The organism is Scytonema sp. HK-05 (assembly GCF_963872035.1).
Classification (GTDB): Bacteria; Cyanobacteriota; Cyanobacteriia; order Cyanobacteriales; family Nostocaceae; genus Kalymmatonema.
The window spans coordinates 115,343-205,668 of the sequence record NZ_CAWMYC010000136.1 but is presented as its reverse complement, the minus strand read 5'-3'; the positions used below and the strand labels follow the sequence as shown (position 1 = coordinate 205,668).

67 protein-coding genes and 4 pseudogenes are annotated in these 90,326 nt (G+C 43.0%); 32 read left to right on the top strand and 39 right to left on the bottom strand.

What is annotated here, in order from left to right; genetic code table 11:
• A partial coding sequence (locus AACT52_RS31190) for an NACHT domain-containing protein (protein WP_073628043.1) occupies window positions 1-2,204 on the top strand: 2,204 nt, incomplete at its 5' end.
• Between the two features lie 403 nt (window positions 2,205-2,607).
• Here AACT52_RS31190 and AACT52_RS31185 read toward each other — a convergent pair.
• Window positions 2,608-2,814 carry a chlorophyll a/b-binding protein gene (locus tag AACT52_RS31185; RefSeq protein WP_073628041.1) on the bottom strand — a complete coding sequence of 69 codons (207 nt, stop codon included), beginning with the start codon at window positions 2,812-2,814 and terminating at the stop codon, window positions 2,608-2,610.
• Between the two features lie 176 nt (window positions 2,815-2,990).
• Between AACT52_RS31185 and AACT52_RS31180 the strand changes: the two genes are divergently transcribed.
• Complete coding sequence (locus AACT52_RS31180; RefSeq protein ID WP_339375013.1) at window positions 2,991-3,134, top strand: hypothetical protein; 144 nt, start codon at window positions 2,991-2,993, stop codon at window positions 3,132-3,134.
• Window positions 3,135-3,685: 551 nt separating this feature from the next.
• The gene (locus AACT52_RS31175) at window positions 3,686-6,256 is read left to right on the top strand and encodes a dynamin family protein (protein ID WP_073628071.1); all 2,571 of its coding nucleotides are present in this window, start codon (window positions 3,686-3,688) and stop codon (window positions 6,254-6,256) included.
• Window positions 6,257-6,922: 666 nt separating this feature from the next.
• Here AACT52_RS31175 and AACT52_RS31170 read toward each other — a convergent pair.
• Entirely contained in the window at window positions 6,923-10,123 is a 3,201-nt protein-coding gene (locus AACT52_RS31170) for a tetratricopeptide repeat protein (protein WP_233153806.1), read from the bottom strand.
• Window positions 10,124-10,884: 761 nt separating this feature from the next.
• On the bottom strand, window positions 10,885-11,262 hold the full coding sequence (locus tag AACT52_RS31165) for a hypothetical protein (protein WP_337251564.1): 378 nt from the start codon (window positions 11,260-11,262) through the stop codon (window positions 10,885-10,887).
• Between the two features lie 218 nt (window positions 11,263-11,480).
• Here AACT52_RS31165 and AACT52_RS31160 point away from each other — a divergent pair, with 218 nt between their 5' ends.
• From AACT52_RS31160 to AACT52_RS31135, 6 genes and pseudogenes are all read left to right on the top strand, one after another.
• On the top strand, window positions 11,481-11,678 hold the full coding sequence (locus AACT52_RS31160; RefSeq protein ID WP_073628067.1) for a ribbon-helix-helix domain-containing protein: 198 nt from the start codon (window positions 11,481-11,483) through the stop codon (window positions 11,676-11,678).
• A gap of 541 nt (window positions 11,679-12,219) precedes the next feature.
• Window positions 12,220-15,624 (top strand): molecular chaperone, encoded by a 3,405-nt coding sequence (locus AACT52_RS31155; protein ID WP_073628039.1) that lies wholly within the window; start codon window positions 12,220-12,222, stop codon window positions 15,622-15,624.
• 282 nt (window positions 15,625-15,906) lie between these two features.
• Window positions 15,907-17,058, top strand: coding sequence for a hypothetical protein (locus tag AACT52_RS31150; RefSeq protein ID WP_073628037.1), 1,152 nt, complete (start codon window positions 15,907-15,909; stop codon window positions 17,056-17,058).
• 76 nt (window positions 17,059-17,134) lie between these two features.
• Complete coding sequence (locus AACT52_RS31145; protein ID WP_073628035.1) at window positions 17,135-17,935, top strand: Rpn family recombination-promoting nuclease/putative transposase; 801 nt, start codon at window positions 17,135-17,137, stop codon at window positions 17,933-17,935.
• Between the two features lie 56 nt (window positions 17,936-17,991).
• Window positions 17,992-18,207: pseudogene (locus tag AACT52_RS31140) on the top strand (Rpn family recombination-promoting nuclease/putative transposase); the annotation flags it as partial.
• A gap of 312 nt (window positions 18,208-18,519) precedes the next feature.
• The gene (locus AACT52_RS31135) at window positions 18,520-18,684 is read left to right on the top strand and encodes a hypothetical protein (protein ID WP_158054519.1); all 165 of its coding nucleotides are present in this window, start codon (window positions 18,520-18,522) and stop codon (window positions 18,682-18,684) included.
• A gap of 232 nt (window positions 18,685-18,916) precedes the next feature.
• Here AACT52_RS31135 and AACT52_RS31130 read toward each other — a convergent pair whose 3' ends face one another.
• The 10 genes and pseudogenes from AACT52_RS31130 to AACT52_RS31085 form a co-directional block, all read right to left on the bottom strand.
• Entirely contained in the window at window positions 18,917-19,414 is a 498-nt protein-coding gene (locus tag AACT52_RS31130) for a DUF427 domain-containing protein (protein WP_073628065.1), read from the bottom strand.
• Window positions 19,415-19,758: 344 nt separating this feature from the next.
• Window positions 19,759-21,354, bottom strand: coding sequence for an HlyD family type I secretion periplasmic adaptor subunit (locus AACT52_RS31125; protein WP_073628031.1), 1,596 nt, complete (start codon window positions 21,352-21,354; stop codon window positions 19,759-19,761).
• Between the two features lie 108 nt (window positions 21,355-21,462).
• Window positions 21,463-24,471 carry a peptidase domain-containing ABC transporter gene (locus AACT52_RS31120; protein WP_073628029.1) on the bottom strand — a complete coding sequence of 1,003 codons (3,009 nt, stop codon included), beginning with the start codon at window positions 24,469-24,471 and terminating at the stop codon, window positions 21,463-21,465.
• 685 nt (window positions 24,472-25,156) lie between these two features.
• Window positions 25,157-25,924 (bottom strand): alpha/beta fold hydrolase, encoded by a 768-nt coding sequence (locus AACT52_RS31115; protein ID WP_073628027.1) that lies wholly within the window; start codon window positions 25,922-25,924, stop codon window positions 25,157-25,159.
• 126 nt (window positions 25,925-26,050) lie between these two features.
• Window positions 26,051-26,374 (bottom strand): annotated as a pseudogene (locus tag AACT52_RS31110) (flavodoxin domain-containing protein).
• 1,168 nt (window positions 26,375-27,542) lie between these two features.
• Entirely contained in the window at window positions 27,543-31,160 is a 3,618-nt protein-coding gene (locus AACT52_RS31105; protein WP_083630032.1) for a phytase, read from the bottom strand.
• Between the two features lie 143 nt (window positions 31,161-31,303).
• On the bottom strand, window positions 31,304-31,660 hold the full coding sequence (locus tag AACT52_RS31100; protein WP_073628025.1) for a hypothetical protein: 357 nt from the start codon (window positions 31,658-31,660) through the stop codon (window positions 31,304-31,306).
• A gap of 170 nt (window positions 31,661-31,830) precedes the next feature.
• Window positions 31,831-31,989 carry a DUF4114 domain-containing protein gene (locus AACT52_RS31095; RefSeq protein ID WP_337251563.1) on the bottom strand — a complete coding sequence of 53 codons (159 nt, stop codon included), beginning with the start codon at window positions 31,987-31,989 and terminating at the stop codon, window positions 31,831-31,833.
• 113 nt (window positions 31,990-32,102) lie between these two features.
• On the bottom strand, window positions 32,103-32,282 hold the full coding sequence (locus tag AACT52_RS31090; protein WP_073628023.1) for a hypothetical protein: 180 nt from the start codon (window positions 32,280-32,282) through the stop codon (window positions 32,103-32,105).
• A 316-nt stretch (window positions 32,283-32,598) separates the two neighbouring features.
• The gene (locus AACT52_RS31085) at window positions 32,599-32,793 is read right to left on the bottom strand and encodes a hypothetical protein (protein WP_073628021.1); all 195 of its coding nucleotides are present in this window, start codon (window positions 32,791-32,793) and stop codon (window positions 32,599-32,601) included.
• Between the two features lie 29 nt (window positions 32,794-32,822).
• Between AACT52_RS31085 and AACT52_RS31080 the strand changes: the two genes are divergently transcribed.
• The 3 genes from AACT52_RS31080 to AACT52_RS31070 all read left to right on the top strand — a co-directional run bounded on the left by AACT52_RS31080 (window position 32,823) and on the right by AACT52_RS31070 (window position 34,649).
• On the top strand, window positions 32,823-33,332 hold the full coding sequence (locus AACT52_RS31080) for a DUF2721 domain-containing protein (RefSeq protein WP_073628019.1): 510 nt from the start codon (window positions 32,823-32,825) through the stop codon (window positions 33,330-33,332).
• A 259-nt stretch (window positions 33,333-33,591) separates the two neighbouring features.
• The gene (fabG, locus tag AACT52_RS31075; RefSeq protein ID WP_073628017.1) at window positions 33,592-34,287 is read left to right on the top strand and encodes a 3-oxoacyl-ACP reductase FabG; all 696 of its coding nucleotides are present in this window, start codon (window positions 33,592-33,594) and stop codon (window positions 34,285-34,287) included.
• 77 nt (window positions 34,288-34,364) lie between these two features.
• Complete coding sequence (locus tag AACT52_RS31070) at window positions 34,365-34,649, top strand: hypothetical protein (RefSeq protein WP_073628015.1); 285 nt, start codon at window positions 34,365-34,367, stop codon at window positions 34,647-34,649.
• A gap of 750 nt (window positions 34,650-35,399) precedes the next feature.
• Here the strand turns inward: AACT52_RS31070 and AACT52_RS31065 are convergent.
• Window positions 35,400-36,203, bottom strand: a complete 804-nt coding sequence (locus AACT52_RS31065; RefSeq protein WP_073628063.1) for a COP23 domain-containing protein — start codon at window positions 36,201-36,203, stop codon at window positions 35,400-35,402.
• A gap of 71 nt (window positions 36,204-36,274) precedes the next feature.
• A complete protein-coding gene (locus AACT52_RS31060) occupies window positions 36,275-37,924 on the bottom strand; it encodes a M48 family metalloprotease (protein ID WP_073628013.1) in 1,650 nt (549 codons plus the stop codon).
• Between the two features lie 114 nt (window positions 37,925-38,038).
• On the opposite strand from AACT52_RS31060, the gene AACT52_RS31055 reads away from it, so the two are divergent.
• Both AACT52_RS31055 and AACT52_RS31050 read left to right on the top strand, forming a co-directional pair.
• Complete coding sequence (locus AACT52_RS31055) at window positions 38,039-38,989, top strand: helix-turn-helix domain-containing protein (protein ID WP_096549295.1); 951 nt, start codon at window positions 38,039-38,041, stop codon at window positions 38,987-38,989.
• Window positions 38,990-39,095: 106 nt separating this feature from the next.
• Window positions 39,096-39,833, top strand: coding sequence for an SDR family oxidoreductase (locus tag AACT52_RS31050; RefSeq protein ID WP_073628009.1), 738 nt, complete (start codon window positions 39,096-39,098; stop codon window positions 39,831-39,833).
• Window positions 39,834-40,244: 411 nt separating this feature from the next.
• Here the strand turns inward: AACT52_RS31050 and AACT52_RS31045 are convergent, their stop codons facing one another.
• The 4 genes from AACT52_RS31045 to AACT52_RS31030 form a co-directional block, all read right to left on the bottom strand.
• Window positions 40,245-40,409 (bottom strand): hypothetical protein, encoded by a 165-nt coding sequence (locus AACT52_RS31045; RefSeq protein WP_158054515.1) that lies wholly within the window; start codon window positions 40,407-40,409, stop codon window positions 40,245-40,247.
• Window positions 40,410-40,601: 192 nt separating this feature from the next.
• Window positions 40,602-41,903 carry an RNA-guided endonuclease IscB gene (iscB, locus tag AACT52_RS31040; RefSeq protein WP_073628007.1) on the bottom strand — a complete coding sequence of 434 codons (1,302 nt, stop codon included), beginning with the start codon at window positions 41,901-41,903 and terminating at the stop codon, window positions 40,602-40,604.
• Between the two features lie 231 nt (window positions 41,904-42,134).
• The gene (locus AACT52_RS31035) at window positions 42,135-43,178 is read right to left on the bottom strand and encodes a DUF1611 domain-containing protein (protein WP_073628005.1); all 1,044 of its coding nucleotides are present in this window, start codon (window positions 43,176-43,178) and stop codon (window positions 42,135-42,137) included.
• Complete coding sequence (locus tag AACT52_RS31030) at window positions 43,162-44,214, bottom strand: dipeptide epimerase (RefSeq protein ID WP_073628003.1); 1,053 nt, start codon at window positions 44,212-44,214, stop codon at window positions 43,162-43,164. The genes AACT52_RS31035 and AACT52_RS31030 overlap by 17 nt, the downstream gene beginning before the upstream one ends.
• Before the next feature lie 149 nt (window positions 44,215-44,363).
• Between AACT52_RS31030 and AACT52_RS31025 the strand changes: the two genes are divergently transcribed.
• The 4 genes from AACT52_RS31025 to AACT52_RS31010 all read left to right on the top strand — a co-directional run bounded on the left by AACT52_RS31025 (window position 44,364) and on the right by AACT52_RS31010 (window position 46,925).
• Window positions 44,364-44,915, top strand: a complete 552-nt coding sequence (locus tag AACT52_RS31025; RefSeq protein WP_073628001.1) for an NUDIX hydrolase — start codon at window positions 44,364-44,366, stop codon at window positions 44,913-44,915.
• Between the two features lie 625 nt (window positions 44,916-45,540).
• Window positions 45,541-45,825 (top strand): peptidoglycan-binding domain-containing protein, encoded by a 285-nt coding sequence (locus AACT52_RS31020; RefSeq protein WP_073627999.1) that lies wholly within the window; start codon window positions 45,541-45,543, stop codon window positions 45,823-45,825.
• A 361-nt stretch (window positions 45,826-46,186) separates the two neighbouring features.
• The gene (locus AACT52_RS31015; RefSeq protein ID WP_073627997.1) at window positions 46,187-46,450 is read left to right on the top strand and encodes a peptidoglycan-binding domain-containing protein; all 264 of its coding nucleotides are present in this window, start codon (window positions 46,187-46,189) and stop codon (window positions 46,448-46,450) included.
• Between the two features lie 250 nt (window positions 46,451-46,700).
• Window positions 46,701-46,925 carry a peptidoglycan-binding domain-containing protein gene (locus AACT52_RS31010; RefSeq protein WP_198940830.1) on the top strand — a complete coding sequence of 75 codons (225 nt, stop codon included), beginning with the start codon at window positions 46,701-46,703 and terminating at the stop codon, window positions 46,923-46,925.
• 329 nt (window positions 46,926-47,254) lie between these two features.
• Here the strand turns inward: AACT52_RS31010 and AACT52_RS31005 are convergent, their stop codons facing one another.
• The 6 genes and pseudogenes from AACT52_RS31005 to AACT52_RS30985 all read right to left on the bottom strand — a co-directional run bounded on the left by AACT52_RS31005 (window position 47,255) and on the right by AACT52_RS30985 (window position 54,628).
• Window positions 47,255-47,404: a hypothetical protein gene (locus AACT52_RS31005; protein ID WP_158054513.1), complete on the bottom strand. Its 150-nt coding sequence runs from the start codon at window positions 47,402-47,404 to the stop codon at window positions 47,255-47,257.
• A gap of 2 nt (window positions 47,405-47,406) precedes the next feature.
• Entirely contained in the window at window positions 47,407-47,745 is a 339-nt protein-coding gene (locus AACT52_RS31000; RefSeq protein ID WP_073627993.1) for a type II toxin-antitoxin system PemK/MazF family toxin, read from the bottom strand.
• Window positions 47,732-47,956 carry a ribbon-helix-helix domain-containing protein gene (locus tag AACT52_RS30995; protein ID WP_073627991.1) on the bottom strand — a complete coding sequence of 75 codons (225 nt, stop codon included), beginning with the start codon at window positions 47,954-47,956 and terminating at the stop codon, window positions 47,732-47,734. Before AACT52_RS30995 ends, AACT52_RS31000 begins: the two co-directional genes overlap by 14 nt.
• A gap of 423 nt (window positions 47,957-48,379) precedes the next feature.
• Window positions 48,380-49,639, bottom strand: a complete 1,260-nt coding sequence (locus AACT52_RS41580; RefSeq protein WP_443216603.1) for a WD40 repeat domain-containing protein — start codon at window positions 49,637-49,639, stop codon at window positions 48,380-48,382.
• A gap of 143 nt (window positions 49,640-49,782) precedes the next feature.
• Window positions 49,783-51,948: pseudogene (locus AACT52_RS41575) on the bottom strand (AAA-like domain-containing protein); the annotation flags it as partial.
• A gap of 592 nt (window positions 51,949-52,540) precedes the next feature.
• Window positions 52,541-54,628 (bottom strand): AAA-like domain-containing protein, encoded by a 2,088-nt coding sequence (locus tag AACT52_RS30985; protein ID WP_073627987.1) that lies wholly within the window; start codon window positions 54,626-54,628, stop codon window positions 52,541-52,543.
• A gap of 315 nt (window positions 54,629-54,943) precedes the next feature.
• Between AACT52_RS30985 and AACT52_RS30980 the strand changes: the two genes are divergently transcribed.
• Window positions 54,944-56,203 carry an RNA-guided endonuclease InsQ/TnpB family protein gene (locus tag AACT52_RS30980; RefSeq protein ID WP_073627985.1) on the top strand — a complete coding sequence of 420 codons (1,260 nt, stop codon included), beginning with the start codon at window positions 54,944-54,946 and terminating at the stop codon, window positions 56,201-56,203.
• A 199-nt stretch (window positions 56,204-56,402) separates the two neighbouring features.
• Here AACT52_RS30980 and AACT52_RS30975 read toward each other — a convergent pair whose 3' ends face one another.
• Window positions 56,403-57,326: a nucleoside hydrolase gene (locus AACT52_RS30975; protein WP_073627983.1), complete on the bottom strand. Its 924-nt coding sequence runs from the start codon at window positions 57,324-57,326 to the stop codon at window positions 56,403-56,405.
• A 13-nt stretch (window positions 57,327-57,339) separates the two neighbouring features.
• Between AACT52_RS30975 and AACT52_RS30970 the strand changes: the two genes are divergently transcribed.
• Entirely contained in the window at window positions 57,340-57,771 is a 432-nt protein-coding gene (locus AACT52_RS30970; protein ID WP_073627981.1) for a nucleoside deaminase, read from the top strand.
• A gap of 235 nt (window positions 57,772-58,006) precedes the next feature.
• Complete coding sequence (locus AACT52_RS30965) at window positions 58,007-58,408, top strand: hypothetical protein (RefSeq protein ID WP_073627979.1); 402 nt, start codon at window positions 58,007-58,009, stop codon at window positions 58,406-58,408.
• Between the two features lie 303 nt (window positions 58,409-58,711).
• Here AACT52_RS30965 and rbsK read toward each other — a convergent pair whose 3' ends face one another.
• From rbsK to AACT52_RS30945, 4 genes are all read right to left on the bottom strand, one after another.
• On the bottom strand, window positions 58,712-59,656 hold the full coding sequence (gene rbsK / locus AACT52_RS30960; protein WP_073627977.1) for a ribokinase: 945 nt from the start codon (window positions 59,654-59,656) through the stop codon (window positions 58,712-58,714).
• Between the two features lie 111 nt (window positions 59,657-59,767).
• Window positions 59,768-60,067: a hypothetical protein gene (locus AACT52_RS30955; protein ID WP_073627975.1), complete on the bottom strand. Its 300-nt coding sequence runs from the start codon at window positions 60,065-60,067 to the stop codon at window positions 59,768-59,770.
• Window positions 60,068-60,709: 642 nt separating this feature from the next.
• Window positions 60,710-61,762 carry an alpha/beta hydrolase family protein gene (locus AACT52_RS30950; RefSeq protein ID WP_083630030.1) on the bottom strand — a complete coding sequence of 351 codons (1,053 nt, stop codon included), beginning with the start codon at window positions 61,760-61,762 and terminating at the stop codon, window positions 60,710-60,712.
• 90 nt (window positions 61,763-61,852) lie between these two features.
• Entirely contained in the window at window positions 61,853-62,410 is a 558-nt protein-coding gene (locus AACT52_RS30945) for a sugar O-acetyltransferase (protein ID WP_073627973.1), read from the bottom strand.
• A 205-nt stretch (window positions 62,411-62,615) separates the two neighbouring features.
• Between AACT52_RS30945 and AACT52_RS30940 the strand changes: the two genes are divergently transcribed.
• Entirely contained in the window at window positions 62,616-63,797 is a 1,182-nt protein-coding gene (locus AACT52_RS30940) for a patatin-like phospholipase family protein (protein WP_073627971.1), read from the top strand.
• Here AACT52_RS30940 and AACT52_RS30935 read toward each other — a convergent pair.
• From AACT52_RS30935 to folB, 3 genes are all read right to left on the bottom strand, one after another.
• Window positions 63,787-64,779: a diguanylate cyclase domain-containing protein gene (locus tag AACT52_RS30935; protein WP_337251562.1), complete on the bottom strand. Its 993-nt coding sequence runs from the start codon at window positions 64,777-64,779 to the stop codon at window positions 63,787-63,789. The two genes, AACT52_RS30940 and AACT52_RS30935, sit on opposite strands and share 11 nt — an antisense overlap.
• Before the next feature lie 144 nt (window positions 64,780-64,923).
• Complete coding sequence (locus AACT52_RS30930; RefSeq protein ID WP_337251561.1) at window positions 64,924-65,097, bottom strand: hypothetical protein; 174 nt, start codon at window positions 65,095-65,097, stop codon at window positions 64,924-64,926.
• An 806-nt stretch (window positions 65,098-65,903) separates the two neighbouring features.
• Window positions 65,904-66,278 carry a dihydroneopterin aldolase gene (gene folB / locus AACT52_RS30925; protein ID WP_073627969.1) on the bottom strand — a complete coding sequence of 125 codons (375 nt, stop codon included), beginning with the start codon at window positions 66,276-66,278 and terminating at the stop codon, window positions 65,904-65,906.
• Between the two features lie 155 nt (window positions 66,279-66,433).
• Between folB and menD the strand changes: the two genes are divergently transcribed.
• The gene (gene menD, locus AACT52_RS30920; RefSeq protein ID WP_073627967.1) at window positions 66,434-68,275 is read left to right on the top strand and encodes a 2-succinyl-5-enolpyruvyl-6-hydroxy-3-cyclohexene-1-carboxylic-acid synthase; all 1,842 of its coding nucleotides are present in this window, start codon (window positions 66,434-66,436) and stop codon (window positions 68,273-68,275) included.
• Here menD and AACT52_RS30915 read toward each other — a convergent pair.
• Entirely contained in the window at window positions 68,238-70,331 is a 2,094-nt protein-coding gene (locus tag AACT52_RS30915; RefSeq protein ID WP_073627965.1) for a S8 family serine peptidase, read from the bottom strand. The two genes, menD and AACT52_RS30915, sit on opposite strands and share 38 nt — an antisense overlap.
• A gap of 1,050 nt (window positions 70,332-71,381) precedes the next feature.
• Here AACT52_RS30915 and AACT52_RS30910 point away from each other — a divergent pair.
• The 4 genes from AACT52_RS30910 to AACT52_RS30895 all read left to right on the top strand — a co-directional run bounded on the left by AACT52_RS30910 (window position 71,382) and on the right by AACT52_RS30895 (window position 76,468).
• Entirely contained in the window at window positions 71,382-72,176 is a 795-nt protein-coding gene (locus tag AACT52_RS30910) for a TIGR00297 family protein (protein ID WP_073627963.1), read from the top strand.
• Window positions 72,177-72,364: 188 nt separating this feature from the next.
• Window positions 72,365-73,123, top strand: coding sequence for a peptidylprolyl isomerase (locus AACT52_RS30905; protein ID WP_073627961.1), 759 nt, complete (start codon window positions 72,365-72,367; stop codon window positions 73,121-73,123).
• Complete coding sequence (locus tag AACT52_RS30900) at window positions 73,072-75,738, top strand: type I secretion system permease/ATPase (protein WP_073627959.1); 2,667 nt, start codon at window positions 73,072-73,074, stop codon at window positions 75,736-75,738. Before AACT52_RS30905 ends, AACT52_RS30900 begins: the two co-directional genes overlap by 52 nt.
• A gap of 298 nt (window positions 75,739-76,036) precedes the next feature.
• A complete protein-coding gene (locus AACT52_RS30895) occupies window positions 76,037-76,468 on the top strand; it encodes a VOC family protein (protein ID WP_073627957.1) in 432 nt (143 codons plus the stop codon).
• A gap of 161 nt (window positions 76,469-76,629) precedes the next feature.
• On the opposite strand, the gene AACT52_RS30890 is transcribed toward AACT52_RS30895, so the two are convergent.
• Window positions 76,630-77,331: a lipase family alpha/beta hydrolase gene (locus AACT52_RS30890; protein ID WP_233153805.1), complete on the bottom strand. Its 702-nt coding sequence runs from the start codon at window positions 77,329-77,331 to the stop codon at window positions 76,630-76,632.
• Window positions 77,332-77,863: 532 nt separating this feature from the next.
• On the opposite strand from AACT52_RS30890, the gene AACT52_RS30885 reads away from it, so the two are divergent.
• Window positions 77,864-78,553 (top strand): hypothetical protein, encoded by a 690-nt coding sequence (locus AACT52_RS30885; RefSeq protein ID WP_073627955.1) that lies wholly within the window; start codon window positions 77,864-77,866, stop codon window positions 78,551-78,553.
• 152 nt (window positions 78,554-78,705) lie between these two features.
• Here AACT52_RS30885 and AACT52_RS30880 read toward each other — a convergent pair whose 3' ends face one another.
• On the bottom strand, window positions 78,706-79,467 hold the full coding sequence (locus AACT52_RS30880) for a 16S rRNA (uracil(1498)-N(3))-methyltransferase (RefSeq protein ID WP_073628059.1): 762 nt from the start codon (window positions 79,465-79,467) through the stop codon (window positions 78,706-78,708).
• A gap of 89 nt (window positions 79,468-79,556) precedes the next feature.
• Between AACT52_RS30880 and AACT52_RS30875 the strand changes: the two genes are divergently transcribed.
• Together AACT52_RS30875 and AACT52_RS30870 are read left to right on the top strand one after the other, a co-directional pair.
• Window positions 79,557-80,693, top strand: a complete 1,137-nt coding sequence (locus AACT52_RS30875; RefSeq protein WP_073627953.1) for a C45 family autoproteolytic acyltransferase/hydolase — start codon at window positions 79,557-79,559, stop codon at window positions 80,691-80,693.
• Between the two features lie 59 nt (window positions 80,694-80,752).
• Window positions 80,753-81,178 carry an FAD-dependent oxidoreductase gene (locus AACT52_RS30870; protein WP_143172720.1) on the top strand — a complete coding sequence of 142 codons (426 nt, stop codon included), beginning with the start codon at window positions 80,753-80,755 and terminating at the stop codon, window positions 81,176-81,178.
• A gap of 81 nt (window positions 81,179-81,259) precedes the next feature.
• Here the strand turns inward: AACT52_RS30870 and AACT52_RS30865 are convergent.
• Window positions 81,260-81,640: pseudogene (locus tag AACT52_RS30865) on the bottom strand (RsmE family RNA methyltransferase); the annotation flags it as partial.
• A gap of 254 nt (window positions 81,641-81,894) precedes the next feature.
• On the opposite strand from AACT52_RS30865, the gene AACT52_RS30860 reads away from it, so the two are divergent.
• Both AACT52_RS30860 and AACT52_RS30855 read left to right on the top strand, forming a co-directional pair.
• Entirely contained in the window at window positions 81,895-83,466 is a 1,572-nt protein-coding gene (locus AACT52_RS30860; protein WP_073627951.1) for an AAA-like domain-containing protein, read from the top strand.
• A gap of 17 nt (window positions 83,467-83,483) precedes the next feature.
• A complete protein-coding gene (locus AACT52_RS30855; protein ID WP_073627949.1) occupies window positions 83,484-86,204 on the top strand; it encodes an AAA-like domain-containing protein in 2,721 nt (906 codons plus the stop codon).
• Between the two features lie 276 nt (window positions 86,205-86,480).
• On the opposite strand, the gene AACT52_RS30850 is transcribed toward AACT52_RS30855, so the two are convergent.
• Together AACT52_RS30850 and sir are read right to left on the bottom strand one after the other, a co-directional pair.
• Complete coding sequence (locus AACT52_RS30850) at window positions 86,481-87,560, bottom strand: ATP-dependent 6-phosphofructokinase (protein WP_073627947.1); 1,080 nt, start codon at window positions 87,558-87,560, stop codon at window positions 86,481-86,483.
• Between the two features lie 488 nt (window positions 87,561-88,048).
• Entirely contained in the window at window positions 88,049-90,079 is a 2,031-nt protein-coding gene (gene sir / locus AACT52_RS30845; protein ID WP_073627946.1) for a sulfite reductase, ferredoxin dependent, read from the bottom strand.
• Between the last annotated feature and the right edge of the window lie 247 nt (window positions 90,080-90,326).

The following is a 90,326-nucleotide window of genomic DNA, read 5'->3' as shown; positions in this document are numbered from 1 at the left end:
AGACTCGCCAACCCATTTGGCGGTTTTTTAGTGGACGTCCGGTTGAGCGTCATATTTTTCTGGAAGTTTGTTCTGTGTTGGAACTGAATTGGCGGGAGATTGCAGCCAATCCCCCGGCAGAATTCTCTGAACCCGGAGAACGCACCCAGATTCCTGTACTGGATATTGATGCCTTGGTGCAACAGGTGCGCTCGCAACTTAGCGACAAAATTGAAGACCAGTGCGGCATCTTGCAGCTATTGGATATCAGCCGTCCCGTTAGCATCGATGACATATATATTGATGTCAATATTTTGGAGGAGATCAAAAGCCTTCAGTGGTTAGAAATCGCTGACCTGCAAAACCTTGCTCCAGAAGAATTTGACCGCTTTGGCTTAGGTGAGGTTGACCAGAAACAAATACCGGGTATGCACGCAGTCGAAACCTACTCCAAGCTGAGGGTGCTGGGCAAACCAGGAGTCGGTAAAACCACCTTTTTGCAACATCTCGCCATTGAGTGTCAGCGAGGCGCATTTGCGGCGAACCAAGTTCCTATCTTCATCACACTGAAGAATTTTGCTGAAGAGTCTAGAGTCAGTGGCGAGTTCAGCTTATTAAACTACATCCGCTCCTGTTTTCTCACATCTGGAATTTCAGAAGAGTCAGTGATTGAAACCTTGCTTGGTGCAGGCAGAGTGTTGCTGTTGCTTGATGGGATGGATGAAGTTCTTAACCAACAGAGCAATGCTGTCTTAAAAGAAATTCGCTCGTTTTCGGACAAGTATCACAAAAATCGGTTTGTGGCGACCTGTCGAACGGCGGCTCAAAAGCTCAGGCTGCGAGGCTTTACCGATGTTGAGATTGCCCCGTTTACCCAACAACAAATCCGAGCCTTCGCTCAAAAATGGTTTGTGGCGTTTACTAAGACGAACACTCAGGCTGGGGTGGCGCAGTCCGTTCAGTTTATTCAGAAGCTGGATTTACCCGAAAACTGGCAATTTCGCCAACTCGTCGTCACACCCCTGTTTCTGCATCTTGCCTGCTGGGTGTTTCATGGTCAGGAAAAATTTCCAACGAAGCGGACTGAATTTTATAAGCAAGGGCTAGATCTTCTGTTGGGTAAATGGGATGAAGCCAGAGGCATTGAACGAGATGACGTTTACCGAGGGTTTTTATTGCCACAAAAGCTCAAGTTATTCAGTCAGATTGCAGCGGCGACATTTGAGCAAGGTCAGTACTTTTTTGAGCAACGCGTTATTGAGCAATACATTGGTGAGTATATTCAGAACTTGACCAATATGCCGATGGACCCAGAGGAACTACAACTAGAAAGCGAAGCGGCGCTGAAGGCGATCGAGGCGCAACATGGGCTACTGGCAGAACGGGCGCGGGGAGTTTTCTCGTTCTCCTATCTGGCGTTTCAAGAATACTTGACGGCAAGAAAAATCGTTGCCAGCCATAACCTACAAGCATTGGAGCAAGCTCTGGCAGGACTGATCAGTCACATTAGTGACCCTCACTGGCGCGAAATCTTTTTGTTGACGGCGGCTATGCTGCGGAGTGCAGACGGGCTAGTGCAGTTGATGAAGCAACACATTGATGCACTGGTTGCCCAAGACCCTTATCTACAAGAGTTTTTGACCTGGGCAAGCCAAAAATCAAAGGATACGCCATCGCAACCAAAGGTAGCGACGGTGCGAGCATTTTACGTTGCCCTTGCCCGGACTCCTCACATGGCTTCTCACTTTACTCTAGCCAGCACCCTCGACCAGGGAATGTTTCTGGATGCAACGTTGGATAATTTGCTATTGGAGTGTGCGATCGACCAAAGTCAGGACTTTGCCCACGCTCATGCCTGTGGAGATGCGCTCAGTAACATTCTGGGCATTGTTCTGGATGCTGGACTTTATAAATCCCTGCAACAACTTAGGGAGCAATTGCCGAATCCAAATCAAAACCAAGAAAAATTTCAGATCTGGTGGGTTGCACACTCTTCAGCCTGGGTTGAACAGTTAAAGACGACGATCATTAATTATCGAAATATTAACCACCAATGGCAGTTTAGCGCTGAGCAACAGCAAGTGCTGCAACGCTACTACGATGCCAATCAGCTACTGCTCGATTGCCTCAATAGCAATTGTGAGGTGACGGCTGCAATTAGGCAGGAAATTGAAGCCACCTTATTGTTGCCAACTAAGGAACTTGAGGACAGGGAATGGCAATAGATCTGCTGTTAACTCATTTGTGATCCAAGTGAGAACCGTATGTCGCTAAGCTATGGTTTTCTTCATGGTGAAATAATCCTGAACTTCCCCTTGATCATCAATCTCCACGGCTAACATCCAAAACTTTGATTCCTTGCAAAGGGATATAGCTTTTCTACGACTCAAATATTGACTAGTTTAAATACTTAGATAGATGTCCTATTTCGCCTTTCTTCGACAATTTATCTGCATTCAAATCATAATATTCTAAGTCATTCTTTTTCATTTTTCTACTCTATCTTTATGTGAGGAATTTGGGGTTTTGCCCTATACTCGCAAGGGCGCAAGGAATTGCGCCCCTACACCCTCTACAAAGCCCTATTTTTTCCTTATTCACGTAAGTTATAAAATCGTGAGTGAAGGCTTAGCGAATGAAGTGGAGTACATCACGCACTACGCTGTAGCCAGCCAAATCCCAAAATAGGTAAGCCACAAAGCCAATCATGGCTAAGCGTCCATTCCACAGTTCCTGTTGGGGATTCCAACCAATAATCCAGGCATTGCGATCAGCGCCGTTGTATGCTTTGGCAACAGGAGGTAATTGAGTAGCGTCGTTGGTACCAGACTTCATTGTTTACATTCCTTAATAACTCTGCTCTTGCCTTCATGGTATTTACTGAATCGGCTGTTGCTGTCTGTCTTTGGGGGAATTTGTTGGTACTTCTTTCGAGTGACGCTTTCAAAGGCTAGAAACCTTTTTTCTCAATCATTAATTTAGATAAGTAAGCGGACAAAATTAAACATAGGATGTGTTATGCGCAGCCGCAGGGCGTCAATTCCCTAAGCATCATGGGTTACGCGATCGCCTATGGCGGACACTCCGTGTCATCGCGCTTCCCATCCTACGATGGTTCATCATTCCACAAACCTACTTACAAATTTTTCACGTAATTTTTTAACAGAGCAATTGGCGAATAAAACATAAGTGGTTATACTATCTGGTAGTTGTATTCAATATCTGATAAAAAGCAAAAATATGAAATTAAATTATGTTATTAATCATACATATTATTTGGGGAATTACCAATACAGAAACTAGTGCAACATGATAGGACTTTGTCAGGAGTTGATTATTGTTTTTTCTAAAAAAAGTATAAAAAATGCTTTTGTCAAACGCTCTCATGGTTTCGATTTCGGCTCATAGCCTTATTCGTAATGGTAATTCATCTTAACAAAGTATCCGCAGCGTACCACTTCCAGATAATGCGTTATACTTCGTTAACGCTCCCTACGGATTTAAGATTAACTTTTATAATTACCTCTAGGTACTGCCATTTAGGAACGAACAAATTGCTGAAATTGCTAAACTTTAATCTTTGATAGTAAAAAAACAAGATACGGCTGTAGTTGGTGCTGTAGATTTATTATTTACGGGCATTCAGCTAGAGTTTCAGGTGACCGAAGTACGAAAAAATCATTTTGGTTCTGAATCAGGAAATTGTATGAAAAGTGACATGGCAGTCGAAAAATTGCGCCGCTACAAAGAGTATGGGGAATCTGTCATCCAAAGCCTTGAGTTGGTTTCGCAGAACCCACTTCCCAAAGACAGCTGGGTTCCGAGTAGCCTTTATGAAAGTATCCAGCGCCTACAGCAGTCTGCCGAAAGAACGGTGCAACTTGCATCCTCGCCAGTCAAAATCGGCATCATGGGGGAGTTCAGTAGTGGAAAAACTTTACTTTTAGGCAGTTTGATTGGCTACGCCGATGCTTTACCAGTCAGTGAAACCCCCACCACAGGTAACGTCACTGCGATCCACCTCGTTCAACAACCAGAGTTTCAGACAACGAAGCTTGGCAAGTTTAAAGTTGAATATCTTTCTAGTGAAGGGGTGAAAGAGTGCTTGCGCTTTATGCTGGAGGAAGCCGAACAACGAGCAAAAATGGCAGATATCCCTTCAGCACAGCTTGCGGCTCTCAAAAGTTTACACCCCACGAGAGAAGTTGACATTAACGGTATCTTAAGATGGTGCGAGGAAGCATGGAAACCCCAAAGCTTAGAATTACGCTCTCTGCTGAGGGAACTGGTTGTTTTCGTCCGTACCTACAGTGTTTACAAAGAAGATATCTGTGGTAAAAGTTACGAGATTGACAATACCACTGCTCATAAAGGGCTGAGGCTTGCAGAGCCGCCCATGAATATCTTAGAGCTCAGCTTTGACCGTTTACCGCAGCCTCCTAAACGCTGGGAAAATTTAGCACAACCCTCAGTTCAGGACTTGCAAAATAGCTTCTCGCTGATTCGCCGCATAGATGTCACAGTTGAGGTTTCAAAAGAAATTTGGGATTTGTCTTCTTTACAAGGAACAAATGAGTTCATTCTCCTAGACTTTCCCGGATTGGGAGCTGCTGATTCTGGTGTGAGGGATGCTTTTTTATCTTTGCGGGAACTGCGAGATGTCCAAACTATCCTGTTGCTACTCAACGGTCGATATCCTGGCGGCGCAACTGCGGCAAAAATCCGCTCTCTCCTGGAACGGGATAAGGGACAAGACCTTAGAGACCGGATTATTGTGGGTGTGGGGCGCTTCAATCAAATTCCTCTCTCAAGCAGCGATGAACGCGCCATTGATGACCTTTTATATGAGATTCTACTTTCAGAAGAAGCTGTTGTTGATAGCCTCAGCATTCTCAAACTAACCATCGCCAGTGCTAACAATTTGACCACGGAAAAAAAGAATATCGTTCTGCTGTCGCAACTTTATGGGTTGACTAAATTAGCAGAACTTTCTTCTCTAGTGCAAGTTTGCTCAACAGAATTCTTACCTGATTTGGATAAACCCAACAAACCAGAGGAGTCTGAACTGCGGAGAAAATGGCAACAATTGAGTGAAATGTTACCTCCTTCTACTACATTGCACAAACAACTCAGTGACTACGCTGAAGATGGTGGTATTGGCAGATTGCGCTCATTACTGAAAGAGCATGTTGCTCTTCATGGTATGAAGCAACTTGTAGAAGACACTCAAAGGGCTGCTGAGGCTTTGCGTAAAGAGCAGAATAACCTAAAAAATATTTTAGAGGAAATCCCGACTTACATACCAGTTGTGGAAAACCCTGCTTTTCTCACCCTGCGAGAAGCAATTGAAAATTTAGTCACGACCTACAGACGATTCCAAGAAGATTTAGAAAAACAGCCGATTTTGAAGAACCGCAACAGTATAGCAGTAAGCGATATTGTTAAAGATGAGTTAACTAATAAAATCTTCTTTGATTGGAGCGAGTGGAGTTTACTTTTTGACAGAACCAAAAATGGCACAATCTCCCTGACAAAAAGTGAAAGCTTTTTTGAAGAAGATGAAGTTGACGATTCGATTCCTACGAAAAGCGATGATTTTTATACGGCATTTGTCAACACTCTTCAGGAAATGCAAGCGTTCGCCCATGAACAAACGACAGAAGCAGTCACCGATTTGTTTGGCAAATTATCTGCTGATGTACAACTAGAACGCGAAAAACTAAGTACAATTTTGCTAGCCGAAAAAGAAAAGCAAATTGAGCAAAAATTTGGCAAAAGCCAAGTTCGCTTTTTTAGAAATCTGCTGCGTGCTATTGACCCCACGAATAAATGGCAAAACCTAATTATTCAGCACAGTGGACTTGCTAATAGTGCGACTCCTATCAATGCTGACACTTTATTTCCCCTCGCACGCAAGGACGACAAGCACCAGAATGGTCAAATTTTTGACTGGAGCCCTGATAAACAGTTTCCTGTTCCCTCAAGACCTTTCAATCACCAAGTTGCCGTTTTACGGCTGCGAGACGAAATAACTGCAAGTGCAGGGTTGCACCTTGTACAGTATGTGAGTCAGTTAACCAAACTGGTAAAAACTTCGTTTTCCAGAGCTTTGAAAGAGATTGTAGATAATTTGCAAGAACTTTTAAAGTCAAAGCATGAACCTTTACTGAGATATATAGCTTCTGCACAAGAACGAACGTCTGCTCCTATTCCACCTTGGTTGGAGACTCTTTCCCAAATTCCCACGATTTCATATCCAGAGGAGATTAATCATTAAATAATACCAAGTTGCGTTCAAACATGTCATTCTGACCGAAGGGAAGAATCTCGCGAGATGCTTCGCTTCACTAGCGTTACGCTCAGCATGACAACTTATCTCTATGACTGCAACTTGGTATAAGAGTGCAAAAGTCAATTTTATGAAAATGAAACCACAGATGGACAATAAATAAAAGTTTTTCCTCTGTCTTCGCGATCGCATCTTTTCAGACTTCTGACAAGGGGTTTCTTCAGAAGCGATCGCCAGTATGATTAACGCTCTTCTATGACTCTGGAGAGAGAATAATTGAGGCGACTGGAAGTCGCGGCTACACAAACAAAGTCCGCCTGCGCGGACTAACCTAAAAATAGGATCTCAAATTTAATCTGACGAGAGTAATAAAAGAGCGTTAAGCTAATTGATACTAGCACCGCTGTGGGAAAATGCGATTATACGTTTGATGCGGCGGCTGTGGAGCCAAGATTCAACGGACAATGCTTTTAAAACAGTGAACAGTGAAAAAATTGATAGTTGGCTTTTCTGGTAACTGGTAACTGGTAACTGGTAACTGGTAACTGGTAACTGTCTTAGTACAGCATTTCATGAATTCATAATGTTTTTAAACGCATTCGTGACGCAGAGTTTTCGTTTAAGTTTTTGCTATGAAAGAGATGCAATCATCTACTAAGACTGGCGATGATCACGCAAGGATTTTAAATTTTTACGAAAAGTGATTGTGTTGGGATGATTCTCCCCTAAGCTGCGTTCAGCAATTTCCAAAGCTTTGATGTAGAGTGGTTCTGCTTCAGTGTACCGTCCTTGGTCAGAGTAGAGAAGAGCCAAATTGTTGAAACTGGAGGCGATATCCGGATGCTCTTCTCCTAGCAGGCGTTGGTATAGTTCCAATGCTTTGATTAAAAGTGGTTCTGCTTCAGTGTACCGTCCTTGGTCAGAGTAGAGAAGAGCCAAATTGTTGAAACTGGAGGCGATATCCGGATGCTCTTCTCCTAGCAGGCGTTGCCTTAGTTCCAAAGCTTTGATGTACAGTAGTTCTGCTTCAGTGTACCGTCCTTGGGAATTGTAGAGATAAGCCAAATTGTTGTAATTTTGGGCGACATTGGGATGCTCTTCTCCTAGCAGGCGTTGGTATAGTTCCAATGCTTTGATTAAAAGTGGTTCTGCTTCAGTGTACCGTCCTTGGGAATTGTAGAGATAAGCCAAATTGTTGTAATTTTGGGCGACATTGGGATGCTCTTCTCCTAGCAGGCGTTGGTATAGTTCCAATGCTTTGATTAAAAGTGGTTCTGCTTCAGTGTACCGTCCTTGGGAATTGTAGAGAAGAGCCAAATTGTTGAAACTGGAGGCGATATCCGGATGCTCTTCTCCCAGCAGGCGTTGGTATAGTTCCAATGCTTTGATGTAGAGTGGTTCAGCTTCAGTGTACCGTCCTTGGTCAGAGTAGAGAAGAGCCAAGTTGTTGTAACTGGTGGCGACATTGGGATGCTCTTGTCCTAGCAGGCGTTGCCTTAGTTCCAAAGCTTTGATGTACAGTAGTTCTGCTTCAGTGTACCGTCCTTGGGAATAGTAGAGTTCTGCCAAGTTGTTGTAACTGGAGGCGACATGAGGATGCTCTTCTCCTAGCAGGCGTTGGCTGAGTTCCAAAGCTTTGATAAGGAGTGGTTCAGCTTCAGTGTACCGTCCTTGGGATAAGTAGAGTTCTGCCAAGTTGTTGAAACTTTGGGCGATATCCGGATGCTCTTCTCCTAGCAGGCGTTGCCTTAGTTCCAATGCTTTGATGTAGAGTGGTTCAGCTTCTGTGTACCGTCCTTGGGAATAGTAGAGTGATGCCAAGTTGTTGAAACTTAAGGCGACAGAGGGATGCTCTTCTCCTAGCAGGCGTTGCCTGAGTTCCAATGCTTTGATGTAGAGTGGTTCAGCTTCTGTGTACCGTCCTTGGGAATGGTAGAGTCCAGCCAAGTTGTTGAAACTTAAGGCGACAGAGGGATGCTCTTCTCCTAGCAGGCGTTGCCTGAGTTCCAATGCTTTGATGTGGAGTGGTTCAGCTTCTGTGTACCGTCCTTGGGAATAGTAGAGTTCTGCCAAGTTGTTGAAACTTTGGGCGATATCCGGATGCTCTTCTCCTAGCAGGCGTTGCCTGAGTTCCAATGCTTTGATGTGGAGTGGTTTAGCTTCTGTGTACCGTCCTTGGGAATAGTAGAGTCCAGCCAAGTTGTTGTAACTGGTGGCGACATTGGGATGCTCTTCTCCTAGCAGGCGTTGCAACAGTTCCAATGCTTTGATGTAAAGTGGTTCTGCTTCGGTGTACCGTCCTTGGGATTCGTAGAGTATTGCCAAGTTGTTGTAACTGGGGGCGATATAGGGATGCTCTTCTCCCAAACGGGATTGTACGACTGATACACATTGCTCTAACCACGGTTGAGCCAGCGCATACAAACCCTGTCTTTCATAAAATACACCCAAACCAATTAAAACCCAAGGTAAATTTTCATCACTGACTGCATCAGTCAGATTTTGTGCCACCTCTGCTAAATGTGGAATAGCAGGAGTTAAGGCAGTGATTTGGTTCCGATAAGGTATTTGAGAAATTTCTTTTACCACTTCTACCATTGCTTGGCAAAAACTAGACTGATGCTCGTCGCCTGAAGCTAAGTTCTTTTGCTTGTTTCTCAGAAACTCTCGAATCAACTGATGTAACAGATAAGTATCTTCGCCCTGTAACAGGTGCAAGTTTTCTAATTCTACTCTTGCATCTTCCAGTTCTTCTGCGTCTTTCTCAGCAGCACGTTCCACCAATGACCAAGGAATCCCAGCTAAAGCAAATAAACTTAGTAAACAACCTAATTGTTGAGCAGACTCACTTAATTCGGACCAACTCAATTCAAAAGCAGCCGCTACTCCACGTTTGATATCTAGAGACCAATTGGGGTCATTTTCCTTTACTTCTAAAGCAGGATGCCCTAGCCCTTTTTCCTCCAAGCGTCGCAGCATTTCTGCCAAAGATATTTTACGCTTTTTCACATACCGCCCGACTAATTGCAACGCCAGAGGTAAGTAGCCTAAACGCTGAACGAGTTCTTTTGCTTTTATTAATTCTTGATTGACTTTTTCTTCCCCAACCAATTGAGTCAGTAATGAGAGTGCATCTTCCTCCGGCAAAACTTCCAAAAACAGAGAACCACGATCATCTAACTTGAGTCGTGTTGTTATGAGTACTTTAAACTGGGATGGTTGTGGTGGTAGATAAGATTTTATCTGGCTGTAATTTTTCACATCATCCACAACCACAAGCGTGTTTCCCTTCTGCCAACGCTGCCAACACCAGTGTACCCGTTCTGGTAACTCCAAATCTTCTGGCGGCTGCAAGTCGAAATTGATTCGAGCAAATTCTATTATCTGCAAACCAATATCTTGTTCTCTTGCACGTAGCCAGCAGATACCACCAGGGTAAGTGTGCAACTGTAAGCGTAGCAGTGAGTACTGGATTGCTAATTCTGTTTTACCAACTCCCCCCATGCCTTCAACAGCAGTAATGACGACTTCATTATTGCGTTGTAACTGTTGATGGAGGCGTTCTAATTCCCGCGCTCGTCCGATAAACTTATCTGTGTTACTGGGGGGAATATTTTGGGGAAAACCTGTTGGTTTAGGAATATGACTCAAATTGTTTTCAACTTTGTAAATCTGAGTAATATTTCCTACTGTAAGATTGCCCTCAACCCGCGCATTCTCTAAGATTGTTTGTGTAGTTAATGTACTATTTCCTTGAAGTTGAATATTGTTGTCACCTTGAATCGCTTGCATTCCACCAGAAAGCGTTGAGTTTTCTGCTTGCTGCTGGATATTTGGTTCTGGGTTGCTAGTCATGATTTTAACAGTTATCAGTTATTAGTTATTAGTTATTACAGTAGGTCGGTGTAAATAATTAAAGGTATGTAGTAAGCGCTTTAGCGCTAAAGCGCTTACTACGAGCTATTTTCCAAGCTTTACTTTTATTTACATAGTTTGATTTTTTCTCGCCTACTTACTTAGTTATTACGTTAGAGGATGTTTGGAAAGTGTCGTCTTGTACCAAAATTTATCAATGATCCCCCTAAATCCCCCTTAAAAAGGGGGACTTTTACCCCCCTTTTTAAGGGGGGCAGGGGGGATCAAGTAAAATATTTGATACTTCTCAAACATCCTCTTAGAGGTTCCGTCATCAGACTAGCTCAGAAGTTTAGTAGTAGCAGAGTAAGATACAAGCTTTCGGTATGACTTTCCGGATTTTTAGGTTTACTGAAATCTTACATGATTACGAGTCAACCACCAATGCTTCTATTATTTAGTGTTTAAAGTATCCAATGAGAGTGGGGTGAGCAGGACAGCAATTGGTGTCAATTTAAGCCAAAACCCTTCTACAATCTCGTTTCCAAATTTTACCTGGAAATGTGGTTCCACCGGCTCTTGAGCAAGTAAAGGAGGCAGAGCCTCTATCATAGTATTCCCAGTCAGAGACTGGGAACAAGGCACCGGCTCAGTTATGAGTTATCAGTTATCAGACAACAGGTTTGTTTGGTACAAGCCCCATCAGGTATTGATGGGGATTAACTGATAACTGTTCACTGTTCACTGATAACTGTTAAGAGCTATTGCACTAAAATCGAGCGTATCAAAATGCTCATAACTTCACCTGTCCTGCCAGTTGGTACGAGGGGACTCCAATCACTGATAGAGGCGTATTTAAGTTGGTGCAGAACGCGAATTGTGCTGTTTACGGCTTTGGGAGAACCAATGAGTGTATGTTTAATAGGTTCTCTTTCTGGAGATGCTTGAGAGTGAGTTTGATTGAGAACAGGTGTATTTGCGTTGTCACCACTGGACAAAAAGCCTTGAGTTATGGATTGCAAAGAATAATTTGCACCATCAAATTGTGTCACCGCGCTCTTGAGCCATTGCAGGTATTGTTCCAAGTCTAATTGAGTAATTACTTGCTCGTTATGTGCGATCGCTTGTACTTGTGGCATGATCTATTTATCTCCATTCGATATGGGGGTTATAAAGCGATCGCTTGTCCAATTGGTCCTGGAAGCGATCGCTTTTTGCTGTCTGTGCAGCAATATTTATATCATAAATTCTTTTGCAGCTAATTGCAATATTTTAAGTATCTTAAAAGATGATTTTGATATCTAAGGGAATCTTAAGGCGTACTATAGTATGCGAAAGCGATGATAGGGATGACGACGTGAGCAAACGATTTACTGTAACTCTTCCAGACTCAGTATTTGAAGATTTAGAGGTGTTGGCAGATACACAAGGTAGACCAACAGCTAATCTGGCAGCTTTTTTAATTGAAATTGGTATCAAGGAGAGTAAAGAACGCGGCGAATTTCCAGAAAAACCAAAAACCTCCAAAGCCAAGAAGGCTAAGGAGGATGGATGAATCAAAATACTATGGACGGCAGGGTGTACAAAAGCACATTTTTTCGTTTCCCCCTACACCCCTAGTACCGCTGCGCGGAAGTCATGCATTCAAAAGTCAAAAGTCAAAAAGCTGATTATGTGGGCTTTTCGCTGTTTTAAAATGGTAGCTTTATTTCCGCCGCGCTGTACTAGTTTTGGTTGATTGCTTTTGGATTTAACCGGACTTGATATAACTTTTAAATACATACTTTTGCAAGAGTTATATTAGAGGATGTCTGAGAAGTCAAAAATGTCATGCTGTTAGCGTAGCTCCTCGCTCTGCGAGGCACGGAGCGCCAGCGCAGTGAAGCATCTCAAAAATTAACGAGAAATAGGGATTCTGAGTCCCAAGGGGACACGCTGCGCGAACGCTCCTGTTCCTTCGCTTCGCTCAGGACTACGCTCAGAATGACAAAATATACCTTGCTTAAAGTTTTCAGACATCCTCTTAGTTAGTTGTTACTTGTCAAGCAACATTGGACTAACGACTAACCATAATTTAATTTCAAGGAACCGATGAAATGGCTGTTAAAATTGAGCTTTTAAATCGCTATCAACTGCGTATAAAAAGTAATGATACATTACTCTTGCCGATTATTGAAATTAAACCTACTGATAGTTTTAACTTCCCTCATATCTCCAAAATTGATATTTCTGTGAGCGGAACGCCAGAAGACATGGCAGCAAAAATACAATCTGTATACAGAAGCGTTAGCTTTAGTAATAAACTACTCAAGCTTTCTACACCACAGCGATTAAAACAAATTGACTGTGTGTGGAATGAGCCATTACCAGCAGGTGTGAACTGCACTTTGCTAGTGACTGTAGAGTATTTTGACTCGGATGAAACGGGTAACCCAAATCTGTCTATGAGCAAAAACTCTACGTCTGAGTGCAATATATGGACTTATGCAGGCGTTGAAGATACCGTAATACAAATGTCAGTGAGAGATACGCTACCATTGCCACTACCAGGACCTTTTTACAAACCCGAACCAGTTCAAGAAAGTAAGAAGCCAGAAATTACTTATCCAGGCTGGTTTGCCATTGATTTTGGCACGTCAAATTCCACAGTGACACTCTACGATCCCAAAGTCATCGTAACTCCAGATAGTTTGCCTAGCGAACAAGAGGTGCGGTTACGCGAACGTATGGCGGCGTGGTTAAACCAACGTCCCGTGGATGATGTACCGGGGATCAGCCGTAATGCTTGGGATCAGGAGTGGCAAAAGTTTTTAACTGAACTGAGCAAAGATTTTGTTTCCATTCCCGAGTCTGTTCGTCACAATTTGGGCGAACAACTCTTTCGAGGCGTTGACAGTGCTGAGTTGTTGGAAGCTATCCGACAGATAGAAATTTGTTTGAGCAAACGTCTGGGTTGGTTTCGTCGCGCCGCTAGCAAACGGTTGAATCAGATATATCACGAAGTTTTCCGCGTACCACCTTTAGAGTGGCAAAGTTTGATATCAGTAGAATTGGACAAAGACCGTCGTCTTAATGAAATTCCTAGTGAGTTAGAAGTCGTCAATCTGGAACCTTCTTTGCCAAAAGATGATCCAACAAAAGTGAAAGTCGTCTTAGGTGAACAAGCAAGACAGCACAGACTAGACACTATTGGGAATGGGGAGGAAATTGAAGGAAGGTTCCTCCACTCACCTAAGCGGTATTTTGGTCAAGAACGTTCTTTTAAAATTACGCTCGATGGTCAAGAAGATACAATTGAGGTCAATAAGCTGCTGCAATCTGCTTATGCTGAACTGATTGAGTTAACCGAGAATTACCGCCAACGCTATCCAGGTAAGTGTTCTGAAGGTAAATTCTACCGTGCAGTGGTGACTTACCCAACGATCGCCTCACCATTTGTGCGCCGCGAGATTGAAAAGCTGGTGAAACAACTGGATATCGAAGATGTGCAGATGGCTTATGACGAAGCGATATCGGTAGCCGTCTTCTTTTTGTGGCGAGAGTTTGGCGGTGATTTGAACGTGGGGATTGAGTCGTTTAAAACCCGCTGCCGTTACGATGGGGATAAATGGTGGCAAAATGTCCTCGTTTTGGATATTGGTGGCGGAACCACTGATTTAGCGCTGATTCGTCTTGCACTGGAAGAAATTAACCCGTTTGAAGCTGGGGAAGACCGAGGCGACGGCGGACGTTATTATAAATTGACTCCTAAATTATTGGGTTCTTCCGGTCATTTGCAGTTGGGTGGAGAGTTAATTACCCTGCGTTTGTTTTTGTTGTTGAAGGCGGCGATCGCAGATTGTTTGCTCACAGCCGTGACTGAAGAACAATTGCCAAAAGATGTGTTGAAAGTGCAGCCAGAAGAGTTGAGCGATCGCTTTCTTGATAACGGCAAATTCTTAAGAGGAAGTCTGCTCGCTTGTGTAGACAAAGAAATTCGAGAAGGCGATGCTTACAAAGATGCTTTAAATGCAGCCGAGAAAGTTCTACCCACACGCTGGAAAAATTCGTTGTCTCGCGCACAAACTTTCTACACTCTTTGGGAACAAGCGGAAAATGCCAAAATTACACTCGGTCAAAAGCGCCAACAAGATGCACCCGAACCAATCTTCGTCGTTGATGGGCAAAAAATTTCGGAACTGCTGCAACAAAACGATATTCAATTATCAAGCGAAGTTGTTGATAACCTGAGTGTAACCCTCACGGTACAGCAATTTGAAAAAGCAGTATCTCCTGTGATTCGAGAAGCAGTTGGAATTGCCCAAGGATTGATAGAGAATGCTTTAGCAAATAAAGCCTTCAATTCCCAAAGCCAGAAAGAGCAAGTCGATTGGTTGATTTTATCAGGAAAAACCTGCAATCTGGAATTAGTTGAGCGCGAACTTTATCGGGTATTTAGCAAGTCTGATTATTTTATTTGGAATGAAGACCGAGTTACCTTTGAACCCGAATATACAAAGCTTGCAACTTCTGCTGGAGCTTGTTTTGCAGAGAAACTAAGACAATTGGGTTTTGCGCCGAAAGAGTCCAAGGAATTGCTGCGTAGAGGAGCAAATCAACTTTATATCGATGTCAAAAATCTGTTTTATTTTCTGCCATGCTCCTTCAAAAGGGAAGTGATTGGAGGAAATTTAGACCCAATTTTTCAGGCTGGTCAAGAACTTTATCAACTTAAAGCTGACGATGCGATGGCTAAATTTCGCAGTAGTTGGCAGGGTATGCAATTGACCAATAACATCATTCGTCAGGATTTTGAGAATATCAAACCTCAGCTTTGGGGAAGTTATAACGGTGATGCATTGAGAAAGAAACTGGAAATGAGTGAGGAGGATTTTAAAAATTATATCAAAGTTCAGTTTGAAATTAATCAAAAGCTTGATATCGATTTGCTGCTTTGCCGAGGAAATCCTCACTATTTAATTCCTGTGAATATTCCCTGTGTTGATGCGGCAAAAGCGATAGGTACATCAGAAGTTATTGCTGATGATAGTCACGTGGTTTGCGATATTGCTGTTAATGTTGCTGAATCTGCAAATGCTCTAAAAACAGATGCTCATACTGTTGTATTTAATGCCGAGAAAGACTACAGCAAGGATATGAGAGTTTTTCGGTATGATGATGGTGCCATACAGCCACAAATCATGGGGTTAATTGCTGAATTACCGCCGTTTCCTACCAGTGGCAAACATACATTCTACTTCCAATTTCACAACCCAAAATCTAATAAGTGGGAACTCATTGGCGAATTGCCTCAACCAGAAGTCAAAAGTGAGTATCCTTGCCGATACTATGTCTCTCTTAACAAGAAGGGTATGCTGAGAGTACATGCATTTGAGGTACCTTATTGGACATCAACAAATCCAGAATCTCTCAAGCAAGGGGGATGCGTTTTTCGCGACACTCTCCAACCTCAGCCTAACGATGTTAAGGCAGAACGTGACCCGTTTTCTGGAGAACACTAACGAGAGTTAGGAGTTATTAACTTAAAACTTAAAACTAGACCTGCCTAGAAAGTCTACTTTTATCCTTGCTTGTGACCTTTTGCTCATGGAGTCTCTTGCATAAGTAGATTTGTTTGAAATTAAACCACAGATGTAGGCGTAAGCCGTGCCGTAGGCTACACAGATAAACACAGATAAATAATCGGTGTTCATCTGTGTTTATCTGTGGTTCCAAATGATAAAGTCCGGACTTTTGCCAGCAATCTACTCAAAACTTAATTTACAACTCAAAACGGAGGAAATATGCAGCACCTCAGCAAGTTATTGAAAATTGACAACTCAAATTTAGCTTGGGTACTGCGCTTGGGCTTGCACGGACTGCGGACTCAATTACAGGAAGCTTTAAAAATAGCAACCACAGACCCAGGAAGCAGTGCTTGTCAAGAATTGCTGAGGGAATTGGATATTCTTTTGGAAGTTACATCTCAACAAAAGTCTTTGAGTAGCGAGACAGTCTTGTCCACGGAGGATAGTTCCTCTTGGGAAGATGTGTTAGAACCAGTCACCACTGAACTAAAAGGTGAACTCAAACTTCGACAAATTGGTGAGGCTTTGCTATCTGACCGGGAATTATCGAACTATATCGGTGATTACCAATTTCTTAGCACCAATGATGCTGATTTGTGGAACGAGATGCAACGTTTGCTGCTGCGTGTTCCTGAAAAGGCGGCTGATGCTTGGCGAGAGCGTATTTTGACAGAGGCGAGTCAAATAGGTGCAAAAGAAGATAAGCCGCACTTGTCACTACCCTTCACCCGGAATGAATGTATTTACCCTGGTTTGACAGGAAAGGTAAAAGCCACTGGGTTGTGTTTGTCATACCAAGTTGATTTCGATCCGCGATTAACGATGGAAACACACGACGGGGAAATGGATTTGTTGGCTGGGGTTGTTTCTACTTGTCTTAAGTTTATTGAACTCGATTCATCTTTGTACCACGCTCTTAAAAGTGTAGATAGATTTGGTGTCAGGTCTTTGAACGATGAACGAGAAAAGTCTAAGTATGTCACAGCACTGATAGACCGTTTTCGCCGGGTGCAAACAACTGCTGATCATGCCGATCCAATTGTTGCTTTACGTGCCAGACTTGACTTAGATGAAGCAATTCACTCTTTAGTGTATTTGCCATGTGCTGACCGTTACTCTTGGTGGGGTAAACTGCAACAAGAAGCGCGACGAACCCTTGATCAGGTGGTTGAGAAGACGCGTGATGCTGGTTATCATGTGCAAATCCGCCCATTATGGGGAACCTATGCAGATGTCTTTGGTTGGTCAAAGGACGATTTGCAATTAGATATTGGTGGGGTGCGCGGGGAAGTGTCTGCATGTTTGCGGGTTTATGCCAAAATTAACGATGAGGTGCTTCCAGGTCGGGTACTTTTCCGTTCCTCTTGAGTCAAGATAGACACCCGTGAGAAAATTTCATGACAAAGTATGAAAATTTTTCTTCCCTAGCCCTAATTTATCCAGAGTGAAAACCGACAGTATCTTCTATCGCCTGTTTCAAGAATTACCCAGCATCTTTTTTGAATTAATTGGCAACCCACCAGAAACCGCAGAGGATTATAACTTTTCCTCTGTTGAAATTAAGCAAACAGCCTTCAGAATTGATGGTGTTTTTATACCGACAAAAACTGAAGACAACCCGATTTACTTTGTCGAAGTCCAGTTTCAAACCGACACAGAAATTTATTCGCGTTTGTTTTCCGAAATATTTTTATACCTGCGTCAAAATCAACCGAAAAATTCCTGGCGGGGAGTGGTTATTTTTCCCAGTCGCAGTCTAGATACAGCAGATACAAATAATTACAGTGAGTTTTTCACTAGCCAACGTGTCAGCCGCATTTATCTTGATGAATTAGGTGAAACGGCATCACTACCCGTGGGCATTGCTACCATTAAATTGGTGGTAGAAGATGAGGAAACAGCAATTACAGCCGCAAGAAAGTTAATAGATAGAACCCAGCAAGACGTTAATAACGTACCACAAAGGCGGCAGTTATTAGAATTAATAGAGACAATCTTGGTTTATAAGTTTCCCACAATGAGTCGAGAGGAGATTGAAGGTATGTTTGGGTTAAGCGAGTTGAAAAAAACGCGGGTTTACCAAGAAGCTAAGCAAGAAGGGAAGCAAGAAGGACGCTTGGAAGGAAAATTAGAAGCTGTTCCTCGACTGTTGGCGTTGGGGTTAAATGTGGAACAAATTGCTACTGCGTTGGATTTGGAAGTTGCACAAGTTAGGCAAATAGCACAGGGAACACAAAATTTGTAGTTTTGGTGGAACCGTGCGACACTCAACATCATGTATAAATTTTGGGTTTCCTGACTCAGTTTCCTAGGATGAGTCGAGAGGAGATTGAAGGTATGTTTGGGTTAAGCGAGTTGAAAAAAACGCGGGTTTATCAAGAAGCTAAGCTAGAAGGAAAATTAGAAGCTGTCCCTCGCCTGTTGGCGTTGGGGTTGAATGTGGAACAAATCGCTACTGCGTTGGATTTGGAAGTTGAACAAGTTAGGCAAGTCGTACAGGGAACACAAAATTTGTAGTTTTGGTGGAACCGTGCGACACTCAACATCATGTATAAAAAAAGAAAATTCCCCACAACCATATCGGATGATGGGGAATCGCTACTATGAACAAGATATTTATTTACTTAGGGATAGGTCAACCTGATTTATGCATTTTTGTTGTGGAAGCTATGCTCCGGGAGCAAACGCACGACTAGCAAACAGCTTACAGCAGTTTTCATTTATTTAGACCACATTCTTGCGTTCTTCTTTGCGACGCCAGTCGCCTAGGTCGGGAAACCCTTCTGCAGCGCTGGCTCGCCTTTGCGCCTTTGCGCGAGGCAAAAAAATGTGGTTCATTTACCTGAAAATAGCTGTAATACTTGCAAGGTGGCGACGGGCGTGGTGATTGGTGGTTGGGTGAAGGGCGATGGGGCGATCGCATTACTCATTTTCTGTATACTCGTTGCAATACATAGGAAAGCCACCACCCGACTGGCAGTGACATGGTGGTAGTTGTTTTTTATGGTTCTCTAAAGCACTGAATGAGTACATTACAGTGTGGGGCTTCTGCCCGATTAAGCTAAATTTTCAGAGGCGATCGCTGAATCAGGAAAGCTAACTAGACGAGTCGAATCGTATAGTTTTGAACTACAACCGCGTGGGGAAATGCACGACGCAGCTCAAGACGTGGCGTGACTGTTAACTTTCTAGCGCAGCTACGGTTTATTGCTTACTTTTTTCTACCTCACCACCCCCAACTACCGGGAATACCTTTAAAAGGTCCAACAATATCGCTGGTTATCCAACCGCCGTAAAAATTTCCTGGTTGCGGCTGCACCTTTTCTCCATTGACGTAGCAAGCATCCATGACGTGAGCATAAAAAGCGACAAAGTCCTTAATTGATGCAAACGCGGGTGTGGGATCAGGATAAAACCATCCAGCATTCTGCGCTTCTTTATCACCGACACGAATTGTGTAGTAACTAGCACCTCCCTTCCACTCACAAAAGCTAGATTGCGGTGTGAGCAAGAGGTGTTCCATTTTGATATCCTCGGGTGGGATGTAGTAATTCGGTGGGTGGCTGGTTTCTAAAACGCGCTTGGCACGGTGAGTATCTGCAATAGTGACACCGTTAAAGATGATTTGGATATGTTTGTCGGTATCCTCAAGGCGAGGCGGACGGGGATAGTCCCACACTGATTCTTGTCCGGGAACTGGTTCAATGCGTTGGGGTCTAAACATTTGGATTTTATGATTAAATTTAGAACCACAGATGGACACAGATTAACACAGATGATTTATCTGTGTGCATCTCTTGTTAATCTGTGGTTTTATTTTCATCCAATTAACTATTATAAGAGGCTTATTATATGAAATCCGTTTGTTTAGTTATCATATCCCCTCAACCTCACCCCTACCCCTCTCCTTTGTAAGGAGAGGGGTGGCGCAGCCGGGGTGAGGTATCAATGCAGTAACTAATTAACCGGATTTGATATTATTCATATTGTCATAAGAATTGGTAAATACCATAAAAATGGTGCGTTACACTGCGTTAACGCACCCTACTACAACTCATTTTAAACTGCTTAACGCACTTCTTTAAGACTTTCAACTTCCTTAGTAAACAACTCAGTAAATAAACTCAAGACGGTCCGTTCTTCGCGTACTTTGATGTTGGCGGTAATACTCATACCTGACTTCAAGGGCAATTCTCTACCATGAGCATTGAGAGATTGTTGTGCTAAACGGATTTTTACAGGGAAACGATAATATTGGTGTGTTTGGTCTGGTGGTAATGCATCTGAACCAACCGAAATAACTTCTCCCTTAATATCCCCATACTCGCTGTAAGAGAATGAGTCAAGTCTAACATCAACTTTCATTCCTTCCTTGACGAAGCCAATATCCTTGTTCGTGATGAAAGCTTCGGCAATAAAGTTATCGTTTGGTACGATTGTAAGTAGTTTCTGGCTGTTTTGTGCTACAAAACCAGGATTTTTAGCTTGCAAATCAAAAACAACTCCAGATACAGGAGCGCGAAGTTCTTGATATTTAATGTTTGTTTGCGCTTGTAAGATTTTACTGTTTACTTCAGCCAATTGCTTCTCATTGTCAAGCACAATTCTAGAGAATTGGCTATCAATTTCGGCTATGCGCTGTTTGTTATTGACTATCTTTTCCTGCACGTTTTTGCTAGAAACAGCTACCGTATTTTTCGTCTCTTGTTGTCCCTGTTGAATTTCATACTTCAGACGTTGTTCTTCCTTAACAAATTGTGCGACTTGTGCTTTGATATTCTGCACTTGTTTTTGTTGTTGGAGGTACTGAAGCTGAGCGATCGCCCCTTCTTCTGCTAAGAGTTTCATTTTAGTTAAAATTTGCTGCTCAATCGCTAAAGTTCCTTTAGCATCATCGAGTTGAACTTGGTTTTGAGCCAGCTTCTGCTTGCTCTGTTCGACTTTCAACCGCGCAGCAGCAGACCGAGTATCTAACTCTGTTTTTGCTGTTTCTAGACGTTCTTGTTCGTCAGTATCCAAGCCTGCGACAGCACCAGTGTTTTTAAATTCTTTACGCAATAACTCATTTTCTGCAACTAATGCGGCTCGATTTTTCAGCAGAAAAGCAGCTTCTCTTGGCAAGTTACCCCGCATAAATTCGACTTCAGCCGCTACCCCAGAACCAATCTCCATTAAACGGCGGTAAAGCTGGTTTTCTTGCATTAATGAAGCACGAACTTTTTTGAGAGAATTTAATTCACCATTAGTTGTGACGGAATCAAAAATGAGCAGTAAATCTCCAGGATTGACTTTTTGCCCATCTTTAACATAAACTCCTTTCACCACTCCATTAACCGGAGCTTGAATTTCTTTAACTGTTCCTTCCGGCTTCAATTGACCCTGTGATGCAGGAACGACTTGCTCAATTTTTGCAAAGTATGCCCAACCAATTCCAAAACAAGCTAACACCATCAATGTCACCATAATAGTGCGTGACCAAAATGGAGATTGGCGTAGCACAACCGATTGCTCTAATTGCTCAAAGTTGTACTGCTTAAAATCCCTTTCAGAAGCTTTAGGACGCTTGGAGTCAGCAGTAAGCACTCTTGAATCTGAAGGCTTTCCATTTTGAGAGGTTCCATTACGGTGATTACCGTTGAGATGGTTCTCATTAAGTTGAGTCATTGTATTTACCTGGAGGTGAGGATAGAGAGGATGAAAATGATAAATTATAAATTGATGAATTATGAATTATGATTTCAGTGTATCCCGTTTCATAATTCATAATTTTTTTTACTGCTTCACTTCTTGTTGATTGTAGAGGTAGAAATAATGACCTCTCAAAGCCATCAAATCATCATGGTTTCCTTGTTCGATAACCTTACCACCATCCATCACAACAATAATGTCTGCATTTCTAATGGTATTGAGACGGTGGGTGATAAAGAATACTGTGTTCCCTTTGAATTCATCTGCTAAATTTAGACAAACTTGTCGCTCTGTGGGGTAATCCAAAGCGCTCGTTGCTTCATCTAAAACTAATAATTTTGGTCTTTGTAAGACAGAACGAGCGATCGCTATTCTTTGTCTTTGTCCACCAGAAAGTCCAGCACCCCTTTCGCCGACTCGTGTATTATAACCATTCGGCAAGTTCATAATGAATTCATGCGCTGCTGCAACTTTAGCGGCTTGAATAATTTCCTCGGTTGATGCTTCGGGATTCGTCAGAGCAATATTTTCCTGAATCGTTCCATCAAACAACAGTGTCTCTTGAGGAACGACACCAACCTGTCGCCGCAAAGAATAAAGTTCTACCTTGGAAACGTCGTAACCATCAATGAAAATTCTGCCAGCCTCTGGTTCGTAAAGTCTCAGCAGCAATTTCATCATTGTGCTTTTACCCGAACCACTTTGTCCGACTATTCCTACAAAATTACCTGCAGGAAAATCGATATTGACATTGCAAAGCTGCAATGGACCGCTGCTTGCAAACCTGAAGGAAACATTATCATATTTCACTGCTCCTACAACAGGAGGTAAGGTAATATTGCCACGGTCTTTCTCGGCTTCCTGAGGTGTATCGACAATATCACTTAAACGCTCTAAAGATAAGGCAGTTTCTTGGAAGTTTTGCCACAGTTGAGCTAATCGCAATATAGGACTGGTAACGTAACCGGAAATAATCCTAAAAGCGATTAATTCCCCTAGAGTTAAGTCTCCTTGAAGCACTAAATACGCTCCTACCCACAGAACAAGCAAACTGCTAAGTTTGTTGAGAAAGCTACTTGTAGAATTGGCGAGGGTGGAGGTGACGACAGTTTTAAAGCCAGCGCCTACATAACGAGCATAACGCTCTTGCCAGGAAAAACGCGCTCGTAACTCGATGTTTTGCGCTTTCACTGTTTGAATTCCTGACATCACCTCAACCAAATAAGATTGAGTTTCGGCGTTGCGTTCGGCTTTGCTTCGTAGTTGTCTGCTCACTGTAGGAGAGGCAATCAAAGTAATGGCAACAAATACTGGAATTGTTCCCAAACCAACCAAGGTTAACTGCCAGCTATAAACCAGCATCACGATGATATAAACCACCGAGAAAAGCGCATCTAATCCTACTGTTAAAGCAGTACCGGTAAGAAACTGGCGGATATTTTCTAATTCGTTGATGCGAGTGGAAAGTTCCCCTACCGGTCGCCGTTCAAAATAGCGCAGCGGTAGACGTAGCATATGGTCGATAATTTCCGACCCCAAACCCATATCGATGCGGTTGGTGGTGTCTACAAATAAGTAAGTCCGTAAAGTGCTTAGCACTGCTTCAAACAGACCAACGACTAATAGCAAAACACCCAAAACATGCAGAGTACTGATACTGTTTTGAGCGATGACTTTATCAATAATCATCTGAATGACCAGCGGATTTGCCAGCGCTGCTAACTGCACGAAGAAGGAAGCAACAAAGACTTCTATCAGGACTCGGCGATAACGCGACAAATAAGGCATAAACCACTGAACACCGAAACGTTGGCGCGGTGTTGCTGACGTGGAAGAGAGGAGCAATACCCTCATCTGGGGGAGATCATTGCTTTCCTCGACTTCCAACTGAGCGATGAAATCAGCGGATTTGAAGCGTACAATTCCCTTGGATGGGACACCTAAAACAACAGTGCGCTCATTTGTTTCATACAGAACAGCATAGCTATCACCATAACGAATCAGTGCTGGTGTAGGTATACGCCCTACAGAGGAGGTGGGTACATCTACCAACTGCGCCTTTAACCCAATTAACTCTGCCAGGTAAGCACACAGCTGAAACGATATCACACCCTGACGGTTCATCTGGTCGTTGAAAATGCGGCGAATGACTTCCCGCCGAAACGGCATTTCCAAATGTTTCGATAACATTTGAAAACAGGCGATCGCCGAATTGAGTTGTCCCTTACCCCCAAAAAATGGGTATTTTGTGGTTTTTTGTTTCCCTTGCGCCGTCGAAGGCTGTGGTGGTGGTATTTCTTCGTCCGGTGCGTATGGAATTTCTAACTCGTCTGTTGTCTGTGGTTCACTAGCGTCTACTTGATGCTGTTGTCGCTGGATACTATCAAGCAGTAACAAATCCGACGCACGCAAACCAATTAACCGCGCCGGATTTCCCTGTACCTCAACTGTGTTATGCAAATCACTCAATTCCAACTTAGAACCAACAGAGAAGCCTTTTACCGTTCCGCCGCCACTAACAAACCAAATGCAATCGCTATCTTGTTGGTTATAAGGGGTTTTTCCTGGTGAGAGGTAATCTACTTTTGCCCCAGCGCAAGCGTGTTGAGTCAGTTCTTTGAGGTTGGTACCGCCTAAAGCTTGCACTTCCTTTTGGACACTGAGGACATCAAACACTTCCACCAAATGACAGCGGTTTTTACGCTCAGAGGCAAAAGCTGGGTACATCGTGAGTAAGCGTAAATACTCCGTAGCGCTTAATGTTAAACATATCACTTCGCTGGAAGCAATTGTTGTCTCGCAGGCAACTTCCCGTAACAAACTAATTTCGCCAATAATTGCGCCCCTTTCCAGCAAACCCAAGGTATTTGGCATTTGCGTACGCGTATCGTATGCCAACAGGCGAGCTTTCCCTTCATAAATAATTGTGACTCGCTCAGGCATTCTTTCTTTGCCGAGAATCTTCTGACCTATGCGGTAGCGCAAAGGTTGCAGTTGTTGTGATAAAGAGGCGATGACCTCAGTTGGTAATTGGTCAAAACCCTCTAAGGTGGCGAGAAATTCTTGGAAAGCAGAGCTCTTAATATAGGTCATATCAAATAAAGTTAGCACTTAAGAGTTCAGAGTCAGGAATAAAGCTAAGATTTCTAGGTCTTTACACCACAAGTGCGGTTGCCAGGAAATACTTAGCGTACTTATTGAATAGTGGCTTTTCGTATACGCTCACAGGGTGCCTCCCTGTAGATATATTAAGGTAAAGTAAGGAGTTAAGATACCATTAAAATGTTAACTTCTAACTTTTAAATTTAAGAAGAGTTGCAATTAAGAAGTGTTGAATTTGCCAGTTCTGCACCATTCCTCGCTTTTACAGCCAATTCTTAAATTTTGCTCTATATAAGGTAAATTGATGCACCTGTAGTTGGTACGTAAGCAGCACCAACAAAATTTTGAAAGGCAGTCAGCCTTTGATTGTCCTGTTACAGAACTGGAGACATATGACTGTTTTGCGGCGTTGCCACTTTTGATTGCCAGTGTTATAAATTGTCTCAGATAAGAGAGTGTGGCAAGATTGGGACTATGTAATGAATAGGTGAAGATTATATAAATGATTTTTTTTTTGTTGAATTTGCATTTTTTTATTTTTTTGGATGTATTATTCGTAAAACGCTTTCCTAAGCTAATAGAACCCCCGCAATCGAATTACGGGGGTTCGTGTAGAGGTAGCTTACAGGCAAGTGAAAAGTGTAGGGTAGGCTAAGGTTTTGTGACCACAGAAAATTTATTGATAGAGAGATTCATTTAGTTTAAGGGTATCAACAGACTGATGCAAAACGTCTACAGAATCTGATGGGCGTAGAGATTGCCAGAAGTTGAGAATCTGTTCTGCCACAAGCTGGGGTTGAAAGAAGTGAAAAAAATGCCGTCCTTGTGGGCATTCCCATATGCGATCGCCCTCTTTTAAATATAGTTGCCATCCATGTAAAGCATCGGTATCGACAATGATGTCGTTCATGCTCCCACAAACCATAAAGGGTACTGGGACTCGTTCTGGTGGGATACTTAGCCGTTTAAAAAGCGAGTGAGGTGAAAGCGAGCAATTTAAGTCTTGCTCCAAAATTTTCATCAAACGCTTGATAGTATGTTCCTTCTGATAGCCAAACAAGTTATACACAAAAGCATTCAGAGTCTTTTGCTGACTTAAGAATGGGCGATGGACGTAATAGTGTGCTTGCCAGTCAATAGCAGCATCAACACCCACAGCTAACACAGTTAAAGACTTGACTTTTTCTGGATACTTACGGCTGTAGAGTAGCCCTAACAATCCTCCTGTGCTGTGACCAACAAGATGCACAGGTTGATCGCAGGATTTCAGATAATCTTGCAGCAGTTCAACTGCATCATCTAGTGAACTAGCCTCATCCTGGGTTTGCTGATATTCCCATAATGCAACAGTCATTTTGCGTGACAGCCGATACATCAACGGCTGAGCAAAGCATTGTAAACTAGGACTTGTATTCAACCAAATAACATCTGGCAATTTCGACATTTAATTTACCTGCAAATAAATTATCAATCCAGCAATTAGTAATTAGCTTTTTTTTACTACTAATTCCTAATTGCCACAAGAGTTGAAAGCTACAAAAAAAATCTTTTTTTCACTTACTTGAGCTACTCAGGTTTTGACACCCTCTTGCGTCAAGTTAAATTGGTTATCTTCATCAAGAGCGAAGCCGACAAATTTACCGTTCTTCAATGCTTTTGATTCATTGAAGTCATAGCCGTCTGTAGACCAAAAACCAGCCGAAGTCCCGCCTCCAACATCCCAGGTAGGGCTGCCAATGATGAGATATTGATAGTTTTAAAAATCACTCTCTTCTGCCTCTAAAATTTTATGTAATGTCACGACATTTTCACCACCGAATTCTTTCTAAATCATCTCGGCGATAGACTCAGTTTTACCTGTTGTAGATCCAAAAAATAGACCAATTTTTGACATAGACTGCTCCTGGCTTACCTTAAAATCAGCAAAGTAGTAACCTTACTTAACCCTTGTTCGTATATTGCAAAGTCAGAATTATCACTCATACAACTCAAATAAAGCCATTCCTCCAGTTTCAGATCACAACAAAATTAATCCTGTATAAGCTATGTGAACGTCTAGCAGCTGACTGGATACAGCGCTAACCGTAGGGTGGGCATTGCCCATAAAAGCCTATGAGATGGACATTTGAGATATTTAGTGAGCATGCCCACCCGAAAGAAAACCTTATGTGGATAAGTTGAGCAAACGAAAATTCCCAGCCCATCTGGTAACAGGAGGACTACCTGCAATGAATTGTGTTCTTTGCTTTTTTGAGAAGAAGTTGCATTTTTAGAGCAATGCTTAAAAATACACAAAATCTCATTAAACAGGTTATCTCATGTCCGGTTATATAACCATGCGGAAGTTCGTAGTGAGGACTTTAGTCCTCTTGTCCTTACTACAAACAAGTTTTCTTATGGGCAATTAAGCGAACATGATATGACAAAGTCGCTGCATAATCACTTATGACAAAATCAAGCATTTTCGTACATTAATTTTGCTGGATTAACATAAGCTAGCTCAAATATAGTCATGGTTATAGCCCGTTAGACCAGCATAATCAACGTGAATGCTCAATAATTTCCCTGATAATCTGGAGAGCTTTCCATTACCAACACACTAAGACGAGTTGGCAGGGTCTTGATTCACTAATAACGGACTTGTAGAGGTTATTGCCATTGCCCACCTATGAACATTATTTGATAAAGATATTCAACAAGCTTGAGAAACAGCTTACACTAAAAATGAAATTAATGAAAGATAATCTCAATAAAAAATTAGGAGATGGCGAGGGACGCCTTCACTGTAGTGCAGATACGAGCACACAAATAAAGCCTGCCTCCGCAGGCTTGGTATGTATACTGAGATCTTGCAAGAGTTGCAACAGTGAGGAGGCGAAGCCACCCTACAATACTTAAGATTTTTCTTCAATGGTTAACGAGCGCCCGCTACGTACCAGGCTTGATATTAATCCCCTCCCCGCTTGCGGGGAGGGGCGGTTTTGGCGCAAGCCAAAGCCGGGGTGGGGTTCTAACTGTATTGCAAGCTGAGGCAGTGCGTTGCAAAGCGTAACTAGATGTCGCTATCCAGTAATGGAGTATTCAAAAGCCACATCGCCAGTCAAGTTAAGACCTCCCTCAAGAACAGAGGAGGGTTGGGTGATGTCGCTGCTAGCACTTCCATTCAGCAGGAGGTTGGTATTGGGAGTGCGGGGATTATAGCTGGTGGTGTCAATCGTCAACGGATTGGGGAAGGCGTAGGCGATGTTTTCCCAAGGCACAAGCTTAAAGTTGGTGTTGACGTTGCTGAGTTCCCCATCATCCTCTACAAGACGTGCTGGTTCGTTAGAACCATCTTGAGTGACGAACAAACCATACGGGAAGTTGGAACCCAGTGGTACGTTGATAACATCTGCACCATCTGACTCTTGAACGCTGTCAATTGATCCATTGTTACCAACAGCAAAGCGCCCCACAAAGTCATTGTGACCGTCGCGAGTGTAAACTGCAAAGGTGCTGTCACCTTGGCTAGAGGCTAGCAGGTAGCCACTGCCATCTTTGCCGTAGTAGATGGAGAGCCCTTCTACATCGTCTTCCACATAGCTACCCCCCAAGTCTTTCACTTTGTCAATCAACGTACCATTTGTGCCACCGTTTGGTTCTGCTTGATACTTCCAAATCGCTACATCTTCCTGTCCAATGTAGAGGAAACCGAGTTCTTGGTCTGCCACCATGCCTTCTAGTTGAGCATCGCGTCCAGGAGTCGTGGGCACAGTGAAATTACGTATTCTTTCAGCCCCAATCTTACCATTACCTGTGTCAATTAATTTGTACTGGGCAACATCTCCAGTTTCTCGGCGATTAGCAAAGACGTAGTAATCATCTGTCACAGGACTGTGGTACAAAGCTATGCCATAAGCACTCCGCGATGATGGCGAGTAGGGAGGCTCAAAGGGCGATGCTTGAAACAAAGTACCGATACTGCTATCAGTAATATTTTCTAGGTATTCGCCGGACGCGCTGGGATGGGAATTGATTTTGAAGATAGCCAGCTTATCGTTGTTGCGGTCTGTGGCTACGGCAATATCAACAGAATCACCGCCTAAGTTAAAGTTATATTGCAGGTCGATATTGTTGTAACGGATACCACCTGGATTGACCTCCTGCAACAGATTACCAGACAAATCATAGACCCGTAAGCCTGCATTTTTCACGGCTGTGAGTACCAGGCTTTGTTCTGGATTAGAGGAATTTACGTAGATAGCGGGGTCGTCTGCATCGGCGCGTTGGTCGCGTGGTAAATTTGGGTCATCAAATAAGTCAGGACGGGTTTCGACTGTAGGCACTGCGGTGGGAACTAAGTCTGCACCCAAAGCGAGGATTTGAGTAAATTGGGTCTGGCTGAAGTTGTTGTCACTCACCAAAACAATGGACTGATTACCATCAGACAGTTTAGGACCAAAGGTGATGCCCTCAATGTTATCTGTACCTGTAGGTAGGTTCAGCGAGTTGAGATTCAACAGTAAACGCTTTTCAGCAGGTTTGATATCTGCTAGTTGTTCAGTACTCAGATTATTCAGAGAATCGTAGTACTTGATGTCAGTTGCTCCTTGCAAACTGACTTCGTAAATTTTGATAGTATTACCAACCCCTGCGGAGAAAGAGCGTTCCAACGCAAGTAGGGTGCCTCGGTTATCAAGTGCGAGTAAATCCACTAAACCATTATCACCGGAGCCTGTAGTTGGCGGTGCGGCGATGCTCCCAGAGGGAGCCGCCCAAAGGGCGATCGCATCAGTGTTATAAAGATATTCCTTCTCTGGCTGTCCGCTCAGCAAGTTATATTGTAGGATGCGAGAACGGCTGCCATTAGTGAGCGTGGCAATAGGACCATCTTGGAACAGGGCGTTTTCGGTTGCTGTGTATAAAGTCTTTTGGTTAGGCGTAATCGTGAGGCTTTCAAATGCCAGGTTATTGCGAACACCCGACACCTGAGTATCGCCTGTATCTACAACTCCATTCCCGTTGGTGTCCTGCACAACTGGGAGGAACTTGTTTGCTACAGGTAAGGAACTGACTTGCTGTCCCGTGGTTAGGGAGAATTTATTGATGAAAGGATTTGTGACTCGACCCGCATTGATATTTACCTCTCCCTCAGAAGAAATGAATACCGTGTCATTGTTGCTCAGTGCAATGCCTTCAGGGTCAAGACTATTGAGTGGGAACTCTTTGCCATTCTCATCTTTGAGGGTGGTAACATCTGTAAAGGTGACACCCAAGCCAGTTTCTTGAGATGGAGTTTCTAGGGTAAATGTGTAGAAGCGGGCGGGAGCAAATTGGGAGCGGTCATCAGAGATACTATAGAAGCGATTATTTGCTGCATCGTAGGTGACGCCTGACAGTCCGCCAACAGGAGTTTCTTGTCCATCCACTGTTCCAGCCGCACCATTCGGGATATAACCAGTGGGAAAGATGGTCTGTCCTGAGAAGTCCACATCAGGAATAGTTCTACCTGCTTCTGTGGGCGGTACCTGCAAATCTGCCCATATTAAGCGATGGTCAGAACTGGGGAAACCGGTAGGAGGTACATTCGGGTCATAAGTGCCTACCAGTGGGAACAGAGGGTCAGTATTGAGGGGCCAGAATACAGCTGAGTTAGTGATATTTAAGTCAGTAGAGGGTAACACATAGTCTGTCCGCAAGTTCCCAGGAACTGTATCCGCAAAGTCTGCGGTGTCAAAAGCAGGGTTTCCGCGATGATTCAGATTTGCCCCACCCTGCAACACGGCTTGCTGCGAACCGCCGGGACTGGAGGGGATGAAATTCGTATTGATGTTAGGGTTCTGTAACAGTTGCCGGACAGCGTTGTTGTAGCTGTCGCCATCAAAGGGGTCTGCGTTCTGGTCACCCATGATGACGAAGCGTGATCCACCAGTAAGACCACCTTCTTTACCCTGATCGTCGTAGATGTAGTTCCCTTTATCAGGTGTAATGTAATCTGCCCAGAAACGAATCTCGTCGTAGTTACGCTTGCCATTACGGTCTTCGGAACCGTCGAACGTGGGAGGTGTGGGATGGCTGACTAAAGCGTGAATTGTCTCGCCATTCACTGTAATGGGAACGTCCCAATGACTCTTGGAAGAGAGGCGCAACGCGGCTTGTTCTTCCTCAGAATACCAAGGAGTAGCGGAATCAGGAAGAGCAACAGTAGGCAGCAGTGATCCTGGTATATCCTTCCATAGGAAGTTCTGGAACGTCCGCACATTAGCCGTGTCAATGGGATACTTGGACAGCAACAACATCCCGTACTGACCAGGGAACTCACCGAAGCCAAAGGCATCGTCACCATATCCCCGTGTACCAGGAGTTGTGACGACTGTACCGTCGTTGTTCAAGTCAAATCCAGAGGGAATGCCAGTATTTGAGGGTGCGATGTAGACGTAAGGGTAGTCAACCGGGTTTGCGCCGTTTTGACTAACCGAGAGATAATTTTGCTGTAATAATCGGACTGGTTCAAGAGGATCTGCCTCGACGTAGTCAAACTCGTTAATCAGCAGTACATCTGGATTCGTGCGCTGGATGATTTCAGCAACAGCTTTCGCTTGAGGGTTGTCAGGGGTGGACAAATCGGTTACTAACTCACCTTCGGCGCTGCGGTTCAAAGAAGCATTGAACTGTGAAAAGCGGATTGTGTTAGCGGTCATATATTCTCCTAAGATGATTAGGGTTCACTGGTGCAACAAATAAATTGTTCTTCGTAATCATTAGTTTCAAAAAAAGATGAGTTATTAAATTTTTGCAAAAACCAGGTTTAGGATATTTGGAACCAGAAATAAGCACAGATAATTCATCTGTATTTCTCTCTGGTTACATCTTCAAAAAATTGACTTCTACAAACTGACGCATCAGTTCTGGTATTTTCAACGCCGTTTTTTGGATCAATTGTTTGGGGAAAAGTCACGCTACGGGGTTGTGCAACAAGACTGACTCCATTTTTAAATACGAATTGAGAGACGGTGGCTGTGAGGATTAGTTGTTTTTGTAGTTCCCAGTCTGAGGAAATGACCCCGCTCATTTTTAGAAAATCCATGTGGAAAATCGAGGGCTTGAATTGATTGGCAACGAGGGCGATCGCCAGTTCTTCAAATCCTAAAGTTCCTGTCACAGAATAGGGATTTAATGAGGCGTTGATTGTTGTCTGCATATTTGTTGGTTTCTCTGATGTAATAAGTCATGAGAATGAGGAGCAAAGCTCACCATTCCTAGATTTCGTTGGTAGTGCCCTGCGTTTCATTTCACTAATCTTGTCTTTTACAAGAAATGTCACCAATGAGTCCATAGCCCCTGAACGGTTGACTATTGGCTATTAATGATTTAAGCAAAATTTACTTGAACAACCACGTCATTGTAATCCAAATCTCCACCACCAAATACGCCTTCAAACCCAAAAGTTTTATCTCCAAAAGATGAATATAATCCGCTCCATCTGAATTTGTCCCTAAGTCCCGTAAAGTAAGCTAGCGGTACCAGCACCAGCAGCTACAATGGCGTTAATTAACACGCTGTATCTCTGGCTAACATCTACCACGCCATCGTTAATTTCTGTTCCGGGTATTATCTTGAATTTCTTGCAAAGAAATAATATTTCATAATTTCAAATTGTTAACAATGCGGTCAGCAAGTGCGGCAAATTTGCCACTGCCCAAGTCATGATCTATATTGCTTGCTTGTTGTTGACTCACCTTTACTGTTTGCTCATAAATAAACTTCTTAGAAAGATTAGGTTCAGGATATTTGGAACCACAAAGGTTTATCTGTGGTTTCATTTACAAAAACAAGCTTTACAGTCGGGGTAATGATGATGTGCAGATCACTGTATCACGCATCCCTCCTACAAAGAAGCGTGGATTTTGAATGAAATAATTGTCATCTTTAGTTTGTATTAATTTGTATTCAGTACCCTCAAATTATCTCAATAACGTTAAGAAGTAGATAGCAAAAGGTTAAGACATGAGATTGACATACTCCGAGCGCCTGAAGGCATGAGGATTCTAGGCTCAAGCAGTGATTGCAGCTCTGAGCAATCACCTCTGAGCCGGCTAAAGGACCTGAACGAAACACAACATCAATTCCTCTTGTCACTCAATCCACATATTGATTCGTTAGCAACACTTCTACATTTACCTTAGGATATTGATAAATGAATTCTGAAATCCAGCCATTCAAAACAGTCACGCCAAATACAGTTGAGGCAGAGATTCGCAGTGTTCCATAGGGAACGGATTGCATTTGTGGCACGGTTAAGGTGGCTTCTGCCAAATCCCCCAGAATTTTCACTCTTCCGGAGCAATTTGAAGGAGAACAGTATGACCATTGAGGCGGTTACTAAAACGATTGGACTGATCCTTGCCCCGGTTGTGATGATTACTGCCTGTGCCGTGATACTCAATGGACTGTTGGCTCGCTACGCCTCTATTGGCGATCGCCTGCGTTTGGTAAATCAGGAACGACTGAATCTACTGGAACTGGATTTAAGCCAAAATCGTTTCAAAGCAGATCGCCTGCACGAACTTGATTGCATCCTGCCTGATTTACTGCGCCACCATCATCTTGTGCATGATGTGCTGGTGCTTGTTTATCTTGCCATTCTGGTATTCATGTTGGATATGTTAGTGATTGCATTAGCGATTTCTACGCTTATCAGCTGGTTATCTCAATTCGTCGTAATCGTCTTTCTGATTGGGATTGGAATTTTATTTTGGGGTATCGTGCTCATTGCCCATGAGCTTCGCACCTCCCACCGCTCTATTCAGTTTGAAGTGCATCGAACCTGTCAGTTATGCAGGAAAAGTTCCAGTAACTCAGTGAACAAGTGATTTACCAGAATCAGTATGCAATAGATGAATGGTACTCGTGAGTTTTGTTGTTGAGTATAAATTTCAGCTGACTAGAAAATAGAACTCCGCAGCTAGGAACGCAGAAGAAAAAATAAATTTTCATCTGTCCTGGTGAAGCAGCCCTGCTCTCCGGGAGCCACTGCGTTGCCCAGAGCAACGACAGGCTTCCAAACAGATTTGACAGTGTTGCATCCCGTGTTGTCTGATGTAGGAATAGTTAGTAGTTTGTCGATTAATAATGAAAGACAAGTATGTGTTACTGACAGGGGCCACTGGGGGGTTGGGTTTAAGTGTCACTCCTGTTGTACTGGCACAAGGTGCGCTCGTCACGGTGCCTTATCGCAAAGCGGAAGAAACAGAGCGGCTCAAAGAAGCTATCTCCCCTGCCGATCAGGGCAGAATCCAGTTTACTCCTGCTGATCTGCAAGATGAGCAAGCTGTTCAACACTTAGTGGATGATATGCCGCGAGTCGATGTGTTGATCCATCTGGTTGGAGGTTTTGCGATTGGTAAAACCCATGAGTATCCTTTTGCTGATTGGCAACGGGACTTTGGGTTGAATCTCAACACAACCTTTTTAGTCTGCAAGCATAGTCTACGACGTATGTTAGAGCATGGGTATGGACGGATTGTCACGGTCGGCTCGCGGGGGGCTGTAGAACCGAGCGGACAACTCGCAGCTTATAGTGCTTCCAAAGCAGGAGTCGTTGCCCTGACCAAGGCTCTAGCTGATGAAACCAAGGGAACCAACATTACAGCCAATGTGGTTCTACCCAGCATTATTGATACCCCTACTAATCGAGTAGCATTGGGAGCTGAGAACGCGCACAACTGGGTTAAACCTGAATCTTTAGCTCAAGTTATTTGTTTCTTAGCATCTGAAGCGGCTCAAGATGTTCGAGGGGCAGCAGTTCCAGTCTATGGCAGTGCTTAATGCTCTCAAGAATCGATTTTCTTGTAGACTAGAACGCCAACAAGTATCACTGTAAAAATTACGGAAGAATTGTAGCCATGCATCAATCAGCTAACCCAGCAAATCCAACCCCCCCAACCCTTGAGAAGAAACTTGCTCTGCTACAAAAGTTAAGAGATGAATTAGGCAGTGGAGACACGATTCGCCGTCTATTTTTTGGCGATTTGGAACCCATTGCACTCCAACCAGGAGGAGCTGGCACAGTCGTCCATCTCTATAACAAAGCCAATGATGTCACCATTGCTTATTGCGCAACCTACGATGTATTTTTGGCTGCCCGACCAGGACGAGTCACCGAATTCGATCCTGCCGAAATCAAGTAGGGCAGGATTACAGTGAGGTGAAGACTCACATACACATTGCTCTAACTCCGACAGCAAAAAAAATTCTGCAACAAAGAGCGATGGAGTGCGGTTGCAGAAGTATTAGCGATTTAGTTGAAAAGTGGGCTAGAGGAGAAATTGCATAGAGTTGCTAGGTTTTATCTAGACTTTAGTTTTTCTGCTTAACCGCTATTGACAATCCATAGCTCCCAACTATGGCTGGCGGCAAAGTGGCAAAACTGCGTTACAATCCCTAAGTTGTGTTGCTGCCGCCATTTAAGCCGATCATTCGCTAAAAATCTAAATCCACAATAGTGAAGATACACAATCCCCGTTAACCCGCGCTTCTTGGGGCATGATGCTGATTCCCAAACCTGCTTTGATCAACCAAATCACCCATTCCTCATGACTGGCGCTCACTACCACTTTTGGACGCACATTGGCAGCATCGAAAATGAATGGAGTAGAACGTCAGTATTTCATTATGCATTTATTAGATGCGTTTGCCCTGGGGTTCCCCCCGTTGTAGGCGGAACGCCTTCGGTGCAGGGTAGGAACTGCTCACCCTCCGGGTGAGAAATGCCCACCTTACAGAAAAGCGCTGTAATTTTCTAGCTCAAAGACTAGCAAATGACATAAAAAAATCACGCCAAAACCAGCAAGAGTTACCCTGTAGGATCACATCTCCTACGCAATCGGTTGAACTTTGCGTCTTGGCGTCTTGGCGCGAAACTAATTTTTTGACATGAATTAGCGGCGGAATTTTTTGGGGTCTAGGCGATAGCCAGTTTGAGGTTGAGACTGCTGACGACCAAGCGACACACCATTGCTGAGTTTTCCTCCGGTACCGCGATCGCTACGATCTAGGAAAGGTTTGAGATTGATCGGGTCTTTAGAAGAAGCAGAGGGTTTTTTGCCACCGCCGAAAATTGTTCGCCCTAAGTTGGATAGTTCATCATTACCACTTGTATAAGTGTTAACGCCAAAAGTTTGCTGACCACTATCAGCAGAAGCCAAGTTTTGGAAAACGCTATTGCGGACAGCATAGGGGTCTTGGTTGGCTGGGACTGTCAGCACAATTCGACAGTAAGGATTCGCTTCGGTGGTTACGCACAGAATGTTCTCTCTGTTTTCTACGGCTGTCTTCAGTTCCACTAAACCATCTGGGCGATAAGATTCCAAGCGCTGCGCAATTGTGTCGCAACGTTTTTGTGCATTCCACCCGTCTCCTAAAGTCCTAGGAGTCGCCCAAGCGAAGTATTGACCAGGTTGACTTTCAGGCTGGTACATAACGGTGTACTGACCGTTGTAAAACTGACAGCTAAACCGATTCGCGCTATCAATAGGTGTTGAGGTATTTGTTGTCGTTGTTGTTGAGGAGGAACCTGATCCAGTTGTCCTTGTTGTGGTCGAAGTTGAACCATTACCAGCTGGTGATGTTGGTACGACAACATCACCAGATCCACGAACTTGGGCGAATGCAGCGGAATGACCAAAAACTAAGGATAAACCAAGACCACTCAAAAAAAGAAACTTCAGAGGTTGAGATAGCATAAACAGTCCTAAAACGGGATTTGGGGTAGGGAGTTGATAATTCCAGTGACGAATTATTTTGTGATTTTGATTCATCGACGGCGTCCCTTTTTATCTTTTCTTTCTTTTTCCTCTTTGAGTATCTGTTTCGCTTTTGCTTGAATTTCTGAGTGACGCGCTACTCCTTCATAGGCGTAGCGGTTGTATTTGTTGCGTGAAATCAACTCTTCTAGTGAGCGAACTCGCTCATTACCGCCTGGGTGAGAAGATAACCAACTAGGAGGTGTGAATTTCTGTTGTTTTTCCAATGTTACCATCAAGTTACGCAAGCCATCAGCAGCGTAACCTGTTGCAGTAATGAGGCGCGTACCAAGAGTATCAGCTTGACGTTCCATGTCGCGGCTGTAGCTGAGTGCAAACAGTTGACCGACAATACCGCCATAGGGAACATATTGGGTGACGTTGGCAATCAGGTTTCCCTGAGTGACTAATTGAAAACCGTGGGAGAGGACGACGTGGGATAATTCATGACCGATTAACCCAGCTAATTCTGCTTCAGAATTGCTTTTGGCAATAGCACCTGCGTTAATAAAGATTTTGCCTCCTGGTAGTGCAAAGGCGTTGAGATCTGCTTCCGGGATGACGAAGAACTCGTATTTAAACTCATTACGTCCTGACACTTTCGCCAGTTTCTGTCCAATTTCATCAACGTATCCTAAAACAGCTTCATCCTTAACTAATTTCAGTTGCTTTTTTGCCTGCTTTGCCACCGACTCACCTATAGATCCTTCTCCCCGTAGCATCATAATAGTGGAGTCAAGGGCGGTAAACGGACCGAGTAGACTACCAGTGACGGCGTAACCTAGGACACCAGTGATAATGTTGGCGATCGCATTGCCTCTAATTTTTCCTCGTATATGGGATTTGTAACGCTTGAGATTGTCTTCTGCCAGTTTTGTAAACTCAGGTGCTTGTGGATCATTTGGGTTGAGAAGGGCAAATTGACGTGCCGCAAGCGAGGCTTCCATCCATTTTTTAGCTTTGGAGAGTGCTGCAACTCGTGTTTTAATTAAATCAGGTTGATTAGGATACAGCGTCGCCGCATTGTCTAATACCTGCAATGCTTTTTTCTCTTCACCGTATTCTTTGAGGACTTCAGCGTACCGAATATGACCGGGGATAAATTCCGGATTCTTTTCAACCAAAAGTTCTAGCGCTACGAGAGTCCTAGTTTGCATCTGACTGGCAATTCCCGCTTCTGCTTCGCGCCAGTACACTTGACCGCCTGGGGATAGTTGCGCGAGGTCAACTATGGGTTCTTTCAGTTGTTGTGTATCAGGCGTTTTGGCAAAAGGTTCTTTAACCTCTCGATACAGTTTTTCCGCTGCAGCTATCTGTCCCGCCTGGTAAAGCTTGTCTGCTTCTATCAGTTTTTGCTGACGGGCGATTTCTTCGGGACTGGGTGGAGGTTCCGCCGCTGACTCCGGCTTTTTATTATTATCAGAAGAAGTTGGTTGTTTTGATTCAGTAGGTTTCTTTGTATTAGAGGCTTCTGGGTTGGGTGTTGCTGAAGGAGATTTTTCTTCGGTGGGTACTATTAGTGGTTCATTATGAGTAGTGGACGCTGGGGGTTCTTTTGCTGGCGATATTATCGGTTGTGTCAGGATAATCAGAATAGACGTTCCGACTGAGAGTAATACCCAGCTAAAGGCAAGCAGCAGCGGCTTCCATTTGCGTTGCATAAGGAATCTCGTCTTATCCGAGTTTTTGATGATTTATAGTAATTAAAGCAGACCACAAGGGGCAGATAGCACTTAAACAAATCTCCAGAGAGCACGCCTGTAAGCGGGGTAATATTGAACAGGCGTGAGCTAGACTGCAACTACAACCGAGCCAACACCAAAAGAGCAAGATTGAAAGCACACAAAGAAATCCGCTTTTTCAAGGAAATTAATCAACTCTATGAAGCTACAAATTCGACCCATAGAGCAGTTTATAATTTGTTTGATATTTTCAGATTAGAGGATTTAGAGGGAGAAACAGTAAAAGCGCTGCCGCCCTACCGAAAAAGCTTTTATCATGTGAGCTTCAAGAAAAGCCCAAGTAACTCATTTGTTTTTATCAATGCTGACAGATTTGAAAACAGACGGGACTGTCTTGTATTCAGTTCACCCTATCATATCTATTCTTGGCAAAGAGACTCAAACACCAAAGGCTTTGTCTTTTACTTCAAAGATGAATTTTTATCGTGCGATATCTTGAGCGAGTTTCCCTTCTTTAAGGTTACAGAAACCAATCTCTTCGAGCCCGAACAAACGGAAGCAGAAAAGCTACTAGGCTACTTTGAAATGATTTGGGCGGAGTTTAGAGGCACAAATTCCTACAAAACCCATATCATTCAGTCGTTGGTGCTGGCTCTACTTTATTATTGTAAATCCCTTCATGAAAGATATAAAACCCAAGCAAAAGACCAACCCCGTAGCCTTGTCATCTTAAACCAGTATCAGCAGCTCATTAATAAATTTTATCTAGAGAAGAAGACAGTTGAGGAATACGCAAGTTTGTTGGGCATTACCCCTAATCACCTAAACGATGTCATAAAGCAAGCCACAGATAAGACAGCCCGTAGCTTTATCGTTGAGCGTATTTTGTTGGAGGCTAAGAGCCTTTTAACTCATACGGAATTAGATATTGCTGACATTTCTTATAACTTACAATTTGACGAACCCACCAACTTTGGCAAGTTCTTCAAAAAATATGTCGGACTGACACCGCTACAATTTCGTAATCGTAAGCAGAAGGATTAATCCTTTGTTATTTACCATTTTATCCGCGAATTGTATTACCAGCGTGTAGCAAGTAGTGACTACTCTTGGAATGTCATGTCTTGGTCGTCACATCATTCTAATAACAATGAAAATTACAGGTCATACTATCCTCATCACAGGTGGAGCAACCGGCATAGGATTAGCCTTAGCCGAGGCTTTTTTGAGAGAAGGCAGTCAGGTCATTATCTGCGGAAGAAGAGAGAAAAAATTACAACAAGCAAAGTTAAAGCTCCCTTCGCTTCATATCATGGTATGTGATATTTCCAAAGATAGTGCCCGAGAAAACTTGTTTAAATGGGCTACAAATACTTTCCCCAACCTCAACATATTGGTCAACAATGCTGGTATTCAAAAAGAAGTCGATTTAAGAAAAGGAGCAGTAGATTTATTGGAAGAAGAAATGGAGATAGACATCAACTTAAAAGCTCCAATTCATCTATCCACAATGTTTATACCTCACCTAATTAAGCAGAGAGAATCGGCAATTGTAAATATTACCTCAGGTTTGGCATTCACACCGCTTGCAGTTGTTCCTATATATTGCGCGACAAAAGCAGGTTTGCATTCATTCAGTCAATCTTTAAGGCATCAATTACGAAATACATCAATTAAAGTCTTTGAGGTAGCCCCACCTATTGTTGATACAGAGTTAGATAGGGGTGCAAGAGAAAACCGAGAACAAGAAAACCTAGTCATTTCACCTGTGGAGGTGGCTGAGGCAGCTCTCAAAGGTATCAAAGAAGACCAGCTTGAAATTGTAATTGGTTTAGCAGATAACTTACGTTCTGCTCCTGAGAAAATGTTTAATATCATAAATCGCTGATGCACCGAATGATTCAAAACGGGGATAGTTACCTGGACAATAGCGTACTCGTTATGTGACGACTCTCACCGCTAACGCCAAGGGCGTTAGCGGGAGCATCCAACCTCGCGGTTAGAGTTTGCTGATTCACAGGACGGGCAACCCCGTATCCTCCACAGCATAAGCTAGAAGCGTCCTCTCCGTTGTTTTGAACAAGTAGGTATCTAAATGCTCAATCCTTTATCCGTAAAGTGTTTTACCCAAGAAACGGGGATGTCGTTAAACACCTCTCCTTCTTGGAACCCCATACACTTTGTTTTCAAGGTTCAGTCCGTTAGTTTGGGATGAAAGTTTTCCGGTCTTCGACTCTAACGGGAGACTACTGACTCGATCTTCTCAATTATACCCTGAAACCGTTATGAATAAAGACTTTCACAGTTTAAAGATGACACGCCACGTTTGGCAATTAGAGGGGTATTGAACCCCTCCAATTGCCCCGCAATTCCCCATCACCGCCAACGCTTCGCGTGTGGCGGGAGTACCCTTGCGGAGGTCTAGATGGAAAGGTGACAGCGATCGCTCTTGAGGAAGGCGCATTCTAAGCGTTTACACACATAAGACTAGTAGTCTGAGGCTACATAAACAAAGCCTGCCAACGCAGGTTTGATTGTTGCGCTGGCGGACTTGGTTAGACAAGCCGCAAGCTAAGGGCTGTCGGCTACTGGTGCAATTTTGGAATAAATTGAATTCGCTGTTAGCAACGCGATCGGTACGCCTCTAATTGCTGATTCAATGGACAACGGTTGACAATGAGTACAAATAGCCATCCTGTTTGTGCAGTAATTTGCAATATTTATGGTTGATTATTTGCAATTTTTTGGTTCCTGTGGAGATATCGAATTGCCCAGTTTTCCTAGTTGAGACTCTTCCTGTGTGAGTACCAGCATTTTTCCCTGACGGAACAACAGCTTTAACGATATCCCCAGTCCTAAACCCAAAGTGAAACTTGATATTAGTTTTATGGCTCTTAGGAAACCCAAACTTATTGGTTACACACATTTGGCGATTGCCATGTCCACAGGTTTTTATGATTAAAGGTTTCAATCCTTTAACTATTACTTTTTCTGGAGTTGATTGACCGATGCAAACGGCATCAAAGTAATGGGTTTTATCTAGATCAAGCCTTGTTCTATTAAACTTCGTCAATCCCCCGCTACCTGTTTCTACTGGTAACCCTGTGCTTTTTAATGTTTCTAAAAGCTTGAATCTAGTTACATTAACAGCCGCAACGTCTGCCAAGGCTTTTTTTGCTTGCACTTCAATCTTTTTCAACCGTTCAGGATCTTTCTTGAGAAAGTCCTTGATATTCTTAGTCCCCTTTTTGATGTTACATTTCTCACAACTTAAGGTAAGATTGGAGATTCTATTTGACCCTCCTTTTGCTCGTGGGTGAATGTGTTCAATCTGTAACGGCAAGTCTTGTTTATCACAGTAGACACACTTTCTCCCAAACTTTTCTAGCAAATACTCTCTCGTTTCGTATCCGGCTAGAGTACCTTGTTGATACTCCTTACCACTGATTTCAGGGTTCTGCATTAATTGAGTGTCAAACCGAACTAGTTCTTGAGAGATAGCCGTAATTGGTGCAAGTTTCATCAGCCGCTTAACCCAAGTTTTGATGTTGTAAACACGGCTCATTAAACTTGGTGCTAGCCATCTATCAGAGCGCTTTCTATTATTAAAACGTGGTTGACGATAACGGGTTTTTCTTGCTCTTCGACCTCGACGTACTTGCCTACGAGAAGTTAAAGATTCTCGAATTGCAAAACCTCGGTGCTGTAGTTCCGCCGCGAATACAACAACGCCAGTGATATCATTAACCAGTGCCAACCCTGTGCCTTTGGAACCAGGGTCAATTTTAATTCTTAATGCCTTAACTGGGGAATCTGGTCTAGATTCCTTGAGAATGATTGTGAACGGAAAACGTTTAAAAACGGCTGCTTTTTTGTTCCTTAAAAGTTGTCTCGCTTGGGCTGGATGAATAGGATCTAGCGGTCGTTTATTGGTGTCGATTACAAATACTTTGCTCATAAGAGCCTCCTTTCGGGTTATGTTTTCCTCGATCAAGTTAAAAGGGCTTTTTAAGCTGGATGCACTGACTTCACCAAATACATCTGTTTAACACCCAACGATAGAGCCGCAAGCTGGAAAGCACCCACGGGTATCATGACCCTTTTAACGTAGTCCTCAAAGGACTTGATCTGGCTATATCCCCAGGGTTTGTACTGGTTGTCCAGTTTTGTCCACTGTTTGGTGTATAGCCTAATTCTGCATCACAGCATCCAACAACTTATTAGCACCAAAACGCACTGGATCGGTACAGGGTAGCCCAGTTTCTGCTTCGGTTTGGGCGATCGCATCCAACGCCTGTGACTCATCCAGATGACCAGTGTTAAGAGCGATACCTACTACAGGTACAGATCCAAAGGCACCACCTGCACTGGCGACCATTTCGTAAAGCCTTACCACTTCTGTCAAGGGCGGAATTGAAACACCAACATTCCTGACTTCAGTTTGTCCGGCACGATGTACCAGTATCAACTGTGTTGGTTGCGAACCACGTATCAAAGGTAACGTTGCTGTGGAACCGGGGTGCAGCAGCGAACCTTGTCCTTCAATGTGCAGAATGTCGTAGTTTTTACCATAGCGCATGACCATTTGTTCTACAGCACCAGCGGCAAAGTCCACCCGCACTGCATCCAATGGCACACCATCCCCTTCTAACATCAAACCAGTTTGACCTGTGGCAAGGAACTTAGTATGCCAGCCCCGCAGTCGTGACGCCCAATGTAACTCTAGACTCGTTGACATTTTGCCAACTGCCATATCGGTACCCACAGTCAAAACCCGCCGACAGGGGAGAGTGCGTGCCATACCGCTAGCAACACCTATATTGGCTGGTTCTTTGCGCACATCCCAAATAACTTGCCCAGGTTTCAGCAGTGTCTTTAACTCTGGTATCGTTGCCAGAGGAGTGTGCAAGCCGTTCACCACCGACATCCCAGCTTTGACAGCGTCCTTGAGTTCATGCCAATAATCATCTGGCAAAGCGCCGCCTTTGGGCGCAATGCCAATAACTAAAACTTCCGGTTTGTACTCCAGTGCTGCTGCAACCGATGAGACTATCGGCACATCACGCTTGATACCTGTTAATTCGGTCAAGGATTTGCCCGCACATTCCCGGTCAATCGCTGCTACGATTGGGGCTTCAGCATACCGTAAAATTGACAGCCCAGTTTTCCCATAAGGTCCCTTGATTCCCTCATGCAATAGAATAGCGATCCGTTGATTAAGCGCCAGACGCACTGCGTTGTACCCCCAATCCTGGTAAATCGTTTGGTAAAATTCTCCCGTCCTCTACAAATGCACCTATAAAAGGGTCATCTATTAAATTCAGGTGACTATCCAAATCGAGATAGTCAGCTAATGGTGCAAGTTGTGAGAAGGCTGTATTGGCTAGCGTACTGTCGGAATAGCAACCGAACATCACTTGTAACCCATGTGCCCGCGCTGTATGTACCATCCGCATTGCTTCGGTTAAGCCCCCTGATTTCATGAGTTTGATATTAATTCCATCCACACAGTTTGCCAACTTAGGAATATCGGAGCTATTGAAGCAACTTTCATCGACAAAAATAGGTAGAGGAATTTGCTTCTTCAGTTCCACTAAATTTTCTTCCTGCCCTCTTGGCAGTGGCTGCTCTACATACTTTACACCTATATCGACAAGCCAATTGCACATAAATACTGCATCTTTCAAACTCCAACCCCCGTTTGCATCAACGTACAACTCTAACGCTGGTGCTTCTTCTCGCACTGCCATTAACATTTTCTGATCTGCGGCGATGCCATCCGGACTACCCAACTTTACCTTCAAAACACGCACATCAGTTAATTGCAACCAATCCCGCGCCCTAGCCCTAGCCCCTTCTGGCGAATTGATACCAATCGTTACTGAAGTTGGCACTATGGCGTTGCGATTCAGCCCCCACATCTGCCACACAGGTAATCCTACACGCTTTCCCAACCAGTCGTGCATTGCTACATCCAGCGCCGCCTTTACAGACGAAGGAACAAGCGCTTTTGTTAACACTTGCTCAATTTCCTGCCGTTGTAATGGGCTGAATGCTTGCAAAGAAGGCGCGACTTGCAGCAAAGCATCTTTTATAATCTCAGTTGATTGGGGACGGGTGCCCACAGTAAATGGCGATGCTTCCCCCCAGCCTTCAATCCCATCGTGGGAAATCCTCACCCATACATTCGTCGTTTGTGCCGTTGTGCCCCGACTGATGGTCAAAGGAAAGCGCTTGTTTACGGTAAATATTTCTACTTGTATTTGCATGATTATGCATGAACTTACGGTAAAATTGCGTTCTTTTTGACATCAAAGCTTAGTTCAGCTTTTTACCCACATTGAGTCTCTGTTATACTTTTTTACAATTCTAAATTTTTCCTATTACCTTTTTACATATTTTGGTATCCACTTTCTCGATGACAAACTTACAAAAATGGAAGCTTTTGCACTCCAAAATGGTCTTGAATCATGCCTGGTGCCAAGTCAGACAAGATGAAATACAATTACCGAATGGTAGGATTATAGATGATTATTTTGTAAATATTAAACCAGAAGTTGCTCTGATTTTACCTATTACCAGCAGCAAAGAGATTATTTTTGTCCGTCAATACAGACATGCAGTAGGTGAATTTTTCATAGAACTTCCTGCGGGGAGTTTTGATCCACAAGAAGAAAGCGCCGAAGTAGCAGCTGTGCGAGAACTACAAGAAGAAACAGGTTATAGTGCTCAACAAGTCACAAAGATAGCGACGCTTTATGATAAGCCGAGTAAAGATACAAATAAAATACATTTATTTTTAGCAGAAAATGTGATAAAGTCCGGAGAACAAAAACTAGATATTACAGAAGAGATAGAAGTTCTCCTTATTCCTGTGGAATCAGTTAGGGATAAAATCCTTAAAGGAGAAATTTCTGTAGCGGGAACTGTTGCAGCTATTTGTTTGGGTTTGAATTTCCGGCGTTGCTGAATCAAGATATGAATTTATAATTCATGGCTATGTAGAGACGTGCCATGGCACGTCTCTACAAGGATTTCGCATCAAACTACAAAATTGTATACAAACATAATTCATAACCAAATTCAGCAACGCCGAATTTCCTTAATAATCACAGCCATAACAAATAAATGTACAATGGCTTAATTTTGTTCGTTTCAATACAATTGGTGTTTCCAACCGTTTTATTCACATTGAGTAAGATAACTTGACATCTTACAGCCAAGTTTATACAGAGTTCGTTAAGTGTTTATAAAAACAATAATATTTTCCCTCATATACGATAAAATAAGCTTTTCCAGCCTGCTTACGTAGTTTTTTTTTGTATACTTAAACTCTTATAGAGTGTAGGTGCAAGATATGAAATAACAACATTCGTTCTTTAAGTTGATACTAAACTGGCTAAACTTGCCTGTTCAAATTTGGGAACTGAATAGAAGATAGAGGAACAAACAACTGCATAAGTCAAATTGACTTGCACCTATTACAGGTTGGTAGCGAAGGAAAGGCGAATCTCAAAGCAAAGTGAGTCTTCCAACATTACCAACAGAACAATGGAAACACTATTTACACAACTGAACAATTGAAGAGGTAAAGTATGGCATCTCAAAATCTCCCAGTTCTGATTAAGGGTAGCAATGGTCAAGCAGTGAAATTAGTACAACAGCTGCTGAACGCTTATGTGCCTTATATTAAAAATGCTAAAAGTATTAAAGAGGACTCAGACTTTGGTCAAAACACAGAGCAAGCTATCATAACCTTCCAAAAAGCATACCGAAACCAGTTTGATGGTACTTTGGAAGGCGATGGAAAAGTCGGTAATTTGACTTGGCGTGCCTTGGGTGATTTTGGTTATAGACACTCTCCTGCAGGTCAATCATAGTAGCTTCTGGAGTCACTTACTCCACCCCAAAACCGAATAATTCAAACCTCAATAATTCTAACTACAGATAAACACCAAGCCAACACATATAACGGTTTATCTGTGGCAAACATCAGAAACACAATCAACACCAGAAGGGAGCATCCCAAATGTTTAAATTTATTGTCATGCTGTTAGCGTAGCTCCTCACGAAGTGAGGCATGGAGCGATAGCGTAATGAAGCATCTCAAGTCGTGAACAAGGCTTGAGATTCCTCGCTCCTGTTCCTTCGCTTCGCTCAGGACTTCGCTTAGAATGACAAACGTGTTTTTCAAAAATTGGGATGCTCCCCACCAGAAAGAGAATTCAAGGAGTATAAATCATGACAACTGCAATTCAATCTGCAACCTTACCAGTACTGCAAAACGGTGACACAGGAGAAGCCGTGAGATTGCTACAACAACTGCTGATTACTTTTAACTATCTTGAAAAGGATCAGTTCGACGCTAAATTCGGTCAAAACACAAAGGATGCTGTAATTCAGTTTCAACGTGTTTGGTTTGGCCAAGATCCTTCAAAACAAGATGGTATTGTTGGTCCAAATACCTGGGATGCTTTAGGCGAAGCTGCTAAGGCTAAAGAGTGAAGCTAGCCTTTGTAGGTTAAGGAGTCACTCCTTAACCTAACTAGAAATGACGCACTTTACAAACAAGTCGTTGTGTATATTGCCCAAGGCGTTCAGTTTGTCAGCGATTCAAGAGCATTGTTTTCCATTTCTATTCCCTCGGTGCATAAGTTGATTCATGCTTACACCGATTAAGAATACACAAAGCTTAGCTCAAGAAAGCTTAACTTTCATTGTTCAACTTTACTCAAATAACACAAAGGAGAAAATTATGTCTACTATTTCTGAGCCAATTCTGCGTATCGGTAGCGAAGGTGCAGATGTCAAACGTCTGCAAGAGTATCTGAATGCTCATGGCTACCATATAGCAGCTGACGGCATATTTGGTGCGAAAACCGAAGCGGCTGTTCAGGATTTCCAAAGAAGTCATGGTTTGACGCCGGATGGAATTGTCGGACATAACACCTGGGCAGCTATAGAAGGAGGAATTGGCTAACAGATTTAATAAAACTTAAAGGTTTCACAATCACTTCCGACTTACGCATTGACAGTTAAAAAATTGTGTGTATTTAGTCGTACTTTCTGTTTAAGGTTAATGCACACTATGGCGTATCTGTACATTGCGTAAGTTTTAGCTAATACCGAGTTGCGTTCATAGCTGCAACTACCCCCCGCCCCTCTCCGATGCCTTGGAGAGGAGTGCCCGGAGGGCGGGGTGAGGTAATTGAGCCGCAACGCGCGTATAGTAGCTTAATCTCAAACCTCAGAAGCGCGATACGCGTAGCGTCAAGCCTCTGGCTTATCGCCTACTCCGGACGCTCCGCGTCATCGCGCTTTGGCGGCTTTGTGCATAAGCGATCGCCTTTTGGTGGCTCCCGTTGAGAGCATCGCTTGAGCTTGATTGCACGGAGCGCGATCGCACTCTGTACCCGCATGCAAAAGCGATCGCTTAACTCTGAATTCTGTATTCTTCAAACTCAACCCAATCCCAAATGCAATTTTAATGCAGCATCAATTAATACCATTTTCTCCTCATTTAAACTACTTACGACTTCGCCAATAATTCGCTGCTTGGAAATTGTTCGCACTTGCTGTGCCTGTACTTTAGAGGATTTTGTTAAACCACTATCCTCTGGAGCAAGCAAAACCTCAAAGGGATAAACACGAGTAACATTGGAAGTCAATGGTAAAATCGTCACTGTGGTAGCAGCACGATTATTTGCATCATTACTTACTATTAGCACTGGACGGCGTTTATCCATTTCTGAACCCACCGTAGGACTAAGGTCTGCGTAATAAATATCACCACGTTTCATCTGTCAAGCCATCTGCTACTGTCACATCCCAATCGCTGTCAACTTCAGCAGATGCTTGTCGGTAAGCTTCCTCTAGTTCTCGGTTTCGCAGCATTTCTAATGCTTCTTCAATGACTTGAGAACGAGACTTGCATCCTTTATTAAGCTTGTAATTTTCGATAAACTCCACTAAATATGGTGGCAAGGAAATGGATAGTTTTTCGACATTCATATTCCTACCAATAAGTAGTCAAAATTATTCCTACTAATATAGTAGCTTAATCTCAAACCCAGGAGCGCGATACGCGTAGCGTCAAGCCTCTGGCTTATCGCCGCCTGAGTATGATTCCTCCATGCGATCGCCTCCGGCGGGGCTTTGCCCATCGCCCTTGGCGTTACCCCACCCCGGTTTTGTCTAACGCCAAAACCTCCCCTCCCCTTGGCAAGGGGAGGGGACGTAAAGCGTAGCTTAACGGGGGTGGGGTGAAATCAACGTGGAATAAACCTTTGAACGTGATTGTTGACACCTATGGCTGGAGTCACCCCACTAGTACACTATGGCGTAAATAGAGCAACCATTTAAAATCCCCAAAAAGCCGATTCCATAATACTTTTGACTTTTGACTTTTGAATGCGTGACTTCCGCCTTGCGGTACTAGCCCCTCGCCCGACACACCCTCAACCTCTCCCGCGCCTCCGGATGGGTGACAAAATAATCTTGCAGCCAGTCGCAACCCCGCGCCAGCAAATCATCCAACCCGCCAACCCGCCACACCTTGGCTGTGCCGTCATTAGATGCAGTGACAATACGTTGACCATCCCGGCTAAATGCTGCACTTGTGACCAAGTCCTGATGCCCTTTAAGTTCAGCAAGCAGCTTACCATTTGTATCCCACACCTTGGCTGTGCCGTCCCAAGATGCAGTGACAATACGTTGACCATCCCGGCTAAATACTGCACTTGTGACCGTGTTCTGATGCCCTTTGAGGTCAGCAAGCAGCTTACCATTTGTATCCCACACCTTGGCTGTGCCGTCATATGATGCAGTGACAATGCGTTGACCATCCGGGCTAAATGCTGCACTTGTGACATAGTTCTGATGCCCTTTGAGGTCAGCAAGCAGCTTACCATTTGTATCCCACACCTTGGCTGTGCCGTCCCAAGATGCAGTGACAATGCGTTGACCATCCGGGCTAAATGCTGCACTTGTGACGTCGTTCTGATGCCCTTTGAGGTCAGCAAGCAGCTTACCATTTGTATCCCACACCTTGGCTGTGCCGTCAAGTGATACAGTGACAATGCGTTGACCATCCGGGCTAAATGCTGCACTCCAGACCGGGTTCTGATGCCCTTTGAGGTCAGCAAGCAGCTTACCATTTGTATCCCACACCTTGGCGGTGTTGTCATTAGATGCAGTGACAATGCGTTGACCATCCCGGCTAAATGCTGCACTTGTGACCTCTTTCTGATGCCCTTTGAGGTCAGCAAGCTGCTTACCATTTGTATCCCACACCTTGGCGGTGTTGTCATTAGATGCAGTGACAATGCGTTGACCATCCGGGCTAAATGCTGCACTCTTGACCTCTTTCTGATGCCCTTTGAGGTCAGCAAGCTGCTTACCATTTGTATCCCACACCTTGGCGGTGTTGTCATTAGATGCAGTGACAATGCGTTGACCATCCGGGCTAAATGCTGCACTCTTGACCTCTTTCTGATGCCCTTTGAAGTCAGCAAGCTGCTTACCATTTGTATCCCACACCTTGGCGGTGTTGTCAGATGATGCAGTGACAATGCGTTGACCATCCGGGCTAAATGCTGCACTTGTGACATAGTTCTGATGCCCTTTGAAGTCAGCAAGCAGCTTACCATTTGTATCCCACACCTTGGCGGTGTTGTCAGATGATGCAGTGACAATGCGTTGACCATCCGGGCTAAATGCTGCACTNTCTGATGCCCTTTGAGGTCAGCAAGCAGCTTACCATTTGTATCCCACACCTTGGCGGTGTTGTCAGATGATGCAGTGACAATGCGTTGACCATCCGGGCTAAATGCTGCACTCCAGACCGGGTTCTGATGCCCTTTGAGTTGCGCCCGTTCGTGGATATTGTCAGCAATTGTTTGTAAAGCGAGGATGGGGCTAGCAGCAGGATATTTTTCTAAAGGTCGTCCATCCTTCACCAGTTGTTTTAACCTTTGTCCGGCATCCATCGCCGCTAGTAATCCTTCTATTTCTTGATGTTGTTTCTCAAACTGGTCTAAAGCTGCAACCCCTGCTCTTTCTAACTCCGTTGCTTCCTGTGCTACTTTGGTTTCTGTCAATGCCTGCGCCCTTTCTTGTTGTGCTTGCTTCAGGCTAACTTGGGCTTGTTTCACATCATCTTGAGCTTTTTTCGCTTGCGCTTGCGCCGCACCTGCTTGTTGATTTGCCAAACTTACTTTTTGTTGTGCTTGTTGAGTCTTTTGCGCTGCATCTTGCTGAATTCGCTGTAAGTTTTGCTGGGCATTAGTTAACTTTTGTTCAGTCTGTTTGACTTTTTGTTCTGCTGCGTTTTGTTTTGCCTCGGCTTTTTGCTGATTATTTTGCGCTAGCTGCTGTTGTTGCTTGGCGGTTACTGCTTGTTGTTGTGCTAATGCTGCTTGTTTTTTGGCAGTGCTTGTTTCTTGATTCGCTTTTGTGATTCCTTGCTTTGCCTGATTTAATTCTGATAAAGCCGCGTCTTTTTGTTTATTCGCGTCCTCTCGTTGTTGAACTGCGCTATTGCGTTCTGATACAGCAGAATTCCGTTGTGATTGAGCAGTCATTCTTTGTTGATTAGCCACACCAGCCGCCATGACTGCGATAATTGCCCCAACTATCGACACAGCCAAAATAGTCCCACCAATGCGAAGCTGCTTCTGGGTTTTGCGTTGCGCCTGGGCAAGTTCAAACTGTTGACTAGCAGAGATAAATTGATAATCTTGATTGCTTAAACTTCTGCCTTCTGCCCATTCTAAAGCATCGTGTAAGTTTTGCCCGTGCAATAAATGTGCAGAATCCTGGTTAGACTTTAACCAAGCATCAAAAACTGTGGCATAGAATTCTGGACGGAGATTTCTTAGCTCTTGATTAACCCAATTGGAATTAAAAATTGACTCGTAAATGCGGTTATAAACTTTTAAATGTCCCTGCTGTTCTACCACCAGCCCTGACAACCGCAAATCCATTTGTTCTGGAGTATCAGCCGCGCTGATTCCTCCAAACCCTCCTTGATAAGGTGAGGTCAAAATTTGCTGATAGATTGCCAACAACCTACCTGTACGCTGTGCACCACCTCGTAAAATTCGGTCACGAATCGTTTTTAAATGCTCTGGTTCATCCTGAGATTCCCAATTAGAAATGACTCTAGTTTGCACCAACTCCTCTACCCACTCAGCAACCCTATTTTCTGGAATAGCAGCATCAGCATCAAGAATCATCTGGCAAAGTTTTTGAGTTAGAAAAGGTTGCCCCCTAGTCCAATCCAAAATTGATGTTATAGCCGCCTTTGGATTATTCGTTTTCACCGCCAAACCGCCCGCTAACGGTTTAGCTTCTTGTAACTGAAAACCAGTTAGTTGAATCGCTCTACCAATATTAAAAGGAGTGCGTCGTTTATCTTGAATCAAATCAGAAGGAGTCGCAACCCCAAGCAGCGCAAAAGTCAGTCGTTGATAATCTGGTTTTGTCGCCCGATTGTTATAGCATTCACGAATGAGAGCAAAAAAATCATCTCTCTCAAATTCTAGACTCAAAACACTGTCGATTTCATCGACAAAAATCACAATATTTTGATAAACCGACTGCAATAAAACAGTTTCAATAAACTTGCTTAATCGGTTCACTGGAGACAGCAAACCTTCAGTTGACCACCAAGTATTTAAATCAAACTTTTCATAGAGTTCCAAACTATTGATAATACCATTAATTATCCCCGCATACCATTGTTCGGAAGTGATATCCGCAGTGCCAATGCTTGTAATGTCAATATCAACACAGGCAAAACCCTCCGCCTGCAACCTTCGCATCGTTCGTATCTTCAGGCTTGACTTGCCCATTTGTCGAGAGTTGAGGACATAGCAGAATTCCCCTGCCTTCAAAGCTGTGTAGAGGTCAAAATCTGCCTGTCGCTGCACATAAGTGGGAGCATCAATTGGCAGACTGCCCCCAACTTGATATTTGTATGATTTGTAAAATTGTTGAGTCATTTCAATGTTTTTTTTAATTTTCTCTATAGATTAGTTAAATACTGATTATCTTTAGGACTTACGCATTGACTAATATCAGGTTCGGTTGATTACTTATCATTCCTGAAGAACCCCACCCTCGTAAAGCTACGCTTCACGTCCCCTCCCCGCTTGCGGGGAGGGGATAAAGGGGTGGGGTGCAGTCAACGTGGGAATCATAACTAATTAGCCGAACATGATATAAAGTCTGATTCTGTGCGTTAAGTTATACCTGTTTACTGAACGGAAGTTTGCGATTAAGAGCTAACCAAGAATATCTTCTTTTTTATAGGGGTCAGACTCATCAAATTATGCACTTAGGGGATTCCTTGTTTCGGTGGTCTAAGCAGGAAATACAGACAAAGCGGCTCTGCCGCTAGAGGAGGCAGAGCCTCCTGATAGTGCCAGCCAGAGACTGGGAACGAGAAATTGCCAGCCAGAGATTGGGAATGAGAAAAACTCGATCCCCCCTAGCCCCCCTTAAAAAGGGGGGAATCTTAAAAGCCCCCTTTTGAAGGGGGTTGGGGGATCTCTTCTGCGTAAGTCCTAAATTGATAAAACAAGAAAAAATAATCTAATTCACCCCCAAATTATCCCGAAAATATAACCGATATAAATCACATAAAGGCGTGACATCATTACCTTGAAACTTCACTAACCCCATACTGCGTAACTTAAATGCCAAACCTGTTTCTATCCGTACTGGCTGAGTCACAGCAACGACTTGTTTAATAGCAGTAACTAACTTGCTATCTTCCTGTAAATTCCTCAAATGCCTACGCAGATGGTCACTATAAAAACCTTCTTCTGTCGGCGCAATTTGTAAGAATTGCGACAAGCTAATTCTGCCACGAGCAATTTCATGAAGTGCTTTCCTGACTAGATAGGGATGTCCCCCAACCATTGCTATAAATTGCTGAAATTCCTCCTCAGTCCAATTTAAATTGTGTCGTTGTACCAAATTCCGCACTTGTGACTCATTGAACTCTGGTAACTCAATTGGCAATCCCACATTAAACGGTGATTGATTAATATTCAAAGGAATATAAACTTCTTTGGAATGCACAATCACCAATCGCAATTTTTTCCAAATTTCTTTATTCTTAGATGTTTCATGCCAAGCTCGTAGTAAGGCGAAAAATTCTGAGGCTACTTGCGGATATTGAAACACTTGATCCACTTCATCCAAACCCAAAACGATTGGGCTATGAATTTCTGACAGCAAGTATCTTTGAAAGTAGTTTGTACACTTATCTTTACTACCCAAAACACCTTGCCAATATTCACTTAGCTTATCCTTGAGATTCAACTCCTGAGCAATGCTGCCACAAAACCACTGCAAGAACTTATCCAGATTGGTAAAAAACTCTGCATCTGCTGATTGAAAGTTCAAGTATGCAGTTTGACAGCCATGTTGCGTCCCATGATGAAGAACACGTGTCAAAAGCGAAGTCTTACCCATTTGCCGGGGTGCTTTAATCCGGATCAGCGCTCCTGGTTGTAAAATTGTCTCGTAACAGTCAGCCTCAGTGGGTGGACGTTCAACATAAAAGGCAGATTGCAAGCTCACTTGTCCTTCTGGTTGTTCAAAACTGCCAGAAGTAGAAGCTGGTTGGGGAGCAATAATACTTGATGCTTGAGGATTGTCAGGCGTACTTTCACTAAAGAGCTGCCGAAAGAATTGCAAAATTCTTTGGAAAATAGAGGTTTCACTCACTGACTGGGAAGGGTTTTGCGAAGAAACGAGAGGATCTGCTTGTGAAGCTTGAACAATTCTCGGCGTTGGCTGGAGAGTTGGAGCCTCATAGAGATCCAGATATCGCTGCAAGGCTTGCAACGCAACGGTACCATTTTGGTAACGCTGACGATAGTCATAGCGCACCATCGTATCTAAAATTTCTGCACCCTGGGGGCTAATATTGATCCTGTCGACAAGCAAACCGCAATATAATTCACCATTGTTGGCATCTCGCGGTAGCTGTTGAGGTTGTAATCCAGTCAACGCCTGAAAAGCCAGAGCTCCCACCGCATAGATATCGCTACTGAACTGAGGACGAAAAGCCTGTTGTTCACTAGGCATATAACCCCGAGTGCCAATTGCAACTGTTAGGCTGCTTTCACCTTGAGCGTTGACTTTCAAAGCACTGATTTCTTTTACCGCCCCAAAGTCAATCAGTACAATTTTCCCATCTTTACGCCGCATTAAATTCTGTGGCTTGATATCCCGGTGGATAATACCTTGTTGATGAACAAACGCCAAAACTTCTAGAATTTCCTTGACAAGCCTTAAGACTTCACTCTCACTCTTGGGCGAACCAGGAATAATTTCTTTTGCTTTTATCAAATCATGCCCATCAACGTATTCTTGAACTAAATAAAATTCTCCGTTTTCTGGAAAATGGGCAAACACCTGGGGAATCTGGGGATGTTGCTTACCAAGCTCGTATAAAAATTGTGCTTCCCTGTCAAATAGCTTTTTCGCAAGAGTCAAAAAATCAGGATTTGGGTTTTTTAGTTTGAGGTGTTTGACAACACACAGGGGTTGCCCTGGTAAATCTAAATCGTTAGCCAAGTAAGTATCGCCAAAACCGCCACCTCCCAGATACTGAAAAATTTTGTATCGATTTCGGAGCGTTACACCAATTAAAAGAGATTTGTTCATTTTGCCTCTCCTATCTTTTACACTGGTAACTGGTCAAAAGATAGAAAGCAACAAAAAAATAAAATCAGTAGAAAAATTTTATTCTCTTTCATCTTTTTGCTATAAAATATGCAATTTTAGACGCACCAGTTGAAAATCATTGCAATATACACTGTTAAAGCTAAAGCAAAAAAACCTGTTTTTCCCGTGATGCCGGCAGAAGGCTCCCGCTAGAAGCCGTAAGGGTTCTAGCGGGAGTTTAGCCGACCAATAAATAAACGCGAGGCATCCTTAGAAAATATATACTGATTTTCTAAAGTATGATATTGTATTCATATGATAACACTGACCTACGAGTACAAATTAGCTCCCACGCTTGAACAAATACAGGTTTTTGACCGATGGTTGGAAATCTGTCGCTCGGTGTGGAATTTTGCATTAAGACAACGCAAAGACTGGGCTAACTCTAGGAAGTGCGATATCAATGCTTGTAGTATCGTTTCGGAATATATAATTCCGCCAGATGTTAAGCGACCTACCTACGCTAGTCAGTGTAAAGCACTAACAGCAGCCAAGAAAGAGTATGCCCATCTTAAAATAGTGCATTCACAAGTGTTGCAACAGGTTTTAAAGCAACTTGAAACAGCATTTGTGTCGATGTGGGAACGAGGGTTTGGTTTTCCTCGTTTTAAGAAGAAGATGCGCTCGTTTGTATTTCCACAAATGAACGAGAAAGATATAGTTGGGGATATTATTAAACTGCCTAGTATCGGTATAGTCAAGATGCATTTATCTCGTCCAATACCTGATGGGTTTTCCCTAAAGCAGGCAAGGATAGTTAAACGTGCATCTGGATACTACGTAATGCTTTCATTGCAATGTGATGTTAATGTACCTGATGTACCTCCTCATGGAGAACCATTAGGGATTGATGTCGGATTGCTCTCCTTTGTTGCTACATCGTCGGGTGAGTTGGTTAAAAGACCTCGTTTCTTCGTTGATACCCAGAGTAAGCTGAAATTGCTACAAAGACGGTTAAAGCGTAAGAAAAAAGGTAGTAAGAATTGGCGCAAACTCACCCAAAAAATAGCTCTATTGCACGAACATATTTCCAACTCAAGAAAAGACTGGCACTTTAAACTCAGCCATCATCTTTGTAATCAAGCAGGAATGATTTTTGCAGAGGATTTAAACCTAAAAGCGATGTCTAAAGGTATGCTATGCAAGCATAGCTTAGATGCTGGTTTCGGTCAGTTTTTAAATATCTTAAGCTGGGTATGTTGGAAACGCGACGTGTACTTCGCCAAAGTCGATTGCAATGGTACATCTCAAACCTGTCCTATGTGTGATACTCACACTCCAAAAGATTTAAGTGTCAGGGTACACGATTGCGTTTGTGGATATAGAACTGATAGGGATGTAGCAGCAGCCCAAGTAGTGAAAAAACGAGGGCTTTTAAGCCTCAACGCCGATGGACAAGCGGTGTTTCAAAATGTCTGTGGAGACGGTCTAGCGGGGGCAGCAATGCCTAGTCAAGAGTCTTTGAAGCAGAAAAGCCAGACTGTGAAGTTTGGAATCCGCCGCCATATTGCGTAAGCAATTGTTGCTAAGGGAGGATGTCAATATTATCATAAGTAATTACATCGAGTTTATCGCCAAAACAAACGGTAGCTGATTTTGTTTCGTTTTTGTAACAATCATGAATTGCAACCGCAGCCTCGACGAGGATAGACGCAGATGTAACAGACCATTATCTGCGTTTATCTGTGTCGAGGGTGCGGTTAAAATCTAAAATTCACTGTGCCCACTGCTGCAAAATATAAGCGTAGAAAGCTTCTTTATCTACCGTATCCATTGCAGAAATCTTACGTCCTTCAGGAACTATTTTGGTACGCCCCTGACTCAGACCTGTGGTGATAATTTCTGTTTCCCACTCTCGCAGTTGATAAAATTCTGGATGAGCAAGATAAGCTGTTGCCAGCACATCCCAAAAATAATAATCTTGGGGAATCACCAGCGCTTGGCATTGTCCCGCCAAATCAGATAAGGGATAGTGACGTTGTTTTCCCACTTTGTACACAATGTCAGATGTCACAGGCACATTGTTAGTCAAATCCAAAGGACACATGATAATTTCAATCTGGGTTTGCCACACTCGTGCTGCGGAAATAGGGTCCCAATACACATTCCATTCTGCGGAACCATCTTGTCCTGGTTCCAAATTTTTGTCCACATTGCCAGCAACATTCAACGCACCCCCCATCCAGACAATCCTTTGAATTTTCGCTTCAATTTCTGGTGCTTTTTCGAGTGCAATTGCTACTGTGGTCAACGGACCAGTTACCATCAACGTTACAGGTTCTGGTGCCTCACGTAACACTTGTATCATGAAATCTTGACCAGGTTCGGCAAGTAAACGTGTGCGAATTGTTTCGCTTTGATTGAGAATAGGAAGATGGTCAACAATAAATGAATCGCGGCGGTAAAGGCGAGGGAAGGGATTGATACCGCGTACGGTGCTTTGGGCAACGGGAATATGAGAACATTCCATTAAATCCAAAATTTTACGTGTAGCGCTTACGGCTGGTTCAGCGTAGCAATCCGCTGGAGTGATCACAATACCTAATGGCTGTATGTGATCCATAGTCATCAGCAGCATAGTTGCTAGATAATCATCTACACCACCATCGTGATCCAATAAGACAAGTTGTTTAGACATGGAGATTTAAAAAATGGATGAATTTATGGAAGCTGCGATCGCACAAGCAAAACAAGGTAGACAAGAAGGTGGAATTCCCATAGGTTCCGTTCTCGTCAAGGATGGCAAGATTATCGGCAAAGGACACAACAAGCGTGTGCAAGACGGAGATCCAGTCACCCATGCCGAAATCGATTGCCTTCGCAATGCTGGTAGAATCGGCAGCTATAAAGGTACAACACTCTATTCAACCTTAATGCCGTGTTATCTGTGCGCTGGGGCTGTCGTACAATTTGGCATTAAAAAAGTTATAGCTGGAGAATCAAGAACGTTTCCCGGTGCTAAAGAATTTATGGTATCCCACGGCGTGGAAGTTGTTGACCTCAATCTTAATGAATGCGAACAAATGATGAGCGAGTTTATTGAAGAAAAGCCCGAACTGTGGAACGAAGATATAGGTAAATAGTTGGTAGTTGTAGAGACGCGCCGCTTGAAGCGTCTCTACAGGCTACTCCCTTCCCGCTAGAAGATTACCTATAATGTAGGCCAACTCACATCTTGCACCAAGTAAAAGATACACGTAGCTTCTTGCCAAAAAAAATAAGAAGTCGTGGAACTAATTGAAAAAGGATGCGATTAGAGGTTTGATATTTGGAGCGAGAGACGTAGCGTTCTTTCTAGAATGAGTTAGAGAATTAAAGATGATTGTTGAACCAGAATTTGACAAAGAAACTTTTTTTGAAGCAGCCAATCACGAAGATTTTTGTAAATTATTACGTGCTTGTGCTTACGCTCTTGAAAAAAAGATTTCACTTTATAACGCCATAGAAGAAATCGGAGTGAAATTTAAAATTCTCATGTGTTCTATCGTAAAAAATGAAGAAGTCAACGATGAAGGAAAAATTGAAGAAACCGAAGGTGAATTTTGTGAAAATTACGAGTTACAAGATTTCATAGAAGATATTCCGTACGGTGTTCGGCTGGCGTTTCTTGCGGCTGAATGCACTGCAAATTTAATTCGCTGCGTAAGTATTTCTGAGAATGAAGAAAGTCGAATTTTGTATGAGTATATAAAAAAGAGTTTAGAAGAAGAGAACGTTTGAGCGATCTGCACCAAAGCAGCAGCGCACTCGTGCAAAGCACCCCCTTCGGGTACGCTATCGCCCGTACACGTGAGCGGTGAGACAGAGAAAGCAGGCGGGTTTCCCGCCGTAGGGGACTGCGTTCGCGTAGCGTCTCCGAAGGAGATACCCGAAGGGGGGTTTCCTCCACCGAACCCCTTCGTCACCTCATGTAATACCTTGACCTACATTATAGGTAAGCTGTCGCGCCTACAAGTTGCACTTTTTGTAAGCTGAAGTCCTTACAGCAAGGCTATCAGGTAGGAAAATTGTATAACCGACAGCTTAATCTTCTAGCGGGAAGGGAGTAACTCCCCTTTCTTTGAGAAACTCATTAAAAGTCAATCTCTCTGGAAGCGAAGGTTGCGCGCCTAGTTTCATCGCAGCCAAAGCACCCGCTGCTGCACCCCAAACCACCGCTTGACGTAAAGAGAGTCCTTGATGAAGCGCCGCAGCCAAACCACCATTAAACGCATCCCCCGCAGCAGTTGTGTCAACAGTATGAACTGGAAAACTAGGTATAAAAAAGCTTTCCTCTTGAGTGACACACAAAACACCTTTTGCTCCCAGTTTGGCGATCGCATTTTTCACACCCCGTTGTCGTAATACAGCAGCTGCTTTTGTTGCCGATTCTTCTCCATCGACGGGAAAACCCACCAGTTGCGCTGCTTCCACTTCATTCGGTGTGATAATATCTACCAATGAATAAAGTTCATCTGGTACATCAGACTGTACAGGTGCTGGATCAAGAATGACTGTCACTCCCGCTTCTCGTGCGGCTTTGGCAGCTGCAACAACAGCAGACATCGGGATTTCAAATTGTAAAAGTAGTGCAGTTGCTTCTGGTAATAAGCGTGATAATCTTTCCACATCTTCCTGATTGACGCGCCCATTGGCACCAGGAATGACAAGAATTTGATTTTCACCCCTCATATCTACAGTGATCATGGCAACACCAGAACTCACGGTTTCATCCACCAACACATTGTCAGTTTGCACATCGGATGCTTGCAGAGAGTCGAGGAGTTCTGTACCAAAACTATCTGCGCCTACACGCCCCACCATGTAGGTTGGAATTCCCAGCCGCGCTGATGCTACTGCTTGATTTGCACCTTTACCGCCTGGTGCTTTGAAAAAATCTCGTCCCAGCAGCGTTTCTCCTGCAACGGGTAACCGGGGTGTTGTTGCTACCAAGTCTATGTTGATGCTGCCGAATACGATAATAGTCATAATTTAGCGAAGTAGCGCAGACTTATATTATCCCGCGTTTAGGCTCAGGTATCGACGCCGAATGTTTTGTGACGTCCTTAACAAAAAAGTGGAATACGTACGCGTATCAGTTTAAAACTTTTTGTTGCGAAAGAATACAATGTAGTAGAGTGAGGGGTCAACTCTATCTGTAAAACGAGTATAAAAATATTGCTCTTGGGTAGAGTCAGCTTCGTAGTGTTCAGATGGATTATTTTCCAGCGTTTCTGCTGGGCTTGGGGCAAGAGTTGCTTTCATCAGGGCAGCAATCTTTGACGATATAACAGAAAAAGGATTTTGTAGATATCTCTGTACTAGTGGCTTTTGTTGATGACAAGAAATTTCTACTTTTTCTAAATCTTGTTGTAACTGATCATTTATATTGTTAAACATATACGTCCTCCTGGAAAAGCATTAAGTTTTATTGCTGTTTTTTCCCTTTTTTAGGGAAATATATCCAAAGTAGAGATTTGGCAATGGGGAAACATCTAAAGAAGTGAATTTCTTCTTTAGAAAATAGGTAAATTTAGTTGGAATAAAGCTAACGAAAAGCAAATCACTTAGAACTTACCCACTATACCAATGCATCGACAGATGCATTTACTATCGCCGTTATTGCAAACATTATGTAGGAAGCTGTTGGTTTAACTTTAGACAGCAACCGTCAAGGACTTGGAAATTTTTCAAGACAACCCTGAAAAATTATTTTGTCTTAAGATTTACTGCCACCATACAACCAGGCTATGCACGTGTTGCATAACGCATCATATCAGGAGTTATTTGTAAAGTGCCTAAGTCCTGTCACTATAGAATCTTAGTTATAAACTATAACAGGTAATCACTTTTCGTTGGTAATTCTAACTGGATTCTTAATAGTTGTGAATGAAGTCAACTTATGCACTTTTAACTTTTATTGCAGTTACATGGCTTGTAACAAGTAAAATGAATTCGGGCTCATCTTTTACGAGGTTTTCTACGGCTGCGCTGATTCGATGCCTTCTACACAACACTTCTATTTCTGTTTTCTTGCGTATGTTATTTGGGTTTCTTCAGCCCCAACAGTGCACCACAGGCACTGAGTACCACTAACCCCAATGTACAAGATGCTTCAGGAATAGGCTTAGCTTGGCTAACCACGCTCACATTTGGATCTAGAGCATCACCCGTGTCATAAACGTAATCAAAAGCAGCTTTGTCATCAAGAACACTAGCACGTAAAAAGAGTCCACTCCAACGGGCGACAGTTTCTACTGCCACAGATTGAGGGATGGTTGGCGTGTTAGGATCTGTGATTGGACCTGCAGGGTTATTGGTATTCGTGATGCCATAGTGGTTAGCACCCAAAATACTAATTAACGCTTTGGGAGGCGTCTGGATCTGCTCATAGGTTTTTTCAGCGTTAATGGGAAGAGCTCTGCTATCACGAGTTCCCTGCAATAGGGCGATGGGAATTCTTGAGTTGTTGATGGGAAGAAAGAACGCTCCGTTTTGGTTGCGAAGATTTGCACCAAAAAATGCTCCTGCTACCAGTTCATTTGGTCGGCTGAAAGAACCTTCACATTGAATAGGGGAGAGGCAGAGGTTTGCAATGGCAGATAGTCCAACTGCGCCTCCTGCAGAGTGACCGAGCAAGCCTAGTTTTTGTGTATTGATAACGCCAGCAACGGGTGAAGCAGGATTGGAATTTTCTGCTTCCATTTGTGCTAAAACAGCGTTGATTTGTGAGGTTTCAGGTAGTAGTCCTGTGAATCCAAACTGGGGGAGTGACCTTGGATGATTGGGTACAACCACTACAAATCCGTATCTAGCGACTATACTGGCATATTTTGAGTAATCTGATTTATCGACATTTGCACCTTGCAATAACAGTGCAACAGGGAAGGAGTAGTTGCCAGTTTTCAGGTTCGATGGGTTGGGATAATATATATCAGCTAGGTCATTATTAGCGGAGATTGTTGTACTGTAGCTAGCCACATCGTTAAATAGAGGAGCATCGCTAAATGTTGCAGCCGCTGCTGTTTTCGCTGTACCGTCAACTATCAATGCTACACCAACAGCAGCTACTGATAAGGCTTTTAGGGTCGCCACAGAAATTACTCCTTATCTAAGGATATTTATGTATGCTAGCTGTAAGAATATCTGATAGCGTAGGTCGGGACAACTTTTGTTAGCTAAAAATTACAATTCCCGAATGACTCGGCAAGGATTACCAACAGCAACGACATTTGCAGGGATATCTTTCACAACGACACTACCAGCACCAATAGTCGTATTGTCGCCAATGGTGACACCAGGACAAATAATTGCTCCGCCCCCAATCCATACATTATTACCAATTCTAATTGGAGCGGCGAGTTCTTTACCAGAAAGGCGAGTTTCTGGGTCTGTCGGGTGATATGCTGTGTAAATTTGAACGTAAGGAGCGCACAATACATTATCGCCAATATGAACTGTATTGCAATCTAAAATCACACAGCCATAATTCATATATAATCCGTCGCCAGCGTAAATATTTTTACCGTAGTCGCAGTGCAATGGCGGTAGAATGGTCACATTTTGTCCCACTTGACCAAATAATTCTTGTAGAATTTGCGATCGCTGCTCCTGTTGTTCTTCGGTTGTGGAGTTATACATTCTCAGTAGACGAAGTGCGAAGTTTCTTTCAGCAACTAACTCTGCATCGAAACCAAGATACAGTTCGCCTGCCAGCATTTTCTGTTTTTCCGTTTTTTCCATAAGAAGATTTATATATTTTTAGCCAGAGTTTTTTCTTTTGTTATTCCTGCTTAAAGTTTAGCAGCAATATGAAAGGTTAATATTAATGAAATTAACATTCATTCAAGATTCAAATATTATATTCATTGCTAGATAATTTTATAATCTTTATTTAGAATAAAAACATAATACAATCAAATTCAAATAATCGAGGATTGGGGAAACTATGCCTTTTCGGATTTTGAGCTTGGATGGTGGGGGGATTCGGGGAGTCATTGGGGCAAAGATACTGGCAGAGATTGAACAGCAAATAAATCAACCTTTAAATGAGTATTTTAACTTAATTGCTGGCACTTCTACAGGGGCAATTTTAGCAGCAACAATTGCCAAAGGATGCACAAGTGAAGAAATTGTTGAATTTTACAAGCAAAACGGCAGAATACTCTTTCCTTATCAAAAGCGTTTTTCGCTGCAGAGAATTCCATTACTTTTGAGGTATGGTTTTTCTGCTCCTAAATATTCAGACAATGGCTTAATTCAAGTCCTAAAACAGACTTGCGGGGAGACAACACTGTTTGATATCGATTCGCCGTTACTATTAATTGTTTCTTATGACACGATTGAGCGGGAACCAATTATTTTTAAAAGTTGGCGTCAAGACAAAGGTTATGGTAATGTTTCTCTGTGGGAGGCGTGCGTTTGTTCAGCATCTGCTCCAACTTATTTCCCAGGACATAAACTAGACAAGAGAATAGATGGAAAAGTTCAAAAGGCAACACTAGAGAATATCACTCTAGATGAGGAAGCATCCTCAACCATAGATATATATAATGACAAACTTATAAACATCACAAGTGGCACAGGTAGTGGACAATCTCGCACTATTAGAAAGTATGTGGGATCAAATCGACAAGCGTTGGTAGATGCACCCTGGGTCGAGATACCTGACGAGACCTCAACTTATTCAATTCAAACTATATACTCTGCCATTGATGGCGCTGTCGCTGCCAATAACCCCTCTAGTTGTGCTGTTGCCGAAGCGCTAAGATTGGGTCATCCACTCGAAGAAATTACCGTTCTTTCCATAGGAACGGGCGATGCTACGCGGGTGATCCCATTTGAAAAAGTTCAACAATGGGGTCTTCTACAATGGGCACAACCGGTTGTGGATGTCTTGTTTGATGCTTCATCAGACGTTTACGAGTATATTACCAGCCAGATCATTGATCAGCGTCATTTGCGATTGCAATTTAAACTTGATAGGGAGTTAACTGGCAAACGGTTGAGCGATGACATTGATGATGTCAGTGAAGAGAATATCAATAATTTAATCGAAGCGGCAGATGTTTATATTAAGCAACCGGAAATACAAGCGTTACTACAAAAATTTTTGCAGATTAATCATTAGTATCGAGTGACTTCTGGGAATTAAACACAACATAACGAGCTTTTCCCTGTTGCTTTGCATGGTACATAGCCATATCAGCATCCCGTAGCAGATTTTCTGGTTGCTCATAACTACTACAATTTAAAGCAATACCAATGCTAGCTGCAATGAGTATTTCATGTTCTTTCAACTCAACTGGCAATCTTAAGCTTTCTTGAATACGTTTGGCAACGTTCGTTGCGTCGGTCACGTCTTTAATATCTTCGATAAGAATCGCAAATTCATCACCACCAAATCGTGCTACGGTGTCGCCACTGCGTAAGCATGATTCTAAACGTCGAGCAATCTCCATCAATAAATCATCACCCACACTATGTCCAAAACTATCGTTGATTTTCTTGAAGCCATCCAAATCTAAAAACAAAACAGCATAGCGTTCATTGTTTCGTCGTTTTCCCCGTTCAAACACTTGGCTCAGCCTCTCCAAGAATAAAACTCTATTCGGTAGTCCTGTGAGCGCATCGTAGAAAGCATTGCGTACAAGTTGTGCTTCTATTCGTTTACGTTGAGTAATGTCTTGAAAAAGTAAAACTGTGCCAATCATGTTACCATCGTCATCGCGAATGGGAGCAATACTACCCCCAATTTGTATTTCTGTATGGTTTTTAGTCATTAATGTCAAGGTTTCTGGTAAATTCAAAACGACACCCGTCTGTATGACTTGGGTCGTTAAATCCTTCATGATTAACCCTGTATCCTTGTCAACCAAGCTCAAAACTTCTGTTAAATTCTTATTAACGGCTTCATCTTGCTTCCACGCTGTAAGCGCTTCTGCCACTGGATTCATCATATAAATACAACCATAAGTATCTGTGATGATGACTCCAGATCCCATACTTTTAAGAATTGCGAGAAACTTTCGCTTCTCTTCCAGTAGTTTTCTTTTGGTTTGGTGTTTATAAAGAGCCATTTTGATAGCAAGATGCATATCTTGTTCAGTCACTGGTTTAGTAATATAGCTAAAAGGTTCGATTAATCGATTCTCATTGATTTTTTTTATTTTTGAATAATCTGTTAAATATAAAACTGGAACTTCAAAATTTTTGATGATAATATCAGCAACCTGCGCACCATTGATTGTTCCCGATCAACAAAGATCAACTAAGACTAAGTTGGGATTTGTTTCTTCTACTTTTTTTATAGCTTCTTCTCCAGAAGAAATAATTTCATAAACAAAATATCCCATTTTTTGCAATCTCTTTTTAATATCTAATGCTATTTTTTTTTCATTTTCAACGACTAAAATTTTTTGAGTAGGCATATTAAGCTTTCCCTCTGAATTAAGTGATAATGTTCTTCAAAAAATTCACTCATTTTTAAGTGAATCATTCCATCATAATAAATCTTCAAAATACCTGCATAGTTACTCTATAAAATACTCAAGAGGCAGTTATTTTTAAGTTAAATATTGTTTTCCTGACACTTTTCTTAACTTTCGGATAAAGTTAATTGAATTATTTCATTATATCAGTATCAATTTACTAACTTGATATCTGACTACTGTAAAGATAGCAGGTATAAAAGAAATCTTTTGTTCAGCTACAACCGTTTTTGTAGTAAAAAATACCTCTATTGTTAGTAAGTATAAAAAGCAACCAATAGTATGACTGAGTTAATTTGAGACATATTGAAATCCATTGATTTTATGTATTCAACTAAATTGATAGATGAAATTTAATACAATATATAACACTTTTATCTGAAACCAACTGCCAAGATGCCTAGTATTAAGAAGGCAGAAAGCACACGGCTATAATGGCTATAAAACTAGCTTTCTTGTCATTTTTAACTGTCTACTTATTTCTGTTGTGCAATAGTAGAAGCCCGAAGAGCGGCTGAGCGTACGGTACGACACGAACGTATTGGAATGATCACAGAACAAAAGAAAATTGCTATCTCTATTGATAGATATCTTGTATAAATTCCTGAAACCTCCTCAATTCCCCCGCACTCTCCCCTTTCCGGGGAGATGACGGGAACGTAGAAAAATTGTTTCCCTGCTTACAAGTGGGGAGGGCTAGGGAAGGAGTGCCAGATATTCACAGCATAGAATATTAATCCTAGGCTTCAGGCGTTAGGCTTAGACTTAGTTTTAGTCAGTTCAATGCTGATTTCGCCACCAAAGTCTGGGATGGGTGCAGCAGGTTTACTCAAAACAACTTGAACTTGTACTACGCGATCGCTTGACGCCAAAATAGAATCTGCAATGGTGGCTGCTAACCGTTCCACCAAAGAAAACTTTGATGTCTTCAGCAGATTTTGCACCAAGCTGATGACACTACGGTAATCGAGAGTATCTTCTATCGCGTCGGTTTCAGCAGCTTTTGAGAGATCCAGCCATAACCTCAGATCCACCTCAAACCATTGTCCTAGCACCTGTTCCTCTTGCAGATACCCAGTGTAGCCGTAGCCGCGAATTTTCGTTAAATGAATGCAGTCCATAAAAATAGTCCCGAGTGAGTACTTTTAGTATTTAGCAACGCCTTGAATTTCCTGATTCATCTACGATAAGAAAGTTGGTTGAAATATACCAGAGAATGCGGTCAACACCCATATCTCAGAACTCAAGACTTAGAACTTTTGGACTTTCAAGGTTGATGACAATTGATTTTAGAAACATTAATACTGTATGGGCGTCGATTGCAGCCGAGACATTAAAGCGCCTTGGATTGACTTGTGTCGTGATTTGTCCGGGTTCCCGTTCCACACCTCTAGCAGTCGCCTTTGCCCAACAATCACCGGATATTCAAGCGATTTCGATTCTTGATGAACGTTCTGCTGCCTTTTTTGCCTTGGGTCAAGCCAAAGCAACCGGACGCCCCACGGTCGTTGTTTGCACCTCTGGGACAGCGGGAGCGAATTTTTACCCAGCGGTGATAGAAGCTAAAGAAAGTCGTATACCTCTGTTGCTGTTTACCACTGATAGACCAGCAGAATTGCGAGATTGCCACTCTGGACAAACTATAGACCAGTTAAAATTATACGGCAATTACCCAAACTGGCAAACAGAGTTAGCTATTCCCTCCGTGGAGATGGGAATGCTGGCTTATTTGCGGCAAATGATGATTCATGCGTGGGAACGTTCACAAACTTCTGTACCTGGACCAGTACATCTCAATTTTCCCTTTCGCGACCCCCTTGCACCTATCTCTAATGGAGAGGAATTGCAGACAACATCTCTACAATTGTTACAGTCCCAATTTGACCTAGAAGACTTCTTTTATCATATAACAACCACCACCGCATCTATCCATGTGCCGATTTCTTCACCTCCCTTTTTACAAGAGTGGTTAAAATCTGATCGAGGAATCATCATTGCTGGTGTTGCCCAACCGCAAAGACCAGAGGAATATTGTAGTGCGATCGCTCAACTCTCCAAAACCCTAAAATTCCCCGTCTTGGCAGAGGGACTCTCTCCTGTAAGAAACTACGCTGATCTCAATCCTCATATTATTTCCACCTATGACCTCATTTTGCGGAATCAGGAATTGGCAAAACAGCTAACACCAGACGTGGTCATTCAAATTGGGGAATTGCCCACCAGTAAAGAATTACGTAACTGGTTAACTTCCACCCAAGCGCGACGCTGGATCATTGACCCAAGCGACCAAAACCTCGACTCTCTCCACGGGAGAACAACTCACCTGCGCATAAGTATAGAAGAATTGGGCAGATATCAAAATTCAAAATTAGGAGTTTCTCCTTCATCCCCCTCATCCCCCTCATCCCCCTCATCCTCTTCTAAGTATCTCCAACTCTGGTGTGCAGTAGAAGCAAAAGTTAGGGCAGCTGTTGACCAAACACTGACAACAACAGAGGAGTTATTTGAAGGTAAAGCTGCTTGGTTACTTTCTCAGACTTTACCATCAAAAACACCCATTTTTATTGCCAACAGTATGCCAGTGCGGGATGTTGAATTTTTCTGGAAACCAAGTCACTCAGAAGTGCAACCCTTTTTCAACCGAGGTGCGAATGGCATTGATGGCACATTGTCCACCGCTTTGGGAATTGCCCATCGCCATCAAAGCAGTGTGATGTTGACAGGTGATTTAGCCTTATTGCACGACACCAATGGATTTTTAATCAGAAATAAGTTTGTCGGACATCTCACCATTGTGTTAATTAACAACAATGGTGGTGGAATTTTTGAAATGTTACCCATTTCCAAATTCGACCCACCATTTGAAGAATTTTTTGCAACTCCGCAAGATATTGATTTCGCTCAATTATGTGCCACTTATGGTGTTGAATATGAATTGATGACCTCTTGGAAGCACTTGGTTTCAAGATTAAACCCACTTCCAACTCAGGGAATTCGGGTTTTAGAGTTGCGGACAAATCGCAAAGCAGATGCCAAATGGCGCAGGGAGAATTTAGGGAAATTTTCAGTAGGTTTAGATTTTACCCTACACCCTGTGCAAGAGCCTTTGCTCTCCTGACAGCTGCATCGGCATTAACAAACCCGTAACCGTACTCTGTATCATAGCCTGCTGCACCCAAATCGTAAGCTGTTTGTGACAGAACTGACTTGATCTGGGTAGCAGTGAGATTTGAATTAGCACTCCATACTAATGAAGCAACTCCTGTCACGTTTGCCACTGCTGCTGAAGTGCCACTGAAACTGTTATCATAGCCGAACGCAAAAGCATTAGAAGACTTGGTAGCATTGGTTGTGAGAAACTCAGATGGTGCCATTAAAGTCAGACCATCTCCTTTGCTGGAACTCCACCATCCTTTGTCTTTGTAGGAGATGCGTTGTCCGGGTGTTTTTGGATTGCCATACCAATCTTTAAGTCCCCAAGAAGCACCTACCGCTACGACATTGCCATACTTGTTCGCTAAGTCGGCAGGGCTTTCAAGACTATTGCCGTCGCTATTTCCGCCGGCAATCACAAACAAGGCTGTATTTTGGTTATTAGCAATCAGCTGCTCAAATTGCGGTGAACTACCACCAGTCAAACTTAGGTTGACTACCAAACGCTGACTTTTACTATTTGCCTGATTAATCAATGTTTGTGTAGCACTCACCAAATCGGAATCTTTAGCGTCACCACCCATAACATCGATATGGAAAACATCAGAACTCCAGTTGATACCACTCATTCCTACGGCATTATTACTAGCAGCAGCAATCACCCCTTGAATTGAAGTACCGTGTGCGGTGGAGTTAGTCATTTCATCCAAGTAGTTGTTACTTAAAAAATTGGTGGAACGTAAATCGGGGTGAAGATTACCACCATTGGCAGCTAAGCCTGTATCCTCAATTCCCACAAGCACGTTGGTGGAACCAGTCGTGAAACGCCACGCATTTTGAACACCCATCGTGTGTAGGTTCCATTGTTGCCCAAACATCGGATCATTCGGTGTCACTGATAAGTTAATTGTTTTGTCGGCAAATTTAATGGCTTCAATGCCCTCAAACAAAATTTCTTTGCCGTCACTGAATGTTATAGAATCAAATACGCGATTACCATTGCCTGGGTTGTAGACAACACCACCTGTGGACTCTACTAATTTGATAGTGGCGTTTGTAGAAGAACATGCGGATACATCCAGTAAGTCTCGCGCTCCACTACCAAAGTCAACGTTGCCATTGCCAGAGTATACTGTCCGATTGTATGCAGACTGGTAAGCAAAGGTATCTGCCCGGAGAGTTCCCTTAATATAAGATGTCGTGCTGTCAAGGGGTAAAGGTGTACTGGAAGAAGCAGGAATCGGCTGCTGTGTAGTGCCAGAAGTCGGAGATGGTGTGTCAACAGAAGTGGGAGTCGGTGGTAAAACATCACCAGATACAGGGGTTGCTGACAAACTTAGGTTATAGAAAGTTTCACTGCCCTCGTATGGGTAAACTTGTACATAGTAAATTCCCGCATCTAAAGTGCGTATTGATTCATTTGTCGTACCGAGGTTAACGGAACTTGCAAGCGTATTGCCGTTAACGTCTAGTAATCGCACATTTGCATTATCACTTAGCTCAGTGAGTCCTAATTTGAAGTCACTGGTGGTCTTTAGGCGAAATTTGTAGTAGTCGTTCGTGTCTGATAGACCTACCCAATCACTGTAGTTTTTAGTTTGGGAATTAACAGTAACATTACGGGCAGCCTGGAAGAAATCTCCAGCATTGTCAATAGGCGTTGCGGAAACAGCCAATTTATAGTTCGTTTCTAAGCTTTCATCAATATAGACTTGGATGTAATAAGAGCCTGCATCTAAGGTTTTACTAATTGATTCAGCATTTGTGCTACTAAAAATAGAACCATTTATGACTTCACCGTCATCTACCACACCATTACCATTTGCATCTTGAATCAAATCTGCGTGTGCATTTTTGCTAGAATCTTCCAGAGCAAGGTCAAAACTGCTACGACCTTTCAGGGTAAAGCTGTAGAAATTGCTATGACTGCTACTTAATGTATCGCTAAATATTTGAGGACTTATACCAGTATTGAAGTTTTTAGCAGTCTCTAGAAACCTTCCAGGAACAGTTTCTGACATACGTTAATGGGTATATGCACAGTATATATTACATCAACATCAATATCGAGTTTCTCTCAATAAAAAAAAATAGGTTTGTATCTTACTTTACTAAATAAATAGGAAAAATTTACGAAATCTTCATAGTTATGCTTCTTAGCCGGTAAATTTCGGTAGAAGGGTAAAAAGGCTATCCTTGTCGCTATCTCTAGAAAAAATTTATTTTTGAATCTTATCCTCCCCTATCCACGATGAGTTATGGTCTCTTGGGAAATTGGAGAGAACTAAGATGCGTGTTCAAAGAAAGACTAAGAGTAATCTTTAATACCATTAAGCTAGATATTTCTTACACAACTGGGGGGTTGCGCTCAGCAATCACATCTGTTCTAAATTAGTTATTCTATTGGTATTTTGGTAAAAATACTCGCAATAAAGGTCACTAACCCTGGGCTAAAGCCTCAGGGCTTGAAAGCTGAAAACTTACCAATTTCTTAATTCAAGACTAAAACAGTGTCTAGCTTACGGGTTAACAATCCAAACTGAACTATCGCCCGCGTGTAGCTCACAAGACGTTACTGGATGCTTCCCTAGTCTGTAACCTCTCTGATAGTCAGTAGCGTTCGCGTTCGCCTAGCGTGCGCTTTGCGCTCAGCGTGCCCGTAAGCGCAAGCGCACACTACGTGAACGCGCAGCGTGTCCGTAAGGACTCAGGGCTTAGGGATGTATACACACCGGCTTATCGCCACTTGTTATGCGTACAGGTAGAAAACACGAGTCTGTAACTGTCCGGACGAAAGGTGAATACAAAACATCGAACGTCGTTAGTACATCCAAGGCGGTAACAAGCTTTCTTTGGGTGGTAAAAACTGTTACCACCCATCCCAAAAATAAAGCCGTCCCCCTCGCGCTCGTCCCTTCGGGACACGCGCAAGGGACGCGATTCGTCAAAAGTATCAAGTCAAAAGTCAAAAATAATTCTTTTATTCACTTTTGACTTTTGAATGAGCGAATTTTGACTTCCCGAAGGGAGGGACGGGGTTTCAAACCCAAATTTTCGATGAGTTGCTTATAATGTTATCTTCGATTAATTCTCTGAATCCTTGGCTAGTTGGAGTAGGATTGAACTGTATCTTGCTGGTTGTGGCTTGGATTGCCCCCAAAAAGTTGCTCACTCCAGCTGGATTATTCCACGCTTGGTTACTTGGCGTCCTAATTTGGGGAACACTAGGATGGCAGGGATACATAGTAGTCATGTTCTATTTTCTTGTTGGTTCTTTGATCACGCGCGTAGGTATGGCGCAAAAAGAAGCAGAAGGCATAGCAGAAAAGCGTTCGGGTGCTAGAGGTCCAGAAAATGTCTGGGGTTCTGCTTTAACTGCGGCTTTGTGTGCGTTGGGAGTATGGGCGACAAGTTCGGGAATCTTTCCTACGCCTCAAACGCTACACCCTACGCCCTACACCTTATTGTTGCTGGGCTACGTGGCGAGTTTTAGTACAAAGCTTTCTGACACCTGTGCTAGCGAAGTGGGTAAGGCTTATGGTAAAAGCACTTTTCTGATTACCACGCTGCAATCAGTGCCACGGGGAACAGAAGGGGCAATCAGCTTAGAGGGAACTTTAGCGGGTGCTGCTGCGTCACTCGCTCAAGCACTCCTTGGTTGGGGAGTAGGTTTGATAGATTTGTACGGTGTCCTTTGGTGTGTTGTAGCAGCGTTCATTGCCACCAATTTAGAAAGTGTGATCGGAGCAACACTGCAATCTCGCTTTGACTGGTTAACTAATGAAGTGGTAAATATTTTCAACACATTGATCGGCGCTAGTACAGCAATTTTACTTGCCTGGATATGGGCAAATGTCATTGCCTAATTCTTTTTCTAAAATGTTGAGTCTTTTTTAGCAATTCCCTTAAGGTTTTGTTGTCACTCTCGCCTAAGACCGCTTACGATTGTCACACTATTTTTGCCTAAAATTGTCAATTAAAATGCAAATTTACTTTTTCAAAAGTTGTATGTTGTTTTTTTGTAGTTTTTTCTACTCATTAACTTTTTAAGTTTATGGAATTTTCATCATTTTTAACCATAGATGACAAACCGATTTCTTATGGGCAAGCAGTAAAATATTTGCAAGCCTCGGGAAAATTGGGACAATTCATTGGAGACATTCTCCGCCAGTACGTGATTGAGCAAGAACTACAAACACGAGAAGATATATTTATCAGTCCTGCTTTGACCGAACAGACTATAATTGATTTTCGCCTAAAAAATCAGTTGACAGACCCTTCTAGGTTTCAAGAATGGCTACAGAGTAACGGAACAAATTATGATACCTTTCACTCATCAGTAAGTTACGGTTTTAAGGTAGAAAAACTGAAAGCTGTCGTTACAGAATCAAAGCTGCAAGAATACTTCATCGAGCGTAAAATTTATCTAGATAGAGTGGTACTTTCGCGAATTATTGTTGATAGCCAAGAACTCGCTGAAGAACTACAAACGCAAATCGAAGAAGGAGCAAACTTTGAGCAACTTGCTCAAGAGTATTCGCTAGCAGATGACAAAATTGTCAACGGTATGATGGGACCAGTGAGTCGGGGAACAATGCCAGATCCACTCAGGGCAGCTATTGATATCGCGCGTCCCGGACAATTAGTAGGACCGATAGAACTAGAAGGACGGTATGGATTGTTTCGTGTGGAACAATTTCTGTCAGCATCATTAGAAGATACTCAACTAAGGCAAGCACTACAAAACGAGTTGTTTGAGAAATGGCTAGCAGAGAAAATCCAAAAACTAACGGTAAAATTGCAGGTGAATTAAAACTTTTAGGTGAGGAATCTTCAGAAAATAGTGTGCTAGCTTCTCTACCTTGGAATCAACCACCACTGTGCTGGCTAACTCCTGAACAACAAAGCCGACTGCAACAGGTGTCAGAAACTCTTCGCTACAATTTGGGAGAAAAAATCTGGTCACAAGAAGCGGGAGGTTTCCAGTTCTTAATTGTTTCTGGAAAAGTCCGCTTGCGCGAAGAAAATGTCAGTAAGCCTTTGGCAACGCTACAGTCAGGAGATTGGTTCGGTGACTTAAACAGGTTTTCTGTGGAGTGCAAGGCTGTCGCTGCTAGTAAAGAAGTCGTCGTGGTGCGCACTACGACAGCAGTGTGGGCAGAACTTTCCACACCACAAATCGAAGGATTTTGGTTAGGTAGGGAAGAGGAGGACACGCAGACACGGAGACATGGAGACACGGAGAGTGAAAATGTCCCCGCGTCCCCGCGTCAGCATGTCCCCGCGTCCTCTTCTGGTGTATCAACATACCCATTTGTCTCTAGCTGGAACACGGCGGCTGCATGTTTAACAATGGTGGCGCAACAGTTAGATAATCCCGTGCAACTGGAATGGGTACAACGCCAAATTAGAGGACAGCGACCGAAACATCTTGTGGAAGCAGCAGAAAAGTTAGGATTTGTGCTGCGGCGGCTGCAAGTTACTTGGAATGAGTTACGACAATTATCATTTCCAGCTTTGTTGCGCTGGGAAGCATCAGAAGGGCGAGAGGGAAGTTGGGTGGTTGCGTATGCCCTTAAGGGCGATCGCCTGACTGTTGGCAATCCCTTAAATTCTAATCACACCTGTGAAAGCATACCACGCTCAGTCGTTGAAGCGACTTGGGATGGGCAGTTGTGGCAAGTAGAACTGATCAACAAGCAAGAAAAATTCAACCTCAATTGGTTCACTCCAGCAGTTTGGCAGTATCGGGGATTGTTGAGTGAAGTGCTGCTGGCGTCGTTTACATTGCAGCTTTTGGGGTTGGCAACACCACTAATTACGCAAGTCGTTATTGATAAGGTGATGGTGCAGGAGAGTTTGCCAACTCTTGATGTCATGGCGATCGCACTCCTGTTCACAGCAATATTTGAGGCAGTTCTTGGTATCCTGCGACTTTTTATTTTTACCCATACCGCCCGTCGCTTAGATTTAAGTTTATCGGCACAGCTGTTTCGCCACTTGATGCGCTTACCCTTGGCTTATTTTGAGTCTCGGCGGGTAGGAGATACAGTCGCACGAGTTCAAGAACTCGAACAAATCCGTCAGTTTCTCACAGGTACAGCATTAACTGTGGTTTTGGACAGCATCTTTGCTGTGGTGTACCTGGGATTGATGTTTTACTACAATATCCCACTGACTTTTGTGGGGTTAGCAGTCTTGCCTTTGTTTGCCATTCTGACGCTGATAGCAACGCCAATTCTGCGCAACTGGCTGAACGAAACTTTTAACCGTAGTGCTGATAGTCAATCATTTCTTGTCGAAACTATTACAGGAATTCATTCAGTTAAAGCACATACAGCAGAACCAGCCGCACGCGATCGCTGGGAAGGTTTGTTTGCTCGTTTCGTCCGCACAGGTTTCAAAGCCTCTACCACCTCTAACATCAGCAGCAATATCGCTGACTTCCTCACCAAATTTTCCAGCTTACTGATTCTTTGGTTTGGAGCTAAGCTTGTCATTAAGCAGGAACTGACTATCGGTCAATTAGTCGCATTCCAGATGCTTTCTGGTAGAGTCACGGCACCACTTTTACGCCTAGTGCAGCTTTGGCAAAATTTACAACAAGTACTGCTTTCTGTAGACCGCATTGGTGATATTCTCAACGTTGCCCCAGAAACTGAACCAGGAACTGGTTTAGTTTTACCATCCCTCAAAGGTCAAGTCACCTTTGAACAAGTTTTCTTCCGCTACCGACAAAGTACTGAACCCGTCTTGAGAGGAATTTCCTTCTCTGTCCAACCAGGACAGTTTGTTGGTATTGTTGGACGCAGTGGTTCTGGTAAAAGTACCCTTTCTAAATTATTGCAACGCCTTTATCAAATTGAATCAGGACGCATCCTGATTGATGGTTTTGATATTAAAAGCGCTGATTTAGCCTCACTGCGCCAACAAATTGGTGTTGTTCTTCAAGAAGACTTTTTATTCAACGGTTCTATCTTGGAGAACATCACGCTTGGTAATCCCGACATCACCGCAGAACAAGTCGTAGAAGCTGCAAGATGTGCCGTGGCACACGATTTTATCAGTGAATTACCCCACGGTTACGAAACTAACGTCGGAGAACGCGGTACAGCTTTATCTGGCGGACAACGCCAACGCATCGCCTTAGCCCGGTTATTTCTCTCGCAAGCGCCGATTTTAATTTTAGATGAAGCGACCAGTGCTTTAGATAGCGAAACCGAACAGCAAGTCCTGGAAAACCTCCAAAAAATTTCCGCAAACCGCACCGTGTTTCTTATTGCCCACCGTTTTGCCCCCCTCAAGCGGGCTGATTTGATTTTGGTGCTAGAAAAGGGCGTTCTCGCTGAACGGGGAAGCCATGCAGATCTGTTGCGACAAAAAGGTTTGTACTGGTCATTGTATCAACGGCAACAGGCAAACATCTGATATTCAGTAGACTTCTTGCAAAAGTTTACGATGGAGTGAATATGAAACCGCAGCCTGTAGCAGATAAACGCAGATGAAAACAGACAATTATAAAGTATGTATTTAGAAGTTAGAACCACAGATGCACACGGATAAACACAGAGGAATTATCTGTGTGCATCTGTGTCCATCTGTGGTTTTTTTTCATAGAATTAACTGTTACTAGTACAAACAAATAGAACTCGCATTTCACACAAACTAACGGATGAAAAGAATAGATTGTAGATAGGATCAATCACCAGTCTTATAGACACAAGCAATGAACCAAACACTATTTCATCTTGCCTTTCCCGTCACAGACATTGCCCAGGCAAAAGCATACTATGTCGATGGTTTAGGCTGCACTTCTGGACGGGAAAACCGCAACGCCCTAATTCTCAATCTCTACGGTCATCAACTGGTAGCTCACGTTACAAAAGAACCACTTGCACCACAGCGCAGTATCTATCCCAGACACTTTGGGCTAATTTTTACCTCAGAAAACGACTGGGAGGACTTACTCGCAAGGGCGCAACAGCGACAACTCCTTTTTAAAGAAGAAGCCAAACACCGCTTTGTTGATTCTCCCTTAGAACATCGCACTTTCTTTCTAGAAGACCCTTTTTATAACTTAATGGAATTTAAGTATTACCGTCACCCTGAAGCTATTTTCGGCAGTGCTGAGTATACACAAATTGGCGATCGCCTTTAACAGTTAACAGTTATCAGTTATCAGTTATCAGTTATCAGTTTTATCCTTTGCATGTTTAAGTCCCCCACCAAGAACGTGGAAAGCGTTGGTGTCAGTACAACCACACCAGCCCGAGAAAGCGTCACTGCGTAGGTAGCTGTTCACTGTTTTAACGCATACAGTCAAGAGACAGAATATTTGGTAGTACTGGGTTGTTTGTTTTTGAATTTTGAATTTTGTAGATGCCCGGAGGGCAGCTTCCCGGAGGGTATTTTGAATTGCTTCACTGGAGTTGCCAACGCTTCTGCCACTGCAGCCAAACTTCTTGAATCTGTCAGCATCCAGGCGTGATTCAAAACTGGCACTATCACCTCGCGTCCCAGAGGCATTTGTGAACTCGTTGCGGGGACAATCATCAAGTCATAAGGTGTCCAGATAGAGGTAAAATCTATCTGCTTTAACATACCAACATCCCGATTCAAATCTTGTAGTAGAACACTGTCAGGACGCATTTGAATGCAACCTATACCATCACGACAGTAAGCAATCCAAGTGCCATGATGCGGTGATGAGATGGTAATAAACCGCTGCACGCGATTGATTCCTCCCAATCGTTGGACGTAATAACGACTGACGATACCTCCCATGCTGAAGCCCACTAAATCTACGGGTTGTTCTGGTTCAAAAGTGGCATCAATATAATCAGCGACTTGTTGAGCCAACGTGTCAAGACCCATATTGCCATTATTCGGCACTAAATCCAGATCATACACAGTCCAACCCCTCTGTTTCAGGTAGGGAATCATTTGATCGAAAACTCGACCTGTATCATAAATACCGTGTACTAATAACACGGGATTTCGCTGTTGTTTTACCTTATTCATGTACAAAATAATGTTGTGGCGGTTTTCAAGTCAGTACAATATACGCCCTCATGCTTTGAATGTAGTATTCTATAATCTCCAGGCAGGGGCTAAACTGTATGAATCCCTATCAGGGATTGAAATCTATCTTTACCTAATTTAGTCGAGTCTCATTACCATTTGCCAAAAAGCTATGACACTCCCCCTACTGGCTTGAGCAACATCCCTCTTAAGACTGAATAGGTATTGTTAAAAGTATAAGTTAACTTTTGTTAAGCCTACTCTTAAAATATTGCCCCAAGTTACAGTAAAATTTAATAATTAAGTCTGACTGTGTACAGGTGGCAAGTGCTGAAAGTAAAGAGTTAAGAGCATGAGTCGCTTGCTGTTAAAACAACTTTAGTTGAGAAAAAAACCTATGAAGGCTGTCACGATCATTAGGTTGTACAGACGAATGGGTGGGTCAAGAATATCTTGATAAAAATTAAAAATATTCCGTGATTTTTTCAGGATTGCGGTCATATTCCAGGTATAAGAGGCAGGAGAAATTGTAATGTTGGGTTTTATCAAAAATTTAATCGGTGGGGTTCTGAATTTCTTTATTGGGCTTTTCGGTGGCAAGAAAAGCGGTTACTACATGGAACTCGATGAAGCCGTCGAAGTAACGAAAGATGCAGCTAAACAAGCTGCATCGAAAGCTAAGGACGCGGTTGAATCAGTTGCATCGAGTGCTAAGGACGCGGCTGAATCAGTTGCATCGAGTGCTAAGAAAGCGGCTGAACCAGCAGTATCGAGTGCTAAGAAAGCGGCTGAACCAGCAGTATCGAGTGCTAAGAAAGCGGCTGAACCAGCAGTATCGAGTGCTAAGAAAGCGGCTGAACCAGCAGTATCGAGTGCTAAGAAAGCGGCTGAACCAGTTGCAGCAAAAGCAGCAACCAAGAACGGAACACAGAACGGAACAAAGAACGGAACAAAGAACGGAACAAAGAACGGAACAAAAGATTCTCAATCTGCCGCCCAGCCAGAACCGGCTAAAGTTCAGCTAGTACAGACTGCAAATGGCGTTAAGCCTGAACTTGCTCAAAGCGAAAAAGCCAAAGCAGCAATTCAACAGCAGCCAGCTGAAACGACTTTTGCGCCAAAATATCTCGCCGTACCATCTAGTACTAATGGTCGTCGGCGTCCTGGTGCGAACATGAGTTCTTACTTAGACATGGCACGTCAAGTAAAAACCCCTGGGTAACTTTGGTAAATAGCAAATAATAACTGGCAATTGTCCAGCTATTATTTAATAATTTTCAAGAAATTGTCGAGATGGGAGATTTCCTGTCTCGACAATTTCTTTGATAAGTAAGCTTACAGCAATTTTCACGCTTTTAGGCTATGCCAAGAAACCTAACCCCCAACCCCTTCCCTACAAGGGAAAGGGAGTAAGCCTCTCTCCTTCGATTCTAACTGTGCTGCCACAATAGATAAGGCAACAATCGGAGCTGTCACTGCTCGCAAGATGCGACGACCAAGGGAAACTGGTTGAAATCCAGCATTAATAGCGGACTCCACTTCTTTTTCGGTCCATCCTCCTTCTGGTCCAGTGGCAATGATCATCTCAGATGTGGTAGAAACTTGATGAATTGCCTCTCTTAAATGAGGATAGCTGCCACGAGCCTCACAAATGTAACGGTGAGTTGCTGTTTCTGTGGTTAGATAAGTACCAAAAGAAACAGGTTCTAATATCGTAGGTACAAAAGCGCGTTCTGATTGCTCCGCAGCTTCTTGTGCAATACGCAGCCAACGTTCGAGTTTTTGAGGACTGGGATTAAGTAAAGTGCGATCGCTCACCACCGGAGCAATAACCGCGACTCCCAACTCAGTACAACACCGTACTACATCATCAAATCCATTGCCTTTCGGCAAAGCTACCATCAGCGTAATTGATACAGGTAATTCAGTTTCTACTGTCAGTGGTTCTAAAACCTGCGCTTTTTCTCCTTCTAATTGCGCCAGCCACCATTTGCCTTTGCCATCCATTGCTATGAAGCGATCGCCCTCGCGCAAGCGCAAAACACGCCCCAGGTAATGTTGTTGTTGAGGCGTGAGCAAGATTTGTTCTTGTTGGAGTTGGGAGGGTGCGATCGCGATTCGTTGCAGTTGTGACATTGGATTAAGGATAATAAAGGCGCTTGCTTTTTTTCTGAGCGGAGTTTTAAGTCCTGTTGTAAAAACTAATGTAGTGGGAGACGATTGCTGTGTCACCTCACCCTGATATAAGTAAAGATTCAACTGTTGAATTACTTACTGCTCAAGGTTTAAAGATTGTTCCCCCAAATCTTATTGAAGAACATCCTCAAGCAAAATTACCCTTAGTTCGTTTAACAGGTTCTCCAGAAGAGATAGGAGCAGAACACGGTACTAAGCTTAGCGATCGCATTGAAAAAGCTTTTGAACTTTACAGAACAAAACTTTTTGCCCAATGGACTGATGCTTCGCTCAAGGTGACTTCCTTAGCATTTTTTGAGCGGATTCAAGAATTTTCACAGCCGTATGCTCTTGAACTCAAAGCGATTGCATCTCACGCAAGGCGAGAACTGTGGGAAGTCGTTATGCTCATGTCCCGAACGGAAATACTTCGGTCTAGTACACCTAATGAATGTACTTCTCTTTACTTTAAAGAGAGCCGTATTCTAGGGCAAAATTGGGACTGGGTAGAAGAGTTTGAGAACTTAGCTGTCATCTTTGATGTTACACGACAGGATGGTTTCCGTTTTCTTGCTTTAGGAGAGCCAGGTTTTGTCAAAATCGGCTTAAACGCAGCAGGTGTTGGAGTTTGCCTCAACATTCTTAAATGTCAAGCACCTACAGGAGGAATTCCTGTGCATATACTTCTGCGAAAGGTTTTAGACTCTACCTCACTCAATGAGGCGTATCATGTCATTAGTGCTGCTGAACGGGCAACGATGAGTAACATTCTTATCGCTGATGATTCAGGTAAATATTTTAATCTTGAACTTGCTGGAAACCAATTATTTGCTCTCAATTCAAATGAAGTGGAAGTGAACAATGTTGTGGTTCACACGAATGGATTTCTCACTTCAAAAGGGGACAAGATAGATTTCTCCGAAGAAACTGAAAGTTCAGCAGCGCGAATTGTTCGAGCAAGGTTTCTTACGTCTACTCAGTGCGGACGACATGAAGCTGATATGTTAAAGATTCTTCTTGATCAGGAAGGAAACTTACCCATATGTCGCCAGTCAGAGAAAAATATCTTTGATGGTCTCACCTATGGAACTGTATCAACGGTTGTGATGAATTTGAGGGAAAGAAAACTGATTTTCTCACAAGGCAATCCTCGTAATGGAACGTTTTCTTGTGTCTCAATTTCTTAATGGGGTACAGATCTAATAGGGAGTAACCAACTGACAAGTCTGTCGATTCAAAAAGAAAGATGCAAACAGCTAAGAAGATCATCATTATCGGCGGCGGAATTGGCGGTGCTGCAACTGCACTTGCTCTGCATAGAGTTGGTTTTGAACCAGTTGTCTATGAGCGAACAAAGGAGTTACGGGAAGTAGGGGCTGGTATTGCACTTTGGGCAAATGCCACACACATCCTAAAGAATTTAGGCTTGTTGGAGGAGGCGCTCCGCGTTGGCTATCTAACGACAAACTACCAATTCAATTCCCAAAGCGGCAAGGAGTTGGTCAATATACCCGTTGATACTTTTGAGTTGCCTGTTATTGGCATCCATAGGGCTGAATTACAGAGCTTAATCACAAAAGGTAAGGGCATAGCATACTGTATACAGTGCGAGCCAGAATACGGTGCGCGAGTGCAAGAAGGGCTTAAGCAAAGCCAAGAAAATGTGCAGTGAATGCCCACTGAACTTGACCAATCAATCGTTGTAGGTTGCGTTGAGTAACGTAATCAAACACCTACCTTGGTTTTGTTGGGTTGCGCCTCTGCTTAACCAAGCTACAACTTGTGAAATATATAGCCAGCGTTCGAGTTTTTGGGGACTGGGATTGAGTAAAGTGCGATCGCTCACGACTGGAGCAATAACAGTGACTCCCAACTCAGTACAACACCGTACTATATCATCAAATCCATTGCCTTTGGGCAAGGCGACCATCAGCGTAATTGATACAGCTAATTCGGTTTCTACTGTCAGTGGTTCTAAAACCTGCGCTGTTTCTCCTTGTAGCTGCGCCAGCCACCATTTACCCTTGCCATCCATTGCAATGAAGTGATCGTCGTCACATAAAGGTAATACACGTCCCAGGTAATGTTGAGGTGTCAGCAAGATTTGTTCTTGTTGGAATTGGGAGGGTGCGATGGCACGGAGTGTCCGCCAGAGGCGATCGCGATTCGTTGCAGTTGAGCCATGGGATTTTCCGCGCTATTGAAGGTAGGAATGATTTGTTTGCTATCCGGATTGATTTTTGGTCGAGATGAGCTCTTTTTATATGTCTTTATAAAAAGATTAAAATTAAATAAAACCACTTCAGTAGTTCCTCGTAAGTAGGCTGGACAAGAACTATTGGTTCCAAAGGATGCTGGTAATTAATTGAGCTTGGGGAACGATTGTGGATGAGCAACGATAGCCAGATTAGAATTCTGTTTTTGACTGCTGAGCCTACTGATACTGCTAGGCTTCGTTTACAACAAGAGTTGCGAGATATCGAACAACAGCTCCAAACAGTCAGGTTACGAGACAGATTTGTCCTCAAACTGCAATTGTCCGCACGTCATAGAGACATTAGCCAAGCAATACTGGATTTTGAACCTCATATTGTTCATATTTCTGGGCATGGCGCAAGTAGTGGTGAGCTTTGCTTTGAAAATGAGTTGGGTACAACACAGCCAGTAACGCCTGAGGCTTTAGCTGCACTGTTTAAATTAGTCGCAGCCCATGTTAATTGTGTGGTGCTGAATGCTTGTTATTCGGACATTCAAGCCGAGGCTATTGTTCAGCATATATCTTTTGTCATTGGCATGAAGACAACGATTGGCGATCAAGCGGCGATCGCTTTTGCTGTTGGTTTTTACAGGGCGCTAGGGGCAAAGCGATCGCCAGAGGAAGCTTATGAGTTTGGTTGTGTGGAAATTCAACTGCAAGGTATTCCCGAAGAGTCAACCCCAGTTCTCCGCAAAAGAGTAGATCAATCGCCAGGGGTGTTTTATCTAGAACGCCCTGCAATTGAAAAGCGTTGTTATGAAGAGATTAAGCAGCCCGGTTCGCTGATCCGCATCACAGCGCCTGAGAATATGGGAAAAACATGGCTGATGAACCGGATAGTAGCTTATGCCAGAGGGTATGGTTACAAAACAGTAACTTTAAGTTTTAACGTGTTAGTAGATGGGACGGTATACAACGATGTCGAAAGATTCTTACGTTCTTTCTGTGTTGCTGTCGGTAAGGAGTTAGAGCTGCCTAATCAATTAAGTGAGTATTGGGATAATCAAGCAGCTTGTATCTACAACAGCACGATGTACTTTCAAAGATACTTGTTAGCAAACATTGCTAGTCCTCTGGTGCTAGCCTTAAATAATGTGGATCTGGTTTTTGAACAGCCTGCAATTGCCGACGACTTTTGTAAAATGCTACGAAATTGGCATGATCGGGCAAGGCGCGGCGATCAAGCTAGCGAAATTTGGAAAAAACTCCGTTTGATAATCGTCCATTCCACCGAAGTTTATGCTTCCCTAGATATCAATAGCTCACCTCTGAATGTGGGGTTGCCGATTAAATTACCAGAATTCAGTTCGGAACAGGTGCAGCGTTTGGTAAAGCTGCATGGACTGGATTTAACAGCAAATCAGGTGCAACAACTGATGGATTTGCTAGGAGGACATCCTTTACTTTTCCGAAGGGCTTGCGATTACCTAATACTGTATGAAACTACCTTTGAAAAGCTGTTGAAAGTTGCTTCTACCATAGAAGGACCATTTATAGGTCATCTGCTCGAATACTTGCAAAATCTTGAAAAGAATCCAGAGTTGAAAACAGCATTTCGTCAAGTTGTTATAACGACGCAACCACTTCAGTTATCTCCGAATATTGCTAGGTCATTGCAACGTTTGGGACTGGTGAAGCTAGAAGGAAATTTTGTCAAGCCACGCTGCAAATTATATCGTCAATTTTTCCGCCAACACCTTTAACCGCTAGGGTAACAATAATGAGCCAACAACAGCAATACTATCAAGTAGGAGGGACTTTAAAACTTGATGATCCTAGTTATGTTGAGCGACAGGCTGACAAAAATCTTTATGAGGGGCTGAAAGAAGGGAAGTTTTGCTACGTATTCAACTCCCGGCAAATGGGTAAGTCTAGCTTGCAGGTACGAGTTAGCAAAAAATTAGCAAATGAAGGATTTCGATGTGTTCTCATCAGTTTAGACGGTTTTGGTGCTAAAGGAGTCACCCAAGAGCGATGGTATTATACTTTTATTAAAGATTTGGCAGATAAATTTGAGTTACCAACTGAACGATTAGAAACTTGGTTGCATGAGAGCAAGTCACTAGCCCCTGTGAAGCAGTTTAGTGATTTTTTTGAAAAAATATTACTGGCAGAAGTTTATCAAAATATTGTTATTTTTATAGATGAAATCGACACTGTTCTCAGTTTAGATTTTCCAACCGATGATTTTTTTGCTTTAATTAGATATTGCTATAATCAACGAGCTATTAATGCAAACTTTAAACGAATTACCTTTTCCTTACTGGGAGTAGCTACGCCCTCTCAATTAATTCAAGATCATCAGCGGACACCTTTTAATATTGGTGAAGCTATTCAACTCAACGGTTTTTCATTTACAGAAGCTCGACTTCTAGCTCAAGGTTTAGAAAGCAAAGTAAGTAACTTTAAAATTGCTGAAGAAATTATTCAAGAGGTACTTAACTGGACTGGTGGTCAACCTTTTATCACTCAAAAATTATGTCAAATAATTGCAGAATATGAAGAGATTATCCCAGCAGAGAAAAAGCTCATACGTAAATGGGTTGAGGAATTAGTTAAATCACGCATAATTGATAATTGGGAAGAGCAGGATCATCCACAGCATTTAAGAACTATTCGCGACCGGATTATCAATAGTAAAGAATCGGCTGTTAAGTTACTTAAACTCTACCAAAAAATTAGGCAACACCAAGAATTACCAGCTGATGGCAGTCCAGAACAAAGTGAATTAGTTTTGTCGGGCTTAGTAGTAGAAACTAACCGTAAATTAAAAATTTACAACCGCATTTATGAATATATTTTTGATTTGCAATGGCTCGCCGAACTATTAGCAGATAAAAGACCTTATGAAGAGGAATTACTGGGATGGCTTTCTTCTGGTAGAAAAAAGTCTTGGCTGTTGCAGGGGCAAAAATTACGAGCAGCAATGAAATGGTGTGCTGATAAAAACCTGACAATGGAAGATTATCAATTTCTCAATGCCAGCGAAGAATTAGCCATAAAAAATTATCGTTTGCGTCTTATCTGGGGAATACCTGCAAGTTTGTTAATCATGGGAACTGGCTTCTTCATATGGTATGACTGGCAAAGAATTAATGGTCAAATAGTGCAAATACGGCAAAAAATAAGTCCTCCATACCTCTTAGAACCAGAACTATTTAGCCAAGGAGAGCGAAATTTTGGTCTAGGCTATGCAACTGTTAGTCCACAAGATGCCATGACAGCTTTTAAAAATAAAAATTATCCAGAAGCCATTAAGCAATTTGAAACAGTTAAAAATATTGAGCGGGGTAATCCAGAATTTGAGATTTACTACAACAATGCACTAGCACAGAAAAAGGGTAATTATTTAAGTTTGGCAGTTGTTCTACCAGTAGATGCTAGAAGGGAAAATGTTAGAGAAATATTGAGGGGAGTCGCACAAGCCCAAGCTAATTTTAACAACAAGGGCGAGGGAGGATTAAAAGGTAGGTTATTGAATATTGTAATCGCCAATGATAGTAATAAACCAATCCAATCACAAAAAGTCGCCCAAGAGTTGATTAAAGACCAAAACGTTCTGGGAGTGATTGGACATAATGATAGTCAAGCTACTCGAGCTGCACTTTATAAGTATGAAAAAGCTGGTTTAGCAACCATATCTCCCACTAGCACTAGTACTTTATTAAGTCGTACAAACAATCAAGCAAGTAGAGTTTTTTTTAGAACAGTCAGTTCCGATCAGGAAAGTGCTAGAAAATTAGCCGATTACGCCATAAACAATAACATTAAACGAGTAGTTATTTACTATAAATCTGGAGATATCTATAGTGAGAGCCTAAAGCAGGCGTTTACAAAATTCTTTGAAGAAAAAGGTGGAAAAGTTGTACGAGATAAAAATTTAGCAGATTCGAGACTGGATGCACCTTATGAAGTGTATCTTAGTGGAATTAATAAAGCCGATGCAGCTATCTTTTTCCCGAATACCGAACTAATTTATCAAGTGAGTAAGATTGCTCGCGCACAACAACTTCCCAACTTACCTAGAAAACTAAAAATGCTGGGAGGTGATTCTTTATATACTCCACCATGGATTTTTAAAAAAGATAGAAAGGCTTTTGAAGGCTTAATTTTGGCAATTGCCTGGTTTAACGAATCCAATTCACAACAATCTGAATTTGTAGTTGAAGCTAGGAAAAGATGGGAAGTGCAAAAAATTAGCTGGCGAATGGCTGCTAGTTATGATGCGACTCAGGCTTTTATTAAAGCTATCTCTTCGTCTGACAATCCCTCCCGGCAAAGTGTACTTAAAGAACTCCCATCTATTAATCTTTTGCCTGGTGAGAGTTCAGGAAATGGACTAAAGTTTATAGAAGGTGAACGTCAACAAGAACCAGTCTTGGTTCAAGTCGTTAATGGTGATTTTGTAAAAGTGGATGAAAATCAGTCCTCGTCTAAGTAGAGTGTCTCGTTCCTAAGCTCAATCCTAAGATAATAAATAGCCCCCTCTCTGCTTGCGGAGAGGGGGTTGGGGGTGAGGTTCCTACTAAGTAAGTAGGCACGAAAAAACCGAACTATGTAAAGAAAAGTAAAATTAGTCAAAACTCTCTTCCCTTCTGCTCTCTGCCTTCTACCTTCTGCCTTGTCATAACGACAAATTTCCCCACCCACGTACTTAGTGGGAGACGATTGTTGTGTCACCTTACTTTAAAGACGTTGCACTGCAACGTCTTTAATCTCAATCCCCCAAATAAATACCCAAACCACGAGCAGTTTTCACTAAAGTATCCTCTGGATTGACAGCTCTATATTGAGCGATCGCCTCAGCAATGGGCACAGCAAAAACCTGGCGATTTTGCCATGTCACCATGTAGTCATATTTACCTTCGTCAATGAGATTTACCGCTGCTACACCAAAGGCACCTGCCACGAGTCGATCTAGTGGTGAAGCGGTTCCACCCCGTTGGATGTGTCCTAAGACTGTGACTCGCGTTTCTGCACCAATGCGATCGCTAATTTGATCGGCTAAGTATTGACCAATACCACCGTATCGAGATTGACCTAAACGATTTGTCATTGTGAGAGTTTCACCCTCTTGAGTACGAACTGCCTCGGAAACAATAATTAAACAATAGTTTTTGCCTTTGTCTTGGCGCTGTTTAATTTTGTAGCAAATGTGGTCAATCGTGTAGAGAATTTCTGGAATTAAAATGACATCTGCTCCCCCAGCAATTCCCGCAGCAATGGCAATGTGTCCTGCATCACGACCCATCACTTCTAAAATCATGACTCGACTGTGAGAAGCCGCAGTAAAATGTAACCTATCGAGTGCTTCTGTAGCAATATTCACTGCCGTATCAAAACCGATTGCATGTTCGGTAATCCCAATATCATTATCAATCGTTTTGGGAATACCCACTAAATTAATAGCGCCTTGTTGTGCCAAGCGACGGAGAATAGCCAAGCTACCATCGCCACCAATCCCAATCAAAGCATCTAAACCTAGTTGATGGTAGCCTGCAATAATTTCTTCTGAGCGATCGCATACACTGCCATCAGGCATAGGAAAAGCAAAAGGATCGCCTTTGTTGGTGGTTCCTAACATTGTCCCACCAGAAGTTAACAGCGGGTCAACTTGGTCGATTTCCAGTTTTGTGAATTGGGGTGGACGCGCCATTAATCCCAGAGTTGCTTGACGAATTCCCAGCACTTCCCAACCTTTTCCACAAGCACAATGGACAACAGCTCTGATCACCGCATTCAAACCAGAGCAATCTCCTCCACTAGTAAGAATGCCAATACGCTTGCATTTTCCCATATTTTTTTAGGACTTACGCACTGTACAAATTCATTTTCCTATGCCTTGACGTAATTCTCATCCCCTGGGCTAAAAGGGGTTAGAAAAGCGGATTTGGTATCACTGACTCAAAACAAATAAAACCCCACGATTTTTATAAAAAACGTGAGGAGGTTACAGAGTAATTAGATTTTCCTTAGTTAGTTTATCTATATATCACGGTAGGATTTGTGAGATTTGTAAGATGTTTATCTATATATCACGGTGGGATTTGTAGGACATTTATTTACAAGCTTTGAAACAACTTAGATTAAATGTTAATGATAGAAAAAGAAGATTCGCACTTTATGAGATCGGCACTGGGAGTTTAGGCGCAACCAGTGCTTTTTGTAATTCTTTGGATTTTGGACAAAAATTAACTTTTTCGCATCGCCTCACACTCTCTGTTGGGTGCAATACAAGTCGGTTGTAGGGGCACAGCATGCTGTACCCCTACCTTATGCTATGCGCTACAGATTCTTCAAGTAATCCAGAAGCGCCTCGTTCACCAGATTAGTCATCGGCTTCCCTTGACGCGTGGAGATTTCCTTCAATTTGTTGTAAACCTCATCTTGAAGGGTGATGCGACGCCGTGTTTTGCTACTAGCAGTCGTTGTGTTAGCGATCGCCACTTCTTGACGCTCACTCTCTTCAGTAAGCGGTGCCGTGGTAGAATCTGCCATCGTCTCCACCAAACCATCAGCATCATCTGTGATTTCTGGCGGTGCTACGGTTTGAGATTCGTAGTTGGCGGCGAACTCGCGGATGGCATCAAAACCAAGGCGATCGCAAAAATCACCGAATTTTTCTTCAGGCTGGCGCTGCTCTTTGAAGTAGACAAAAATCGGCTCTAGCTGGGTTTCTATGTCATTATGGTGCAGCCGTTCCATGTAAGGTAACGCCAACCGCGTTTGATTCGGCGAACCTCCTAGCCAAAGTTGGTAAGATTCGGGAGCGCTACCCACAAAGCCCAGTTCTGCCATGTAAGGACGAGCGCAGCCGTTAGGGCAACCCGTCATCCTTACCACAAAATGCTCGTTTTGTAAACCTACTTTATCCAACAACGCGTGAATCCGGTCTAAAATCCCCGGAATTGCCCGTTCTGATTCGGTAATTGCCAAGCCGCAAGTGGGCATAGCTGGGCAAGCCATTGCATACCGTAGAAGAGGGTCGATTTTCTCTGGTTCAAAAACGATGCCGCAACGATTGAGAATTTTTTCAATAGCTTGCTTGTTCTTTGGTTCAATGTCGTAGAAAATGACGTTGTGGTGCGGTGTCAGGCGGATGGGCAAGTTAAACTGCTCGACAATTTCCCGTAAAGCGGTTTTGAGTTGGAAGTTGCCTTCATCCTTAACCCGACCGTTGTCGATGGAAATACCCAAGAACAGCTTACCGTCGCCTTGTTCATTCCACCCGAGGAAGTCATCATATTTGAACTCTGGTAGTGGCTTAAATGGTGCAAGCGGTTTGCCAAAGTATTTCTCGACCATAGATTGGAACTTCTCAACGCCCCAATCGTGGATTAAGTATTTTAACCTGGCGTGACGGCGGTCAGTGCGATCGCCATAATCTCTTTGAGTCGCAACAATTGCCTTGACGATATCGTAAACGTCATCCTTGTCTACGTAGCAAATTGGATCTGCCAGCCTTGCGAAGGTTTCTTCTTTATTGTGTGTCCGTCCTAAACCGCCACCTGCAAAGACATCAAATCCTTCTAATTCTCCCTTGTCATTCGTTATGACGACTAAAGTGAGGTCTTGGCTATACAAATCTATCGAGTTATCTCCTGGAACAGTCACGCAAACTTTGAACTTGCGTGGCATATAGTAAGTCCCGTAGATCGGTTCTTCCTTGTCGTGGAAACTTGTGCCAGTACCATTTTTTTCTCGCGCCGCCTTCACCTCTGGGTTTTCTTCAGCGCTAATTGCTTTTTCACCATCCAGCCAAATTTCGTAATAAGCACCTGTTTGGGGTGTCAGCAACTGAGCAATATTATCAGCGTATTCCCAGGCAAACTGATATTCAGGCTTATTTTTAAACGGTGCTGGAGGTGCCATCACGTTGCGGTTCAGGTCGCCGCAAGCTCCCAGCGTCGAACCCATGCTATTAATGATGGCAGCCATTGATGCCTTAAGATTTTTCTTTAAAATCCCGTGCAACTGAAACCCTTGACGAGTCGTTGCTCGCAAGGTGTGGTTACCATATTCATCAGCCAGCTTATCTAAAGTCAGATACAGTTGCGGCGGAACTAACCCACCCGGATTTTTCGTCCGCAGCATGAACTGGTAATCTTTTTCCTGTCCCTTGACCCGATTGTCACGGTTATCTTGCTGGTAAGAACCATGAAACTTTAGTATTTGTATTGCATCTTCACTAAAGTGGGTAGTGTCCTGGAGTATTTCAGTTGCAACAGGTTCACGCAAAGAATTGCTGCGTTCCTTGATTGCTTCTACTTTGGAAGGCTTACGGCTTGTGGTCAGGGGAGGGGCAGATTTAACCATTGGAGTGGTACAGAGTTTTTTAAATAAATCATCTCAACGCGCCGAAGCGTAACTTAGAAGCACCCTTTCGGCTTATTTATTTCCGATAATCCGGTCGGAATTAAGAGGAATAATTTGATTTTAACATGGCAAAAAGCTGGGTTTTTCAGTGATGTAACACTTAGATAAACCCAGCAATATTACTTATACTATAGTTAGGAGTTATAACTTGCCATTTGACGCATTTAAATAGGCAAATGGTTTGTCT

What these genes read in the sequence shown, in the direction of transcription:
- AACT52_RS30885 (WP_073627955.1), top strand. Translation starts at nt 77,864, where the DNA reads ATGTTGGGTTTTATCAAAAATTTAATCGGTGGGGTTCTGAATTTCTTT.
- AACT52_RS31125 (WP_073628031.1), bottom strand. Translation starts at nt 21,354, where the DNA reads ATGACTCAACTTAATGAGAACCATCTCAACGGTAATCACCGTAATGGA.
- AACT52_RS31045 (WP_158054515.1), bottom strand. Translation starts at nt 40,409, where the DNA reads ATGCGCCTTCCTCAAGAGCGATCGCTGTCACCTTTCCATCTAGACCTC.
- AACT52_RS31065 (WP_073628063.1), bottom strand. Translation starts at nt 36,203, where the DNA reads ATGCTATCTCAACCTCTGAAGTTTCTTTTTTTGAGTGGTCTTGGTTTA.
- AACT52_RS30995 (WP_073627991.1), bottom strand. Translation starts at nt 47,956, where the DNA reads ATGAATGTCGAAAAACTATCCATTTCCTTGCCACCATATTTAGTGGAG.
- rbsK (WP_073627977.1), bottom strand. Translation starts at nt 59,656, where the DNA reads ATGACTATTATCGTATTCGGCAGCATCAACATAGACTTGGTAGCAACA.
- AACT52_RS31000 (WP_073627993.1), bottom strand. Translation starts at nt 47,745, where the DNA reads ATGAAACGTGGTGATATTTATTACGCAGACCTTAGTCCTACGGTGGGT.
- AACT52_RS30915 (WP_073627965.1), bottom strand. Translation starts at nt 70,331, where the DNA reads ATGTCAGAAACTGTTCCTGGAAGGTTTCTAGAGACTGCTAAAAACTTC.
- AACT52_RS30970 (WP_073627981.1), top strand. Translation starts at nt 57,340, where the DNA reads ATGGATGAATTTATGGAAGCTGCGATCGCACAAGCAAAACAAGGTAGA.
- AACT52_RS31010 (WP_198940830.1), top strand. Translation starts at nt 46,701, where the DNA reads ATGTCTACTATTTCTGAGCCAATTCTGCGTATCGGTAGCGAAGGTGCA.
- AACT52_RS30940 (WP_073627971.1), top strand. Translation starts at nt 62,616, where the DNA reads ATGCCTTTTCGGATTTTGAGCTTGGATGGTGGGGGGATTCGGGGAGTC.
- AACT52_RS31120 (WP_073628029.1), bottom strand. Translation starts at nt 24,471, where the DNA reads ATGACCTATATTAAGAGCTCTGCTTTCCAAGAATTTCTCGCCACCTTA.
- AACT52_RS30980 (WP_073627985.1), top strand. Translation starts at nt 54,944, where the DNA reads ATGATAACACTGACCTACGAGTACAAATTAGCTCCCACGCTTGAACAA.
- AACT52_RS30905 (WP_073627961.1), top strand. Translation starts at nt 72,365, where the DNA reads ATGGAATTTTCATCATTTTTAACCATAGATGACAAACCGATTTCTTAT.
- AACT52_RS31090 (WP_073628023.1), bottom strand. Translation starts at nt 32,282, where the DNA reads ATGAAACCACAGATAAACCTTTGTGGTTCCAAATATCCTGAACCTAAT.
- AACT52_RS30900 (WP_073627959.1), top strand. Translation starts at nt 73,072, where the DNA reads ATGGCTAGCAGAGAAAATCCAAAAACTAACGGTAAAATTGCAGGTGAA.
- AACT52_RS31015 (WP_073627997.1), top strand. Translation starts at nt 46,187, where the DNA reads ATGACAACTGCAATTCAATCTGCAACCTTACCAGTACTGCAAAACGGT.
- AACT52_RS30955 (WP_073627975.1), bottom strand. Translation starts at nt 60,067, where the DNA reads ATGTTTAACAATATAAATGATCAGTTACAACAAGATTTAGAAAAAGTA.
- AACT52_RS30895 (WP_073627957.1), top strand. Translation starts at nt 76,037, where the DNA reads ATGAACCAAACACTATTTCATCTTGCCTTTCCCGTCACAGACATTGCC.
- AACT52_RS30910 (WP_073627963.1), top strand. Translation starts at nt 71,382, where the DNA reads ATGTTATCTTCGATTAATTCTCTGAATCCTTGGCTAGTTGGAGTAGGA.
- AACT52_RS31050 (WP_073628009.1), top strand. Translation starts at nt 39,096, where the DNA reads ATGAAAATTACAGGTCATACTATCCTCATCACAGGTGGAGCAACCGGC.
- AACT52_RS30860 (WP_073627951.1), top strand. Translation starts at nt 81,895, where the DNA reads ATGAGCAACGATAGCCAGATTAGAATTCTGTTTTTGACTGCTGAGCCT.
- AACT52_RS30930 (WP_337251561.1), bottom strand. Translation starts at nt 65,097, where the DNA reads ATGCCTACTCAAAAAATTTTAGTCGTTGAAAATGAAAAAAAAATAGCA.
- AACT52_RS31070 (WP_073628015.1), top strand. Translation starts at nt 34,365, where the DNA reads ATGCATCAATCAGCTAACCCAGCAAATCCAACCCCCCCAACCCTTGAG.
- AACT52_RS31170 (WP_233153806.1), bottom strand. Translation starts at nt 10,123, where the DNA reads ATGACTAGCAACCCAGAACCAAATATCCAGCAGCAAGCAGAAAACTCA.
- iscB (WP_073628007.1), bottom strand. Translation starts at nt 41,903, where the DNA reads ATGAGCAAAGTATTTGTAATCGACACCAATAAACGACCGCTAGATCCT.
- AACT52_RS31105 (WP_083630032.1), bottom strand. Translation starts at nt 31,160, where the DNA reads ATGACCGCTAACACAATCCGCTTTTCACAGTTCAATGCTTCTTTGAAC.
- AACT52_RS31060 (WP_073628013.1), bottom strand. Translation starts at nt 37,924, where the DNA reads ATGCAACGCAAATGGAAGCCGCTGCTGCTTGCCTTTAGCTGGGTATTA.
- AACT52_RS31150 (WP_073628037.1), top strand. Translation starts at nt 15,907, where the DNA reads ATGCAGCACCTCAGCAAGTTATTGAAAATTGACAACTCAAATTTAGCT.
- AACT52_RS31130 (WP_073628065.1), bottom strand. Translation starts at nt 19,414, where the DNA reads ATGTTTAGACCCCAACGCATTGAACCAGTTCCCGGACAAGAATCAGTG.
- menD (WP_073627967.1), top strand. Translation starts at nt 66,434, where the DNA reads ATGACAATTGATTTTAGAAACATTAATACTGTATGGGCGTCGATTGCA.
- AACT52_RS31100 (WP_073628025.1), bottom strand. Translation starts at nt 31,660, where the DNA reads ATGCAGACAACAATCAACGCCTCATTAAATCCCTATTCTGTGACAGGA.
- sir (WP_073627946.1), bottom strand. Translation starts at nt 90,079, where the DNA reads ATGGTTAAATCTGCCCCTCCCCTGACCACAAGCCGTAAGCCTTCCAAA.
- AACT52_RS31155 (WP_073628039.1), top strand. Translation starts at nt 12,220, where the DNA reads ATGGCTGTTAAAATTGAGCTTTTAAATCGCTATCAACTGCGTATAAAA.
- AACT52_RS31030 (WP_073628003.1), bottom strand. Translation starts at nt 44,214, where the DNA reads ATGCAAATACAAGTAGAAATATTTACCGTAAACAAGCGCTTTCCTTTG.
- AACT52_RS30880 (WP_073628059.1), bottom strand. Translation starts at nt 79,467, where the DNA reads ATGTCACAACTGCAACGAATCGCGATCGCACCCTCCCAACTCCAACAA.
- AACT52_RS30985 (WP_073627987.1), bottom strand. Translation starts at nt 54,628, where the DNA reads ATGAACAAATCTCTTTTAATTGGTGTAACGCTCCGAAATCGATACAAA.
- AACT52_RS30975 (WP_073627983.1), bottom strand. Translation starts at nt 57,326, where the DNA reads ATGTCTAAACAACTTGTCTTATTGGATCACGATGGTGGTGTAGATGAT.
- AACT52_RS31180 (WP_339375013.1), top strand. Translation starts at nt 2,991, where the DNA reads ATGTGTTATGCGCAGCCGCAGGGCGTCAATTCCCTAAGCATCATGGGT.
- AACT52_RS31165 (WP_337251564.1), bottom strand. Translation starts at nt 11,262, where the DNA reads ATGCCACAAGTACAAGCGATCGCACATAACGAGCAAGTAATTACTCAA.
- AACT52_RS30890 (WP_233153805.1), bottom strand. Translation starts at nt 77,331, where the DNA reads ATGAATAAGGTAAAACAACAGCGAAATCCCGTGTTATTAGTACACGGT.
- AACT52_RS31080 (WP_073628019.1), top strand. Translation starts at nt 32,823, where the DNA reads ATGACCATTGAGGCGGTTACTAAAACGATTGGACTGATCCTTGCCCCG.
- AACT52_RS31025 (WP_073628001.1), top strand. Translation starts at nt 44,364, where the DNA reads ATGACAAACTTACAAAAATGGAAGCTTTTGCACTCCAAAATGGTCTTG.
- AACT52_RS31175 (WP_073628071.1), top strand. Translation starts at nt 3,686, where the DNA reads ATGAAAAGTGACATGGCAGTCGAAAAATTGCGCCGCTACAAAGAGTAT.
- AACT52_RS31185 (WP_073628041.1), bottom strand. Translation starts at nt 2,814, where the DNA reads ATGAAGTCTGGTACCAACGACGCTACTCAATTACCTCCTGTTGCCAAA.
- folB (WP_073627969.1), bottom strand. Translation starts at nt 66,278, where the DNA reads ATGGACTGCATTCATTTAACGAAAATTCGCGGCTACGGCTACACTGGG.
- AACT52_RS30870 (WP_143172720.1), top strand. Translation starts at nt 80,753, where the DNA reads ATGCAAACAGCTAAGAAGATCATCATTATCGGCGGCGGAATTGGCGGT.
- AACT52_RS30945 (WP_073627973.1), bottom strand. Translation starts at nt 62,410, where the DNA reads ATGGAAAAAACGGAAAAACAGAAAATGCTGGCAGGCGAACTGTATCTT.
- AACT52_RS30855 (WP_073627949.1), top strand. Translation starts at nt 83,484, where the DNA reads ATGAGCCAACAACAGCAATACTATCAAGTAGGAGGGACTTTAAAACTT.
- fabG (WP_073628017.1), top strand. Translation starts at nt 33,592, where the DNA reads ATGAAAGACAAGTATGTGTTACTGACAGGGGCCACTGGGGGGTTGGGT.
- AACT52_RS31115 (WP_073628027.1), bottom strand. Translation starts at nt 25,924, where the DNA reads ATGTCGAAATTGCCAGATGTTATTTGGTTGAATACAAGTCCTAGTTTA.
- AACT52_RS30850 (WP_073627947.1), bottom strand. Translation starts at nt 87,560, where the DNA reads ATGGGAAAATGCAAGCGTATTGGCATTCTTACTAGTGGAGGAGATTGC.
- AACT52_RS30965 (WP_073627979.1), top strand. Translation starts at nt 58,007, where the DNA reads ATGATTGTTGAACCAGAATTTGACAAAGAAACTTTTTTTGAAGCAGCC.
- AACT52_RS31020 (WP_073627999.1), top strand. Translation starts at nt 45,541, where the DNA reads ATGGCATCTCAAAATCTCCCAGTTCTGATTAAGGGTAGCAATGGTCAA.